This window comes from Paenarthrobacter sp. NPDC056912, from assembly GCF_042786555.1.
GTDB lineage: Bacteria > Actinomycetota > Actinomycetes > Actinomycetales > Micrococcaceae > Arthrobacter.
Window position 1 is genome coordinate 57672 of the sequence record NZ_JBHUCD010000010.1, and the last position, 115343, is coordinate 173014.

Below are 115343 nucleotides of genomic sequence, written 5' to 3' on the forward strand. Positions count from 1 at the left end.
GGTGGTAACGCCGAATCAGCGGAAGGGAGCAAAGAACCCGCTGTCGTTAAATGGGCGTTCAGCCTGCCGACGTCATGGGACCCGGTCACCAGCCGTACCGGCAACGACATCAACACCATCAGCCTCGCCTACGCGTCGCTGACCAAGCTCGACGCTGAAGGCAACGTCCAGCCTGCCCTCGCCGAAAGCTGGAAGTACAACGCCACCGGAACCGCGGTCACGTTCAAACTCCGCGACGGCCTCACGTTCACCGATGACACCAAACTCGACGCCGACGCCGTCAAGAAGTTCTACGACCGCGGCAAGACGCAGAAGGACTCCTTCCTCCGGGACCAGCTGGCCACCGTGAAGGACATCACCGTGGACAGCGCCCTCGAGGTCACCCTGCACCTGGCGGCACCGGACTACCAGATCCCTTACTTGGTGGCAGGACGCACGGGGGCCATCTCCAGTCCGACGGCAGCCGCGACGGACACGGCCAAGTTGAGCCTCTGGCCTGTAGGTGCGGGTCCGTTCGAGATAGTCGACTTCGTTCCTGAATCCCACGCCTACTTCAAGAAGAACGAAGACTACTGGGACGCGGCGAACATCCACATCGACCGGTTCGAACTTTCCCTCGCTCCGGACGCGGCAACCTTGGTGGCGGGCGTCCAGTCCGGATCCATCGACGTCGCCACCCTCCCGGCACGCAAGGTGGACGAGGCGAAAGCCGCTGGCCTGTCGGTCGACATCAAGCCCTCGCTGGCCGCCAGCGATGTCTCCATCAACCTGAACAAGGAACCCTTCAACAACCCCAAGGTGGTTGAGGCGTTCCGGTATGCGTTCGACCGGCAGGAATTCGTCAACGTCCTCACCGCCGGCCACGGCAGCGTCACCCACCAGCCGTTCCCTGACGGGTACGTCGCTTTTGCACCCGAGGCCGAAAAGCTGTGGGATTACGACGCCGACCGCGCGGCAAAGCTTCTCGACGAAGCCGGGTATGGCCCCGGAAAGCTTTCGCTGACCATCACAGCGGGCGCATTCAGCGAAGCAGCTGCCGAGGTTGTCCAGGCACAGTTGAAGAAGATCGGCGTGACCTCGGACATCAAACTGGTACCGGCAGGATCATCCACCTGGCAGAACGAGGTCTACATCGCCAAGAACCCGGTCCTTGCCGTGGATGGAACCATCGGCCGGGAATCCCCGGTGCAGAACCTGCTGGCCACCTACGGGCCGGAAGGAATCATGAACCTGAGTGGTCCGCATGCTGATTCGGCATTCCTCAAAGCCCTCGACGTCGTGCGGAACACACCCCTGGACTCAGCGGAGTACAAGGACGTCCTGCACGCAGCCGTCGTCGAAGGCGTGAAGCAGTCACCCACGAACTACCTGTACAGCAACCCGTGGGTAGTCGTTTCCAACCCGAACCTGGCCAACCTGCAGATCCTCCCATCACAGATCCGCTGGGAAGGCGTCACCGTCAAGTAACCCCTGGTGGTGCGGGAGCCGGTTCCTCCCGCACCACAACGGCCCTCCCGATCCCCGTCCCGGAAGTGAACGCATGAGCACCCTCACCACAACCCAACGCTGGTCCCCGGCGCCAAGACCGCAACCCCGGTCCGCGTCCGCGGTGCGTCGCGCCCATGCGGCCACGGCAGTTCGCTGGTTGCTGTCCACAGTGGCGATCGTTGTCCCGGTCTTCGTGTTCTCAACGCTCATCACGTTCCTGCTGGGCGCAGCCAGCGGGCTAAACCCCGCGGCAGGGATCGCCGGGGACGAAGCAAGCCCCGAAACCATCGCCCGCATCAACGCCGAATTCGGATTGGACCTTCCTGTCTGGCAGCAGTATGCGAACTGGATGGCAGGGATCTTCACCGGGGACCTCGGCATTTCCTGGTTCAACAAGGTCCCGGTCAGCGAACTCATCGGACAACGGCTCGCTGTCAGCGCATCCGTGGCCGGGCTCGCCCTGGTCATCGGAATCGTTCTCGGGGTCCTCCTGGGGTTGCTCGCGGCCCTGAAGCAAGGCACGTGGATTGACCGCACAGTCACGGCCTTCACCTCCATCGTCTCCACCCTGCCACCGTTCGTCCTGTCCATCGGACTCATCATCGTCTTCAGCCTCTGGCTGCGTATCCTTCCCTCCGCCGGTTACGTTCCGCCATCGGAAAACCTTGGGCGCTGGTTCTCGCTGATCATCATGCCGGCCCTCGCCCTCAGCGTGGACGTTGTGGCCGACATTGCCCGGCAACTGCGCACAGGCATGGTGGAGGCGCTGCAACAGAACTACATCACCGGAGCCGTGGTCCGCGGACTCAGCCGGCCCCGCATCCTCTTCGTCCATGCCCTGCGCAACGGAAGCTCACCCGCGCTGGCAATTCTCGGCATGAAAATTCCAGCCCTGATCGGCGGTGCAGTCGTCACCGAAACGATCTTCACCATGCCCGGCTTCGGCACACTGTCAGCAACGTCCGCCCTCCGCGGGGACGTCCCGATCGTGCAGGGCACACTGGTGGTCGCGATCATCTTCGTGCTGATCTCCAGCGTCCTCATCAACATCGTCCAAGGCGGGCTGCAACCAGCCTCCCGGAGGAGAAACCAGCCATGACCGCCACCTTCCTCCGCTACCGAAGCGCCCGCGTCGCCCTCATGGTGCTGGCCGCCGTCGCGATCCTTGCCATCTTCGGACCGCTGCTGGCCCCGCAGGACCCGTTGGCACAAAACTCTGCACAGATCCTCAAGGGAACCAGCGCCGAGCATTGGCTGGGGACGGACGCCCTGGGCCGGGACGTCTTCAGCCGCCTGCTCGCCGGATCCACCGTCTCGGTTCTTGCCGCTTTGGAGGCTGTCGCCGTCGGATTGGTCCTCGGCGTCGTACCGGGACTGTTCTCCGTCTACTTCGGACGGTCCTTTGAATGGTTGTCGCTGCGGTTCATGGATGCCCTGATCACGCTGCCGTTCCTCGTTTTCGCCATCGCGATGACCGCCCTGCTCGGCAACGGCCTCGTCCAGGCGATGTTCGCCGTCGGAATCCTCATAGCCCCCGGTTTCTACCGGGTGGCCAGGGCCTCCGCCCTGAACGTCGCCAACTCCCAATATGTTGAAGCTGCCCGGCTCTTCGGCGCCTCGACCCGGTGGGTCGTCGCCAGGCACGTCCTGCGCAAGGTCCTGCCGGCGGTCGCCGTGACCACTGCGTCCATGACAGGCGTGAGCCTGGTCATCGTTTCTTCCCTGACGTTTTTGGGCATCGGGATCGTTCCACCGGAACCAACGTGGGGCGGCCTGCTCGCAACAGACCTGCAAAACCTCTACCAGCGCCCCTACGGACCGCTTGCACCGGCCGCTGTCATCATCGCCACCGTCTGGGCACTGAACGCCCTCTCGGACGCACTCCGGGACGCCACCGGGCAACCAGCACGGCAAGCTCCCGCAGCTTCCCCCGCACCGCGACGAAAGGCAGTGACGCAACATGCCAACTGACCACACCACCAACGGTGGGCCCGTGCTGGAAGTTTCCGGCCTCCGCCTCAGCACCGAAGACGGAACTGAACTGGTCAAGGGTGTCTCCTTCACCGTCCACCACGGCCAGACCCTGGGCATCGTCGGTGAATCCGGCAGCGGAAAATCCCTGACGTGCCGCGCCATCCTCGGAATCCTGCCTGACGGGCTCGCTGTCACTTCCGGTTCCATCCGCTTCGGCAGGCACGAGCTCACCGCGTTCGAACCCAAGGACTGGAGGCCGCTCCGCGGATCCAGGATTTCAGCGGTCTTCCAGGACCCCGCCTCCTACCTCAACCCCTCGCTGACCGTCGGGAACCAACTGTCTGAAGCGCTCCGCGCAACCCTGGGGATGTCCCGAAAAGCCGCCAAAACACGGGGACTGGAGTTGCTCCGCCACCTCGGGCTGCACGACGCAGACGCCGTCTACCGGCAGTACCCCTTTGAACTCTCCGGCGGGATGCTTCAACGCGTTCTCATTGCGATCGCGGTCTCGGCCAGTCCCGAACTGCTGATCGCCGACGAAGCCACCACCGCACTGGATGTCACCGTGCAGGCCGAAGTGCTCGACCTCCTGGAAGACCTGCAGACCGAACTGGGCCTGGCCCTCGTCCTGGTGTCCCATGACCTCGCGGTGGTCGCCCAGGCCTGCGACCACATCATCGTCATGCGGGACGGTCACATCGTGGAGGCCGGTCCAACAGCGCAGGTCCTGACTCAACCATCCCACCCGTACACCCGGCTGCTCGTCGAGAACCACCACCGTTTCGGCATCGAGCGCTTCCTGACCAAGGAGGAGAGCCTTGCCTGAGACAAGTGTTCGCGAACCCCTGCCCATACGGCCGCTTCTTGAGGTGGCCGGCGTTGAGGTTGCGCTCGGCCACGGACACAAGCGCAAGCGCATCCTGCACGGCGTCGACCTGACCATCGACCCCGGGGAAGTGGTGGGCCTCGTCGGCGAGAGCGGCTCCGGCAAGACCACGCTTGCCCGGGCCATCCTGGGCCTGCTCCCCGTCACCGGGGGCACCATCCGCTTCCAAGGCACCGACATCAGCGCCCTCAAGGGTCGCCAACAGCGCGAATTCCGGCGCCGCCGATCCCTGCAGTACGTCTTTCAAGACCCCCTCCTCAGCCTGGACCCGGAAATCAGCATCGGTGAATCGATAGCCGAGGGACTCTTGGTCCGTGGCGGGCTGAGTCCGTTCGAGCTCAAGGCCAAGGTGGCCGAGAGCCTGCTGTCCGTGGCGTTGGACCCGGACCTGGCCGAACGCCGCCCGCATGAACTCTCCGGAGGTCAACGTCAACGGGTCACCATCGCCCGGGCACTGGTGCTGGAACCCGGCCTTCTGCTTCTGGACGAACCGGTCAGCGCCCTGGACTCGGCAAACCGCATCCAGGTCCTGGAACTGCTCCTGGGGCTCCGGGAATCCAAAGGTTTCGCCCAGCTCTTCATCTCGCACGACCTTGGCTCGGTCGCCGGGCTCGCTGACCGGGTGGTGGTCATGTACAGGGGAAACGTCGTCGAACACGGGCCCACCCACGAAATCCTGAACGACCCACAACACCCCTACACACAGCTCCTGGTCGGGTCCGCCCCGACGCTGACCACCGGCGCGGTCTCACGGCAACGCCGGCGCGAACTGCGTGAAGCCCTCACCCTGGAAGCAGCACGATGAGAATCAACAATGACCAGACTGCACCCCCGGCTGTGGACGGGCGGCGGGCACTCAAGCTCGGGGCCGTCCTGCACGGCGTCGGAGGCGCCGAAGACTCGGAGTTATGGCGCCACCCCGAGATCTCCACGACCGCCAGCGTCAGCATCGACTGGTACGTTCGGCAAGCCCGGCAGGCCGAGGATGCACACTTTGACTTTGTCTTCATCGTCGACAGCCAGTACATAGACCCCGGCTATCCCAACCATCACCTGAACCGGCTGGAACCGACAACCCTGCTTGCCGCCGTCGCGGTCAACACCGAGCGCATCGGCCTGGTGGCCACGGTCAGCACCACCTACTCCGAACCGTGGGACATCGCCCGACGTTTGGCGTCCCTGGACCTGATCAGCGATGGCAGGGCTGCCTGGAACATCGTGACCAGTTTCGACCCGGGTACCGCAGGCAACTTCAGCCGCGACAGCCATGGCGACTATGCCACCCGATACCGGCGGGCTACAGAAAGCATCGACGTCGTGACCGGGCTGTGGGACTCGTACGAAGACGACGCGTTCGCCACCGACAAGTCATCCCAGCGATTCCTTGACCCCTCGAAGCTCCACCGGCTGGAGCATGTTGGCGAATTCTTCTCCGTCACGGGGCCGCTGAATGTCAGCAGATCGCGGCAAGGACAGCCGGTCCTTGTCCAGGCAGGGACCTCCGAGCAAGGCCGCGAGCTGAGCGCCACCAAGGGTGAAGTCATCTTCAGTTTCGCCAAGACGAGCGACTGGGCGTTGGACTTTGCCGCCGATGTCCGGGAACGGGCCGCAGCGGCCGGCCGAAACCCGCAGGACCTGCTTTTCATTCCAGCCCTGGGCGTGACCATCCGCGACACCGACGACCAAGCCCGACGGGAAGCTGACCGACGCCGGGAGGACGTGCCCTTGGAGCGCCGCCTTGCAACACTCAGCCGATTCTTCGGCGGCCACGACTTCACCGTGTATGACCCTGATCAGCCGTTCCCGGACCTCGCCGCCGCCGTCGTCTCCTCCACCACAGCTGAAGTGATCACGCACGCCCGCGAAGCGGGCCTGACGCTACGCGAAACCATCCTGCTGCACCAAGATACCTACGCCCACTTCTCCGGCACGGCGGAGACTGTCGCCGCCGAGATCGAACGCTGGTACCGCCTCGGCGCGGCCGACGGGTTCAACCTCTTTGTCAGCGACCCCGAAGACTTCCGGCGCTTCCGGCAAGACGTTGTTCCGTCCCTGGTACGGCGGGGAATCTTCCGTGAAAACTACGAATCCGACACCTTGCGGGGCAACCTTGAACTCGCCGTGCCGTTGAACAGGCACGCCAAAGCCGTGCCTGCGGAGCCCGTCCGGGTTTGAGCCCAGGCTGCGGTACCGTTCACATAACATTTCGGAAGGACATTCACACGTGGTCGTGCAAACCCTGCAGAGCGGCGGAGCAACAGAACGGATCGCGCAACGGATCACCGGCCAAACGGCTGAAGCCATCGCGTCCTCGCTTGCCGGAATGATCCTTGATGGAGAGCTGAAACCGGGTAAGCAACTTCCGACGCTCCGGTCCTTGTCAAAGACCGCAAAGGTACCCCTGCACTTCCTCGCGGACGCTTGGTCAGTGCTCAGGGACCGCGGCCTCATCGTCACCCGCGGCCGGGGAGGCAGCTTTGTGGCGGACCCGCACCATCCGAAAACGCCCGACGGCGGCATCCTCACGGCAGCGGCTCCACGGTTCCCAGGTTGGCAGCAGACGGACTTGGTGAGCGGTCAGGCCGACCTCAGCCTGCAACTGGACCTGAGGGACGCCCTCCTGGCCGGACTTGATACCGATAACCTTCACGACATCCGCCGCGACCAGGTCACAGTGCCCTTGAGGGAAGCCCTGGAGCGCACGTGGCCGTTTCCCGCCCAGGAATTTTCTACCGCCGGGGGTGGAACCGAGGCCGTCCTGTTGTCCATCGAAGCGGCCGCCCCTCCGGGCTCCGTGGTGGCGATCGATGAACCTGTCATCCCCGGCATCGCGGACACGATGCGAGACCTTGGCATCACCCCGATCGGCGTCGCCTGCGATACGGAGGGCCCCATCCCGGCCAGCCTGCTTGCGGCACTTGAACAACACCCCACAGCCTTCGTTTACCAGCCCAGCGGACCGTTCGGACGAAACCACGCGGTCACCCAGCGACGCGCCAACGAGCTTGCAGCCCTCCTCGCGGAAACAGAAACGTGGATCATCGAGGACGACTCCCTTGGCCCCCTGGCGGAGGACGATTCTGTCAGCATGGGCGCGCTCCTGCCCGATCGGGTCTTGCGTGTCAGGTCCTACTGCAAGGCCTACGGCATCGACCTGCGCACCTCAGCGCTGGGTGGCAGTGCCGAACTCATCAAACGGGCCCGCGCCGCACGCAGCCACGGCATAGCGGTCAACAGCCGGATACTCCAGAACGCCCTCGCTTACCTGATCGACGGCGAAGCGACCACCCTCGCCATCCAAGCGGCCCGCCGGGCCTACTCGCGCCGCCGTCGAAATCTCTTGGAAGCCCTGGACGCTGAAGGACTGACGGCCGAGGCGTCGCCGGAGGGCCTCATGGTGTGGGTCGAAGTGGCCGATGAAACCCGTGCCCTGCTGGACCTGGCAGCCCACGGCATAGTGCTGGGGGAGGGCCGGCGTGCTTTCCTCGAAGGCACCACCCGCGGCTATCTGCGCATCGCCGTCACGCACCTGCCCGACGATTCCCGCCTTATTGCGGAGCTTGCCGGGACCATTCGGCAAGCTGCTGCCGGCGAGCTCCGCGCATATCTCAACTAGGTCTCCTGTCTGGACGGGACGCCTGCCTTGGATGACGTTTCTTGTCTCCACATGAAGCCGCACGTCGATGCGTTAATGCGCGCGTCCCCTCGTTACCGGTGATGTCACGTCCCGTTGTCACGATGCAGCGGCGTACGTAATCTCAATCCATGCATCGGCTCTGAAGAAGAGCAACAGTCCGCCGCAAGAGGATCCCGAAGAGGACGGTCAGGCTTACCCGCCGCCGTCCCTCCGGGTGTCGGCGGATCATCCCCTGCATCCTCATCACATCTCCGTTCCAAGGCCTGGAGCTTTTGCAGGCCTGCACTCTTCCCGAAGGAATACCTCCGTGTCATCACCCCAGGACAGCTCGTCCACTCGCATCGTCGCCGGTCAAACCCCGGCCAAGCCCAAAGGTCGTCGAAGCCTCCAGATCGGTTTGGCGGTGGGCATCGTCTTGCTGATCGGTGCCGGCGCTGCAGTGGCTTCGGCTGTGTCGCAGAACAATAACCAGGCCGCTCCGGTTCCGGCGACGACGCCGGCTGCTGAGTTGAAGCTTGGCTATTTCAGCAACGTCACCCACGGCCCGGCGTTGGTTGGCACCAGCAAGGGCTTCATCGCCAAGGAACTGGGCCAGACCAAGCTCAGCACGCAGATCTTCAATGCCGGTCCGGCCGCGATCGAGGCCCTGAATGCCGGCGCGATCGATGCCACGTACATCGGCCCGAACCCGGCCATCAACTCGTTCGTCAAGAGCAACGGCGAGTCCATCAGCATCATTGCCGGTGCGGCCTCGGGCGGGGCGCAGTTGGTGGTCAAGCCGGAGATCAACTCCGCGGCGGACCTCAAGGGCAAGGTGCTGGCCACGCCGCAGCTTGGCGGTACCCAGGACGTGGCCCTGCGCGCGTGGCTGGGGGATCAGGGGTTCAAGACCAACACCGATGGCAGTGGTGACGTCAACATCAACCCGACCGAGAACGCGCAGTCCTTGAAGTTGTTCCAGGACGGCAAGCTCGACGGCGCGTGGTTGCCGGAGCCGTGGGCCTCGCGTTTGGTCCTCGAGGCCGGGGCCAAGGTCCTGGTGGACGAGAAGGACCTCTGGGAGAAGGGTGAGTTCACCACCACCATCTTGATCGTGAACAAGAAGTTCGCTGCCGAACACCCCGAAACGGTGAAGGCGCTCCTGAAGGGCCACGTGGAATCGGTGAACTGGCTGAACACGGCCTCGGCCGAGGAGAAGGCGAGCACCATCAACGCTGTCTTGAAGGACACCGCGGGCAAGCCCCTCCCGGCGAACGTGATCGACCGGGCGTTGAAGAACATCACCTTCACCACGGATCCGCTCGCCGGAACGTACAAGAAGCTGCTGCAGGACGGTGTTGACGCCGGCACCACCAAAACCGCCGACATCAACGGCATCTTCGACCTCCGCGCCCTGAACGAGGTGGAAGGCAAAAAGACCTCCGCCGCAGGACTCGGACAAGAGTAGGCTCGGACGCCCAAGCTGCAGACCCGCCTAAGAGGTGCCCGGGAGAATTCTTCCCGGGCACCTCTTGGCTTAATGCTTGAATTCCCCGGATGCGACGTCGGCGACGTTCAACACCGCGGTGATGCCCCGGGCCGCGAGGTGATCGTGGTCCTGCGCCTTGCCAGCGAGCACAACGGCAGGTCGCTCGCCGGCCATCGCCAGTGACATCCAGGCCTCGAAGAACATTCCACCGGGGGCGCATTGGGCGCGGTCCGGAGCGGTGCTTTCATTCCCGACGTCGAGCACAAGCGCTGCGGATCGCGGCCTGGCGGTGACGGGCTGTTCCCTGTTCTGGCGGGCGAACTCGGAGACTGCTGTTCCCTGGGGCTTGACCTCCTGGTTGTTGGCCAGCAGGCCCAAGCTGTATTCGAGTTCCGGGAAGTCCAGCAAGGCGCGGTCTACATCGTGGGAACACCACCAAGTGACGCCCCAGAGGTTCTCGCAGTCCAGTGCGTACTCGAGCGTGCGGCGGGAGAATTCGGCGGCGTCGGAGGCTGCAACATGCGGGCTGGGCGCCCCGACTTCCTGCAGCCAAATCTGCCCGGCGGGGTCCGGAGCCCAGCTGCGGGCCAGCTCGATCAGGTACTCGGCCAAGCGGAGGCTCTGTTCGCTCATGCCGCCATAGGTCTGGGCGGTGTTGTTGAATACCCAGGAGTGCACGGTGGGCATGGAGCCGTATTGCAGGGCGGTGCCGGGGTTGAAGCCGTGCCGGCCGTCGAAGAAGGCGGCGTCGTACTCGGAATGGTGGTGCCGGGCGTTGGGGGCTCCGGCGGCGCAGGCTGCCAGCATGGTGGCCACCCAATGTTCGGCTTCCTCCGGCGTGGCTTTGCTCTGCTGTGGATGCACTGCAGAACTGAACTGGCTGAATTCATTGCCCAGGCTCATTCCCAGGAAGTTGGGGCGGTCCGCCACTGCACCGGCCAGCGCCGTCAGGTAGGCAGCCTGGCCGTCCAGGATTTTGGGGTCTGTGAACAGGTTCTTTGCGTGCCACGTCTGGGTCCAGGCCGGCAGGAAGTCAAAGCTCGACAGGTGCCCTTGGAGGCCGTCCACGGAAACGTCGAGGCCCCGTTCGGCGGCCGCGTCCACCATGGCGCGGAGGTCTTCCAGTGACTGGCCCCTGATCAGCGAGCGGTTCGGGTGGAAGTGCGGCCACAGGGCAAACACCCGCACATGGTCCAGCCCCAGCCCGGCGATGGAGTCGAGGTCGTACCTGATTTCGTCGATATTGAAGTCCAGCCAGTGGTGGAACCATCCCCGCGATGGCGTGTAGTTGGCCCCAAACCGCGTTTGCTTCTTATACATGCCTGCCTCGTTCGTTATTCCAATCCGCCCGCTGGGCGGAGGAAGGTGTGCTGGGCAACATCATTTCAGGTCTCTTCGCGTCCCTGCTGGAAGGCATCCGCACCGTGGTTTAAGCTGTGGTGTCAAAGGGGGAAGCAGTGCTGGATGCGGTCAGTCTGAAACTGGCTTTGGGCGTAGTGACGTTCACGCTGTGTTTGCTGTTTTTGGGGTCGTTCAGGCGGACCCGGTCTCCGTACACCGGTTGGTGGTGTCTGGCGCTCGGATTCTGGCTGGTGGGAAACGCATCGTTCCTCCTGACGGGAACCCCACATCAATGGTGGGCCAACCCGTTAGGCAATTCCCTGCTGGTTGGGGGTGCGTTCTGTGTGTGGGCCAGCACGCGTTCCCTGCGGTTGCTTGGCACGCCGTGGTGGCAGTTGGCCTCCGGCCCGACCGTCACCGCCATGGCATCCATGGTGGGCAACCCGGCAGAAAATGCGTGGTCGGGCGGCGTGGTCTATTTGGCCATGATGGGAACCGGCATGGCCTTGGCCGCCCGGGAACTGGCACTCCTTCGCGGGGAGAGGGCCACAGCCCGGCAACCGTTGATGGTGGCAGCGGTCGCGGTGGTGGCCTACTTCCTGGCCCGCAGCGTTGCCTACTTGGCCGACGGACCGCACGGACAGTTCTTCCAGAGCTATTTCAGCCCCGCCGTAACCTGCGTTGTCCTTATCACGCTGTTGATCATCGTGTCGTTCAGCATGAACGAGCTCAGCAACAAACAGTTGATCGGCCTGCTCACGGAGCGTGCCACCAAGGACGGACTTACCGGCATTCTGAACAGGGAGGGCTTCACTGAGCTCGCCGGGCGTGAGCTGGGTCGACTACGCGGTGACGGGTCAATCGTCACCATCATCGTGGCTGACCTGGACAACTTCAAGACCGTCAACGACACCTACGGCCACGCTGCCGGGGACGAGGTCATCGTTGCCTTCGCCCAAGCCAGCCTCGCGTCCGTCCGTAGCACTGACTTGGTCTGCCGGTACGGCGGCGAAGAATTCATCATCATGCTTCCCGGTGCCGACCAGGATCGGGCGCGCCGGGTTACCACCGAAATCAGCCGAAGGTTGGCTGCGTCAATCCCCGACTACGGACCCGGATTCCCCACGGCCAGCTATGGCATTGCTTCGAGTGCGGGCACGAATGCGGAGCTGGCGGGCATGATCGGCATTGCCGACGCTGCCCTCTATGAGGCGAAAGCCACGGGACGCAACAGGGCTGTCATTGCCGCCGGACAAGACCGGAGTGAAGAAGTATCCACAGGCGATCTCCGCATCGATGCAGGTCATCCATAACCGAGTGCTCTGTTAATGGTGTTCCACCCAGCAAGCCAGGATGGTGGTGGAGAGCTGGTATGCCAGGGCGTTCCTGGTGATGTTGTCTGGTCCGATCGTGGCGGGAAGATGCGATGCATCCACTTTCAGGACAAAACTGTCTTTTTGGAAGACCGATGACCCATCGGCGGTTTCGTAGGCGGGGAAGCCGAGATTGGCCAAGCCCTCGATTGCTTTGGCGTCTTTGGCCAGCGCCTGTTCGACGTCGAAGTAGGTCAGTGCCGATGCTTGGTCTGCTGCTTCCTTGACCGAGATTATTAGTGCGCCTTGCTCCAGATGGTAGGTGCAGGTGAAGGTGCTGTTCGCCCAGTCATTGACCGTGTGAGGGGCTGTTTCCAGGTCCAGGATGGCTTTAAGCCGGTCCTTGGGCTGGTCACCGCAAACCATCAAGGACGCCTCGCTGGGACCGGCTGAAGCTGTGGGTGTCGCTGTTAGGGAAGGCTGAGAATTGCCCACGCCAGGGTTGGCGGCAGCTGCGCAACCGGTGAGCAGAAGGGAAACAATGCCGAGGGTGACCAGTGTGTACTTTCGGTTTTTCATGTCGTGTCCATCCTTTTCCGTTCTGCCTTGGGCGACAGCCGGGCGGCCGGTCAGATGCTGAGTTTGGCGAAAATGACGTAGTTGTCGTCGAACAATCCGGTGGCGGGGTCGTAGCCGTCACAGGTGATCAGGCGCAGTTCGGATCCCTCGGTGTTCCCGTAGACCTCCACAGTGGGGAAGGACTCCTTGGAGTAAAGGGCTGAACGGTACACGGTGAAGGCAGCCGTGCTGCCGTCGGCCCGGGTCACGGTGATCTCGTCATCGGCCCTGAGTTTCTGCAGGTCCGCAAAGACTCCCGCGTGTCCGCCCAAAGCGTTCACATGGCCGAGCATCACGGACGGTCCGCGTTCGCCCGGGGTGGGGGAGCCCTTGTACCAGCCTGCGGGCGCTCCGTCGCCTGTGTCTTGGGGTACTTCCAGGGAACCGTTGTCCCGCAAGCCCAGTTCCAGCAACTCGGTGCGCACCCCGATTGCGGGGATTGCCAAGGTGGCTGGACGAGAGGTGGTCATTACTGCGGGAAGCGGTTCTCCCGGAACTGCCTGGACCGTGGGCGGCGAAAGCGATGCTGGCGGGGTCGCCGGAGCCGTGGATGGTGCGGGGGCGGACGTGGCTTCGGCACCAGGGGCGTTGGCAGATTCGGTTTGTGATGGTGCGCAGCCGGTGAGGAGTAGAAAACCGACCACCGCGGACACCAGCAGGCCTCTGCGGTAGTCGGTTTTCGTGGTTGTCACAGTAATGTTCCGGTCAGCCTGTGCTTAGGCAACCGATCCGGTGTTACGGCGCCGGACCACGTAGGCGCCGCCTGCGATTGCTGCCAGTACCAGGCCGCCACCCAGGGCGATTGCTCCGGCATCGTTACCTGCCTGTTGGGTGATGCCAGTGTCCGCGCCACCTGTGGGCATCTTCATTTGCCCGGCCTTCAAGGTCCCGCAGAGGGCAGGCGAAGTGGCCGCCAGTGGAAGGGTCGGCGCGAGGTCGGACTTCGCGGCCTGCCCTGCCGCGCTCAACGTGGCGGGGTCAAGACCATGGACGACCACGACGGCGGTGCCCGCTTCCAAGGCGGCCTTGGTATCGGCGTTCAGCTCGAATGTTCGGTCAACCGTGTACGCGGCGCCTTGGCCGCCGACCTTAAGGTCCAGCCCTGCGGCCGGGCTGGTATCACCGCTGGTGGAAAGCGTGGTGACGATTCCGCCGTAGGACGGGGCGCCCTCGGTAGTGGAGATGACGCCGTCGCCGTCCTTGTCGGCAGAAGGCGCCGGGCAGACGCCTTGGGCTCCTCCATGGATGTGCTGGACGTGTGGGTACGGGGCGTCCATGAAGGTGGCTGGCATGCCCGAGACGTTTAGTACGACATGTGCCTGGTTGCCTGTGACATCGACGGTGATGCTGCCGGCGCCGGTGCTGCCGTTGAGTTGGCCGAGGGTGGCCTGATAGGAAGAACTGTCTGCGGCCATCGCCGCGGTCCCGGAAAGGGCCAGTGCGCCCAAAGCCAGGGTCGGAACTGCCATGAGGCGAAGTGTCTTGTTCATTGGAAAATCTCCTCTAACGGGAGGGCGGTGTTCCATCCCAAGATTAGGGACACCAGTAATTCGACGCTGCCCATGAAAAGGATGGGTATGGATGTGGCTCGCGCCACAGATGTGGCTTGGGGAGGCGTGAGGGGCGAAGGAACAACCCGCGTGATCTGGGCTACCGCGGGTTCGGCGCGCGGCCGCCGTCGTCGTGCTTGTTGCCACCGGAAGCGGCATCCAGCCGCACCGCCGCGTCCTGCTGAATCCGCGCGGCTTTGGCCGAAAAGTCCGCAATGACACGCAATTCGTCGTCGCTGTACCCCTCCAGCAGGCCGGCCAAGCCGCCCATGAAGTCGACAAAGTAGGGCATTGCTGCGGCCACCTGGTCACCGACCAGCTCGATCAAGACCTTCCGTTTATCGCCGTCGTGCCGGACCCGGCGAGCCACGCCCTTGCTCTCGAGCCGTTGCATCAAGCCCGTGACCGAGGCTGGGGCCAGCCCGGAGTGTTCGCCGAATTCCCCCGCGGTCATTGGTCCGAAGCGCAGGAGGATGTCGATTGCCTTACCCTCGGTTGCGGACAGTCCGCGCAGCTCGGACAACTTTGCATGGAACATGACCGCCGCTGTCGACAGCTCCCGCCCCGAGGAATAGACGGCCTCGAGCAATTCTTGGCGCTTGGGGTTGTCGCCCGGTTTTTTCTCCACCCTTCGAGGCTAGCAAATTATTTCGTTTCGCCGAAAGGATTGACGACGCTTGGGCTCGGACATATATTTCTTTTAACCGAACGAAATAAATTGTGGAGCCCATCATGCTGAACTGCCTAGTCATCGGATCCGGAATAGCCGGGCTCGCAGCCGCCATCTCGTTGCAGAAGGCGGGCCACCACGCCACTGTCTTCGAGGCCTACAGCGAGCCGTCGGACGGCATTGGCGGATTCCTCACCGTGGCCGTCAACGGCTTCGATGCCCTGGAGACACTCGAACTCAAGGACGCCGCCGCCGCCCTGGGCTTCAGCACCCCGCAGATGTCCATGTATCTGGGCAGCACGGGAAAGCACCTCATCGACTTTGACTACGGCGGATCGCTCCCGGACGGCACCACCGCGCGCACCATGACTCGCTCCGAGCTGTACGGCATGTTCCGCGACGCTGCCAGCCGCCGCGGGATCCACATCGAGTACGGCAAGCGGCTCGCTGGGGTGAAGGAAGCGCCCGACGGCGTCACGGCCGTTTTCGCGGACGGCACCTCCGCGCGCGGAGACCTTGTTGTGGGCGCCGACGGCCTCCACTCGGCCGTGCGGCCGGTCATCGACCCCTCATCCCCGGCTCCACGGAACATCCCCCTGCTTAACACCGGAGGAATCGTTGAGTCCGGGGTGCTTCCGGCGGAGCTTGTGGACATCGAACCAGGCCGCATGAAGATGGTCTTCGGCAAGCGCTGCTTCTATTGCTATATGCAGGATCCGGAGGGCAGGATCTGGTGGTTTGCCAACCCGCTTCAGCGGTCTTCGGAGGATCCGGCCGCCTTGGACCACGGCGCCCGCAAGTCCTGGCTGACGCATCTCGTGGCCGGGGACCACACGCCAATGGCCAAGATCATCGCCGCCACTGACGGAATCATCCGGCCGTACACCACCTCCGACTTTCCCGGCATTCCCAGCTGGCACCGCGGCGCACTGGTGCTGGTGGGAGATGCCGCCCATGCGGCATCGCCATCGTCCGGGCAGGGTGCGTCCATGGCAATCGAGGACGCTGTGGTTCTCGGGCGATCGTTGCGCGGCGTCGAGGCCGGCGACATTCCCGGCGCTTTGTCACGCTATGAGGACGAACGCCGGAGCCGGGCGGAACTGGTGGTGGAATGGGGACGCCGGAACGCCGCCCCCAAGATCCGCGGCCAATTCAAGAGAGTGTTCGAAGACCTCGTGCTGAAGCTCGTTTTCCGCTCACTTGCCCGCAAAGCGGCCGACAACTTCGATTGGGTCTATCGCCACCACATCGACTGGGATGCGCCGATGGTCCGCAGCGAGTCCGCGGCTCCGTGAAATACCTCAGCGGCGTCTCGCAGTTCCGGCGCTCCCCCTGCCTTCGAGGAAACGGCGGATGGTGACCGCGCGAATTTCCCGCCGGAGCTCAAAACCACTGATCCGCGGCCAACGCCGAGGCTTTCATCCGTCTCATCCGTAAAGGATGAAATCCCGGTGATGGCAGTCCGGGGCGGTTCACCACGCCCACACGCGGCGCTACACTGACCGCATCGCGGCGAGCTGGCAACTATTTTTCCGTCCCGGGAGGGGCCGATTGTGCCCGTCGGCTATGGATCGCAAGGGGGTCACGTGGCCGTCGTGAGATGAGGGGGATGCGCCGGAGCCGCCGATCTGGAAGACCCTACTAGCCAAGGAGATGCCCGTGGAAGCCGTATTCGTCATCCTGCAGGCCTGCGTCGTGATTGGGGCGATCGTGCTCGGCGTGAGGACCGGCGGTGTCGGTCTGGGGCTCTGGGGTGTCGCCGGCACTCTGATGCTGGTTTTCGTGTTCCGTCTGGCTCCTGGTTCGCCTCCGGTCGATGCGTTCTTCATCATCATCGCCGTCATCACAGCCTCCGCGGCAATGCAGGCTGCAGGGGGCATTGACTACCTCGTTGCCATCGCCTCGAAGATCATCCAACGGAACCCGCGACGCCTCACCTACGTGGCCCCGCTCGTCTCGTTCCTCTTCACCGTTCTTGCAGGAACAGGCAACATCTACTTCGCCCTGATCCCCGTGATCTACGAGACCGCGTACCGCAATGGGCAGCGGCCCGAGCGGGCTCTGGCGGCCTCAACCGTGACCTCGGCGCTGGGAATCACGGCGAGTCCCGTGTCTGCGGCAATGGCGGCCTACCTGGTCTTGATGGAACCGAGCGGGTTCTCCCTTATCAAGATCCTCGCGATCACCATCCCGTCTGCGGTGGTTGCGTGCCTCGTCACATCATTGGTCCAACAGCGTGTGGGCAAGGAGCTCTTGGATGACCCCGTGTTCCTCAAGCGTGTTGAGGAGGGGAGGGTCGAGGTCCCGGCCGTGCTCGAAGCCAAGGGGGGCACGGGAACGGATCCGGCAACCGGCAGTGGTGAAGGCACCTTGGAGCAGCCCACCGTATCAGCCGCGAGGTCCGCCACGGCGACGGTCACGCACGTTGTCCCCAAGGGCGGAGCTACGGCGGCGTGGATCTTCCTGAGCGCAACCTTTCTTGTCGTCTTGCTCGGGCTCCTCCCGGCATTGCGCCCATCGTTCCCGACAGGAACCGACGGTGCTTTGGAGCCGATCGGCATGTCGCCTGTGATCGAGATGGTCATGTTCACGGCCGCACTGGTCATCATCCTGGTGCGCCGTGTGAAGCCCGCGGTCATCGTCGATCAGTCGCTCCTGAAATCCGGCTTCGTTGCAGCGATCGCGCTCTTCGGTATCGCCTGGATGGCTGACACCTTCATCAGCTCCAACCAAGAGACGATCATCAAGCCGCTGGGAGCCTTGATCGATGTGGCGCCACTGCTGCTTGCGGTGGTCCTTTTCCTGGTGGCCGGCCTGACCACGAGCCAATCGGCGACGACGAATACGATCATCCCGATCGCTCTCGCCGCCGGGCTCAGCCCGGGCGTCAGCACGGCTATGTGGCCGTCCTTGGTGGGCGTGTGGCTTTTCCCCGCCAACGGTTCCCAGATCGCTGTGGTCGAAACCGACCTCACAGGTTCCACCCGGCTATCCCAAGTTCCTGTGTGGCATTCATTCACCATCCCCATGGTGGTGGCCTGGGTGTCCACAGTCGTCGCAGGGCTCCTGATCCAGCTTTTCGTGCACTGATTGCCCCGAGAGGAAGTATCCGAATGAATGACACCGACCAGATCACCGCTGCGGCCGCGGCGATCATGCCCAAGGTACTGGAACGCCACGCCGAGCTGGTGCGCATTCCATCGGTCGCCTTCCCGGGCTTCGATCCTGTGCCCGTGCACCGGATGGGCCAGGCAGTGGTGGACCTGTTCAAGGAGGCAGGCGCCGAGGACGTCGAGCTGCTGGATGTCCCTGGCGGCTATCCGTGTGTCTACGCCGACCTGCCAGGCCCGGATGGCACTCCCACTGTCCTTCTCTACGCACACTACGATGTCCAACCGGCCCCGGCCGAACAAGGGTGGGACACAGATCCCTTCGAGCCCACCACAAAAGAGAACGGCCGCATTTATGGCCGCGGTTCCGCCGACGACAAGTCGGGCCTCGCGATCCATTTCGGTACGCTCCTGCTCCTGGCCGACCGGTTGCCGTGCCACCTGAAGCTCCTCATTGAGGGTGAAGAGGAAACCATCTCGCACCTTGAGGACTTCGTGGAGGCCAACCCGGAGCGCTTCGCCTGCGACGTCGCCGTGATTGCCGACATGGGTCCGCAGTCCGTGGGACGCCCCACCCTCACAACAGCCCTGCGCGGGGATGTCGCATGCACGGTCACGGTCCGCACACTCGGCAGCCCCGTCCACTCCGGACTGTTCGGCGGTGCTGCTCCCGATGCCATGACGGCGATGATCCGCATCCTTGACGGCTTGCACGACGAGAACGGCGATACCGTCATCAAAGGCGTCGACGCCGGCACATGGCCAGGTGCCGGGATGGACGCCGACGTCTACCACTCGGCGTCGACGATCCTCGAAGGAGTCGATTATCTCGGCACGGGGTCGCTATCAGACCGCATATGGGCCAAGCCGTCAGTCACCGTGCTCGGAATGGACCTGCCGAACACTGCCGAGGCATCAAACGTGCTCCTGCCTTCAGTGAAGGCGAAACTCTCCATGCGCGTCATTCCCGGCGCTGATGCCGAAGCCCAGCTTGATGCCCTCATGAGCCACCTGAGGGCGCAGCGGCCGTGGAACTGCGTCGTTGAAGTGGAGAAGGTCAAGACCGGTCATCCATTTGCGGTGGACATGTCCGCCCCATCCATAGCGGCGGCCGAACAGGCCCTTGAGGACGTGTACGGCGCCCCCGTCGAGTCGATCGGCTCGGGAGGGTCGATCCCGCTTATCGCTTCCCTGCAGAAGGCCGCTCCGGACGCGGCGATAGTTTTGTGGGGTGCTGAGGACACGGCAGAAGCGAACATTCATGCCTCGAACGAGTCCGTTGACCCCGGCGAGATTGAGAGGATGATCGCGGCCCAGACGCTCCTGCTCTTGCGGTTGGGGGCTGTATGAACTCCGGGCCGTCCGCGGGGAAGGTTGCCCTCGGCGTACTCATCGTCACGTGCGTCTCGGCCATCGTCGTCAACGCGAACACGTCCGCGGTCACGATCCTCCTCCCGGCGATCTCGGCTGACACCGGCACGCCCGTGGACACCCTCCAGTGGGCTGTTACGGGCTACTCGCTGGTGGGTGCGGCCACCATCGTCACATCGGGCGCGCTCGGCGATGTCTTCGGACGGCGTCTTGTCTTCGTCCTGGGGCTCGTGTTGTTCATCGCCTCGTGCGTCATGATTGCCCTCGCCCAGGATGGTGGCCTTGTCATCGCCGGGCGATGCATCCAGGGTGCCGCGGGAGCGACCATCCTCGCCTGCGGGATGAGCCTCATCGCAGCGAACAACACGGGCTCGCAGCAATTGCGGGCCGTCACGTTGTGGGGTGCGGCATCCGCTATCGGCGCTGCCGCAGGTCCTCTCATCGGCGGGCTCCTTGCTTCAACCACCGGGTGGCAGGGACTGTTCTGGATCGACGCCGCCATCGCCGCAGTCTGCATCCCCATTACCCTTCGTTCCGTGCAGGAATCACGTGATCCGAACCGTATCCGTTCGATCGACCTCGCCGGCACTATCCTGATCGCCGTCATCCTGGCGCCCATCATCTTCGCCCTGACCAATGGCTCTGCCTGGGGGTGGGCATCCTTGGCGACGATCGGATGCTTCGCACTGTCCGTCGCGGCCACTGTGGCCTTCGTATTCGTTGAGAAGCATGTGAAGGCGCCGCTTCTCGACCTTGCCCTGCTCCGCAACACCGCGCTTGTGGGAGCAACCATCGCCATCCTCCTGGGCTCGGGCACGATCAACGCCATCATGTACGTCGTCAGCCTCTATTTCCAGGACCCGGCGACCCTGGGCCTGCCTCCGCTGGAAGCAGGCCTCGCAACGCTTCCGGTGGCAGCCGTGGCCGTGGTTCTCGCACCGATGATCACACCAGTTGTGGCCCGGATCGGAGCGAGAATCACCATCGCGGTGGGCTTCATCATCATGACGGCATCGTTCGTGCTCCTCACAGCCGTGGATGCCTCCTGGGGCTACGCGCTCTTCGTGCTGCCGCTCTTGGGAGTCGCAGCGGGGATGAGCTTGCAGAACGGGCCGGCGTCGTCCATCTCCACATCGAGCGTTCCGCCGAACGAGGTAGGTGCTGCGTCCGGTATCTCGAACATGGCGCGGTACGTCGGTGCCGCAGTCATGACAGCGATCGTCGCGTCGATATATTCGTCGGTCAGCACCAACCGCGTTGCGGCCGGTAGTGATACGGCCGACGCCCTGGCCTCAGCCCTGTCCTTCTCGGCTCTCGCAATGGGCATCTGGTGTGCCCTGGGTATCGCGCTCGCGTTCCTCATGGGCCGGCACCGCATAGCGAAGCCCACTCTGATCGACTACGCGGCTGCGGCGGCGAGCACCGCCCACACCCTCACTCCGCCGGCGGTGAAGTCCGCCGCAGCTGGCTGAACTCCTCCCTAATGCTGATCTGCTCCGGCGACCAACTCCGGCCCCGATCTCGTAGGGGCGTCGTTGCTGGTTTCGCTGCCATGGGTATCTGACCGGCCGTTTCGGGGGAACAGGAAGGAGAGTGCGAAGAAGCCGAGGAGCAGCCCGGCCTGGATGAGCAAGGTGCTGCGGAAAGCATCGGCCGGCGAACCGGAGGCAATGGCGGAGAAGAAGGTCGAACCGAACACGGCCACTCCAATCGAGCTCGCGACCAGGCCCGATCCTATGCCAGCTACGGCAATACCCGGGACGATCTGCCAGATATCAAAGATGGAGCCATTGCCGAGTTCAACCCAGAGGATTGCAGCTCCGAGAAGCTGCACGGCAGCGCCGATCTGGAGCACTGCGCGTCCGAGTCGCTCGGCGAGGAACGCCCCGCTGAGCGCCCCGCCGATCGCGGTGCCGAGAGCGACGGGCAGGTTTCCCAATCCGGCCTCGCCAGCGGTGAAGCCCTGGCCGATCTGCAGGAACAGGGTCAAGACCAATTGCGTGCCAATGAGGGCGCTGAAGTACAGGGCGATGCCGGCCAGGCCCAGGGTATAGGCCCGGCGGGAGAAGATCCCGGGAACCACCAGCGGCGTGCGTCCGCGCCCGGACGCGGCTCGCTGCTGCCTCGCGAAGGCAACGAAACCAATGAGGCCCGCGACGATGCTCACCCATGTCCACAGCGGCCAATCCTGTTCTTGCCCGAAGTTCAGTGGCAGCACCAGCAGGGCAGAAGAAGCGACGATGAGGGTCGCGCCCATGGCGTCGACACCAACTGTCTTATCGCCGGCCCGGCGGGGGAGGATCCGCCAGGCCACCACAAGGGCAGCAAGCCCGATGGGCACGTTGACGAGGAACACCGTGCGCCAACCGAGCCCGAACAGGTTGGCCTCGATGAGGCCGCCACCGATGAGCGGACCCAAAATACCACCCAGGCCAAGTACAGGACCGAAGATACCGAACACTTTTGCCAGTTCCTTGCCGGCGAAGTTCTCCCGCAGGAGGCCTAGACCCTGCGGCAACAGCATGGCACCGGCGACGCCTTGCACCAGCCGGGCAGTGATGAGCCATTCGATGCCAGGCGCCAGGGCACAGAGCATTGAAACGATGGTGAAGGCCGCAAGGCTGGCCAGGAACATGGGGCGGCGACCAAACCGGTCCCCGAGTCGGCCGCCCAGGATCAGTCCGGCACCGAGCGTCAGGGCGTATCCGCCGATGACCCACTGAAGTCCGAGCGCCGACGCCCCGAGGGATCGTTCCAGGTCCGGTCCAGCGACGTTGACGATTGTCGAATCGAGGAGATCCATGACCTCGCGCGCGGGTGCAGCAACTGGCTGTAAGGCAGCAGCGATTCGAGCGGTATCTGGCCTCAGAGCTGGGTGTTGATGCTGCCGGACTTGAAGCTATGGACCACCTCATCGCCACCGGACCGGCCACCCCACCGAACTCGCCAGGCGTCTGAGGATTTCGACGGCGGCTACCACACTGGTGCTCAACCGGCTCGAAGACGCGGGCCACATCAGACGCGAACGGCACCCCTCTGACGGGCGGAAGCTGGTTGTCACGGCAGCCCAAAGCTCAGCGGACCAGGCCTTCGAACGCGTCCTCCCGATGATCGAAGGCGTCGAGGACCTGGTCTCTGGATTGTCAGCCCCGGAACGCGCCACAGTGCAGGCGTTCCTTGACCGGCTCGTGGCGATCTACGACGACGCCACCGGGTCCCCGCCGGACAGCTGAGGAGCACGTGGTGATCAGGTCAAATGATCGTAGTCCCCACGTGCCCAGGAAGCGTGTCTGTGGGCCGATTCTTGCAGCACGGCCTTCGCATCGGAGGCGATGACGTTGTTGAAGTTGCCGTAGATCCGGTCGAACGCCAGCTCGTCCAGTTTCGCGGCAATTCGTAATGCCACGGAGCCTGATAGCGGCAGGTGATTAGGGTAGCTGCGCATGAACGCGATGGAGCGGCGGTCCGGATTAGGAAAAACGCTGTCACCGCTCAACACAACACCCTTGCCGCCGGCTCCTGCGGGCCAGTGCACTACCGCGCTTCCCGGGAAATGCCCGCCGGTCTGGTAGAGGGTCAACGCACTTGCAATGGACTTGCTCTCGGACCAGTAGACGATGTTCGGATCAGCGCGCCCGAGCCATCGCCGGTCGGGTTCCGCGACGAGCACCGGAACGCCACCGAGCCGACGCGACCATTCAACCTGCACCCCAAACATGTGTGGATGGCTGGCCGCGATCGCCAGCACCGGGCCCAGCTCCAGGACTCTTTTCACAGCAGTGTCATCGACGAATCCCACCGGATCCCAAAGCAGCGATCCCTCGGGTGTCACCACAAGCTGGGCGATCTGGCCGATTCCGACTTTGGGCTCGGTCCTCATCCCGATGAGCCCCGGCTCATTGTCCGTGAACAAGATCTCCTGTCCAGCGTCCGTGAGTTTGTCCAGTGTGATCCACTGTTGACCCTCCTCGGGCACATACTGCCGCTCGTCGTCGCAAATCGGGCAGACCTCGGGGGCAGGTTCGTCGCGTTCCACTGCGCAGGTTGCGCAGATCAGCACGCCCGTCACGCTTCTGTTTCCGATTGCCCTGCGATGCGCATGACGTCGCTGAGCGCCCATTGCTTCGTCATGACCTCCTGGCCCACACCGTAGAAACGGAACATGAGCTCAAACCGCTCGGAGTCTCCGGTCTCGATGGTGTTTGCCTCCTGGCCGGGTTCGGCATGGCGGCCGAAGTAGATGTCCACGGTGCCGTCGTCGTTGGAGGTCAGGCCGGGAGTCTGCGAGGAGACGGAGTACTTGCTGTTGCCGCGGATGAAGGCGTGGGTGTCGGCGTCGTACATCGTTACTGACCAGAACTGTGACACCGGCACGTTGGCGGGCACGCGCATTCGATACTTTCGATCGGACAGAAAGGTTTCGCCATCGCCGTCACGGAGGTCGACGAGGTAGAACTGGCCGATGCCAAGGCGCCTGATACCGATGAAAGCCATGTGATAAACCACGCCGCGGTTGAGGTACGGGTAGGCCTCGGGATGGGCGTCGAAGCCGTCCCGTTGTCCGTCCGTGAAGTCCCGCCCTGCCGGGAAGAACCACTGGCTGCCCGGGAAGAACTGCTCGAACCCTTCCTCGTAGCTTGCTTTCAGCCAGGCATGGGCCTCAGTGATGGCTTCTTGAAGCAACACGGCATCTTCGGGAGAGGGATCGAAACTTTCCCCCTTGCGAATGCCGATGCTGTTGAGCATTTCGGCGAAAGGCCGGTCGCGGGCCAGCAGGGGTTCGTCCTGGATGACGCGATGCAGGAGTTCGTAGAAGCGCAGGTCGTAGGGGATGGTGGTATCTACGATGGTGCCCTGCAGGTCGCGGGCGTGGGTTTCAGGGGGATTATCGGCCTCACTGAGCTGGTAAACCCGTATCCGGCGACACAACTCAAGACCCTTGTCCAGCGCTTCTTGGGTGCCTTCGGCCAGGACTGAGCGCAGCAGGGCGTAGCTCCGGTACGTCTCGCAGGGCAGGACGGTGTAGCCCTCTGGCACGGCTTGGTCCCATTCCGGCGGGAGGATCAGATACTTCCCGCCGCGCCCTTGGTCGACACCGAAATGGCCAACATCCTCCAGCGGAACCTGCCACAGGCTGCAGATCGAACCATTCAGGGCCTGGCCCTCGCTCTCGGCCGGGATCTCGACCACAACCGGCCCTTCGTGGGTGTCGAAGAAGGCCAGATAGTAGATGAGGTCGGGGTTCGGGGTGAGGGTCTGGTTGCGCCAATCAAGCAGCTGCGACCAGAAGACGAACTCGTTGCTGGTTCCCGAGCCCATGACCTCACGCATCAGCTCGAAGTTGACTGCAGGTATTCCCCAAATGGCGGATTCGACTGCGTGGCGGTGCCTTGCTCGGGCCTGCACATCTCTCAGTGCGTGGGTGGCCATGATAATCCCCCTACCTCTCAGTTGCTTGGTGTTTCGGGTACGAAGTCGCCAGGTTTCCAGCTTCCATCGAAAGCCTGTTCGCCGGGGCCGTAGATGCGGAAGTAGACGAACCACCCCGCGTCTGGGACGGTTTGAACCCACCGATCCTCCGAACCCGGTGGTGCCGTCGGACCGAAGTGGAGGGTGACTTCGCCACCGTCCAAGTGATGCTTGAGCTCGAAGAGGGAACGCAAAGCGGCGTTTCCCTGCCTGGTCACGATCTGGCTGCGGGTGCGGGCGTCATAAACCGTGACGGACCAAAAGAGTTTCGCCGGGACCGGCAGAGGCACGCTAAGCGAGTAGCCGTGTCCGCCGTCGAGATAGGCTCCCGCGGCGTCACGGGCACCGAACCAATAGACCGAACCTCCACCGGCCTGCCGGCGGAACATCGCCGGAGACGTGGCGATTGCCTGATAGAACCAGGTCTCCCTCGCTGTCACGTCGAGGCGCCCGTCGAGGATGAACCCGGCGTTTTCGGGCCGCAGGCTCACCCACTCCCACTGCCGGTCGTTCCAGGCCACACGGTCCGTTCGGCGGTCGGCGAGTGACTGCACCCGCATTTGCGCGTCGGCCTCCACTGCCGCCCGCGTGAGGATCGCGACCGTCCTCGCATCCGTTGGCAGCGGTTCACCGGCGCGGATGCCTAGCACGGCGAGTTCGGCCAGATGGACGCCGTCCGCTTCGACCGTGCCCTCGTCCGTGATGTACCGAACAAGGGATTTCCAGAATTCCAGTGTGCCCTGCACGTGGTTTGGACTGGTGTCCTGGGGTCCGCTTGAGAGGTCGATCCACTCCGGTTCACGCCACGCGGCGTCGGGATCAAAAGGGGTGACGCGGGTCTGCTTTATCAGTGAGATCGCTTGCTTGACATCCCCGTCAACGGGCACGGCCCGTAGCCCGGCAATGACATGCCTGGTGGATGCCCGCACCGTGATGGCGTCGTCGGCGTCGAGATCTTCCGCCCCCGGTGGGAGGACGAGGTAACGGCCGCCGTCCCCGTGATCTGCTCCGGGAATACCCAAGTCCGCCACCCAGGACTGATCGGCATTGAGGATTGCGCCGAGCATGGGTCCAGCCGGGATATCGATCAGCAACGGCCCGGCGCCAAGGTCAAGGACGACCGAACCATACGGGGTATCCGAGTTCAAAGTCAGCCCGGTCTGGGCAGGACGGGTATCCATGGTCCCGAATACCTGATTGGGCACGATGCCCACCGCGGTATTTCCGTCGAGAATCGCGAGCCCTGAGACCGCGGGAAAAAAGTGCTTGTAGCAATTGATTGCTCGAATCATGTCCGAAGCCTCGTAGGCCTTCTCAATCGTCGCGGGCGTCGGAAAGCCGCCCGGAAACGCGTACTCCTGCTCGTTCATCCTGTTCTTCCTTCGCCTTCGTTAGAGGGGAAATACCCGTGCCCAGTCGCGGGCGATACTGACGTTCGTGATGCCGCGGTCGGCCGCTGCTGCCCGGACCGATTCGGCACCCGCTTCGTAGGGTTCGTCGTCGCGCCCCACGTCGTCGTGTTGCACCAGCAGCGCAAGTGCGCCCCGGCTGCCGCCGAGGGTGTAGTCGAGCATTTGAGCGTCGCCATCGGAGTTGCCGGCCGCGAACAGCGGGCGCCGCCCGATCCTTGACCAGATACGCACCGGTTTCTCAGGGCCGTCGTCCATGAAGGCGAACGTCGAGCCGTATCTCACCTCTGCCGTTCCGGCGTCGTAATTCAGTCCCAGCGCGGAGCCGATGACCCGTTCGGGTGGGATGCCATAGCAACTCTGAACAATGGGCCGCATGAAATCCCGGTCGCTGCCGGACACCACGAAACAGGTGAAGCCGCTGGCGCCCAGGTGTCGTAAAAGTTCAATCATTGGCTGGTAGACGGTCCGGGAATACGATCGGCCGAGCGTTGGATGCTTGGCCGTCTGCATGAACCTGCTGACGGATTCCGCATATTCGGTGACGCTCACCGACGATGTCTCCTTGGTGATTGCGGCAACGACTGTTCTTAGCTCACTGTCCTGGCCCTGCGCATGGAGCGCGAAGGCGTGCTGGAGCCAGCCGAAATCATTGCGGAGGATCGAGCGGTAAGGTTCGACGTCGGCGAGGCCCGGGTCCCGTCCGGCCGCCGCCTTCCACTGCTCTACGATGTAGTGCAGTTGGGCGGGCATCGGTTTTTCGGGCCACAGGGTGCCGTCGTTGTCGAACACGGCGATGCGTTCCGGGGCAGGAACTGCCTCCGGTCCAGTCGCCACCGCATCGACGAAGCGGGTGATTGCCGACTTCGGCGAGCCCTCCCGCCACGACGGTAACGGATCCTCCGGCATGCTGATTCCTCGCTCACTGGCGTCCCCGGTGGCGACGGCCGTTGCTGTCGAAGGACCTTGGGTGGTCGCCGGTCAGGTAGCTGCTACCCCTGTTGTGTTCCATTCTCAGCCTGGCAAACTTCGCGGCGCCTCATCCGGAGGGGATGAAAGGGCTTCCGTCCGACACCAAGGTTTCCTCTTATGGTGCTGCCCGAATGCCGGCCAGGACGACGTGTGGCCGCAGGGCGCATGCCGATCACCCCGGACGGGTGATGCGTAGCCCGGCAGCCTTCGGAAGAATGACCTTCATCAACAGCAGAGGCCGGCCCCGGCCGGCCAGGTCCACCATTGCCCAACCCTGGCAGGATCCATCATGGTACGTTCGCTTGCCGGGCTGACATGGCAGAATGCAACCCGAGAGGTGCTGGCCGGGGTGACCCTGCTCGCCATCGCGGTGCCGCTCAATATCGGCTACGCGCAAATCGCCGGGCTGCCCCCGACTGCCGGACTCTACGCGCTGGTGATTCCGGCCATCATCTACACCTTGGTGGTGTCCTCGCGGCAGGTGGTCGCATCCCCTGATGCCGCCGCTGCGGCCCTCGTGGCGTCGTCGGTCGGCGGGCTGGCAATGGCAGGCAGCGCCAACTACGCGGCCATGGCCACGGCACAGGCCATCATTTCCGGGTTGCTGTTTGTGGCTGCGGCGGTCTTCAAGCTCGGGTTCCTGGCGAATTTCCTTTCGAAGCCTATCCTGGTGGGCTTCGTCGGCGGCCTCGCGCTGGACATCATGGTCTCCCAGCTCGCCAAGATGCTGGGGGTGAAGATCGACTCCGGGGGTGAATTCGTCGAAAAGATCGCCGGTCTCGTAGGCGGAATTTCGGGGCTGAACCCTTGGTCGCTGCTCATTTCCAGCGCTGCGGTCGCCATTCTGCTGGTGGGACGCCGCCTTGCCCGGACCATTCCGTGGGCACTCGTCGTCCTGGTGGCCTCAACGGCCGTGGTGGTCTCAACCGGGCTGGAGGAAGCGGGAGTTTCGGTGCTCGGACCGGTTGATTCCGGGCCGCCGGTTCTGACCTGGCCAGTGCTCGACGGCGGAACCTGGATCGCGCTGGTTCCCTCGGCGATTGCGCTGACCTTGGTCACCATGGCAGAAGGGCTGTTGGTCGCCCGGAGCTACGCCGAGAAGAACGGTTACTCCACTGTTCCGGACAGGGATGTGTTGGCTTTCGGTGCGGCAAACATCGCCGCGGGCGCCGGCGGCAGCTTCGCGGTCGGTTCTTCGACGTCCCGTACCGCGGCCATGGACCAATCAGGCTCCCGCACCCAGCTGCCAACCCTTGTCGCGGCCACGGGCACCTTTCTGCTGTTGCTATTCGGTACGGCGCTGCTTGAGCACATTCCTTCGCCCGCGATCGGGGCAGTGGTGGGGGTGGCCATCCTGCCGCTACTGGGTGTCCGCGACTTCGGGATGCTGTGGAAACGCGACCACTTCGAGTTCGCCATCGGCGCCGCTTGCTTCATCGCTACGCTGTTCATCGGTGCGATCCCCGGCATCCTCATTTCGTTTGTTCTCGCACTCATCAACCTCGCCAAGCGGGCCGCGAATCCGCCCATCGATGTTCTCGCCTCCGATGGCAGCCCCCAGTCCTCGCTCGTTGACACGGCGCAGGTCGGAGCCACAACCGCTCCAGGGGTTCTTGTCCTCCGGATTGCCGCGCCCCTGTTCTTTGCCAACAGCGCCTTCTTTGCCGACACGGTCAAGCAAACGATCGCCGACGTGCGGGCGGATGAGGTGAAACACCTGATTCTCGACCTCGAAGCGGTCACTGACGTGGATGTCACGGCCGCTGAGACTTTTGAGTCCCTCAAGCTCTGGCTTGATGACCACCACATCACCTTGTCCTTCAGCCGTGCCAGGCCCGGCATAATTGACCGGATGCGCGGCCTCGGCATCCTTGCCAATGAGGCCGTCCATCCCACCAACCGGGCCGCTCTGGACGCCGTCGCAGACAACTAGGAGGCGGTATTGATCCAGTAGCGGCGCTTGCCGTTGCGGCTGTCGTCGTAGATGCCGCCGTTCTTTTCGATGGTCGCCCGGGAGCCGGCGTTGCTTTCGTGGCACGTGATGAGAACACGAGCAATGCCAAGGTCCCGGGCAATGTGCAGGGCATCGGCCAGTGCCTTCGCTGCATGACCACGTCGCCTGGCGGAGGGCCTCACGCTGTAGCCGATGTGGCCTCCCTCATTGAGGAGGTACTCATGGAGTTCGTGCCTGATGGCCAGCGAACCGATGAAGGTTTCACCATCGACGATCCACAGATAAGTGCGTGGGACGCGGCCAGCCTTGCGCGGGCTTTCGGGCCGGGCGTCGACGATGAGGCGAGGCATCACAAGATCCTACGTGAGGGGTCAGCGTTCTTCTTGCTTCCGCTGTGCGAGCCGTTGGAGTTGCCAGTTGTGCACATCGGGCAGCCATTCCAGCGTGGCCGCCGGGCCGACGCGGGGATCCTCTGTCACACCACGGTCCCGTACGTCGAGCACGTAGGCGAGATCCTGGGTGATCCGGGCTCGTAATTCCCCGGCTTCGCCCACGGAGCCGTGCCCCGGGATGACCACCTTGACGTCGTCGGCCACTGTCTCGAACAGCCGCAACGCGGCGAGGTAGTCTTCCAGCGGCTCTGCGGCGTCGAGGTCGAGGAACGGCATCAGGAGGTCAGAGAGCATGTCGCCGGCAACGAGGACACCTCGCTCCTTGATCAACAACGCCGCGTGGCCCGGGGCATGGGCGCGATGCTCAAGGATCCGTATTGCGGGTCCATCCCACGGAATCTCCGCCGTTTCGGCGGGCAGGCCGGTAATGTGGCCGAGCAGTTCCATCGGGATTTCTTCGGCGTATTCCGGCGGCAGCCCTTCTGCGACGCGGGCTTTCCAGTCCGCCAGCGACAATACCTCGTGAATCGAGGCCGCACACCGGGCGGTACCGAAGCGGGGCGGGTCTCCGAAGCTCGCGTGCCAGAGCACGTGGTCCCAGTCAGGGTGCGTAGAGAACCCTGCCACGACGCGCTGGCCCATCGCTCGAAGGTCATCTGCGAGGTCCGCCATTTCGGCAGACGTGATGCCTGGATCAATGAGCAACACGCCATCCGTGCCCTGTATAACAACGGAATTGCTCTGGATGAACTCGCTCTCGTGAACCAGGACGCCCTCAGCGACTTCCTTGAGCATGAGATACCTCCCGCTTGTGGTGTGGAACCGCTAGTCGAGACCGTATTAGCCGGCAGCAGGGGATGGCAAGACCCGCCGGGGAGGCCGGGTTAGGCCTCCGGTGTGAATTGTGCCGATGCTGCCGCAACGCCTCCGGCGATCTGACCGGACGTTGCCGTTCCGGAAAGTTCGACGGTCTGCGTCCACTGCTCGATTGAGCCGCGGTTGAATTCAACAACCTCGGGGGAGTTCGCCATCTTCAGTGGGTCTTCCACGACTTCTCCCCGCAAGTACAGTCCAAGCCCAAGCATGGCTCCATCCCATCCCGGGCCCACGAACAGTGCGCCGGCACCGCTTCCGGCCATTGCCAACGGGACTGTGTGCCTGAGCTCTACGGTGGTCTTTCCGTCGTTTTCGATAAGTGTCACATCAACGACACTTTCAGGACCGCCAAACGTGACCTGCAGTATGGCTGGTGGTTCGCAGCGCCGAATCTCACCACCGGCGTTGCCTTCGAGTTGATAGCTTCCGCCCTGCCGGAGGTCTCCGGTGATGGGATAAAACCAGCGCGGCAACCGCTCCGGATCGGTCAAGGCGGACCAGACATCCTCCGGGTCTGCGTCGTAAGCCCGGCTTACGGTGACCGACACTGTTTCCGCGTCCTGGTCCTTGGCTACGGTCCGGTGAATTTTTGCGAGTTCTTCAAGCATGTCGAACATGTGATCATTCCTCATCTGTTGAATCTTTTGCGCGGCGATCCCGCCGCCCTCTGGCCAGTTCGGTGCCGAGCGCGTCCAGGCGTTGGGTCCAGAAGTCGCGAAATGGCTGAAGCCATTGGTCAATGTCTTGGAGCGGCGCGGCTTCGACGGCGTACAGCCTGCGGGTTCCTATGGCGGTCACGCGGACGAAGCCGCTCTCCCGCAGTACCCGCAGATGCTGCGAAACACCCGGTTGGGAAATGCCGAACTCATCCCGGATGGCGGTGAACAGATCACCTGAGGATTGCTCCTGGTCAACCAGCAGTTCGAGGATCCGACGCCGGACGGGGTCGCCTAATACGTCAAAAGCGTGCACAATCCGCAAAGTATCAAAGACTGCTTATATAAGTCAATACTTAAATATAGAATCGCCCAATCGTCACTGGACGCGGATTGGCTCGCCGGGATACAACGGCTATTGCGCCAGGACGCGAATCGTCGGGCGCGAGGGCCATCCGCTGCGGCGAGCCCGGCGCTATTCTGAGTAAGGAGGAGGTGCGGCCATGTCCATTGAGGAAGTGGCTGAACTGGTGCGCGGGCACGGAACCTCATTGCTCAGCGCGTCAGGCGATACGGATGCTGTTGTAGAGGCGTGCGCGTCGGCCCTTCGGCCACATCTGTTGCGCGTCCGCGATCGCGACGATCACCTTTCTGCGCAGCTGGACCATATGCCGAACGGTGCCCTCGATCTGAGCCGTCTCTTCTACGGGGCTGATGTGACCATCTCGGAACTGACACCCGAGCAAGAGGACTTCATCGTCGCCCTGCCGTTGGCCGGGCAGGCACGATTCTCCTACGGTCAATCGGCAGCCGTACTCCAGCCCGGCACTATGGCCGTCGTCAGCCCCTACAGGGGGTTCACTCTTGAAATCGGCCGCGAGTTCGACCAGTTGCTCATCCGGCTGGACCGCAGGCGCGTGGAAGTCGCTGCTGCCGCCTTGGTTGGGGCAACGGAGGCCGCGCCCGTCCATTTCGGGCTTGCGGGTCGGATCAGTCCAGGAATCGTGGGCCTTATGCACGCAGCGATTCAGCTCTCGACCGACGCGAACGTGAGTCGAACTCCACGGCTGGCCTACCAGATTGAGGACCTGCTCACGGAGGCCCTTTTGCTGGGGTACCCGAGCAACCTCAGCAAACGCCTTGCCGTGTCCTATGAGCCGCCGTCCACGGACCGTGTTGCCATGGCCATGGAGTACATGATCGCGAACCTATCGGGACCCTTCCCCCTTTCGGCCGTCGCGTCGTACTGCGGCGTGACTCCTCGGAGCCTGCAGTCCGGTTTTCAGCGTGAAGTCGGAATGTCGCCAGGGGAGTGGCTCCGTGGTCAGCGACTCGATCGAGCCTTTGCGCAGCTGTCCGTCGCGGACCGGGCAGAGACCACCGTAGCGGCGATCGCTTTTGGCTGCGGGTTCCCGCATTTGGGAGATTTCGCCGCAAGGTTCAAGCGCAGGTTCGGTCAATCGCCCTCCGCCGTGCTGCGTTCGCCACACCGGTAGGGACACTCCTGCCGCTTGATGGGCAGTGACTTCGCAAACTCGCTATAGGTGTTTCGCATAGGCGGTAGAAGCCGCCGCCGTGGGTGAGCAGACTTGGAAACACGGGAATGGCCCGGTTCCGGCCCGGTCGAGCATAGGCGCTCGATCACGCGGCCTGGTTGCCTGCGCCAAGCCCCCACAACACCCACCAAGGAGAATCCCATGCCTTTTTCTGTTGAAGACAAGCTTGCAATCGTCGAGCTATCGAACGCGCAAATGCGCTCCCTCGACAACCACGATGTTGACGCCTGGGTGGAAGCCTGGGTTCCGGACGGAAAGTTCATTGCCACCTACGGCACCTTTGCCGGACACGCGGCAATTCGTGAATTCATTGAAGGGCACATCAAGGCAGGCAAGGAGGATGGCGCCCGCCACCTGATGACAAACTACGTCGTCGACGGCGACGGCGACACCGGCACCATCACGTGCGCTGTCACGAAACTGCAAGTGGACGAACCGCCATTCATCATCGCTTCAGGCATTTACCACGACGTCGTGGTCCGCACCGAGGGCGGCTGGCGCTTCGAGTCGCGTCGACTCGATATTGACCGTGGTGTCTTCGCCCGGGCTGAGCTGCAAATGGCGGCTGCGAATGCCGGGAACGGAGCCGTCAAGTGACTGGACTGGCAACGGAGCGCTGGGGAGCATCGGGACCGAGAGTAGTGATGGTCCACGGCAGCCTGAGTTCTGCCGCCACAGCCTTCGCTGAGCAAAAAGTACTGGCGGACAGGTTTCAGATCATTGCGCCGTACCGTCGGGGGTACAGCCCCAGTCCCCGGGTTGAACGGATAGACCCGGATCGGGACGCCCAGGAGATTGTCGAACTGCTCGGGGACGGCGCACACCTGCTCGGAACGTCGATGGGCGGGGTGGTGGCCATGCGGGCTGCGGCACTGGCCCCGGAGAAGATCCTCTCACTTACTGTGATCGAGCCGCCGGCAATGCCCAACGGAGCCGGTCGCCCAGCAGCCGACCAGCTCATCACAGCCCTGCGTGGATACTTTGGTGCCGCGGACACGAACGACCTTGAAACCTTTGCCGCAGGTTTTTTGGGCGTGCTCGGTGTCGATCTGCAGCTGCCCTCCCCGCTACCCCCGGCACTGGAGGAAGCCATCCGTAACCTGACCACCGAGCGTCCTTGGGAGACTGGTGCTCCGGCGGAGGTCCTGGCCCGGACTCCGTTCCCCAAGTTGGTTGTTACCGGCGGAGGAACTCCAGGCTTTGAGGACGTAGCAGACGCCCTGGCAGAGACGCTCCCCGCCAAACGTGTCCTCTTCGACGGCAGCCCCCACGCCGTGCAGCGGATTGGACAGCGCTTCAACGACGAGCTGATTGCACATTTCGAATCGGCCTCCTGAACAGCGCGAGGTGCTGGGGTGGAACTGCACCGCTCCAGCACCTCGCGCTGCCGCAAACACCGCGCCTGAACGCCGTGCCAGGGACCCGCCTCCTCCGTTGACTGAACAGGCAATCGATCAGTTGAGGTGGCGGCCGTCAGTTCCACGACCTATTGGAGTCAGTGCTCTGTTTCTGCCGCTGCCTTCTTCTTGGCGGTCTTCTCGGCGTCCTTTTCGGCGCGCAACGCCTCCGCTTCGTGCTGTTCCTCGGCTTTTTCCTGATGAATGACTGCCGCGAACAGTTTCTCCATTTCCTTGGCCACTCCGGCCGCTGAGGCCGGGTTCTGGCCGGTCACCAGCCGTTCGTCCACCACCACCATCTCTTCAAAGACGCCGGCCGAGACATGGGTGGCACCTTGTTCCTCCAGCCTGTCTGCCAGGAAGAACGGGATGACTTTGTCTTTCCCCGCAGCTACCTCCTCGTCATTGGTGAACGCGGCCACATCCCGGCCCTGGACCAAGCGGAACCCGTTCGCCAATTCCACGTTCAGCAGTCCCGCCGGTCCGTGGCAGACAGCGCCCACCAGCCCGCCGGCGTCGTAGACGCTGGCCACGAGTTTTTGCAGGCCTTCGCTGTCCGGGAAGTCCCACATGGTGCCATGGCCTCCCACGAGGTAGACGGCGTCATATTGTTCGGGGTCAACCACCTCCACGCGGGCAGTGTTGTAGAGCCCTGCCCGGGTGGCTTCATCCTGGGTGAAGGCAACCTGGATCGGGTCATGGGAGTCCACGTCGTCGCGCGGGGGTTGGCCGCCCCGGATGGACGCGAAGTCAACGAAATGCCCGGAATCCTTAAAGACCTTCCACGGATGTGCGGCCTCGGCCACGTTGTAGCCGGTCTTCTCTCCCGTATCGCCGATCTCGGAAACGCTGGTCAGTACCATGAGGATTTTCTTCATGAAGTGCTCCTATCGTCCAACTTCCACACTACGCCCAGCCCGTTTTGCCGGGCTCGTGGAGCTGGACGGCCCCACCCTGTCCGGTCGGCTGTCGGAAATCACGGAGGGAGGACCGTTAGAATTTGCACAGCATACGAACCAATTCAAACCACAGTGTTGCGTTTCTAACACAGTGGCACGGGGTGAAAATATGCAGAATCCGGGTTCACACCGGCATAGTTAAGCACTTGGGCTTGCACTGATGGGTACAGTCGCCACGTGAATGCAGGACAGAAACGAAGAGGGGCTTGACTTGGCAGGGAATGCGACCTTCCGGCACAGGAACACCGCGTTGCTCTCGGTGAGCAGTGTCGAGGCTCCGAGGATCGTGAGTTCCACGGATTTCGACCGTCGATTGGCGTCCACCCTTCAGCGCCTGAAGTTCCCGCCGCGGCTTCTTGAGCGCGTTGCGGGCATCACGCATCGCCGATGGTGGGCCGCCGGGACATCTTTTGATGATGCAGCCGTCGAGGCAGGTGCCAAAGCCCTGGCAGAGGCTGGCGTCGAAGCCTCCCAGGTAGGCCTCCTGATCAACACCTCGGTCACGAGGCGTAACCTGGAACCGTCCGTGGCGGTAAAGATCCACCATGAACTTGGCCTGCCGTCATCCGCCATGAACTTCGACCTCGCCAACGCCTGCCTCGGATTCGTGAACGGCCTCATCCTGGCCGCCAACATGATCGATTCCGGCCAGATCAAGTACGCGGTGATCGTCAACGGCGAGGACGCCCAAGCTACCCAGGAAGCCACGCTGGCACGGTTGCAACGGCCCGAGACTACACGTGAAGACTTCAACCGGGAGTTCGCCACCCTCACTCTTGGATCCGGGGCGGCCGCAGCCGTCCTGGGCCCTGCGGGAGAGCACCCTGGGGCGCACAGGCTTGTCGGCGGTGTAATGCGTGCCGGTACGGAACACCACGAGTTGTGCGTGGGAGGCGTCGATGGCATGACCACCGACACGAAGGGCCTGCTCGACGGCGGACTCCGCCTGGTCGTCGAGGCTTGGCACGAAGCCCAGCCGGAGTGGGACTGGGCCGCAATGGACCGCTATGTCACGCACCAGGTCAGCAATGCCTACACGCAGGCGATCATCGATGCCATTGACTTGGACCCCGAGAAAGTTCCGATCACTTTCCCGCACTGGGGCAACGTAGGTCCTGCGTCACTGCCTATGACACTTGCGGCCGAAGCGCAGTCCCTGACCTCCGGCGACCGGGTCTTGTGCATGGGGGTTGGTTCCGGGCTGAACGCAGGGATGGTGGAGATCGTTTGGTAGCCACCCAGTGGCCCGGGGTGGATCCGGAATGGTCCCGGACTGTTGACGTGACGTCGACGTCCGCGGTGGATCCGCCGGGCACAGTTCGCCAGTGGCACATTTTGGACAACGGCGCCCAACTTGCCAGCCGTGGCCTGGTTCCCGCGGGCACACTGCTGTGTGTTCATGGAAATCCCACGTGGTCATATTTGTGGCGGACTCTCTTGGCCGCTGGATCCAGCCCGGCCCACCCGTGGCGCGTTGTGGCCGTGGACCAACTGGACATGGGCTACTCGGAGCGCAGCGGAACATTCCGGCGCCTTGCGGACCGGATCAACGACTTAGCTGACCTGACGGATGAATTGGGCCTGGATGGTCCCGTGGTTACCGTGGGCCATGACTGGGGCGGCCTCATCAGCCTGGGCTGGGCGTTGGCGCATCCGCAGCTCGTTACCGGAGTTGTGCTGACGAACACAGCCGTCCACCAGCCCTCCGATGCGGCCATCCCATCGGCACTGCGGCTGGCGTTGCACCCCGCCGTGCGCCGGTGGGGAACCACGACGTCCGACGCCTTTCTGCGCGTGACGCATTCGCTGGCGCAGCCCCGGTTGTCCGCCGACGTCCGGGAGGCCTACATGGCCCCGTACCGCGGAGCCGGGCGCCGGACGGGCGTGGGAAACTTCGTCGCGGATATTCCGGCAGATGCTTCCCACCCCAGCTTCCTGGCACGCGAATCAGTCGCCGAAGGGCTGCGTGGGTTGAAGGTCCCCACTTTGATGCTGTGGGGTCCCAAGGATCCGATCTTTTCGGACAGGTACCTCAAAGACCTCATCAACAGGGTTCCGCACGCCGACGTGCATCGTTTCGAGGGCGCCGGACATCTTCTGGCTGAAGACTGCGACATTGCCACGGCCGTTTTCCAGTGGCTCGCCGAGCACGGCGGCGCCAGCGGAGGTGTTTCCACGGCACCTGAAGCGACAACCACTGGTGGAGATGGACAAACCTCCACGGCCGAGCCGGAGTCCGCGGGATTCCGGCCGATCTGGGATGCACTCGGCGAGCTGGCCACCGGCCCAAGCAAAGACGGCACCGCCGTGGTGGAAATGGCTGCCGATGGCAAAGCCGGCCGCTCGCTCAGCTGGCAGGAACTGAATCGGAACATTCTTGACCTCGCCGCGGGCCTGAAGGAGGCCGGCGTCGGGAGCGGCAGCCGGGTGAGCCTCATGGTTACACCAGGAGTGGACCTGACCGTAGCCCTCTACGCCTGTTTGCGGCTGGGCGCAGTAGTGGTCGTGGCGGACGCAGGGCTGGGAACCAAGGGCCTGAGCCGCGCCGTGAAGGGCGCAACCGCGGACTTCCTCATAGGAATCGACAAAGCGCTGATGGCTGCCTCGGTGTTCGGCTGGCCGGGACGACGCATCAGCGTACGGGACCTCGCTGCCGGTCGACGTCGAATGCTGGGAGTCGAAACGTCACTGACCACTTTGGCGAGACGAGGCGCCGGAAGCGATTCGGTGCGGCCAATGGAGGCCGTGGACCCTTCGGCTCCCGCCGCCGTCCTTTTTACCTCCGGTTCCACGGGTCCAGCCAAGGGTGTGCTCTACACGCACCGGCAGTTGGTCGGAATGCGGGATACCCTGGCCGAAACTTTCGGGATCCGGTCCGGTGCCAGGCTAGTGGCGGGCTTCGCCCCCTTCGCGCTGCTGGGGCCGGCGCTGGGAGCGGTGTCGGTGACGCCTGCCATGGACGTTACTGCGCCCCGCACGCTGACTGCCCGCGCACTGGCGGACGCCGTGGCGGCCATCGACGCCTCGGTGGTTTTCGCCTCGCCTGCGGCCTTGCGCAACGTCCTTGCCACCCACAATGAATTGCCTGCGGACGGTCACACAGCCCTGGCAGGTGTGCAGCTGCTCCTGTCTGCCGGCGCACCGATCCCGGAACCGCTGCTGGCCGACGTGCAGCGGTTACTGCCCCGTGCATCCCTGCGCACTCCCTACGGAATGACCGAGGCGCTGCCGGTTACAGACATCAGCCTCGAAGAAATCCAGGCCGCTGACGCCGAAGCGGCTGCCGGCACGGTCAACGGAGCAGGCAATGGCGTGTGCGTGGGCAAGCCCGTACACGGGGCCAGCGTGGCCGTGGCCGCGTTGGCTGCGGACGGCTCCGCACATGGGTCCCAAGCCGTAGTGGAACCTGGGGTAACCGGCGAGATTCTGGTCAGAGCTCCACACGTCAAGGAAGCCTACGACAGGCTGTGGCTGACGCAGCGCGAAAGCGTCAGTCTTCCCGGCTGGCACCGCACCGGGGACGTGGGGCACTTCGACGCCGCCGGTCGGCTCTGGGTGGAAGGACGACTCGCCCACGTCGTGACATCTCCCGGAGCTGTGGTGACACCTGTCGGAGCCGAGCAGGCCATCGAACGCTTGGACTGTATCCGGTTGGCCGCTGTCGCGGGCGTTGGACCGGCGGGCACTCAGGCCGTCGTCGCCGTCGTCGAGACCGTACCTCCGGCACGTAAAGCAGGTCCTGCCGGGCCGCAGGTGGCCGGGCGCGTCCGCCGCGCAGCCCTCGACGCCGGAGTAAAAGTCTCCGCGGTCCTCGCAGTCCCGGCACTGCCGACCGATATCCGGCACAATGCCAAGATCGACCGGACCCGACTGTCCAGCTGGGCTTCACGGGTGCTTGCCGGGGGTCGCGTGGGACAGCCGTGAGGGTGCTCGTCACCGGCGCAAGCGGGTTGCTCGGGCGCGAAGTTGCGCGGCTCTTGCTCAGCCAGGGCCATACCGTGGCGACTTTCCAGCGCCGCCCTTCAGGAGTCGACGGCGTCACGGACTTCTGCGGGTCAGTCACGGACGAGTCCGCACTCCGGAAAGCCGTAAAAGGCTCGGAGGGCATCATCCACCTGGCGGCGAAAGTTTCGTTTACGGGCCGTGCCGCGGAGTTCCACCAAGTGAACGTCGAAGGAACGCGCCGACTCCTCCATTCCGCCCATGCGGCCGGGGTGCGGGACGTGGTGTTCGTCTCGTCGCCGTCGGTGGCGAACTCAGGCAGCGCGATTGTCGGGTTGGGTGCCGGGCCTGCCGACCCGGCCCATGCGCACGGCAGCTACTCGCGAACCAAAGCCGAGGCTGAGCTGCTGGCGCTGGCGGCGGACGCTCCCGAATTCCGGGTCGCCGCGGTGCGCCCCCACATTGTCTGGGGGCCGGGCGACACGCAACTGGTGGAGCGGGTCCTGGAACGTGCCGGGCGCAAGCGCCTGCCGCTTCTCGACTCCGGCGCAGCCCTGATCGACACCACTTACGTCGACAACGCCGCGTCGGCTATCGTCGCAGCGTTGCACCGCATGGAATACGTCCACGGCAAGGCCTTGGTGGTGAGCAACGGCGAGCCACGCCCGATCGGCGAGCTGCTGGCGGGCATTTGCGCGGCGGGAGGCGTGCCGGCGCCGTCGTGGACGGTGCCTGGCGCAGTAGCTAGGGTGGCGGGTGCGGTGGTGGAAAAGGCATGGATCTTGGCCGGTCGGAAAGAGGAGCCGCCTATGACACAGTTCCTCGCCGAACAGCTCTCCACCGCGCATTGGTTCGATCAGCGCGAAACCCACAAGCTCCTCGACTGGGCGCCGGTCGTTTCACTAGACGACGGGCTGGCGAAGCTGGCTGAGCACTATGGCGGTTACGGACTATTGTCTGACCGCTGAGGGGTCAACCTCTTCGCTCCCCGGGAGCCCCTTCCTGCCACGGCGTGAGCCGCGGCCACCATCCCGGGACGTTGCGCCGGTAGTCGAGATACTGCTCACCGTAGGTACTGGTAAGGGTCGGCTCCTCGTACCCCTTGACGAAGGCCAGGACCGTCACGAAGGTGACCACGGCATAGAGCAGGAGCCCTTTGCTTCCGCACAGCAGCGCCTGGCCCAGGATGATCGTGAGCACGGCGAGGTACATCGGATTGCGGACGAATCGGTAGACCCCTGCCACGACCAGCGTCTCCGTCGGGGCGACGGGGGCCGGCGTTCCACGATGCAGGGCGAACAGGGCGAAGGCATACAGGAGGAACGCAGCGCCTACGCCGATTGCCAGTATGGCCATCGGCACCACGAACCACGCGGTGCCGCCCCAGTCGAACCACCGCCAGCCTGAGATCAGCCACGGAATGAGGCCCGCCACCACCCCGGGGGCGAGGAAGAGGAACACGACTGTTCCCGCCCACGCACGTGCGCGCGAACCAGGGCGCCCGGCTTCACCGGGCAGCGCATCGGAACCCAACGTGGCTCATCCCTGTGTCGATCATCTGTGGACGCCGGGCAGCGGGCCTGTACCGCAGGCAGTAGCTGTCGGCGCAAAGGAACGAGCCGCCTTTGACGACTTTCCGGGGGACTGGTGCCTGCCGCGGGTCCAGGCTCGCGTTGCGGTCACCGCCACGGGGATCCACGGGAGCACAGCATCCTGAAGCGGCTTCGTGTTGTTGATACCAGTCGCTGGTCCATTCCCACACATTGCCCGCCATGTCGTAGAGCCCGTACCCGTTTGGCGGGAAGGACCCCACCGCAGCGGTGGAACCGTAGCCACGGCTGGCCCGCCATGGGAATTCACCGTGCCAGTAGTTCGCAAGCGGCGCGCCGGGGGTCTCCGGCTCGTCGCCCCAAGTAAACCGTGCACGGTCAAGGCCGCCCCGGGCAGCGAACTCCCACTCAGCCTCGGTGGGAAGCCGGTGGCCAGCCCAATCGGCGTAGGCCTCCGCGTCCTCATACGCTACATGCACCACCGGGTGGTCTGCCCGGTCGGCGATGGACGTGCCGGGTCCGAAAGGACGCCTCCAGTTCGCACCCGGCGTCCATGCCCACCACTGGCTGAGGTGGGCAAGGTTCACAGGGCCGGATGTTCCAGTGAAAACCATCGATCCGGGGACGAGGTTCTCTGGCGGGGCGCCCGGAAACATCGCCGGATCGAGGGGCCGTTCCGCGATGGTTCGGTAGCCTGTCTCGCGAACGAATGCAGCGAACTCGCTGTTGGTGACTGCTGTTGTGCTGATCCGGAAGTCACCCACGCGTACCGGGTGCGCGGGTGCCTCCTCCGGATAGTGCTCATCCGAACCCATCGTGAACTGGCCGCCGCTGATGGCCACGAACCCCTCGGCGCCGGCGTCCTGCGGGAATGAAGCCAGGTTCAATCGCCTCCCGCCAAGAATGTCTGCAGCTTCTCCACGGCCTGGTCGATGCTGAAGCTCGCCGCACGCTGACGGGGCGGGAACTCTTTGAACGTGGCCAGGAACTGCGTCATCAGTGCCGTTGCGGCAAGGGCGAGGTAGTCGTTTTCGAAGAACCAGTCGAAGTAGGTGTTCGAGGTAACGTCGGCCCTTTCAAAGGGGTCCGTGCGCAGGTTGAACAGTTTGGGAACCCGTAGTTGCACGAAGGGTTCGAACCACACCTGAAGGGTGCCCTGGACCCGTTGCTCCATGAAGACGACTTTCCAGTTGTCGAAGCGCAACGCAAGGACATCGCCGTCGTCGGAGAAGTACACCAGGCCTTTGCGTGGGCTCTCGTCGACCTCTCCGGTCAGGTAGGGCAACAGGTTGTAGCCGTCAATGTGGACTTTGTAGGTACGGTCACCGAGTTCCTTGCCCTGTTTGAGCTCATCAACAGTAGTGGTGTCGCCGGCGACGGCCAGGAAGGTGGGCAGCCAGTCGTGGTGCTGGATGATCTCATTCGATACCACCCCCGCAGGAATGTGGCCGGGCCACCGGATCACCTCGGGGACACGGAATGCGCCCTCCCAGTTGGTGTTCTTCTCGCTCCGGAACGGCGTCATGCCGCCGTCGGGCCAAGTGTTCATGTGCGGGCCGTTGTCCGTGGAGTAAATCACGATGGTGTCCTCGGCAATGCCCAACTCATCGAGCTGGTCCAGCAGGTTACCCACAAGCTTGTCGTGATCGATCATGGTGTCGTGATACTCCGACTGCCAGCGGCCTGCCTGCCCAATGCTCTCAGGCTTCGCGTGCGTACGGAAATGCATGTGCGTGGTGTTCATCCAGACGAAGAAGGGCTCGCCGCTTTCATGTGATCGCCCGATGAAGTCCTTCGCTGCGGCGGCGAACTCATCGTCGACGGTCTCCATGCGTTTCTTGGTGAGGGGCCCTGTATCTTCAATGCGCTGCCGGCCCCGTCGGCCGAAACGACCGTCCTCTGTATCGTCCTCTGTGTCGCTTGCCCAGGAGTGAATGACTCCGCGGGGACGGGCCATTTCGTTGAATTCGGGGAAGTCTTCCGGGCTCGGCCAATTGGCGGACTCGGGTTCCTCCTCCGCATTCAGATGATAAAGATTGCCGTAGAACTCATCGAATCCGTGCACGGTGGGCAGGAACTCGTTCTTGTCACCCAGGTGGTTCTTCCCGAATTGTCCGGTGACATAACCGTGAGGCTTGAGGACCTCGGCGATGGTGGGGTCCTCGGCACGCAGCCCGAGGTCGGCCCCGGGCACTCCGACTTTGCTGAGGCCAGTACGGAACACGCTCTGGCCGGTGATGAATGACGATCGCCCGGCGGTGCAGCTTTGTTCGCCGTATGAGTCAGTGAACCGCATGCCTTCCTCGGCAATACGGTCGATATTTGGTGTGCGGTAACCCATGAGTCCGTCGCTGTAGCAACTCAGGTTGGTGATGCCAATGTCATCTCCCCAAATGACCAGAATGTTCGGCTTCCCCTTAGGCATTATTTTCCCTCCCAGGGCCGGCCTATTGCCCGGATGGCACCAACACAAAGCCATGCCCCTGTGCCGGTCATCCTAGTGAGGTTGCTTTGCGGTTGAAAGGCTTTCCCTTTTTCGACTGGAGACAGCCGGTTTCCTCAGTCTGACTCCACGGGGACGGCACACATACGTGCAACATTGAGCAGGCACAGCGTCCGCACAGCTGCGGTGGGAATCGTTGAAAGGACTATTCCCGAGCTTGAAAGCAGCACGCTCATGCGACGCTCCCACGTCACCTTCTTGTCTTCGTCCCTTGTCGTTTTCGCCCTCACCCTGACCGGATGCGGCGTTGGGGAGGCGACGAACTCCTCGGATGCCGGGGCTGCCACCAGCAGTAGTGCGGCCACAGCAGCGGAGGCGGCCAACGCCGGAAGCGACACCACGACGGCGGGGTCCGCACTTTTCGCCGATGGCGCCTCCCACGCAGTCAGCATCGAATGGGACAAAGCTGCCTATGCGTCGATGATCGCGGCCTATGAAGCAGACGGCTCCAAGGAATGGATCAAGGCAGACATCACGATCGATGGAACTCTCGTGTCAGGTATCGGCGTGCGGCTCAAGGGCAACTCGACGTTGCGAAGCTTGTCCGGTGACGGCGGGGGAGGGCCGGGCGGGGCTGCGGGAACTTTATCCGGCATTTCCTCGGATGTGCCCGAATCCCTGCCCCTGCTCATCGACTTCGACAAGTATGTTGACGGGCAGACGTACCAGGGATTGACACAGCTGTCGCTGCGTCCGGGTTCGCCGGTTCTGAACGAGGCTTTGGCATTGGCCCTCACGGAGGCAAGCGGACAGCCCACGCAGCGCTATGCCTACACCACGTATTCCGTGAACGGCAGCGCCACCCAGACTCGGCTGCTGGTTGAAAACCCGGACGAAAACTACGCGGATTCCCTCCTCGACCATGACGGTGTCCTTTACAAAGCCGACGCCGAGTCCAGCTTCACCTACCAGGGAGATGACCTGGCAACCTACGAGGAACAATTCAAGCAGCTCAATGCCAAGGACACCGAAGATCTTCAACCTATCGTCGATTTCCTCAAGTGGCTTTCCGAGGCCAGTGACGAGGAATTCGACGCCGGGTTGGGCGACCGTGTGGATGTGGATTCCTTCGCACGCTACGCGGCCACCATGAATTTGCTGGTCAACGGCGACGACATGGCCGGTCCCGGGCAGAACTACTACCTCTGGTACGACCTCGAAACGCAGAAGATCTCCATCGTTTCCTGGGATTTGAACCTCGCCATGACAGGAAACGCCACGGCTTCTCCTGATGATCAAGTCTCCATTGGCGGAGGCGGAGGGATGCAAGGACCTGCAGCGAACGACGGCGGAGCAGCACCCCGTGGGCTGGCCGGCCCGCCCACGACGGAAGCAGGCGGAGGCGGGCTGGCAGGCGGTGGGAAGGGTGGCAACGCACTCAAGGAGCGATTCCTGGCCTCGGCTGCGTTCCAACCGTTGTACGACAAAGCCTATGCGGCACTGTACGAGCAGTTGTATGCCAGTGGGGCCGCCATGGACCTTTTGGAAGAAATCGCGGCCACTGTGCCTGTCAGCGATGGATTGAGCCAGGAGGCTCTCTCGGAACAAACGGACAAGCTCCGCACTTTCGTGCAGGAACGTACCGAGGCACTCCAGGGGCAAGTCTAGGGAGCCTGCGCCTCGTCATGGATTCAGCGCCCTAAGCGCTGAGTTGCCCGCAAATGTGTTCTACCAGCTGGGTCGGGGCAATGGTGAAGTCGGCAAGGACATGCTTTTCGTCGGTGGCCAAGGGCTCAAGGGTGTTCAGTTGGGAGTCGAGAAGGCTGCTTGGCATGAATTCGTGGTCCCGGGCGTTCATGCGGGCCAGAAGCGTTTCGCGTTCACCGTTGAGATGGATGAAGACGACGGCAGGCGTGTGCCGCCTCAGTAGATCCCGGTAAGAGCGCTTCAGCGCTGAGCACGCGATGATCAACGGCCTGCCATTGTCCTGTGATCGGCGAAGGGCGCGGCCGATTTCTTCAAGCCAGGGCTTCCGGTCGTCGTCGTCAAGGGGAATTCCTGCACCCATCTTTTCTTTGTTGGCCGGGGGGTGGAGGTCGTCCCCGTCCTGGAAAGCCCGGCCCAGCCGTTCGCCCAGCAGGGAGCCCACAGTGGTTTTGCCGCAGCCGGACACTCCCATGACAACAAGGGGAGGGAGGACTTCATTGCCCATGACGGGTTCCTTTCAAAGGGCGGCTTGAGCCGGACATCTTGTGAGATGTAGTTCACAAGTGAGAATAGTTTCTCATTGGAACCAAGCAGGGTCAAGGTGGAGTCGGGAGTTCGAAAACCCTTGACGCGCTGAGTGATTTGAGAAAAGATTCTCATATCTTTTAGTTGTCGAAACCCCATCAATCCTCAAAAGGGAGCAAGTCGTGTCCACGGAACAAGGCATGGAAACCACCGCGCCCGAGCATTTCCTCGCTGACTACTACGCAGGGCTTTCATCGGAGGACAGGGAACCCTACGACCCCGGACTGCTTGAGTTCCGTGCCGCTACCCACCTTTCCGCAGCCCGAATCAAAGGAACGGCGGCATGGGTAGGCCTCCTCCCAGGGCAAGTGGGCGGCAGCAGTGAACGTTCCGGCGGTACCGTCCTCGGCATTGTGTGCGATGACTCGCCGTTCCTGGTGGACTCGGTGCTGGCTGAGCTGACCCGGCGCCAGCACGGGATCAAGCTGGTCGTACACCCGCAATTTGCAACGCAGCGGACCCCGGAAGGTGTTCTCACAGGCATTCAGCCGGCATCAGCGAGGCAGGGAACGCGGCCAGAATCGTGGATCGCCGTGGAACTCCGCGACGCCCTGGACCTGGAGGATGGCCGTGAGCTGGTGGAGTCGATTCGGCGTGTCCTTGCCGACGTGGAGGCGGCAACCTCGGACTGGGCGGGCATGCGGCAAAAGCTGGCGGACGTTGCTGGCGAGTTGTCCGGGAAACATCCAGCACGCAGCCTCCTGACGTGGCTCGGCAGCAATCACTTCGTCTTCGTCGGCTACCGCCACTACACACTGGAACGTGGCGAAACAGAGGATCGCCTCATTGCCACCCAGGGAACGGGCCTGGGCGTTCTCCGAAACGGCAACAATGTCCGCCTTGAACCACGCGTCCTCAGCGGCGCGGCGCGAGACTCGGCGCGGGAGCCGATTGCCGTCGTCGTGACCAAAGCCCGTTCGCGTTCAACGGTCCACCGCGACGCACACCTGGACTTCATCGGCATCAAGACCCTTGATGCCGATGGGGAAGTGAGCGGCGAGCACCGCTTCCTGGGCCTGTTCACTGCCAGCGTCTACAACAGTCCGGTAGACCAGATCCCTGTGATTGCCGAAACCGTCAGCGGGGTCATGGCTCGCAGCGGACTCGACCCGGCCAGCCACTCGGGCCGCCAATTCATGGCCATCCTTGGGAGCTATCCGCGCGATGAACTGTTCCAGATCGGCGTCGACGAACTCCTCCACACGGCGGGCAATATTCTGCGGATGCAGGAGCGTCGGCAATCGCGGGTGTTCTTGCGGCGCGACAGCTACGGCAGGTTCGTGACGGTCCTGGTCTACCTGCCACGGGACCGGTACAACACTGCGGTCCGGGTTCGGATCGAACGCGAACTGCGGAAGATGTTCGGTGCGGTCGATATCGAGCACGAGGCCCGTCTCAATTCCTCAGCACTCGCCCGCATCTTCTTCACCGTGTGGACGTCGCCTGACGGACAAGCCGATGTCCCTCATGGCACCGTGGAGCAGCACATCAACCAGGCAGTCAGGTCCTGGCCGGAAGGAATCCTGGAAGCCCTACGGGCCGGCCGTACCGCCGCTGAAGCCGATGTGCTCGCCAAACGCTGGGGCGAGGCCTTCCCTCCGGAGTACCGGCTCCGGAACAGCGTGGAAGAGGCAAGCGAGGACATCGAACGGTTCGAAGCGCCCGGCAGCGATGAAGGCCCGGCGCCGGCACGGTTGTTCGTCGATCCCGGTGCCGTTGCTTCTTCGGATGCGAAGGGACGGATCAAGCTCTATCTCCGGCAGCCTGAAAGCCTTAGCCGGATACTGCCGTACTTTGAGCACTTGGGCCTGGAGGTGCTGGAGGAGCGGCCCTACGAGATGGTTGACGCCTACGGCAACACCTTTTACCTCTATGACCTGCGGGTCAGTGGACCGGCGGAGGTCCGGTCTGCGAGTGCTTGGGCCTTGCTTCCGGAAACGTTCCGCGCTGTCATGGCGGGAGACGCCGAATCGGACCTTCTCAACGGCCTTGTCCTGCAGCAGGGGTTCGACTGGCGTGTCGTCGCCCTCCTCCGGAGCTACGCGAAGTACCTTCGCCAGCTCGGCACGCCCCACTCGTTCGAGTTCCTGGCCGCAACGCTGCAATCGCACTCGGAGGCCACCGCGGCCTTGGTGGAGCTGTTCGCGGCGAAGTTTCATCCGGAGCGGGTGGGCGAAGGGGTGGACGGTGCTGGAACTGCCGGGGCCGCGCTGGAAACTGCGCTGGAATCCGTGGCGACTTTGGACGCTGCATTTGTGCTGGAGACTCTCGCGGGGCTGATCAGGGCCACGGTCCGGACCAACTTCTACCAAGGCAAGCCGCACATCAGCCTCAAATTCGAACCCTCCGGCATCAACATCCTTCCAAGTCCCCGGCCCGCCCATGAGGTGTGGGTGTACTCGCCGCGGGTGGAAGGCGTGCATCTTCGCTTCGGCCCCACCGCCCGCGGTGGCCTCCGCTGGTCTGATCGGCAAGAGGATTTCCGGACCGAAGTCCTGGGCCTCGTTAAGGCCCAGTCTGTGAAGAACGCCGTGATCGTTCCGGACGGGGCCAAGGGAGGCTTCTACGCCAAGTGCGCTGCGGGGATCACGGATCGCTCCGAGCAGCTGGCCGAGGGGCAGGAGTGCTACCGCACTTTCATCCGTGGCCTGCTGGATGTCACGGACACCATCCGCTTCGTGGATGGTGAGCGTCAGGTTGTGGCCCCGCCCAACGTCGTCAGGTACGACGACGACGACTCCTACCTGGTGGTGGCCGCGGACAAGGGGACCGCCTCATTCTCAGACATTGCCAATGAAATAGCAGCTGAATACGGGTATTGGCTGGGGGATGCCTTCGCTTCGGGTGGATCCGTCGGCTATGACCACAAGCGCATGGGCATTACCGCACGGGGCGCGTGGGAGTCTGCAAAAATCCACTTCAGTGAGCTTGGCCTGGATCAGCGGACTACCGACTTCACAGTGGCCGGCATCGGTGACATGAGCGGGGACGTCTTTGGAAACGGCATGCTGCTGTCCCGTCACGTCCAGCTGGTGGCTGCCTTCGACCATCGGCACATCTTCCTGGACCCGCACCCGGACGCCGCTGCCTCATTCGGGGAGCGGCTGCGGCTCTTCGGCTTGCCACGGTCCAGCTGGGACGACTACGACCGTTCACTGATCAGTGAGGGCGGCGGAGTCTGGCCGCGGACGGCCCGCGCCATCCCGTTACACCCGGCCGTACGCGAAGCACTGGGCCTGGACGATGCTGCCCTGTCCATGAGTCCGCCGGCCCTCTTGCAGGCCATCCTCAAAGCTCCAGTGGACTTGCTCTATAACGGGGGCATCGGAACCTACGTCAAGTCCAGCGCAGAAACGCACGCCGACGCCGGTGATCGTGCCAACGACGCCATCCGGGTGGATGGCGTGCAAATCCGTGCGCGGGTGGTGGTGGAGGGCGGCAACCTTGGCCTCACCCAGGCCGGGAGGGTTGAGGCTGCCTTGGGTGGTGTGCTCATCAACACCGACGCCATTGACAATTCTGCGGGCGTGGATTGCTCGGACCATGAAGTCAACATCAAGATTCTGATGGATCAGGCGATCAGGGCAGGGCAGCTTCCTAAAGCTGAAAGAACCCGATTCCTGGAGGTACTCACGGACGAGATCTCCGGGTTGGTCCTTGCTGACAACGTCGCTCAAAACATCCTGCTCCTGACAGACCGACGGTTCCCGCCGGCGTCGTTTCCCAACTACGAGCGCTTCATGCAATCTCTTGAGGGGCGCGGAGAGCTGGACCGCCAGCTGGAGTTCCTCCCCGGCACACAAGCGCTGGAGGACCGCATTTCCCGCGGCAGAGGGCTCACATCGCCTGAGCTCTCCGTCCTGGCCGCCTACGCCAAGAACACCCTGGCTAAGAGCATCCGGGCCACGCCGTTGGTCCAGGACCCGTACCTGGCCAAAGTTCTTAGGGGCTACTTCCCGCTTCCCGTGGTTGAGCGTCTTGGCGCGGAGGTGGACCGGCATCCCCTGCGCGAGGACATCATCGCTACCGTGCTGGCCAACGATGCCATCAACATCGGCGGAGTGACCTCCGTTTTCAGGCTCATGGAGGAAACTTCGGCGGACGAAGCTGCGGCAGTCAAGGCGTTCGTCATTGCCAGCGAACTCTTTGGGCTCAGTGAACTCTCGCTCGGACTGGTGCATCGCTGCGCTGACTTGCCTGCTGAGAACTGGAGCCGGATCTACCTGGACATCCGGCGGGTCCTGGACAGGGCGATGCGTTGGTTCATCCAGTACGACCACCAGCTTCCCATCGAGGCTTGCCTGAACCTGTACCGTCCCGTGGTGGAGGCCCTTCGAGGACGCCTTCCGGAGCTCCTCGCTGGATCCGACAAGGATGACGTCCACGCCCTTCTCGCCTCGGCGCAGGAGTGGGGATTGCCCGATGATGTGGTGCGGACATGGGCAGAACTTCGCGAGGCATTCACGTTGCTGGACATTGCCCGCGTGCAACAGGTCACGGGTGACCGGGTGGAGACCATCGCTCCGATTTACTTTGCCGTGCGGGATCGCTTTCGGATTGAGTCGCTGCTGGACAGGGTGGACAACCTTCCGCGTTCTTCGAAGTGGCAGGCCATGGCCCGGGCGTCGCTCCGGGATGATGTGTCTGCCGTTGTGCCTGAACTGACGGTCGCCGTCCTTGGCGTTCATGGAGCGACGGCGGGCGGGGATCCGATTTCGGCCTGGGAACAGCTGCATCACGCACGCCTGCAGGAATCGGAACGGCTGGTTGAGTTGGCTCCGGAGAACAGCTTTGAGGCGTTGTCGGCGTATCTGGGGACTCTGAGGAAAGCGGCCAGGGCGTGAAGTGGGCCCTGAGCACCACGGACGGCCGTGACTGGCATGCTGCAGATTTCAGCCAGCGCGATCCTTCCTGGCGCCGCACCAGCCAGCGTGGCCTGGTGTGTCTGGGGTGTGGTTCCCCGGCGTTCTTCCGCGCCCCGTCCCGCAAGAAGACGCCGGCTTTCGGTGCTCGGCACAAGGAAGGCTGCGCGCTGCTCGCAGGGACCTGGGGGGTCTTCAAGTACCTCCAGTAATTGCGCTGGAATTTATGAGAACTGGAAGTCAAATGAGAAACTTTTCTTGCTTTTCAGTGAGCTGCGCCATAGGGTTGATTCAAGAGACAAACAACGCCGGAGGCACATCATGTTGCGCATCGTTGGACAACCCACAGTAAGCCGTTCGCAGGGGAGCCGGTACGTGACCGGCACGGGCAGTCATTGTCCGGTCAGCGGCATCTGGGCCCCTGCGGGGGAAGCCGATCAGGGCACGCAGGTGCTTGAGGGGAGCATCATGCCGGCGCATCGCAGCGTGGCCGTTGACTGGCAGTTGATCCAAGGGTTCACCGGCCGTGACCTACGTAGCTGAAGCCCGGCCGCACCGTCGCGCGGCGCCTCCACAGCGGCGCCTCAGCCAACTCGAACTGCGGCTTGCTGAATCCAGGGTCTCCCGGGCACGCATTGACAGCCACGTGCGCAGCCTCCTGGGCAGGCGGAATGAGGCAATAGCCGCCGCCCTGGCGGACAAGGTTTCCTTGGCTGCGGTTGCCGCGGTGGTGGGGATCCGCGCCGCCAACGTCAAAAGGCTCGGCGGTGCCTACCAGGATCTCCACTACTCAGGCGCTCACCAGGAATGGCATTTGGCTGGGCTGGTGGCACTCGTCCGGCAGTTGGAAGCGGCCATGGGTGACAAGGAACAGTGCGTGGAGAGGCTTCGCTCCGACGTGCTGAAGGGGCTCGAGTCCGGCCGCATGGACGTCTTCCGCGTAGCGGCCCTGACAGCCCTGCCCGCTGAGCGGATCCGCGAACTCATGCGGCCCGCGGCGGCACACTAGCCCAAGTGGGCGGCTCAGGCCTCTTCGCGGTCCTTGCTCCACCCTGCGAGGGCTCCCTTGAGGGCGGAAATGAGCCGGCTTGTGGCCTGGTCCTTGGTGAGCCCCACCGTGTTAATCAGATCCAGGATTTCGCGTGGATCGAACAGGATGTTCCACAGGAACATCGCTTCGTCGCCAATCGGCGGCAGGCCCAGTTCCTCGCAGGCTTCGCGCAGCGGACGTTCAAGCGCGTCCGCTTGGACGGTCAGGTAAAAGGCGCCGGTCCGCAGGCGGGCAAGGTAGCCCTCGCCCGAACGTGTGTAGAGCATCGCGCCACCGTGCCGGGTGACCAGGTCAACCCATTTGCGGCTCACTGCCGTCAAGAGCTCGACGCCGGAGGTCTCCTGCTGCTTCAGGCTGTAGTCACGCAGTTTCTCGCCAACACCGAACCGATACTCCGCCAGGATGTCTTCCACTGAAGCGAAGTGCCGATAGGCGGTGGCGGTGGAGATTTCCGCATGCTTTGCGACGTCCGTCATGCTGATGGTTCCGCGCCGGGACGCGAAAAGCTGTCCCGCTGCCTTGACCAGTTGTCTGCGGTTGCGCTGTGTGTCACTACGCATTGATGAGCACCCTTTCGTCACCTCATAGCTTAGGACCTGGAAGCCGACCAGCCCGCCAGGGCGGCCGTGAATGTTCTGACCAGCCGGGCAGATACTTGCTCGGCTGTCAGGTCCAGGCTCCTGATGAGGTCGTAAATTTCGCGCGGGTCGAAGAAGCCGTTCCAGAGAAAGAGTGCTTCGTCTCCCGGATGCGGAATGCCCAGGGCTTTGGACGCTTCGGCCAAGGGCCTCTGGAGCGCCTCCGCTTGGACGGTCAGATAGTAGGCGCCGGCACGTACTCGCGCGAGGTAGCCTTCGGCCGATCGGGTGTGGACCATCGACTCGCCGTGCTGGACCACCAGGTGTACCCACTTGGTGCAGACGGCATTCAACAAGTCGGTGCCCTCTGTTTCCTGGCTCCGGCTGAACTCCAGCAATTCCCGGCCCACTTCGAACCTGTACGCCGCCAGGACATCGTCAACCGAGGTGAAATGACGGTACGCGGTGGCGCTCGAAATGCCGGCCTCGAGGGCGATTTCCGACATGGTAGCCGAACGGCCGGCTCCGAAGAGCCGGCCGGCCGCGTCCACGAGAAGCATCCGGTTTCTCTGCATGTCAACACGCAGCCCGGCGGGTGGATCGAGAAGGGTCACCGGTGCCTACTTGAGGGCCGCGAGGCCGGCGGCAATTCGCTCGACGCCCAGCGAAATGGCCTCTGCGCTTGCCGCGTAGGAAAGCCGAAGGTGGTTCTCGCCGTTGCGTCCAAATTCGCTGCCCGGCCGGACGGCCACGCCAAACTCACGCAGGTGCGCCACCATTCGGTCCGCAGGCAAATCGACGTCGTACTTGGGGAACAGGTAGAACGCGCCCTCGGGGGAGCTGACGGTGAGGCCGGGGATCCGGCTGAGGCCCTCCACCATGAGTTCACGGCGCAATGCGTAGGAGGCATGCATCCGTTCGATGTCCGGACCGCAGGTCTTCAGGGCGGTCAAGGCGGCCAGCTGTACGGCGGTGTTCATGGAACCGTTGAACGTGTTGTGGACGCGCGCGGCGGAGGCGATGATGTCCGAGGGGCCCCAAAGGTAGCCCACACGCCAACCGGTCATGGCGTAGCTCTTGGAGAACGTCTGGCAGTAGATGGTCCTGCCGGCGAGGCCTGCGATCTCCAGTGCTGAAACGAACGGCTCGGGGGTGTACACCAGGTCACTGTAGGCCTCGTCCGACAACACCAAGGTGTCCGTCCCTGCCACCATGTCGGCGAGCGCTTCCAGTTCCTGGCGGGAATGCACGATTCCGGTGGGGTTGGAAGGGTTGCAGAACACGAACATCTTTGCCCCTTCAAGGGCAGTGGCAAGCGCTTCGAGATCCCAGTGGAGGTCCTCGGCCAGCGGCACGGGCACGAGGGTGCCGCCGGCCATGCTGACGAGGTCCGCGTACAGGGAGTAAGTGGGGTCGGGGATGACAACTTTGTCTCCCGGGTTGACGATACCCAGGATCGCAGCGGAGAGGCCTGCCGTTCCGCCTTGGGTGATCAGCACGTCGCCCGGGCTGGCCACTTCGCCGAGGAGCTGGCCGATACGGGCAGCCAGCTCCTCGCGAAGCACCAGCTCGCCGAGCAACGGCGAGTAGTGGGTGTGTCCCTCTTCCAGGGCCCGGGCTGCTGCAGCGCGGACCTGTTCCGGGGTGTCGAAGTCCGGTTCGCCCATGGCCAGGGAGACCAAATCGCCCTTGGATTGGGGCTGCTGGACGCGCAAGGACGTGCGCTGGACCCGCAGCACGGCCTCGGATGGCTGGAAAGCGGCGACGGCGGTAGTTGGTTCAAGGGTCATGACAGTCCTGCTTCGTGTCGTAGGAAGTTTGGCGGCTTTGCCAGGTGCGTAGAGGTGCCGTGGCTTCACGGGCGGGGCAGATCATCTGCCGGCGCGCCGGTCCAGCGGCTGATTTCGATGTCTCCGGAAGTGTCGCGCTGCACCGTGGGTGCAATGACCAGCTCCTGGACAACGGTGCGCTGCGGCAGCGTTGCCACCAGGTGGATTGCGCGGGCGACGTCCTCCGGCTGGACCATGGCGTCGCGTTCCTCTGCCCGGGGCGGGCGGGCGCGGTTGTCGAGGATGGGTGTTGCGGTCTCGCCCGGGAGGATGGTGACGGCACGGAGGCCTTCGTTGCGGAAAGTGTTATGCAGGTACGTCATGAAGTTCCGGACCGCGGCTTTGGCGGCCCCGTAGGCCGCCCCGCCGAGCAGGTTCGGGTTGACCGCGGCCAGCGAAGACACCGTAATGATAGTGCCGGTGTTGCGGGCGAGCATTCCAGGCAGGACAGCCTGCGTCAGGAGATAGACCGCGTTGAGGTTGACGTCCAGGACTTCGTTCCACTCCTCCTGGCCGATCCAGCGGACGTTGAGGACCTTGCTGGCGCTCCCGGCATTGTTGACGAGGATGTCGACAGCTCCGAGGTTGCCGGCTACCCATGCCACCAGGGCGTCGACGTCCTCTTTTGACGTGATGTCCGCTGCGTGCGGGTGGACGCTGCCGCCGTCGGCCTTGATGCCGGTGGCGACTTCTTCCAAGACGGCGAGTCGGCGACCCACCAGCACGACGTGTGCTCCTTCGGCGGCCAGCAGTTCAGCGGTAGAGCGGCCCATACCTGTGCCTGCGCCGGTTATAACGGCGACTTTGCCTTCAAGAAGTCCCATGGTTCCGTTCCTGGAGTTGATTGCTTGGTTGAGAGTGGAATCACATATGCGAAAAGTTTCTCATTTAATTCGGGTGAGGGTCAAGTGCTGTGTCGCGGAGAATCCTTCAGGCTGCTTCCCGCGATGGTGCGGGCCTCGAGTGGTGAGGCAGGTTAATGGCCCCGAACAGGCTTTGCACGCGCGTTTCCAAGGCGTTGAGCAGCCGCTGGGCCTCGCGGTGGCTTTCCACGGCTTCGGCCTGGCTCACCCAGCGGAACGTCATACGCTGGCCGGGGCGCGCCTGGCCCAACATAGGGAGGGCTGCCTTGGTGGCGAACGCGACAATCGGATATCCGGCCGTGAGCGTACGGTAGCGGCCAAGAATGATGAGCTCATCACCGTGCGGTATTTCGAAGGCGCCGATGGGAACGCCGTGGGAGACTATTTCGCCAAGCCCTTCCGGATGCACTACGGGGCCGTCCAGGCGCAGGCCAACGTGATTGGATTTGGCCGTCACGGTGTACTCGCGTGAGGCCAGCAACTCCCTGATTCCCCGGGCTGCGTCCGTCTCCGGGCCTTCAACAATGTCAATGGTCCAGACGGGGTGCTCGAAAGAAGGAACAGGAACAGGAAGCCGGAAAAGCGGCTGCGTGAGGTAGGGATGCTCGAAACCGGCATAGGCCGTCCGGAGTCCCAGGTGCTGTCCGGCAGCTATTTGCTGCGGGAAGCCCATCCTCGCCTCCGGAGCGGCGCTGCCCATGAAGAGCTCCGTGACCAAAGTCCCGCTGAAAGCGAGGTAGTTGCGCATCCCGCCCTGGGCGTTGGCAATGACCACGCGGCCCTTGGCCGGAACACAGACAGGCTCCCACATCTGAACTTTGCTGCCGTTGACGGTGACATCGGCCGGGGCGCCGGTGACGGCGACCAGGACAGGTTTGGAGGTGGTGAAGGAAAACCTGCCGCCCATGATCTCGATGCCGGCGGCAGTCCGCGGATTGCCCACAAGGATGTTGGCCACAGCTGCCGAATGCTGGTCCGCGGCACCGCCACAGGGCACCCCCAAGGCTTCGGACTGCTCGCGCCCCAAGTCCTGGAAGGTGGCCAACCAGGCCGATTCCCGGACCTTGATGGTGACGCTGCGCTCAGTTGCGGGCATCAGTGTTCCTCCTCGATCATGTACGAGTCGGTCCGCAGGAATCGCCCCTGAAGCCGTTCCCATTCGCTGCCAGGGACCACCTTGAACCTGACCGTATCTCCGGACTTGAACGAGGTTGGCGGATCTTCCCGGATATCGCAGACGACCAGGGGAGTGCGGCCGATGACCTTCCAGCCGGTGGGACCGGGGAAAGGTTGAATGATGGCGTTGGTACCTGCAACCATCACAGAACCCGGGGCCACGTTGGTCCGCGGTTCCTTGCAGCGGCTGACCTGCCCCGGGAACTCGACACGACCCATCATGGGGGCCATGGCCGAGGCCAGGAGGTTGATGTTCAGCACGGAAGCCTCTAGGTGTCCCAACACCGCCTCCTGGCTGATGCCCAGTTCCAACGCAACGTCCGGAAGGTCCGGGGCGAAGGCCTCATTGACCACCAACGGGATTACGAAGTGCTTGCCACCGGGGTTGGCGCCTTCATCGTGGAAGCCTGTGCCCGACGCGGCCAACCGGATGGTCTGTGCCAGTTGACCATGGCTGACGGCGAGGCAATCGAACTCGACCAACACTGAATCTACGCCGGCCACCACGTCCAAGAGTCCGTGAGGACGTACCTCCAGCAGGATTTCGCGCAGCCTCCGGCTTCCCCGCTGACGTTCGTCAACGGTCCCTGAAGCCAGGCTGACCATCAATGCCGAATCGCCAAAAGGTACTGCCGTGATATCCGGAGGAAGGCTCAGCCGCTGTGCGGGCGCTGGGTGCGTGCTCATGTGTCCTTGGCTTGTAGTGGTGGGTGGTGACTGGCAGGCGGGCCGGCTAGACCGTGGCGAGCCTGGCCTTCTCGGCCAGGACTTCCTGCAGCCCGGTTGCTTTGATGCCCGCCTTGTCCAGGGCCGCCCGGAGGGCGGTTCCGTTTTCCAGGACCTGGGGGTGGTCGCCGTGGAGGAGCACGACGTCGGCATCGTGGCCGAGCGGGACCACCTTGCCGGTGACGGCACGAACCGTGCCTTCGGTAACAACCTGGACCACACGGCGTCCGATTTCCTCGGGGTCGTGAAGCAGCGCTCCTTCGGTGTTCCGGGAAACGGGCATGCCGTCTTCGCCGTAGCCGCGGTCGGCCAGGAATACATAGCCCACTTCAAGACCGCGCTTGCGGGATTCATCGGCTAACAGGCCGTTCTGGCAGATCACGATGTACGACGGATCGTAGGCCTTGATGGCGTCGGTGATGGCGCGGGCATGCTTGGCGTCGGTCTGGGCGATGCTGCCCATGCGGCCATGCGGAGCCACATGGCTGATCTTGCCGCCGTGGATGCGGGCGAAGGCGTCCAGTGCGCCGATTTGGTAGAGGACGTCCGTGCGGATTTCCTCCTCACTGGCTTCGATGAGGCGGCGGCCAAAGCCCACCAGGTCCGGGTAGCCGGGGTGGGCGCCCAGTTCGATGCCGCGCTCTACGCAGGCCTTGACGGTGGCATCCATGACGCGGGGGTCTCCGGCATGGAAGCCGCAAGCGATGTTGGAGGCGGTGACCAGGCCCAGCAGGGCGTCGTCGTCGCCGATGGTGTAGTTTCCGTAGCTTTCGCCGAGGTCTGCGACGACGGCGACTGAGTTGATGCCCAAAGTGACTCCCAATGGTTCTTGTTGCGGTGCTTTATGGTCCAACGACGGCGGCCGGCCGGCAATGGCGGCAGGCCGCCGTCGTACTTGTCTTGTTAGTGGGTGGCCAGCGGCTGGCCCTTGGTTTCCTTCAGGAAGAAGATCGAGACCAGCGTGATGAGGGCCGTGCCGATCGCAGCATAGGCCGGGACCATGCTGTTGCCGGTGCTCTTGATGAGCTCGGTCATCACCAGTGGTGCGCTGCCGCCGAAGATGATGGTGCTGATGCTGAAGCCGATGCTGTAAGCGCTGTAGCGGACCGTGGTGGGGAACATTTCCGTCAGGACCGTGTGGACCACGGCGGCGTGACCAGAGAACGCGATGGCCATCACCACGGTGGCTACGCAGGCCAGGGCCATGTTGCCCGTGGTGATCATGGCGAACATGGGGTAGGAAACCACAGCCATGAGCACGGCCGAGAGTGTGAGTACCGGCTTACGGCCGATGCGGTCGGACAGACGTGCCATGAGCGGGATGGATACGATGATCGCCACCAGGCTTACTGCCGTGACCATCAGGGCCTGGAGCATCGAGAAGTTGTTGCCGCTGCCGAGCTGGGTCTTCAGGTACGTGGGCATGTAGGCGAAGAGCAGGTAGTAACCGGGACCGTTGACAGCCGGCAGGAAGATGGTCAAGGCGATGGCCTTCAGGTGCCTCTTGGACGTGAAGACTGCGCGCAGCGGGTTGTGTTCCACGACGTTTCGTTCACGAAGTGCCGCGAAGTGCGGGGTGTCTTCCATCTTGGAACGGATGTAGAAACCGACGTAGCCCAACGGAAGTGCGAAAAGGAACGGGATGCGCCAGGCCCAGGCTTCCATGGTGGCGTCGCCGAGGGTGGTGATCAGCATGGCGGAGAAGCCGCTGCCAAAGAGGAGGGCACAGAAGGAGCCCACCGCGATGAAGCTCATGGAGAAGTTGCGGTGCTTGTCGTGGGCATACTCGCCAACGAAGGCCATGGCGCCCGCTACTTCACCGCCTGCGGAGAAGCCCTGCAGGATGCGGAAGAGGATCAGCAACGCCGGGGCGGCCCAGCCGATCACGGAGGACGAAGGGATGAGGCCAATACATGCGGTGGCTCCGGAGATCAGGAGAAGGAGTACAGCTAGCAGGTTCTTGCGTCCCAGCTTGTCCCCGAGGTAACCGGCGATGACGCTGCCAAAGGGGCGGGCGAGGAAGCTCACCAGGAAGCCCACGTTGGTCAGGAGCAGCGAACCGAGGTCCTTGGATCCCATGATGTTGATGGCAAGGTACGTGGTGAGCAGGCCGTAAATACCGTAGTCGTACCATTCCACGAAGGAGCCCATGGTGCCGGCCAGGGTTGCCTTGCGCACCACCTTGCCGTCAGCGGTGACGACCTTGATTTGAGCGGTGTTCAGTGTCACTGATTCCGTCGATGTGTTAGTCATTGCGGGTTCTCTCAGTCTAAGCGGGGTCCCGTTGGGGAAGTAGGGGAGGACTAGCTGTATTCGCGGGTGATTTCGGCGGTCATTTCGGCTTCGTGGATGGCTACGGCCTTGACCAGCTCAAGGATCTCGGCGGCGCGGGCCTGGGGGATGACAACCACGCCGTCGTCGTCTGCGGCGACGATGTCACCGGCGGAGCAAACAATGCCGCCGATTGCCACCGGTTCGCCGATCACGCCGGGACCGTTCTTGAACGGTCCCGCCGGGGTGGTGCCCCGGGCGAACACGGGGAACTTGATCTCGGTGATGGTGGCGCGATCACGGATGTAGCCGTCGATGACCGCTCCGGTTGCTCCGGCGGCTTCGAAGCGCTGGGACAGTTGCTCGCCCACCAGGGCGCGGTGCTCGTGGCCGAAACCGTTGATCACCATGATGTCTCCGGGCTCGATGTAGTTGAGGGACTCGATGACGGCGGCGTTGTCGCCTGCGGCGCCCAGGACGGTCAGGGCCGAGCCGACGCAGTGGGCGCCTGCCCAAACCGGGTTGATGTTGCCGTCCACCAGGCCCAGGCGTTCCATGGCATCACCGATGTTGGCTACCGGGAATGCCTCGAAAGCGCGGACCAATTCCCGGGGCGGGCGGGTCCACTCAGCTTTGCGGACTGTGAGCTCGAGGGTCGTTGCCATTTGTTTCACCTTTGGTTGATCCGGGTTCCGGATGAGTCGGACGCCTTGAGACGTCAATCACATATGAGAAAAGTTTCGCGTTTTATTTTCCATCCGTCAAGGCCCGGATGTTTCCGTCGTGTAAAACATCGGCGTGGGGCGGGTCACTTGTGGGGGAACTCACAAAAAACCGTTGACTTCCACCATCCAATTAGAGAAACTCTTCTCATTCGCGAAAGTCATCGCAGATCACTCCTTTGGGTTCCGCCAGCCGGATGCGTCCGCATCCGCACCGGCCGGGCCGCCCAAAGCGACCAGGAGGTTCACCCCTTATGCAAGGACGATCCACTTTCATGGCCGCGGCGGCAGCCGCCACAGCTGCCGCCTTCCTCTTGACCGGTTGCACCACAGGCGGGCAGGCTTCCGCCGCTGACAGCTCAGGCGGGGCAATGTCCACGGACACCATCCGGACAGCACTTAATGCCGACCCCACGACGTTCAATGCGGCCAAGGCCAATGCCAAGGACGACTACGAGGTAGCGCGCTTCCTGTTCGACACCGTTGTCCGCAGGGACGCTGACGGAAAGTTCATTGGAGGCCTGGCCACTGAGTGGAAGTCAACGGCCACCAACGCAACGTTGACCATCCGCAAGGACGCAACGTGTGCCGACGGTACAGCGATCACGCCCACCATCGTGGCCAAGTCGCTGAGCTACTTCGCTGATCCCGCCACCAAGAACAACTTCGGCAAGCTCGTCTTTGGCCCCGGCCAGCCCACTATTACCGGGGACGATGCCGCAGGAACCGTGGACATCAAGCTAGCCCAGCCCTGGTCCGAACTCATTGGCGGCCTGACGCTGGCGCAGACCGGGATCATTTGCCCCGCGGGCCTGGCCAATCTGGATGGTTTGGCCAAAGGCACTGTGCAAGGCGCTTTCTCCGGACCGTACACCTTGACCAAGACCAGCCACGGTGTCAGCTATGACATGACGCTGCGGGAGGACTACAAGGCCTGGCCCCAATGGTCCAAGCCCTTGGAGGGAACCCCCGCCAAGACGGTGAGGTTCTTCCCCGGAGTCAACAAAACCACAGTGGCCAACCAGTTGCTCACCGGCGAGATGGACGTCTCCGACATCGCTCCGGCAGATGTCCAGCGCTTTGAAGGCAACAAGGACTACGCAGTAACCACTGTTCCGTTCGCCGGCATCTTCCTTCTCTTCAACCAGCGCGAAGGCAGCCCGTTCACCGATCCGGCACTGCGTAAGGCCGTAGCCCAGCTGATGAACCAGCAGGCCTTCAACTCCGCCGCCTACGCGGGCAAGGGCATCACCTACAACTCGATCGTTGCCCCTACTGTCCCGTGCGCCCTCCCGGACAACTCCAGCCTCACTCCTGAGGACGCTGCTGCGGCCAAGGCCGTGCTCGCAGGGAAGACCTTCAAAATGGTGGGAACCACCAGCATCGGTCCGAACGGCGCGGGCAGCACTTATGTCCAGGAAGCACTCCGTGCAGCGGGCGCGACAGTAGATCTCCAGCTCGTGGACAACGGAACCTGGGCCACCATGACCCAGACCAAGCCGGAAACGTGGGACCTGACGGTACAGGGTGACGCCAACTTTGTTGGGACCGTGGCGGCATCGCTGACCCGAATCGCTGGAGTTCCCACCGAAAAGGGTGGCCGCAACATCGGTGGCGGCGAGAACGCAGACATCCTGGCGGACATTGCCACAGCCCAGGCTGCCACTGATGAATCGGCCCGTTGCGACGCCTACACCAAGGCGCAGAAGAGCATCCTGAGCGACAACGACATCGTTCCGTTCGTGGGCGAACCGCAGATCGTTGCGCAGCGCGCCGGATTCTCCATCCAGGCGCCGTCCGGAATCGTCGACTACGCCACCATGCGGATCACCAAGTAGCAGAGGCTTCCCACGATGACTGAACCAACCATGCTCTCCAAGGAAGTTCAGATCCTTGAGAGCACAACCCCGGGGGCCGTCAAAGGCCCCCGGGGCGGTGCCTTGAGCCTTTCTCCTTGGGCTGACTACGCCCTTCGTCGCGCCGGAGGCGTCCTTCTCTCGGTCGCCTTGCTCGTCGTCGTGACCTTCTTCATGGTTCCGCTGATCCCGGGTGACCCCGCAGTGGCGGTTGCGGGCGCGGACGCCACCACCGAACAGATCGAAGCGATCCGAAACAGCCTCGGCCTCAACGAACCCCTTTTCGTGCAATTCATCAACTACGTTGGCGGACTCTTTACCGGGGACTTGGGGCAGTCCTTCGCCTACAGCACCTCGGTGTCGCAGATTATTGCCACGAAACTTCCCTTCACTGCCGAGCTGGCTCTGCTGGGCATCGTCCTGGTGCTCCTCGTCTCGGTTCCTGCCGGCATGCTGGTGGGAATCATGACCCGCGGAGGCCGCAAGAAGTGGCTTGACGTGTCCTTCGGCATGCTGACCGGCTTCTTCCAGGCAGTGCCGCAGTACGTGGTCTCCACCATGTTGGTGGTGGTTTTTGCCATCATCCTCAAGGTCCTGCCGGCAGCCGGTGCGGCATCGTTGAACGCCCTCATCCTGCCCGTGATCGGCTTGTCGATTGCCCCCATCTGCTCCATCGCCCGAGTGGTGCGGCGCGAAACTTCCACGGTTCTGGAGCAGGACTATCTGCGCACCGCCCGCGGATGGCGATTGCCCTCGCTGCGCCTCTACGCCCGCCATGCCTTGCCGAACCTGCTGACCACGGCGCTCACCCTGGCCGGACTCATCCTCGCCGGCATGCTCGGTGGTGCCATCATCGTGGAAAACGTCTTCAACTGGCCGGGGCTGGGACGCGAAATCGTCACTGCAATCGTCAACAAGGACTACCCCGTCATCCAAGGCATCATTCTGGTCCTGGGCTTCCTGGCCATCGTCCTGAACCTTCTGGTCGACGTCATTCTCGGCCTCATCGATCCCCGCACGCTCGGAGGAAAGTCCAATGGCTGAAACAGCCCGTCCACGACGCCGGTTCCGCTGGACCAGCGGCCTGGTGGTTGGCATGGTGATGATGTCCATCATGGTGCTCACCGCCGTCATCGCACCGATATTCCTTACCGAGGCCGCCGAAAAGCTGACACCGCAGGCATCGCAGGGACCCAGCGCCCAACACTGGCTTGGGACAGATGACTTCGGTCGGGATGTCCTGGCGAGGTCCTTGGTTGCCACCCGGCTGACATTGCTGATGACGGCAGCAACTACCGCGATTGCCGTCGTCGCAGGTATTGCCATCGGCACTGCCGTGTGGCTTGCGCCCCGACGCATCCGTGCCGCGGTGCTGAGGGTCATTGAGGCCGCTGTTGCCTACCCGAGCCTGATCTTTTCGCTCCTGATCGCCGCCATCCTTGGGCAAGGAACGTGGTCCGCGGTGTTGGCCATCTCCATCGCCAGCATTCCGGCGTTCGCCCGCCTCACAGCAAACATGGCTGCTTCGATCTCCCAACGCAACTACGTGTCCACGGCGCGACTGCTGGGCGTCTCGGGCCCGCATATCATCACCCGGCACCTGCTGCCCAACATGGCAGAACCCCTCTTGGTGCTGACTGCCACCGTTTTCGCCACAACTTTGATAGATCTCTCCAGCCTGTCCTTCATAGGACTCGGCGTCCAAAACCCCGAATACGACTTCGGTCGCCTCCTGAACGAGGGACTCGTCAACATCTACTCGCAGCCGCTGCAGGCAGTGATGCCTTCCATCATGATTACCATCACTGGCCTGAGCGCGATGCTGATCGGCGATGGCCTCGCGGCCGCTACCGACCCCCGCGGCGGCCGGAAGTTCGGCAGCCTCCGCAAGGCCTCCGAAGTGCCCGCCTCAATGCGCGCCGATACCCAAGCGCTGGTGGAGGTGGACAACCTGACCGTCACCACGCCGACGGGCGTTCCTTTGGTCAAGGGCGTCTCCCTGAGTATCCACGCCGGAGAAGTCGTTGGCCTGGTGGGGGAGTCCGGTTCCGGCAAGTCCCTGACCGCCATGTCCATAGCCGGGCTGCTCCCCGAGGAACTCGGGGTCACCGCCAAAACCATGCGCCTGGGCGAGCTGAACCTGCTGAAGAAGAACAACGCCCGCTCACTGGCCACCTCCATCGGCCTTGTGTATCAGGACCCTGGAACCAGCTTCAACCCGGCGCTGCGCATCGGTTCCCAACTAACGGAAGTCAGCCGCGTGCACCTCGGACAGTCCAGGAAGACGGCTTTTGGCCGGATGGTCAAGGCGCTGGCCGACATTCGCATTACGCAACCGGAAAGACGCATGAAGCAACACCCGCACGAACTGTCCGGGGGCATGCTGCAACGCGCCATGATCGCTTCCACGTTGGTGACCGATCCGCGGCTCATTATTGCGGACGAACCCACCACGGCTTTGGACGTGACCGTCCAGGCCGACGTGCTCCGGCAGTTCCGCACCATCAACCGTGAAATGGGCACGGCCATGCTGTTCATATCGCACGACATCGGCGTGGTGCAGGCGCTCTGTGACAAGGTCATTGTCATGAACGGCGGAAAGATCCTGGAGCGGCTCACGGGAGAGGAACTAGCGGCAGGCCAAGTGAAGCACCCGTACACCAAGGCCCTCCTTGCGGCCACGCCGTCCATCTCGGAGCGAAAGGCTGAGCTGGTCACTGTTTCAGCCAACGACTTCGCTTTGGAGGAAATTTACGACGACGACATCGCCCCCGGCGCTCACGTCACCACCAGCCAGAACACCCAGGAGGCCGCACAATGAGCGTTGTCGTACCCGCCGCGCGGCCGGTCCTTGAACTGACTGACGTCAGGGTCACGTTCGGATCCGGACGTTCAGCAACACCCGTGCTCAGGGGCGTTGACGCCAGCATCCATGCTGGCAAAACCTTGGGGATCGTCGGCGAATCGGGTTCCGGAAAATCCACCATGGCCAAGGCAATCGTCGGGCTGGTCAAGCCCAATGCCGGCACCATCGCGTTCCAGGGCCGCGACGTCACGGCAATGTCGGGCGCCGAGCGGCGTCGGATGCGGCGGGACGTGCAAATGGTTCCCCAGGATCCGTATTCCTCGCTGAACCCCAGGCGCACTATCGGCCAGACATTGGCTGAAGCCATCGACCCCCTGCGCGCCAACCCCAAGGAACATGCTCAGAAGATCTCCTACTGGCTCTCCACCATTCGCCTCGACCCGGACGTTGCCGAGCGATACCCGCATGAGTTCTCCGGAGGACAGCGGCAACGCATTGCCATTGCCCGTGCGCTGGCCGTCCAGCCGAAACTCATTATTGCCGACGAGATCACCTCGGCCTTGGACCTGTCCGTTCAAGCCGAGATCCTGAACCTCATTGGCCGGCTCCGCAAGGAACTGGACCTGACCATGGCGTTCATCTCGCATGACCTGGACGTGGTCCATCACGTTAGCGACGAAATTCTGGTCCTTTTCCACGGCGAAGTCGTTGAGCGGGGGGACGTGGATGCCGTCTATGGCAATCCACGCCATCCCTACACCCGGCGCCTTATTGATTCTGTCCCGGGTGGTCCCGGTTTCGATATCGGCGAGCGTCGGCTGGCGGAGGTCTGATGCGGTGAAGCCGGCCAAGGTGTGCGGCAACTACTCCGAGGCGTTCTCCTCAAGGGGTGGTGGAGCCTTACGCGGCGGTGGCGCCGGACGCGGCGCTGGCACGCTATCCGGCGCTGCCGCCGCCGGCGTGCGTTGATGCTGCCGAAGTGCCAGCAGCGGGAAAAGGAGCACTGAGAGCATCCCGGCGCCAACAAGCGCTGCTGAAATTCCGCTGGTGATCAGGCCTTGGTCCTGGCCAATGGCTGTCACGGCAACGATGATCGGTAGTCCGGTTGCCCCGAACAGGACCACTGCCCGCTTGTCGCCGGGCGTGGAGTTGGGCGGAGCGGCGAGCAGGGACGGCAAGCCGCGGATGATCAGCAGGAGCAGAAGGAACAAGGGCACCATCGCGAGGGCTATGGGACTGGAGGTCAGTGCGCCGAGTTCGAAGTCTATGCCCGTGTCGATGAAGAAGACCGGCACCAGGAACCCGAAAGCGATGGCGTCGATCTTGGTCTCGATGACGTTCCTGTCCTGTGCGGGCGCGCGGGCGATGGCAACTTTCCAGAGAACCCCGGCTGCGAAGGCTCCCAAGAGCATGTCGAGCCCCAGCACCATGCTCAGGACAACGAGCACGCTGAGGATGAACATGATGGCCCGCATGGCGAATTGGCCGCTGGTGTGGAGGGACCTGGTGACCTGGGAATGGAGTAGCGTGTGCTTCGCCCGCGACGCCAGATAGATGGCGAGGCCCGTGAGAAGAACGAACCCGAGAAGGACAGCTGTTGCCGGTCCCAACTGCCGGCCGCTGAAGAAGAGCGAAATCGCAACGAGAGGCCCGAACTCACCGGCCGCACCAAGGGCTGTGACAGCGATGCCGAGCGGGGATTTCGTTTCGCCGGCGTCGCGAAGGATGGGAAGCAGCGTCCCCAGGGCAGTGGAACAAAGGGCGACGCCGATGATCACGGCGGCCTCCGGCGCAGGGACCAGCAGGAACCCTGCGCCAATGCCTGCCGCTAAAGAGATGATCCAACCTGCGGAGGCGCGGTTGGCGGGCCGGCCCCGGATGAGGGCGAAATCAATCTCGTTGCCGGCAACGAAGAAGAGCATGGCCAGCCCGAAGTCGGCCAGGGTATCGGTGAATCCCGTGGATTGGATCCATCCCAACAGGCTGGGGCCGAGCAGGATTCCGAGGACAATTTCGAACACCACAATCGGAACTTTGACCACGCGATCAAGAAAGCGGGCCGCGAGGGGGGCGGCGACGGCCAGCAAGGCGATCAGGAGAAGTGACGTGGACAGGCCCTGCATCAGCGGTACCTCCGGCACCTCGGCTGCTTGGAAGGAAAAGTAATCCAAAAATACCGCCACCGTCAGTGATGACGCTATACTGCCTGCCCGCTATCCATGCAGCGGCAGGCAGTATGGCTCTTGGCTACGACTCCCTGCGGAAGGACCCGTCATCGCGGGGGCCCTGCTCCGGTGGCCAAGGCATGGGTGGCCCTGCGGGCAGGTTGGCACCGGTGGCCGGTGTGGGCTGCTTCCTCATGACCCGCACCAAAAGAACGGCCATGGCGAGAAGGGCAAGGACCAAGACCGCCAGGGTGGCTATCATCCAGACGGGGATCTCCGAGGTATTCTGCGATGCCACGGCCGGGACATTGGCAGCCGCGGCGGGGGTCGCCGTATTCGAAGCAACCTCCGGCAGCTTGACTCCATTGGAGGTCAGGAAGTCCCGGAGTGTCTGCGTGTCCGTTATGTAGTTCGCCTGGCCGGACCCCTGATGGACATACGCCGAATTGATGCCAATGACCTCACCGGCCTCATTGATCGAAGGGCCCCCGGACATGCCTGGAGTAATGTCCGTATCTATTTCCGTCCGTGGAACTCCCTGCGTCGAATAACTCCTGGAACTGACCGCGCCTGAACGGTAGGACGGCTTTTGGCGTTCCACATCTGAGGTTGAACCAACTAGATCCGGAAAACCGATGGACGTGACTTTCGCGCGGACTTTTGGTGCCTCTGAACCGAGCTGCAACGCTGGGGTGTCCTTCATGTCAGCGATGCGCAGGAGCGCGTTGTCACCCTTCTCAAAACCCTGCTTGGCGATCAATTGCGCGGTGATGGCCGTCTTTCCGCTCAGGAGTCCTCCATCAATCCCCGATGGTTGATCGATCTTGATCAGCGGATCTGCCAGTGTCATGGGCCAATCAACGTCCTCGGCCCGGACGCCGGTGAACTTCTGTTCCGCAATCAAGTTCTCGTAGACGTTTGTTCGAAGGGCATCATCGGCGTCGACGCAGTGACCGGCCGTTGCTATATGCCCGGTATCGCTGACAAACCAGCCGGTGCAGTAGGCGTACACCGTTGTCCTGTACGTCTCTGTGGTTCCGTCCTTGAATGGCACCTGGACTGTTGCGGTCCACGCTGTGTCAACCCAAACGATCGACTTGTCGATGGCGTCAGAGTCCACGTCGGCTGCTGCCGGGGAAGCGGCAAGGAGTGGTGCGGAAAGAATGGCCGCAATTACGAACGGTGCAGAATGCCTTTTCCCCGATTCCTTAATCGTCATTGACTTTGTCATGATCATTCCCTCATGCTTGCTCAGACGTGGGGCGGATCCCCGGCTGTATGTGGAGTGTAGGGGACGGAATGAGTGTTAAACACGAGTAGGACGTACTCGAATTATTTGGCACCGGTACTTGCCGGACGCTGAATGTACTCGACGCAGGCATCCCCCTTTTCCTCGAATACCTACCATCACCGAGTCGAGGGGCCACCATGGTTCACAGGCGCAGGCGGACTCCGGAAAGCCCCGCGGATCAGAAATCCACTGCGGGCACGGACACGGTGAACCGCACAAGCCTAAAGGTCACCATCCGCAGGGTGATCGTCACCGGGCTGATCGTCGCCGGCATCGCGATAGCGCCGGGAGCGGCCCGCCTGATCGATTTCGGGGTCCGTGTGGGCGAGGGGGCCGTTGTGGAACCCGCCGTCGCCCCGTTTTACCTGGCCCCCACCCCGGCACCGGGCCCGGCTGCACCGGGAACGGTCGTGAGGACGGAGACCGTGGTGGGCGCACCGGAGGGTGCCACCGCCTGGCGCGTGCTCTATCACTCCACCGACGTCCGAGGAACGGACACTCTGGTGTCGGGCCTGGTTATCGCCCCCACCGCGCCCGCCCCCAACGGCAGCCGCACTGTGGTCTCATGGGCGCACCCCACCACCGGAACCGCACCGCGATGCGCCCCTTCCAGCGGAATCGCGCCATTTGTGTTCATCGAAGGGCTCTCCGACTTCCTGGCCGCCGGCCATGTTGTGGTGGCGACCGACTATGCAGGGATGGGCATCGCCGGACCGCCGTCGTTCCTGATCGGGGCCACCGAGGCAGCCAACGTGCTGGACATTGCCCGTGCCGCGAGATCGGTTGCCGGAATCGGTGCCGGCGACCGCGTGGTGCTCTGGGGCCACTCCCAAGGTGGGCACGCGGCAATCTTCGCCGCCCAACGGGCCGCCAGCTACGCGCCTGAGTTGACCATCGCCGGCGTCGCAGTGGCTGCCCCTGCCACCAATCTCGGAGCCCTGCTCAGCGCAGACGTCGGTGATGTCTCAGGCGTCACCATCGGCGCGTATGCGTTCACGTCTTATGCCCAGGCCTACTCATCGCAATTGCCCAGCGATCCTCTGGGTACCATCCTGACTCCGGCGGCTGCGGCGGCCGCACCTGGAATGGCCGAACTATGCTTGCTGGGCCAGAACAGCGAGCTGCATTCCATTGCGGATCCGTTGATCGGCTCGTTCGTCACGGGGGACCCGGCGAAGGTGCCCCCTTGGGACGGGATCCTCGCTGAAAATACGCCGGATCAGGCGCCGCTGCCCGTGCCCGTGTTCGTAGCCCAAGGTGCCAAGGACACTCTGGTCCGGCCAGACATCACCGCCGCCTACGTGGCCGCCCAAGTGAAGGCTGGAACCGTCGTTGAGTCGCATGTGTTGCCGGATGCAAGCCACGCGACCGTCGCGCTGGATGCACTGCCTGACCTGATGAAATGGATGAACGCCCTGCGTTGACGGGCGTGGGCTGATGCCCGTGGTCGAGGTCAGGATCCCGGATGTCCGGGCCACTCCTTACCGGCCCAGGGGTCGTAGTCGGCGATCAGCTGCTCCTGCGGAGGCCGGTCCGTTTCGGGGACGTGCTGCAAGTTCACCCGTACGCGGTACCAGAGCGAGCTCGATCCCCGCATTCCGTCCACCAGCACGTCGGCCGGGTGCAGGACCGGGACAACATCCGCGTGGCGGTTCTTCCACTCTTCGAGGGCAGCGAGTGCCTCTGGCTTGGTCTTGGTTCGGGCCACTTCGACCAGCGGCATCATGGACAGGCGGCGTCCGGATCCATCGCCGGCCCGCGGCGCCTTTTCCGCTGGACCAAGCTCCGCTGCCAGGGCGAGCAGCCCGTCCAGCGAACCCACCGCATCATCGATGCCGGCATGGGGGTCGCCCAGGTCCGCGAAGCGCCCGGGTACGGTGTGGACGGTGAACTGCTCCGGACGGGCTGAGCGTACTTCGTCCCAGGTAAGCGGGGTTGAGACCCGGGCATCGGGCAGGGACCGGATTGAATATGCCGAGGCCACGGTGCGGTCCTTGGCGTTTTGGTTGAAGTCGACAAAAACGCTCTCACCGCGTTCCTCTTTCCACCACCTAGCGGTGGCCAGCCCGGGTGCGCGGTTCTCTACCTCGCGGGCAAGGGTCTCGGCGGCCAGCCGCAGCTCGCGGAAAGACCATCGGGGCGCGATGCGCACCAGGATGTGGAGGCCACGGGACCCGCTGGTCTTCGGCCACCCGACCAGGCCGACGTCGTCAAGCACCTCGCGCGCCACGTAGGCGACGTCGACGATTTGGGACCAGTCCACTCCAGGCATGGGATCGAGGTCGACCCGCAGTTCGTCGGGGTGGTCGAGGTCTTCAGCTCGTACGGGGTGCGGGTTGAGGTCCAGGCAGCCCAGGTTGACTACCCATGCCAGTCCCGCAGTGTCCCGTAGTACTGTCTCTTCGGCGGACGTTCCGGATGCGTAATGCAGCGTTGCGGTGTGGATGAAGTCCGGGTGGTTCTCAGGCACGCGCTTTTGGAAGAACGGCTCAGCGTCGATGCCCTTCGGGAAGCGTTTGAGCACCATGGGCCGGCCGCCGGCTCCTCGCAGTGCGCCGTCCGCCACAGCGAGATAGTAGCGAACCAGATCGAGCTTGGTCAGGCCTGGCTCAGGGAAGACTACTTTGTCCGGATTCGAGATCCGGACTTCCGAGCCGGCAATGTCCAGGATTTCCGCCGGGGTCTTCGAGGGGCTCATTCGGCCACGCTAGCAACGAACGGCTCTCCCAACCAGAGCAAAGGCGGGCCGACTATATTGGGCCATGTCAGCCCAACACCACAACTGCGGGAGTCTGCACATCATGGCCAAGGAACTTGCCACCCAACTCATCGAACAACTCCAGGCTGCCGGCGTGCAGCGGATCTACGGGATCGTGGGGGACAGCCTCAACCCGATAGTGGACGCTGTCCGTCAAACGGGAGGCTCCAAGAACGGCGGCATCGACTGGATCCACGTCCGCCATGAGGAGGCTGCCGCGTTTGCCGCTGCCGCCGAGGCGCAACTGACCGGCAAGCTCGCCGTCTGTGCAGGCTCCTGCGGCCCCGGAAACCTGCATTTGATCAATGGACTCTACGACGCCAACCGGACAGGTGCCCCGGTCCTTGCGATCGCATCGCATATCCCCAGCAAGCAGATCGGCAGCGGCTTCTTCCAGGAAACCCACCCCGACCGGCTCTTCAATGAGTGCTCCGTCTACTCGGAATTGGTCAGCACTGCCGAGCAGGCGCCACGGGTGATGCACAGTGCCATCCAGAACGCCTTGGGCCTTGGCGGAGTCGCCGTGGTCACGCTCCCCGGCGACATTGCCGGTCTGGAGGCAACCGCGCCAACGCCGCTGCCGGCCACGTTCCGGCCGGCCAGTTTGGTCCCCGATCCCGCCAGCGTCCAGGAACTGGCAGACGCCATCAACGACGCCGCCAAGGTCGCCATATTCGCGGGCGCCGGCGTCGAAGGCGCGCATGACCAACTCATCGCCCTGGCTGAACTGGTGAAGGCACCCATCGGCCACTCGCTGCGGGGCAAGGATTTCGTCCAGTACGACAACCCGTTCGACATCGGAATGACCGGCCTTCTTGGTTACGGAGCAGCGGCGGAAGGCATCGAGGACGCGGACCTGCTGATTCTCCTGGGCACGGACTTTCCCTATGACCAGTTCCTGCCCGACACGCGGACCGCCCAGGTTGACCGGGCAGCACAGCGGCTGGGGCGGCGCACCGACGTCGATATTGCCGTCCACGGCGACGTGCTGCCGACGCTGGCCGCGCTGCTGCCGTTGGTGGCCCCGAAGAAGAACCGTCGCTTCCTGGACCAGATGCTGAAAAAGCACGACCGCCTGATGAACAAAGCCGTGGGTGCCTACACCCGAAAGGTGGAACACAAGCAGCCCATCCACCCGGAGTACGCCGCCTCGCTGCTGGACCAAGTCGCGGCCGAGGACGCCATCTTCACGGCCGATACCGGCATGTGCAACGTCTGGACCGCGCGCTACATCAACCCGCTGGGCACCCGCAGGCTGATCGGCTCCTTCCTGCACGGTTCCATGGCCAACGCCCTTCCGCATGCCATCGGCGCGCAAGTGGCGTATCCGGGCCGCCAGGTGGTTTCCGTTTCGGGGGATGGCGGCCTGTCCATGCTGCTCGGCGAACTGATCACTGTGGCAGCACATCAGTTGCCGGTCAACGTAGTGGTGTTCAACAACTCCACCCTGGGAATGGTCAAGCTGGAGATGCTGGTGGACGGCCTGCCCGATTTCGGTGTGGACGTACCGGATGCCAACTACGCTGCCGTGGCCAAAGCCCTGGGCTTCCACTCAGTGAGGGTCACCGATCCGGCCAGGATCGAAGCCGCGTATCGTGAGGCGTTCGCGCACCCGGGCCCGTCACTGGTGGAGCTCATCACGGATCCCAACGCCCTGTCCATCCCGCCGAAGATCTCGGGATCACAAGTCCTCGGTTTCGCCACCGCCATGTCCAAGGTGGTCCTGAACCGTGGAGCGGGTGAAGCTGTCAGCATGGCGCGCAGCAACCTGCGCAACATTCCCCGGCGCTAGCTCACTGCCCCAACGCGACTGCAAGGTACGGTGCCGTCCGGCTTGCTTGTGAACGCATGACGACGGCCGGCGGACCTGCAACCATGATCTCGCCTCCGGCGTCGCCACCGCCGGGGCCAAGGTCGATGACCCAGTCGGCGCCGGCGACGACGTCCATGTCGTGTTCCACCACGATAACGGTGTTGCCGGCGTCGACGAGCCGGTGCAGTTGGTCCATCAGCAGTTGGACGTCGGCAGGGTGCAGCCCTGTGGTGGGTTCATCCAGCAAGTAAAGGGTATGGCCACGCTGGATGCGCTGCAGTTCAGTGGCAAGCTTGATCCGCTGGGCTTCGCCGCCGGACAGTTCGGTGGCGGGCTGGCCGAGCCGGAGGTAGCCCAAGCCGACTTCGCGCAGGGTCTGGAGGCTGCGGGAAACCTGGGGTAGGTCTGACAGGAACTCGGAGGCCGCGTTTACGGTCATGCCCAGTACGTCGGCGATGGTCCTGCCGCGGTACGTGACCTCCAGTGTTTCGGGATTAAAGCGCGAGCCGTGGCATTCCGGGCAGGGACCATAGCTTCCGGGAAGGAACAAGAGCTCTACCGCCACGAACCCTTCCCCCTGGCATGTTTCGCATCGGCCGCCGGCTACGTTGAAGGAGAACCGGCCGGCTCCGTAGCCGCGGGAGCGCGCGCCGTCAGTTGCGGCGAATTCCTTCCGGACCCCGTCGAATAGCCCCGTGTAGGTGGCAAGGTTGGATCGTGGCGTGCGGCCGATGGGCTTTTGGTCGACTTTCACCAGCCGGTCCAGCTGATGCAGTCCTGACACCAATCCCACATCCTGCGGCACGCTTGAGTCGTCCTTTCCGGTGGATTCCGGATGCAGCTCTGCGCCGACCACATCCCCCAGGACGTGGCTGACCAAGGTGGACTTCCCCGAGCCGGAGACACCGGTGACGGCAGTCAACACGCCCAGCGGGAACTCGGCCTCAAGATCGCGGAGGTTGTGCCTGTTGATCTTCTGAACCTTCAGCCACTGGTGCGCCACCCGTGGAGCGCTATGGCTGCGGCTGTTCCCTGTGGTGACGGGGCCGCCGTCGAGCGGTGCGTGGTTGCCGTTGTCCCGGCCTGAAGGGAAGAGGAACGGCCGCGTCACGGAGGCCTGAACCTTCTCGAGGCCCGCCACGGGTCCGCTGTAGAGGACCTTGCCGCCCCCTTCGCCGGCGTGGGGACCCACATCCACCAGCCAGTCGGCGGCGCGGACGAAGTCCATGTTGTGCTCCACCACGAATACCGAGTTGCCGGAGGCTTTGAGCTGGTTCAGTACATCGAGGAGCGGCTCGGCATCGGCAGGGTGGAGCCCGGCGGACGGCTCGTCGAGCACGTAGATGACGCCAAATAACCCGGAACGCAGTTGAGTGGCGATCCGGAGCCTTTGCATCTCGCCGGGGGAAAGGGTGGGGGTCGGGCGGCCCAGGGCCAGATACCCAAGTCCCAGGTCCAGAAGTACGGTGACCCGGTTGAGCAGGTCGCGGGTGATGGCCACGGCTACCTCGTTGTCTTCGCCCGAGGTTTGGGTCCGTGAGGCAGTCCCCGCAGCTTTCAGCTCCGCTGTGGGGCGGATGGCGTCGGCAAGTTCGGTCATCGGCAGAGCGTTGAGCTGGGCAATTGTCCTTCCGGCGAAGGTCACGGCAAGGGCATCCGGCCTGAGCCCGCTGCCCTCGCAGCGCGGGCACTGTCCTGTCTCCATGAAGCGCAGCACACGATCACGCATTGTGGTGCTTTTTGAGTCCGCAAGTGTGTGCATGACATAGCTTCTGGCACTCCAGAACCTGCCTTTGTATGGCTTGGCGACCCTGTCTCTTTGCGGCGTCACCTCCACTACTGGCTGCTCTTCGGTGAAAAGGATCCAGTCCCGGTCCTTCTTGGGCAGCTTCCGCCACGGAATATCGACGTCGTAGCCCAGGTGCGTGAGGATGTCGCGGAGGTTCTTGCCTTGCCACGCCCCGGGCCAGGCCGCAATGGCACCATCCCGGATGCTGAGCGAGGGATCGGGGACCAAGGACGATTCGCTGACGGTGTGGGCCGTACCCAAGCCATGGCATTCCGGACAGGCACCGGCGGCTGTATTGGGGGAGAACGCGTCAGAGTCCAGCTGGCCGGCGCCGCTCGGATAGCTGCCGGCACGCGAGTAGAGCATGCGCAGCGAGTTGGAAAGTGTGGTCACCGTGCCCACGCTTGAACGGGCGGTAGCGGTGCCGCGGCGCTGTTGAAGTGCGACGGCGGGAGGCAGTCCCGTGATCAGCTCCACTTTGGGGTTGTGGCCTTGTTGGATCAGCCGGCGGGCATAGGGGGCCACGGATTCGAAGTAGCGGCGCTGGGCTTCGGCAAAGATGGTGCCGAAAGCCAAGGACGACTTTCCCGAACCGGAGACGCCGGTGAACGCCACTATGGCATCCCGGGGCACATCAACATCCACGTTGCGCAGGTTGTTCTCGCGGGCTCCACGGACTCTGACAAAGCCGTCCTGGTGCTCGCCACGCTGCGTCGTAGATATGGGCCCTTCGGAAATTGTTGGGTTGCTGTCCATTGAAACGACTCTATAGGCGTCCAATCACGAAATCATGCGTTCCGGCCGGCGCCGGGCGTAATGAACCGTCCGGAAGTTCCACCGTGGCAGTGACTCCCAGGGGAATCTCGACGTGCAGGGCGAACTTGCCGCGTTCGGCGGTCCAGGCTGCGCTGAGGCGGCCCTGTGGCGTCTCGACGGCGGCACTGACCGAGGTGATGCCACCTCCGGGCTGCGGGGCAATGGTCACGGTGCGGTAGGCCGACTCGGACTCGCGCGGGTTCGCGGGCAGGCGGATGCCCGCCAGATGTGTGTAGAGGAATGAACCCACGGCCCCTTTGCTGTAGTGGTTAAGCGAACCCCTCGCTCCGCTGCCGGTCACTCCGTCCCACCACTCCCACATGGTTGTGGCTCCGGCATCGAGCATTCCGAGCCAGGACGGAGTTCCTGTGGAGAGCAGCAGTTCATACGCGACATCGAGGTGCCCATGCTCGGCAAGCGTGGGCAGCAGGAGGCCGGTGGCCAGGAATCCGGTACCGAGCCGCGTGCCGTTGAGGCGGATGAGTTCCACCAACCGGGACGCAGTCCGGGGCGCGAGTTCGTCCGGAACAAACCCGAATGCCAAGGCACGGACGTAGTGGCCCTGGGACTCTTCATTCAACCTTCCAGCTCCGTCAAGGTACTCAGCGCGCCAGGCATCCCGGGCTTTGCCGGCCAGTGCGTCGTACCTTGCCGCGGTGTCGTGTTCCCCGAGCACGGCGGCTGCCTGGGCTAAGAGCCGGGCTGAACGGTGCAGATAGGCAGTGGCCACGATTCCGTGGTCCCGCGCGGGATCGGGGTTCGGAGGGGTGTCCGGTTCCAGCCATTCACCAAAGTGGAAGCCGGTGTCCCACAGGTATTGCTCGTGGGGCAAGGGATCGGGCCTGAAGCTTGCCCGGTCAGGGTGGCGGTTGGCCGATGCGGCGCCGGCAGCATAATCAACCCACGCCCGCATGGACGGAAAGGACCTGGAGAGTGCTTCTTTGTCCCCGTAGGCCCGCCACAAGGACCATGGCACGAACACCGCAGCATCACCCCAGCCGGCCGAACCGGTGGCCAGGTCCTCGAAAACGTTGCCGGAGGGGCGGTCTCCGGCCGGGTTGGGAACAACTGTGGGTACCCGGCCGTCCGCCCATTGATCTGCGGCCAGATCCTGGAGCCATTTGGCACTGAACCCGGAGACGTCATACATCAGGGCTGCCGTGTCTGCGAAGACCTGCCAGTCGCCGGCGAACCCTGACCTTTCCCGTTGGGGGCAATCTGTGGGGACGTCGCAGGCGTTGCCGCGGAAGCTCCACACAATGGCATCGTGGAGTGCATTCAGCCGGGGATCGCTGCATTCGAATGTGCCGGTTCTTCTCAGGGCGGTGTGGACCACGACGGCCGTAATGTCAGTCGGCGAGAGAGGACCGGCTGCGCCTTCAACCTGAACGTACCGGAAGCCATGGGTGGTGTGCCTCGGTTCGAAAACGTCACCGGGGCGCCCGGCCGAGATCACTGTGTCGATCTGCCCGGCGGCCAGGGGGGTCTTGGTGGCGAAATCGAAGGCCCGGATGTTCTCCGTGGACACCAGGCCGGAGCTGTCCAGGACCTCTCCATGCCGGAGGGTAGTGAGATGTCCCTCCGGGCCGAGTTTGACCAATCGGACCCAGCCATTGATGTTCTGCCCGAAGTCCACCACGGTGACGCCCGGGGACGGAACCGTGACGCTGACCGGCGGGAGTTCCTCGATGCGTCGCACAGGGGGTGCGAGCGGCCGGACCAACCGGTCGCGGTTCTCGTAAAGGCCGCCGAGGCAGGGGACAACCGGAAGCCAGCCATCCGGCGTCGTGTGTTCCTCCAAGGACAGCGGCCAGCGCCGGAAGTCCACCGCCTGTCCGTCCATCAAGTCGGCGCGGGTAATGTGGCTTTCGCGCGATTGCCAGTCGCCGTTGGTGGCGATCAGTACCCCGGCGGGCGTTGTGACGGAGGCGAGGAAGGCAGTCTCGGTGCCGAAACCATCAGCACGCCGTTCAAATCCGTGCCGGCCCCGGAACCAGCCGTCTGAAAGCAACGCAGTCACCTCATTGAGGCCGCTGACCAGAAACCCGGTGATCTCCCATTCCTGGAACTGCAGCCGCTTGCGGTACGAGGTGAATCCAGGCGTCAGTTCTTCGTCGCCTACGCGGCTGCCGTTGATGAACAGTTCATAGATGCCGTGGGCCGTAGCGTGAACCGTCGCCTTGCCATTGTCCGGTGTCCAGGTGAAGGAGCTGCGGAGCCAGTACGCGGGGCGGTTGCCTGGCCCGGCGGGATGCGGTTCATGGGGCGAGATCCAGGAAGCATCATGTAATGCTTCGTGAATTGCGGGGTGGAAATCAAGGTCAGCCAAGGGGACTCCTCCGGGGAAGGCCGGCATCTTCGCGGCCATCCGCCAATGCTAATCCATAAAAACAAAGTAAGCACTGTTTTTATGATGGCAAGGCGAAGCTACCCTGAGAACGTGCGAACGCGGCGAAAGACTGGAAGCTATGAGGTGGGGCGCGCCAAGCGTGCCGAGATTCTGGACGCGGCCACCCGGCTCTTTGCCGCGTCCGCCTATCATCGGGTGCCCCTTTCTGAGATCGCCGCTGACGTTGGCCTCAGCGAAAGCGGCCTGATGCACCACTTCCGTTCCAAGAAGCATCTTCTGCTGGGCGTGGCGGAGCGTCGACTCGAGCAAACGGCGACGTGGTGGACGTCCCAGTCGCAGGAAGCCGACCACCCTCTTGCGCTCTTCAGGAGCATGGTGGAGTCCACGCGTGAGCTGGTCAGGGAGCCTGGACTCATTGAACTGTTCGTGCAGGTCTGCGCAGAAGCCGCAGACTCTTCGACGCCGGCCCACCAGCTGTACGCCGGCTGGTATGAGCGCGCCGTGGGCGAGACTGCGCAGCGACTGGCCGCCGGGGTGGAGCGCGGTTACCTCCGCGACGACATCAACGTAGGCGCGTGCGCCCGCGAGATCATTGCCGTCAGTGATGGGCTGCAGCTTCAGTGGGCACTGGCTGGCGGACGGTTGGATTTGGTGGAGGGCATCCGGGATTACGCCCGCCGTTTGGCCCGCTCGCTCCTGGCGCCCGACTACGCCGGAATGGCGGACACCCTCTAGCGCATCCGCACGCTTTCCGTCGGGCCGGCGTTGTAGCCCAGGTTTCGAGAGACCGCCCTGGCAGTTGCTTGCACGGCGGGGGCTAGGACGTTCGGCGGCGTGGCGCCGTCGGGAACCACTATGGACAACGCGGCCACCACCGATCCTTCCGCACCGTAAATGGGGGACGCGACAGACACCGTGCGGGACGGAGCCGAGCGCCGGATCATTGCCACTCCGGTTCGCCGCACGTCGGACAAGGTACGCCTCAACTGCCCCTCCGGCATGGTGTCCACGCCGGCTTCGACATCGGGTGGTTGGCTGATGACGGCTTCCTGGAACGCGGCATCGGCGCCGGAGAGCAGCACCAAACCCACCGCCGTCGACCTCAAAGGCGCCCGGCCGCCCACGCGATAGGCGACTTCCGTAGCTTCCTTGGACGAGAGGCGCTCGATCAGGACCGCCTCGTTCTTGTCGCGGACGGCCAGGAGCACGTGGTGGCGCGTCACGGCATAGAGGTCCTCCAAGAACGGCAAGGCGATCTCGCGGACGCCGTGGCCGCGGGGCGATAATGACGCCACCTCCCAGAGCCTGACGCCCACCACGTATCGGCCGTCTTCGAGCCGCTCCAGGGCGCCCCACGCTACCAGGCGGGCGATCAGTCGCAGCGCGGTGGGCGCCGGCATGTCAGCCAACCGGGCCATTTCGGACAACGTCAGGGCACGACGCCGGTCGGTGAAGACGGCGAGCAGGCTCAGTGCGCGATCAATGACCGGTTCGCCCTGCTTGGGACGCTTGCCGCGTTGCGGCGTGCCGCTGGCGCTGGCGCTTCCATCCTCGACAGACATGAACCTGAATCCTTTCAATCTAAGGAGTGATCTCCACCACAATACTGTTTCAACCAATGAAATTCACGTGGGGCGAAGTGCTGCCCGCCAACCACTCTTGAAGAAGCCGGTCACCGGAAGCCATCTGACGAGAGGGCGCCCACGGATCGGCCCGGACATGTCACAGCCGATCTTGTCCAGGCCGCCGGTGCCACATCCCGACTTAGATTCCCTCACGAATGCGAAGGCGCAGCACATGAAACTCCTGACCTCCCCTGCACGTCGGAGCGCGGCCGTCCTGGCCGGGGCGCTCCTCCTGGGATCCCTGACAGCCTGCGGCGGCAGTACAGCGGCCACGTCCACCGCGGACAAGAGCACGCTGACCATCGCCACGGACAGCGACAGTGCCTCGTTCGGCTATGACCCGTTGCGTGTATCGGACGCCCAGCGACAGTTCTTCGAAGGCCTGTATGAAAACCTGATGACCATGCAGCCCGACGGCAGCGTAGGACCAGGCCTGGCCAAGGAGTTTAGCTACAACGCCGACAACACCGTCCTGACGCTGACGCTCAAGGAGGGCGTGACCTTCACGGACGGTTCAACCTTGGACGCGGCCTTGGTGAAAGCGAACCTTGACCGCCGCAGCGACGCCGCGCTGAGCGCCTACTCGGCCATAGCCAAGGGTGGCGCCCAGGAAATCACCACTGTGGACGTGGTCAGTCCAACGCAAGTGGCCATCACGTTCGCCAAGGCGCAACCGGGCTTCGAAAAGAACCTCACCTCCACCTTGGGCATGATCGTGGGCAAGAGCGCCGTGACGGACAGTGCCAGCCTTGCCACCACCCCTGACGGTTCCGGACCCTACACCTTGGACAGTGGCGCGACGGTCAAGGGCAACAAGTACGTCTTCATCAAGAATGACAAGAACGCCGACGCCTCCAAATACGCCTACAAGAAGATCACCTTTAGCGTCATCATGGACCCCCAGGCCCGCGCGAACGCACTGGTTTCCGGCCAGGCGGACGTTGCCTCCCTGACATCGTCCACAGTTGACTTCGCCAAGTCCAAGGGAGTGGGGGTCTCGCAAATCGGCGGCACCGTCCAAACCATGATTTCCTTCGACAAGACCGGCAAGACCGCTCCCGCCTTTGCCAGCGAAAAGGTACGACAGGCGTTCCAATACGCCATCAACCGGCAGGCGCTGGTGGACGCGCTCCACAAGGGCGACATTCCGGCATGGAATGCCCTGCCCAAGGATTCGGCCGGCTTCACCGAGGAATTGAACACACGGTTCGCCTACGATCCCGCCAAGGCAAAGAGTCTCCTGGCTGAGGCAGGCTACGCCGATGGCTTCGACTTCACGATCATCGCCAGCACACAGACGCAGACCGACCTCCAAGCAGTCCAGAAGGACCTGGCTGCTGTGGGGATCACCATGAACGTCAAGCTGGCAGCCTCCACGGATGAAGCATTCGCCGCTGTGGCAACCACCCCGCTGGGCTACGCCCCACTGGGCTGGGACAACCCCGTGGGACTGATGTACGGGGCCATCCTCAATGGATTCACCAACGTGCAGAAGGCCACCGACTCGCAGCTCGACGCCGCCACCGGCGAAGCCGCCGCAGCCAAGGACGAGGCCTCCACGAAGGCCGCGCTGACCAAGCTCAATACCCGCCTGGTGGAATCCGGCTGGATGATCCCGCTGTACGAGTCGCTGACCAACCAGGGCTACAACACCAAGAAGGTCCAGCAGGTGAAGTTCGCCGGAACCAACGTGTACCCGCTGCTCTCCTCCTACGCACCCGCCAACTGATCCACCCACCTAGGCCGGGCGCCCGTCCCTTACGGGGCGGCGTCCGGCCCGACCACTGGAGGTCACCATGGCAATGTTCGTCACCAAGCGCCTGATGATGGCGCTGGCCACCGTGCTGGTGGTGGCGGTGCTGGCATTCCTGCTGGTCCACGCCATGCCCGGCAGCCCGGGCGCTGTTTCCCTCGGGGCGGGTGCCTCTCAGGATGCCATCGACAACCTTAACCAGAGCCTCGGCTGGAACGATCCCTTGGTGGTCCAGTTCTTCCGCTGGCTCGGCGGCGCAGTCCAAGGCAACTTGGGCAGTTCCCTGATCGACGGACGATCCATCAGCGCGGACCTTTCCAACAGGCTCCCGGTCACCGCATCCCTGGCAGCCGGCGCCACGGTACTCAGCGCCGCGATCGGCATTGCCCTGGGTGTGACAGCGGCAGTCCGTGGCGGGTTCCTGGATCAGTTGATCGGCGGATTCGTCGGACTGCTCGTGGCACTGCCCGCCTTCTGGATCGGCGTCATCTTTGTCTATCTCTTTGCCGTCCAGTCATCCATCTTCCCCGCTACCGGTTACGTGCCGTTTGAGGTCTCACCCCAGGACTGGGCGTTGTCCCTGGCGCTGCCGGTCATCACTTTGGCGGTGGGCGGTGCGGCCTTCATCGCCCGCCAAACCAGGGCTTCCATGCTCGAGGCCCTGCAACAGGAACACATCCGCACCCTCCGGGCCACAGCCACGCCGACGTGGAAGATTCTGTACGTGCACGCCCTGCGGTACGCCAGCCTGCCAATCGTGGCCGGTATTGCCTTGCAGTTCATCGGACTCTTCGGTGGATCCGTGATTGCAGAGCAACTGTTCGCCATGCCGGGCCTCGGCCAGGCAGTCCAATCCTCAGTCAGCACCCACGACGCCCCGGCAGTCCAAGGCGTGGTGGTCATCGCCACGGTGGTCGTTGTCGCCGTGAACCTGGTGCTCGAACTTGCCACCAAATTCCTTGACCCGAAGTTGCGTGCCTCATGATTCCCACACTCCCAGCATCTCCGCGCAAGACAGCACTGAACAAGCTCTCCGGGCACCGGCTCATCGCTTCACCGGCTGGCCTCTCCGGCGCTTTGTGGTTGTCCGCGATCATCGTTGCTTCCCTCACGGCTCAATGGTGGCTGCCCTACAAGACCGAAGACCAGGACTTCACTGCAGTCCTGTCCGGTCCCACGGCTGCCCACTGGCTAGGCACCGACGAGCTTGGCCGTGACATCCTCAGCCGCATCTTTGCCTCGGCAGCCGAAACCCTGGGGACGTCGTTCATCACGGTGATTGTCGGCGTCGGGCTTGGAACGCTGCTTGCCCTGGCAGCGGCGAACAGCCAGCGCGGCGAAGGTGTCATCAGCCGCGTCACCGAGATCATGATGTCCCTTCCGGGAACGGTGATCATCCTGGCCGTCATAGGTGCCGTGGGAACGAACATACCGCTGATCATGGCCATCCTGGGCGTGTTGATCTCCGCAGGCATCTACCGGGTGGTGCTTGGCCAAGCGAAGGCGCTGCAGTCCCAGCTCTATGTCGACGCGGCCACGGTGGACGGACTCGGTCCACTGGCAATCAGTGTCCGGCACGTCTTGCCGGGCCTGGCCACCACTATCGTGGTGCAGTCCGCGCTCATCTTCGCGGTGGGCTTGCTGATCCAGGCCGGCTTGGCGTTCATTGGCTTCGGTCCGCCGCTGCCGCAGCCCAGTTGGGGCGGCATGATCCAGAGTGCCTCACAGCACGTCTACGACGCCCCGTGGCTCATGGTTCCCACCGGCGTGGTGCTTGCCCTGACAGTCCTTTCTGCCAACGCGATCGGCAATGCGCTGGGAAAGGCTCCCAACGCCACGGCCCCGCACCTGCCCTCGGCAGCGGTCCGACGGAAGCGGGCAGCCCAGGCCGCTGCCGCTGCAGCGGCCGCCCCTGCCGTACAAGAGGCGCAGGAACCCGGCAGGCTCAGCGTTCGCGGCCTCTCTGTAGGGGTCGACGGCGGTACTCCTCTGGTCACGGACGTCGCCTTCGACGTCGAACCCGGCACCGTTCTTGGCCTGGTAGGCGAGTCCGGCTGCGGAAAGACGATGACCGCGCTGTCCCTGATGGGGCTGCTGCCCTCCGGCGTCGCTGTCACCGGCGGCGGGATCCTGTGGAACGGGAAGAATCTGGGGGCCGCAACGGACAAGGAGCTGGAAGCCATCCGTGGCCGGGACATCGCCCTCATTTCGCAGGAACCCATGCGGGCCCTGGATCCTATGTTTACCGTGGGCTATCAGCTGACCTCCGCCATCCGACGCCTCCGTTCTGCGGGAAAAGCCGCAGCCAACGCCGAGGCATTCAGCCTGTTGGAAAAGGTGGGCATCGTTGATGCCAAACGCATCCTGAAGAGCTATCCCCACCAGATTTCCGGCGGCATGGCCCAGCGCGTGGCCATCGCACTGGCACTATCCGGAAACCCGCGGCTTCTGGTTGCCGATGAGCCCACAACCGCCTTGGACGTCACAGTCCAAGCCGAAATCCTTTCCCTCCTGCGAACACTGGTGAAGGACACCGGCATGTCCGTGGTGATGGTCACCCACGACCTCGGCGTCGTCGCCGATATTTGCGATCACGTGGCAGTCATGTACGCGGGCCAAGTGGTGGAGAACGGCCCAACGGTCAGCATCCTCGACAACCCCCGGCATCCCTACACGCTGGCGCTCCTGGCCGCGGATCCGCACGCCAACTCGGCCCGCGACATGCCCGAGCGCCTCGCCACCATCAAGGGCCAGGTCCCTCAGCCGAAGGATTGGCCCACTGGGTGCCGGTTCGCTGCGCGCTGCCAGTTCGCCGGCTCTGCGTGTACGGTGCCTGTTCCGCTGCTTTCTTCGGGAGCCGGCACTGGCCTGGTGCGGTGCGTCAAGGCAGACGAATTGGCTATGGAAGGGCTCGCGTGGGTACCTACCGACGTTCCCTCGCAAGCGGTTCCCATTGAAGTACCTGCTGACGTCCCTGCCAAGTACCGCTTGGACCTCATTGAAAAGGACATGGCATGAGCATCGAAACACCGCTTCGACAGGACACGGACACCACTGTGCGCCAAGGACCCATTCTTGACGTCAAGGACCTCGTGGTCCGCTACGGCCGCGGAAGGAAGGCAGCCGCGGCACCGGCCGCCGTCGATCACGTCAGCTTTGCCATCCAGCCTGGCGAAACCGTTGGGCTCGTAGGCGAGTCGGGGTCCGGAAAGTCCACCATCGGCAAGGCGATTCTTGGGCTGCAGAAAGTGACCGGCGGGTCGGTAGAGTTCCAAGGTGATGACATCACGCACGCCAATTCCGGCAAGCGCAGGGCCATTGGCAGCGAGCTGCGGGCCGTCTTCCAAGACCCCAATTCATCCCTGAACCCCCGCAAGACCATCGGATCCTCCTTGGCCGAACCCCTGCGCGTCCGGGGCGTCCCTGCCGCAGAAGCCCGATCAAGAGCCGAAGACATGCTGGAGCGTGTCGGCCTCCCACGAGAGGCCGTGGACCGATACCCCAGCCAGTTCTCGGGCGGCCAACGGCAGCGCATCTCCGTGGCCCGCGCCCTCATCTGCGAACCGAAGCTTGTGGTGTGTGACGAAGCCGTCAGCGCGTTGGACCTGTCCACGCAGGCGCAGGTCTTGAACCTGCTGGCTGATCTGCGGGACGAGCACGGCCTCAGCTACTTGTTCATCGCCCACGACATCTCCGTGGTCCAGTTCCTGGCCCAAAGGGTCGTGGTGCTGTATCGCGGCCAGGTCATGGAATCCGGCCCGGCGGCAGAGGTCACCGAGAACCCCAAACACCCCTTCACGCAGGCCCTTGTTGCCGCGTCTCCGGTTCCGCGGCCAGCCGAGCAGGCCGAGCGCCGGGCAGTCCGGGAATCCCTCGGCGTCCGCACTGCCGCAGCGGTAGCGGCAACGCCCGGAGGTTGCCCGTTCCGGCAGCGCTGCCCGCTTGCCACCGAACTCTGCGCCACCGAACGCCCTGCCCTTCGTCGCGTGGGTTCCTCCGACGTCGCCTGCCATTTCGCCTGAACCCCTTCCAGACTTCCAGGAGCAACTGTTGAAACTTGACACATCAGACAATGCCGGACTCGTCGAGCTGGACCGGCATGGCGAGCCGCACCGCGTTCCTACGCCTCCACCGTTCCCGGCCTACCAGGCTCCTGCTTCCCCGGAGGCGGTGTCCGAACATACCCTGCTCCACCGCGAGCTGAGCTACGCGATTGCCCTCGGCTTCCGCCGCCTGTCCATGGATGTGTGGTTGCCGCGGAGAAACGCCGGAACCGCAGTCCCTGTGGTGGTGTGGATCCACGGCGGAGCCTTCCAGCTGGGGGATCGGCGGGAGCTGCCACCCACCTTTGCGCCGGACTCAGTGTTCCGCTTGCTGAACGAAGCGGGAATCGCCTGCGCCACCGTGGACTACCGCCATTCCCTGGAGGCACCATTCCCGGCCCAGTTGCATGACATCAAAGCGGCTGTCCGGTACCTGCGGCATCACGCGGACCTGTTGGGCATCGATGCGAACAGGATTGGTGCCTGGGGCGAATCCGCAGGTGGCCACCTTGCGGCTCTCCTTGGACTGACAGGAGCGCGTGAAGACCTCGAGGGTGGCCTCGGCGTGCAGGGACAACCCAGCTCGGTCAGCGCCGTGGTGGACTTCTACGGCGTGTCCTCCTTGGAGGATATGCCGCCGATGACTGCGGCCAACGACTTCATGGGAGCAGCTCTTCTTGCCGCGGTGCCTGAAGGAACATCGTTACGTCCGGAAACCATGCTGGTGGGTGGCTCCGATGATCCCGCTCTCCTGGCCGCCGCGAGCCCCATAAGCTACGTCACCTCGGATGCTGCGGCGTTTCTGCTGATCCACGGAGACAGCGACGGCTTGGTGCCGCATGCACAAAGCGAGCTGCTTGCCAACGCGTTGGCACGTGCCGGAGTCCAGCAGGAACTCGTCACCATCAACGGCGCGGACCACTGTTTCTTCTTCGCCGAAGACCAGCTGGAGCGCATCCTCGAATCCTCGGTGGACTTCTTCCAGCGTGAATTCCGGCAGCCATGAGCCTCGATCCTGAGCTGGCCGCGCTCATGGAGCACGTGACCGGCGCGGAATCCTTTGAGGAACTGCTGGCCGACCCCGCCGGCCGGCAAAGGCTCGAAGCATTCAGCGGGACTTCCCTTGCATACACACAACCCGATGTCCCGGTTCTGGACACACACATACCCGCGCCTGCGGGTCCGGTGCCGTTGCGCGTCTACGGTCCTGTCACGGGCAGCACGCGGGGGAGGAACGACGCCGGTGTCCCCGGCGTGGTTTGGCTGCATGGCGGCGGATTCGCGGGCGGGGACCTGGACATGCGGGAGGCGGACCAGACGGCCCGCGAGGTGGCCGACAAGACCGGTGGGGTGGTGTTCTCCGTGGACTACCGGCTGGCGAGGGACGGCGTGCATTTCCCGGCGCCTCACGAGGACGTTCTGGGTGCCTGGTTTTGGGCCGTTGAACACGCCGGAGAATTCGGTGTAGCGCCGGGCCGGTTGTGCCTTGGTGGAGCCAGTGCCGGTGCGAACCTGGCGGTGGGAGCAGCAATGTATTTGAAGGACATAGGCGAAAAGCTGCCAGCCAAGCTGCTCCTGGCCTATCCCTTCCTGCATGGGAAGCTGACGCCCCTGGGGGACGAGTCCGGTGTGATGTCGTCCTTGCCCCACATTCTGCGGTTTACCGAAGATGACTGCCGGGCCATGCTGGAGAACTACATCGGGGGTCCAATCAGCATGGCGTCATCGTATGCTGTGCCCGGCCATGCAGACCCCTCAGGGCTTCCGCCGGCCGCAATCGTGGCTTGCGAATTCGACGACTTGCGGCCTTCGGCGGAACTGTATGCGGCCAGCCTCCGCAGTGCCGGGATCGATGTCGAGTTCAGGATGGAGCACGGGGCAACCCACGGGTACCTCAACCATTCCGCGGCTCTTGGTATCGTCCAGCGTGGGCTGGTGTTCCTGGCCAACGAACTAGCCACTGCAGGCAGTTCCAATGATTGAAATCGGCTGTTCAGGTTCGGACACAGGTTCGACATCCTTGGAGGGAAGGCCCGGACCATCGAGGATCCGGCAGCAAAAGAGGAGTCAACGATGACGTACGGTCGCGCAATGAAAGGCGTTGAATTTGCCCGCGTCGGCGACCACCACTCTCGCCCGCTGCTGCTGGACCTTTACCTGCCGAAGTCTGCGCCCGAGGGCGGCGGCAAAGAAAACCAGCGTCCCGCCGTCGTGCATTTCCACGGAGGCGGCTGGCGCGTCGGCGAGCGCTCCTCCCTGGGCCCGGTGTGCGACAGCTTCGGGCTGGCACCGTTCGATGTTCTTACCGAAGCCGGGTTCGTGGTTGTTTCCGCCGACTACCGGTTGAGTGGCGAAGCGCAGTTCCCCGCCCAACTCCATGACGCCCGTGCCGCTGTGCAATGGCTGCGGAACCACGCCGTCGAGTACGGCGTGGACCCGGAACGCATTTACGCGTGGGGCGACTCCGCGGGAGGGCATTTGGCCAGCCTGGTCGGTCTCACAGGCACGGACAGCAGCAGGGTGGCGGCTGTAGCCGCATGGTATCCGCCCACCGACCTGATCCACATGGGGGACCAAGCGCTGCCCGATGCCGTGGCCCGTGCCAGCGACCCCGGCTCCCGGGAGGAGCTGCTGGTCGGTGGGGTCCTCGCGGAAAATCCCGAGAGGGCGGCCGCTGCGAGCCCCATCAGCTATGTCCGCCCCGGGTCTCCTCCGTTCCTTCTGGTCCACGGCAGCGCGGATCGTTTCGTCCCAGCGGCCCAATCACAATCCTTGGCGGCCGCACTGGAAAAGTCCGGCGCCGAGGTCGAACTTCTCCTCATTGACCACGCCGATCACATGTGGTCCCTTCCGGAGGGAAGTCCGGCGGCTGCTGAGAAGGCACTGGCGGCCACTGTCTCGTTCTTCCGCCGGCAATCCGGCCTCCCGTAAGTTCTTCCCGCACCGGCACCACCTTTGGGGTTTCCTTGCCGTGCCCTCCCACCGACAACCGCCTCAGGGCGAAGCTGAAAGGCCCACCATGCAGTACATAGGCATCAACCACGACGGCGGCACCTGGGTAGCAGCGCTCAGCGGCAGCAAAGTCTTTCCGCTGGCATCCGTGACGGACTTCTGGGCCGATGCGGCCAGATGGCAGGAGAAAGCCCCTGCGATCATCGCCGACACCGCAGCAGGGACGGACCGGATCGACGTCACGGAGGTTCCGCTGGTTCCGGGCTCCGCGCGGGTCATCTGCGTCGGACTCAATTACAAGGCCCACGCAGCCGAAGGCAGCTACAAGGACCAGGACCTTCCGCCGTACCCCACGCTCTTTGGACGGTGGACGGCATCGCTGTCCGTCGGCAACGTCCCTGTACCCGTTCCCGGCGGCGAGGCCGGACTGGACTGGGAAGGGGAGGTTGCCGCCTACATCGGCAAGCGCGTCGAGTCCGTGGACGAGGCAACAGCCGAGGATGCAGTGTTCGGCTACTCCACTTTCAACGACATCACGGCCCGCCGCGCCCAGAAGCTCACCAGCCAGTGGACCCTTGGCAAGAACGGCGACTTCACTGGACCATTGGGACCACTGGTCAGTCGCGACGAGGTTGGCGATCTCCGCGATGGCCTCCAGGTGCGCACCTTGGTGAACGGTACCGAGGTCCAGAACGGCAACACACGGGACATGATCTTCTCAGTTCCGGCAATCATCGCGTTGATCAGTGAAACGCTCACGCTCCACCCGGGCGACGTCATTGCCTCGGGCACTCCCGAGGGCGTTGGCTATGCCCGCAGTCCTCAGTGGCTGTTGCACCCCGGTGACATCGTGGAGGTCGAAATCGAGAAACTTGGCACTCTGCTGACTCCCATCGGCGCGCCGACACTCCGGGCGAGGGCCTGATGGGTGCCATCAACAACGCCGGCCTCGTAGAGGTGCCGGACCAGATCCCGGTCCTGATTTCCGGCGGCGGTCCCAGCGGATTGTTCCTGGCCCTGGACTTGGCGCAACGGGGAATTCGAAGCCTGGTCATAGAGCCGCGCCTGGCGATCGACCTGGACCGGCCGCGTGCCAAGACCACCAATTCGCGGACCATGACGCACCTGCGCCGGCTAGGACTGGCGGACAGGCTGCGGGCGGCGGCGCCTTTGCCCGTGGCCTTCGCCCAGGACGTCATCTTCTGCTCGTCCCTGACCGGCAGGGAAATCCGCAGGTTTTCCAACGCATTCCAGCTGGAAACGGGCCGCTATGAACCGCAACCGGAATGCGGTCAACAAATACCGCAACCGCTGCTGGAATCGGTACTCCGTGATGCGGTGGCAGCGTCCACCCATGCCACGCTCCTGACGGGATTGCGCGTGGATGCCTTCTCACGGGAGGGTGCCGGCCAGCAAGTAACCGTAGTCGACGCCGCAGGTAACAGCAGCAGCGTTGAGTGCGGTTTCCTGGCAGGAGCCGACGGCGGTTCGTCCACGGTCCGTCGTGGCTTGGGCCTACGGCTCGAAGGCGGATCCGCAACCCTGTCCAATATCAGCATCCTGTTCCGTTCCAGCGATCTGGCCACCACCATCAGCCTCGATCCGGCAGTGCAGTACTGGGTTCTCGGGCCCGGTACTTCCGGCATGGTGGGCCGAATGGACCTGGGCCGGACCTGGTGGGCCATCATCCAAGGCGTGGACGCGGAGCAGGACGTGGATCCCGTGGCACTCGTCCGCTCGTTGGTGGGAGCCGACGTCGAGGTTGACGTAGTTGCTACGGACCCGTGGACGGCGCGCATGCTCCTTGCTCCTTCCTACGGGCACGACGGCGTGTACCTGGTGGGCGACGCCGCCCACCAGAACCCGCCGTGGGGCGGACACGGCTTCAATACGTGCATCGGTGACGCCGCCAATCTCGCCTGGAAGATCTCCGCCGTCCTGGAGGGCTGGGCCGGTCCAGCCCTTTTGGCCAGCTACGAACATGAACGTAGACCCATCGCTGAGCGAACCATCAACGACGCCGCAGCCAATGGCAAGGCCCTTGCCTACCATTTTGCCAATCCAGCGCTGGCTTCCGCAGGCCCGGTGGGCGACGCTGCCCGGTTGTCGGCTCGCGAAGCACTGGGTGTCAAGCGCAGTGAATTCGATTCCTTGGGGCTTGTCCTCGGCTACAGCTACGCCGCGTCTCCGATCGTGGTGCCGGACGGAAGCCCTGTTCCGGTCGAAGATCCCATCCGCTACCTTCCGTCGGCATGTCCGGGCGCGCTGCTTCCGCATGCCTGGTTGAAAGATTCGACGTCGGTTTATGACCTTTTGGGGACCGGGTTTACCTTGCTCGTGGACGCTGAAGCCTTGGAGGATGCCGGCGTCGAAAGTGCCTATGATCCGGTACTTGCCGCCGCTGCTGCCCAAGGTGTTCCGCTGACCGTGAGGGAGGTTGGGCCGGACGCCACGGGGGTCTTCATGAGGGATCTCTGGGCTGCCGACGCAGTGCTCGTCCGGCCTGATCAACACGTTGCCTGGCGGGGGTCCTCCGCTGAGGCTGTCGCCGACGCCCTCCGAGTCGCCACAGGATGGGCCCGCTCTGATTCCCAGGAAACCAAGGAGGCTGCTCGTGCCGACGCCGTCATTTCGTGACTACCTGTACCAGCCGGACCATCCCCGCGTAGCGAAGCTCCGTGGACTGGATGCAAGGTCCTATGCTGAGGCAGCCAAGCACGACTCCTTTGCCGGGCCCATGATCGAGGGCTGGAACAGGTTGTACCCGCAGCCTTTTGTCGGCGTCACCAACGACGGCCTCCTTCGCGAGGGCCTGTTTACGCTGACGGAAGCCCAACCGGGCGACGAAGCCCCGACGTCGGACATGGTGGCAGCGGCCGACAAGTTGCTCGCACTGGCATCGCCCGCCCAGCGGGACCGCTTGAGCTACGCCGTGGACGCCCCTGAGTGGCAGAGCTGGGCCAACCCGGAATTCATGCAGCACGATACCGGGCTGCGCCTTGACGAGCTGGAGCCTTGGATTCGCGATGCCGCCCTGGCCCTGGTCGAGGCGAGCCTCAGTCCCGAGGGCTATTCGCTGGTTCGAAACCTGATGCGCATCAACGGATTTCTGGGGCAGTTGGTGGACTTGCCGCTCCTCATGAACGAGCACAGCTACAACTTTGCCTTGTACGGGGTCCCTTCGGAGACGGAGCCCTGGGGCTGGCAGCTGTTCGGCCATCATGTTGCGCTTAATTGCCTGCTGATTGGCAGCCGGATGGTGGTCTCGCCGGTGTTCCTGGGCGCCGAACCGGATGTCATCGACGACGGCCCCCACCAGGGCGTGAAGGTCTTCAAAGAACGGATCCAGTGGGCCCGGGAGCTCATGGCGGCGCTACCGGACTCCCTCCGGGCAGACGCCGTGGTGTTCCACCACCTGCAGGATGCGTCCATGCCCGAAGGCCGGCTGCACCCGGGGGACGAACGCCACCTTGCGGGCTGTTTCCAGGACAACCGCGTCATCCCTTATGAAGGGATTCGTGTGTCCTCGATGCCCGCCATCGCGGTGGAGCTGTTGGACAGAGTGGTTGATGATTCCATCGCCTGCCTTCCAGCGGGACCTCGGGCTGTCCGGCTGCGGGAAATCCAGGAGCACTACGGTGAAACCTGGTTCTCGTGGATCGGCGGATGGCAGGGCGATGACGCCTTCTACTTCCGTCTCCAGAGCCCCGTGGTGATACTGGAGCTCGACCACCACACCGGAGTCTTCCTCAACAACCAGCACCCTGCACCGTTCCACATGCACACCGTGCTTCGAACGCCCAATGGCAACGACTACGGCCGGGCGCTAGTCCAGCAAGCCGTGTCCCGCCCGGAGTGACGTCCCGCCCGGAGTGATCCGCCAGCGGGGTGTGCCCCAAAAAGCGAAGGCCCGGACCTCTGGAGAGATCCGGGCCTTCGCTTTGTGTGGCTTAGATGTCCAACGCGGAGCGTCGCTGCGGGGGAGGCCCAACCACCGTGAGGTCCATTTCCGCCTGGGCCCGGCCGAAGCCTTCCATGTCCATGTACGGCTCCCCGCCCTCGGTGTAGATGTAGTCGTCCGTGGGCTTGTTGAAGTATTCAAAGAAGCCGTTGAAGACCGAGGGCGTCAGGAATCCGACCATCTGCGTGTTGTGGGAATCGAACGCGAAGGAATGGATGGTACCGGCCGGGGCGTGGACGAAGTCGCCCTTGGTCAGCAGCATCTCCCGGCCGTTGGCATACAGCCACATGCGCCCTTCCGTGCACAGGAAATTCTCCGTGTGTTCGGAGTGGAAGTGCAGTGGAATATAGGGGGACTTGGCACCCTTGGTGTGCACTGCGAAATAGTTCGAACCGGTGTTCTCCGGCCGGGACAGGTAGGTAAACATCGTCTGGTAACTCACCAGGCGCTCACCTTCGCCGGCACTGAGGAAGTAGGGGCTGAGCGATGATGGCAGCCCGGCGTTCTGCTGCAGGCTCGGCTGCATGCGTTCGATATCCGGGAAGGTGATGCCGAATTCGGCACCCACTTCTGCCTGTTCCTTGGCTGTCAGCAGGTGGCCGGCGCGTACCGGGGGAACGTGCGAGTCGATAGGGGTGCCGATCCGCTCGTAGTAGGCCTCCGCTCCGCCGGGCGTCATCCAGTTGAGGAAGCGGGTGTAGTGGCTCGCCATCCGGTAGGCATGGGGCGTTCCGGGCGGGATGACCACGGAATCGCCCGGGGTGAGGACCCTGCTTTCACCGGGGAGCCAGACGTGCAGGATTCCGTCGAAGACGTAGAGCGTCTTGTGTTCGATCGCGTGGCTGACGAATGGCGATTCCGCCCCCATGCCGCCGGAAATGTAGGCAGCACTGAAGATCCCGCCGGTGTCCGCAGCACGGGCGATCACTGTCACCAGCTGCCCGTTGATCTCGTACCGGGCGCCTTCGCCGGAGGCCATGTAGTAGGGGACGGCTTCGCCCGGCAGAATGTTGGCCAGGGGTTGGGCTTTGTTGATTTCCTCGACGCTGAGGGACATGTGGTTCCTTCTTTCCTTCGTCGGCATAAGTACCTGGTTCAAGCTTTGCTCATCAGAGGTGATCCCGCGGGGGTTGATTTCAATCATTGAAAGCTGAGCTTCGCGATCAGCGCGCTCCTGCTGTGGTGCCCCGGACCGAGGATTTCGTCGTCAGTGCCTGGTAGCCGCAGGACAGCCTCGCTGCCATCCGGCACCACCGCAGAAATTTCGAGGAGACCTTCCCTGAGTTCCCAGCGAACGGACGTCAGACCGAGTGGAGTTTCCAGGCTGGTTTCGGCCCATTCGAGCCCGCCTCCGGGCTGCGGGGCAAAAAGGATGCGGCTGTAGCCAGGCTCCAAGGGTGACAACCCGCCGATAGTGCGGTGCATCCAGTCCACCACTGCACCGAGAGCGTAGTGGTTGAAGCTGATCATCTCGCCGGGGTTGATGGTGCCGTCCGGCAGCATGGAATCCCAGCGCTCCCAAATAGTGGTGGCGCCCATGGTGACGGAGTAGAGCCAGGACGGATTCTCCGTTTGCAGCAGCAAACGGTATGCCTCGTCCAAGTGGCCTGTGTCGGTCAGTGCGTCTGTGACGAACGGAGTGCCCGCGAAGCCAGTGGAGATGCGGAATCCCGACTGTTCCACCAGTTCGGCCAGCCGGTGACCAGCGAATGTCCGGTCTGGCTCGGCAAGGATTCCGAAGACGATTGCCAGCGCGTAGACGGTGGTGCAATCGCTGGTGATGACGCCGTCGCCGGAAACGTAGTGTTCCGTGAAGGCTGCCTGCAGCTCGTGGGCCATCGCGCCGAACTCGGCAGACGCATCGTCGTCCCCAAGGACGTCGGCGGCCGCTGCCACGAGCGAAGCGGAGCGGAACGCGCACAGAGTCGCCACCACGTGCTTGTCGGCCTTCGCCGCCCAAGGCTGGTCCGGGGAAGCATCGGGATCCAGCCAGTCGCCAAATTGGAAGCCGGTGTCCCACAAGCCGTTCGGTGACAGTTTGCTGCGGAGCCGCCGGGCGTGCCCGGTCATGGAGACGAATTGCTCCTCGAGTACCCGTCGATCACCGTAGGCATTCCACAGAGCCCACGGTACCCACACAGCAGCGTCGCTCCACACAGCAGCGGTGTCCGGGGCACCGAACTCAGCCGGCTGTTCAATGTACTTCAGGACATTGGGCACCACGAAGGGGACCAGGTCCTCGTCGTGGCTCTGCTCCAGGGCAAGGTCCCGAAGCCAGTCCCTCAGGAAGTCGCGGCTGTCAAAAAGGAACGCCGCACTCGGCGCGAAGGCCGAAAGGTCACCTGTCCAGCCAAGGCGCTCGTCGCGCTGCGGGCAGTCGGTGGGAACATCCACGAAGTTCCCTCTCATACCCCACACTGCGTTTTCGTGAAGCCGGTTGAGGAGGGGATTAGACGTCCGGAACGTGCCGATTCGCCTCATGTCCGAACAAATCACGACGGCGGTCAGCCCGCCGCTGCGCAATGCTTCGGCGCCTCCGGGCCAGCCGTCAACTTCCGCGTAACGGAAACCGTGGAACGTCAGGGTCGGCTCGAAGACATCCGCTCCGCCAGAGAGCGTGAAGCGGTCGGTGGCTTCCGCCGAGCGCAGGGGACGGGTACCCAGTTCGTCGTTTTCCAGCACTTCTGCGTGGCGGATGGTCACCACATCTCCGGAAGCGCCAGTCACCGAGGCCCTGACCCAGCCCACGAGATTCTGGCCGAAATCCACCAACACCTTGCCGGTGGGCGATGTCCAGACCTTCACTGGCTGCAGTTCCAGCTGGCGCCGAACGGGAGGTCCGATGTAGGGCTCGAGGCGGCTGAGGTCGTCGTCGAGGACGCGCACCCCGGACCAGTGGTCTGCGGCGAAGCCGGGGGCGTGCCACGCGTCGTCGACACGTCGGGCATCGATGGATTGCCCGTCGTAGAGGTCATTGGCCGTGGTGGCCGATGGCCCGGCGGTCCACGACTCATCGGTGCCGATGACCTGTTCGTGGCCGTCGGCGAACCGGACCCGTAACTCGGCGAACCCACCAAGCTCCTCACCGTAGTACTTCGAACCACCCGACCACGCCAGCCGTCCCCGGTACCAGCCGTTTCCGAGCGCAAGTCCAATGACCGTCGTCGGGCCTATCAAGTCCGTGACGTCGAGTTCGCTGGACCGGACGCGCCATTCGTAGCTGGACCAACCCGGCGTGAGCAGGTCTTCGGAGGCGCGCCGGCCGTTGACCCATGCCTCCACCACGCCGAGTGCGGACAGGAACAACGTGGCGGACACAGCATCGCCATGCCCTTGTTCCAGCCGGAATTCGCCACGCAGCAGTGGTGCGCCGTCATAGTCTTTGTCCGCGGTGATCATGCGGGCGTGCCAGGTAGTCATCAGGGAGGTCTCCAGGGTTGTTAAGGATTCGGTTGCAGTACGGACAGGATCAGTCCGGCCGGATTATGCCGGCTGGATTGCGAGGTCCAGCGAGGCACCGTTGCTTTGTGCCACGCCACCGAGCCAATGGGCGCTCTGCTTGGGAGTGCGCTCCTGCGTTGTCCGGTCCACGGCGATCAGGCCGAACTTGGGAACGTAGCCAAACACCCATTCGAAGTTGTCGAACGCGGTCCAGGCGATGTAACCGCGAACATCGATGCCGTCCGCCAAGCAGGACGCGACACCCGCAACAGCCGTGCGAAGGTACTCGAGCCGTTGGTTGTCGTCTTCGGTGGCCAAGCCGTTCTCGGTGACGATGACCGGGATCTGCGCAATACGCGCAGCCTCGCGGATGGTCGCTTCCAGGCCTTCGGGGTAGATTTCCTCACCCATCTGGTTGGTGGGGACACCGTCTTCGGCGTGTACGAGGCCGTCAGACCCAAACACCGTGCGTCCGTACGTTTGTATGCCCACAAAGTCGTCTCCCCGGGAGGCTTCCAGGAAACGCTCGTTGACCTCTCGGCGGATACGGTCCGCATTGGCTTCTCCGCCCGGCGCGGCGTGAATGTCCGTGTTGGCCAGGGTCCAACCAACCATCAGCTCGGGGTAGCGGGCCTTGATCGCATCGCGTCCGGCCTGGTGCGCCGCGAGCTTCACGTCGAAGCCGGCGGTGGAGACCGTGAATTGGAAGGGAGCAACCCGGGCTGCTTCGATGTTGAGGCGCTCCGCGGCGGCCGCCCAGATGGGCACCTCACCACGGCTTTCCGCAGGACCGCCGCCGATGCCGATTTCCTTCAGCAGCCAGGGAAGGTTGGGTTCGTTCAGCGTGCAGGCGACGCCGATCAGGTCACCAAGGTGCTCCGTGACGTGGTCGCAGTAGCGGGCGAAACGCTCCGGCGTCGCTTCATCTTCCCAGCCACCGGCTGCAAGCAGCCACAGCGGTGACGTGAAGTGGTGGTAAGTGACTACCGGCGTCAGGCCCCGCTCGTGGCATGCCTCCAGGACGCGTCGGTAGTGGTTGAGTGCCGCCGTCGAGAACTGTCCTTCCTCAGGTTCGATCCGCGCCCATTCCAAGGAGAAGCGGTAGGTGCTGAAGCCGAGGCTCGCGATGAGTGCGATGTCCTCGCGGTAGCGGTGGTAGTGGTCGATCGCGTCGCCGGAGGGCTCAGCGAAGATCGTGCCGGGCAGTTGCTCCAGGAACCAGGTGTCGCTGTTGACGTTGTTCCCTTCAACCTGGTGGGCGGCGGTGGCTACTCCCCAGAGGAAATCATGGGGGAAGGACTGTGAGGTGGTCATGTGTTTCCTTTTTTCGAGGCTTGTGATGGGTTTCCCGCTGGTCAGCGGACGCCCTTGATGAAGGTGACAGTGAGGCTGCCTAGGGCACACAGCGCGGCGGCCGCGAACCAGAGGAAGCCATAGTTGTCTCCGGTGCCGATGGCCAGGATCGCCGGGGCAGCAGCGGGAACAATGATGTTGGGGATGCTGAGGGCCAGGCTGAACACCGCCATGTCCTTGCCGGTGTCCCGGGCATCGGGGAGAACCGCTGCGCACAGGGCGAGGTCTACGGTGAGGTACATCGCCTGACCCATGGCGAACACGATCCAGGCCACCATGAACTGTGCGAAGGATGACGCCGTGGCGCCGATGACCAGGGCTGTCGCCATGAGGAGCGCGGCGGCGATGACGAACGGCTTGCGGCGGCCGATCTTGTCCGAGAGCCAACCGGAGGCCGTGAAGAAGAGGATGCTGACCGGAGCCGAGATCAGGGTCAACGTTCCCGCGCTCTTTCCGGCCTCGGCGATCGGCATGTGCAGTCCGTCCATGAGGAAGAAGATGAAGTAGGCGAACAAAGCAGTCATGGCAATGCCGGCGAGGAATCGTGAGACCCAGGCCCAGGCGAAGTTGGGATGTTTGCGCGGATTCAACAGGAACGACTTCGCGAGCCCCTTGAGGTCCAACGGCGGTAGTTCGGCGCGGGTCTTGGCGGGATCCTTGTAGAGCACCAGAAGCGGGATGGTGCAAACAATCGCCAGCAGGACGGGGACGCACATCATGAACAGGGGAGCGTCGACCAGCCAGGCAGCAAGGTAGGAACCTGCCGACATCGCCAAGGCCCCGAACATGCCCATGGCTCCCATGACCCTGCCACGCCTGTTGTCCGGGAGAGCTTCGATGGGAATGACGCTATAGGTGTTGAAAGCCGCTTGGGCGCAGACCAAAGCCACAATGTAGGCCGCAATGATCACAGGCGTGGAGGGTACGGTGCCAATCACGGCAGCTGCCAGCAGCGCCGGAACCAACCCGCCGATGATCCAGGGCCGCCGCCGGCCAAAACGGCTTGCCGTGCGATCGGACAGTGCGCCCGTGAGCGGGATGGTGACTATCAACAACAGTGCGCTGATGGAGACCGCCATCCCGTAGCTGGTCTCCTTGCCCGTTGGATCAACCACGGCCAGCCGAAGCGAGAGTGCCGTGCCCAGCGTCAGGCTCATGATGTACATGCCCAGGGCGGCGATGAGAACCAGTGCCATGGTCTTTTTCGGGGACGGCTGTGCGTTCGGCAGGACGCCCGACGGCGTTGGAACGGCTTGTGTGCCGGACGCGCCGCCGAGTGATGCGGCTCGTGCAGGGTCAATGACCTGGGTAGTGGCGTTGGGGTCACCCATGAAAATCCTCCTTTGGATTAGAGCCGACGTTGGCTCTCTGTGACCGGTGCTGAAGGCACTCACGGGACGTTCCGCAATGCCTTTCATGCAAAGGTAGCCAAACTTTGACCACATTGGAATACTTTCGGACTGATTTCTTTACCAAAGTGGAAAAGAAACTTGGTAGCCTCATGTCAAAGGAGGTCTTCACATGGATCAGGAAACCCGCGGGCCAGGCAGGACAGGGAAGCGCGCGCCCTACGCGAACGGGGCCAGGAAGCGTGCCGAGCTCGTGGAGGCCGCCTTTCAGGTGTTTGCGGAAAAGGGGTACCTTGGCTTGTCGATTCGCCAGATCGCCGAACACGTAGGCACCAGCCACACGGCGCTCCTGCACCACTTCGGGAGCAAGGAGGCCTTGCTTGAAGCAGTGCTCGTCCTGCGCGAGGAGCGGGAAGGGCCGTGGCGGCAGGAGCTCATCAGCGAACGAGGTTTACTCGAAACCGTGCCTGCAGTCATGCGCCACAACGCCGGGATCCGCGGCGTGATCCACCTCGACGCGACGCTACGGGCGGAGGCTATCAGCCCCGATCACCCGGCCCACGAATTCCTGCTGCGGCGCAACCAGGATTTTGTTGACTCGGTGCGATCCGAATTGGACCGTGAACTCGCTGCCGGACGCCTGCGGGAAGGCGTTTCGCCGCACGTCGTGGCCCGCCAGATCACCGCGCTGGTTGATGGCATCCAACTGAGCTGGCTCTACGACGAGTCGGTGGACATGGCCGAGCATCTCCAGGGATTCATGGACCTGATCAAGAAGGGCTGATTTCGCCCCTGGAATCCGTGGTGCGCTCCGGCCCCCAGGAGGACAATGCGGGTTATGGGAGAACAATCCGTCAATGAAAACGTGGTCAAGCGTCTGATCGAGTGCATCAACGCCCGGCAGATCGAAGTCATGGACGAGCTTTTCCATGACGATGCGGTCATGCATTGGCCCCAATCCGGGGAAATCGTGCGCGGCGCCGAGAACCGTAGGGGCATCTACAACGCCTTTCCACAATTGCCCACCATCACGCCCCGCAGGCTGCTGAGCGGCGGAAACCTGGTGGTGGCCGAGGCGTCGTTGGACTACGGCGGGCCAACGTACGAGACGGTGTTCATTTTCGAGTTCCGTGACGGCAGGATCGCAAGGGAAACGGCCTACTGGAGTGACGCCTTCGAGGCGCCGGAGTGGCGTTCGGAATGGGTTGAGATCAGCGGCGCTTAGCCCCGTTCCACGGCGGCTATCGCACTGATCTCGACCAGCGCACCTGGCACTCCCAGCCGGGCAACGAAGGCGGCAGTCACCAGTGGCGGCTCATCCGAGGCGAGCTCGGACGCGATCGCCCCGTATCCCGCCGCGAGATCCGCGCCCTCAACGAAGAGCACAGTCCATTGCACTACGTCGCTGATGGTCGCTCCGGCCGCCGCCAGCGCAGTTTTTGCGTTCTCGAGGGCCCGTGCGGACTGAACCGCGGCGTCGTCCACCCCGATCAGGGAGCCGTTGGCGTCCACGGAGTTTTGGCCACCGACGTAGATCGTCGTGGCGCCGGGCGGGACAACGGCGACGTGGCTGAAGGCCGGGCTGGAGACGAGGCCGGGCGGGCGGATTCGTTGTATGGGTGCCATGACTGTATGGTCCCACCGACGGCCGCCGGTCAACAGGGGAGCACGGCTACTCGGCGGCAGGGCGTCGTCGTTGTTGTTTGGTTGCCGACCGCTGTTCCTTCGCCACGCGGTGACGGCGGGCGGACCCGCGAGTCGGCTTGGAAGCGCGGCGGACGGATTCAGGGACAAGTCCTGCCGTGATGAGGCGGCCGAGCTTGGCCAGGGCGATCTCCCGATTGCGCAGTTGCGAGCGCTCCTCGGAAGCTGTCACCGTGATGACTCCTGCGATCAGCCGGGGTCCCAGGCGCTTGAGCAGCAACTGCCGTTGTTCGTCCTCCAGGGCAGTGGACTCGGCGACGTTCCACAGGAGTTCCACCCGGCTGTCGGTGGTGTTGACGTGCTGGCCGCCCGGGCCCGATGAACGGGAAAACCGCCAGGCGAACTCCGAGGCGGGAATCGTCAGCGAGGGCGAGATTTCCAGGTCCATGAAACAAGCCTCGCACGTCGCGGACAACCATGTGCGGACGCTGTCGGTGACATCCACAGACACGTTTTTAGAAATTAGGTAAGCCTAAGCTAATCTTTCATTTTGTGATTGAACTGAGTGAACTTTCCGGGCTTGAGGCCACTGACCTGGTACTCCGTTACGGGGACAGGGATGTGGTGCATGGGGCAGGCTTGCGGCTGGAACCGGGCCGCATTGTTGCCCTCGTAGGCCCGAACGGCAGTGGCAAGTCCACGCTGCTGCGTGCGCTGGCCCGGTTGCATGAGGCAAAGTCCGGTACCGTAACCGTCAGCCCGGCGGAAGGGGAAGCTGCCGACGCCCTCCTAATGAAGCGCAGTGACTTCGCCCGTCATGTGACGTTGCTCTCGCAGAGCCGCCCGGTGCCACACGGTTTGAGCGTCCGAAACGTCGTCGAGTTTGGCCGCCATCCGTACCGCGGACGGTGGCGGGCGGCCGATCCCGAGGGACCGGCCGCCGTCGAGCGTGCCATGGACCTGACTGGCGTGGGTGACCTCGCCCAGCGCGGCGTCCATGAACTCTCAGGTGGCCAGCTGCAGCGTGTTTGGCTGGCCAGCTGTTTGGCGCAGGACACGTCAGTGCTGCTGCTCGATGAACCCACCAACCATTTGGACCTCCGCTACAAGGTGGAAATCTTCGATCTGGTGTACGACCTCGCCCGCATCCACGGTGTGGCAATCGGCGTGGTGCTGCACGACCTCGACGAAGCAGCCGCACTGGCCGACCATGTGGTGGTGCTCTCCGAAGGCCGTATTGCCGCTGCGGGGCCAGCCCACGAGGCACTCGATGCCGCGCTTCTCAGCGAGGTCTACTCAATCCCCATCGTTACCCACACCGATCCGCTGACCGGCCGCCTGCGCACCCGCGCCGTCGGACGGCACAGCGACAACTAACCCACCCCCCCAACGAAAGGGACCCCGTGTCCATGAAGATCCACAAGGCCCTCGCCGCAACCGCCGCCTTGGCAGTCCTCCTCACCGGTTGCGGCACAACCGAAGGCCCCGCAAGCTCCGCGTCAAACACGGCCGGCAGCGGAGAAGCAGTGACCTTGACTGACGCCCGCGGCATCGAGGTCAAGCTCGATAGCCCGGCCAAGCGTGTCATCGGCACGGAGTGGAACGTGGTGGAGAACCTCACCACCCTCGGCGTCATGCCCGTCGGCGTGGCTGACGTCAAGGGCTACACCGCCTGGGTCACGGCAGGCAAGCTGAACAGCACCCCCACTGACATCGGAACCCGCAACGAGCCCAGCTTCGACACCATTGCTTCCCTCGATCCTGACCTGATCGTCGCCACCACTGACTTGGCCGAGCCCGTGATCAAGCAGCTCGAAGAGCTGGCCCCCGTGGTGGTGGTCAAGTCCGCCGACGGCAGCCGCCAGATTGCCCAGGCCGAGGACAACCTGAAGCTCGTAGCCAAGGCAACAGGCACGGAGAAGAAGGCCGAAGAAGCCATCGCCGCCTTCGATACCGCTGTTGCCGAAGGCAAGGCCGACCTCGAAAAGGCCGGCCTCGCAGGCTCCCGCGTGGCGTTTGCTGACGGCTGGGTTGCTGACGGCAAGGTCTCCATCCGACCCTTCACCAAGGGATCCCTGCTCGCTGACATCAACACCGAACTCGGACTCGTCAACCCCTGGACTGTTGAAGGCGATCCCGCTTACGGCCTGGGTTCCACCGACGTCGAAGGCCTGACCGCCGTCAACGCCGACCACTTCGTGTACATCACCAACAGCGCCGATGGCGATTTCACCGAACAGCTGACGGATAACGCAGTGTGGAAGTCGCTTCCGTTCGTGGCAGCCGGCAAGGTGCACCGCCTCTCCGACGGCATCTGGATGTTCGGCGGCCCTGCCTCGATGACGCAGTACGTCGACGCAATCGTCGCGTCCCTGACCAAGTAGGTCCCACGGCATGACCGACACTGTGAAGAGGCCCGCCATGACCGTACCCACGGCCGTGGCGGGTGCTCCCGTACCCGCATCGGCGATTGGACAAGAGTCCCCCCGTCGTCCCGGACCGCTCCTGGTGGCTGGCTCCGGCGTGGTCCTCCTGGCACTGTTTTCGTTGATCCACCTCACGCAGGGAACGGCCGACGTCGGCCCTCTCGAGTTGCTCGGGCTGCTCACCGGAAGCGGTTCCGACCAGGAAACCGCAGTGTTGGTCGCCTCGCGCATCCCGCGACTTTTCGCCGGCCTGCTGGTCGGCGTCGCCTTGGGGGTGGCCGGCGCAGCATTGCAGTCGGCCACCCGCAATGTCCTCGCTTCTCCCGACACCCTGGCGGTCAACGCCGGAGCACACTTTGCCATCGTGGCCATCGCTGCGTTCGGGCTGACCCTTCCATCACTTCTTTCGGGAGGCGTCGCCTTCATCGGCGGCCTCGCCGCAGCCGTGCTCGTGCTGGCGTTGTCCGGCGGAGGCGCCAACGGCAATGGCGGCCCGATCCGCCTGGTCCTGGCCGGTACCGCATTGGCATTGGGCCTGCATTCGGCCACCAGCGCGCTCCTCCTTTTGTTCAGCCAGGAGACTACTGGCCTCTATGCCTGGGGCCAAGGAAGCCTGGCCCAGTCACGCACCGATGAGCTGGTTCAGTTCACGCCCGTAGTTCTCTTGGCCATCGCCGGGCTGTTCCTCCTGGCCCGCAGGCTGGACCTGCTGGGATTGGGCGACGACGCGTCCCGGCTGGCAGGCGCGGATCCGCGCCTTGCCCGGGTTGGCGCCGTCGTACTTGCCGTTGTCCTATCCGCAGCAGCGGTGACGATCGCCGGTCCGATCGGATTTGTGGGCCTTTGCGCCCCCGCGATCGTGCGGCTCCTGGCGTCGCGACTTCGTGGCCTGGGCCGGCACCGGGCGCTGCTGCCCATTTCCGGCCTGGCCGGTGCTGTGGTTGTCATCGGCGCTGATGTCCTGGTCCGTGGACTTTTCGGTGCGCAGGCGGGCGTGGAAGTTCCCACCGGTGCCGTCACTACGGTCTTCGGTGCCGTCTTCCTGGTGATTCTGGCCATGCGGATGTCCGACGCCGGGCTCAGCGTGGCAGGCGATGCGCTGGCACGGTTGCGTTCCCGCAGGTTCTTCCTCACTGTTTTGATCGGGCTCCTGGTCCTGCTCACGGGCTTACTGGTGGCAGGAGCCCTGCTTGGCGACGCGAAACTGCTGCTCGGGGACCTGCTCAATTGGCTCACGGGCCAGTCAGGAAACCGTGTCAGCGCTGTCATGGGCACCCGCATGCCCCGCGTCCTGGCGGCAGTCCTTGCCGGTGCCGCGCTTGCCTTGGCCGGCGCCCTCATCCAGGCGGTGTCCCGGAACTCGCTGGCTGAACCCGGCATTCTTGGGGTGTCCGGCGGTGGCGGGCTCGCGGCAATCATTGTGATCACTACCGTCCCGACTGCAAGTTCCTGGGTTGTCACCGGCTCCGCACTGGGGGGAGCAGCTCTTTCGGCATTGCTTGTCTTCGGTTTGGCGTTCCGTGGCGGGCTCCAGCAGAACCGGCTGGTGCTGATTGGCATCGGTGTCTCTGCGGGATTGGCTGCGATGATCACCGTTCTCCTGGTGAGCACGGACCCCTTCAACCAGACGAAGGCCCTGACCTGGCTGTCCGGGTCCACCTATGGCCGGAATTTTGCCTCCGTCCTGCCCACGTTGCTGGCCCTTGTGCTGGCGTTACCGGTGCTGGCGGGAATGCGCCGGGATCTGGACTTGATTGCAGTAGATGATGACTCGCCACGGGTGCTTGGCATTGGACTCTCCGGCTCCCGGCTGCTCCTGCTTACGGTGGCTGTGCTGCTCACGGCGGGTGCTGTTTCCTCCGTGGGCGTGATCGCCTTCGTGGGCCTGGTATCACCACATGCAGCCCGGACCCTGGTGGGAGCACGGCACTCGCGGGTCCTCCCGGTGGCAGCACTTATTGGCGCCTGCACTGTGGTTTTCGCGGACGTGATCGGCAGGACCGTCATCGCCCCGGCGCAGATCCCTGCGGGCATCATGACGGCACTGGTGGGAGCACCGTACTTCGTCTACCTGCTTTGGCGTTCCAGGGTGGACCGGGCGGGCTGAACCGCTGGACTGCCAAGGGCATCGTGTTCATCTCTGCGCCGTGTTCATCCCCTGCGCTTAGGATCAACTTATGGCCGGTTCCGTGGATGTCCTCGGCCCCATTCTGGAAATGATGACCTGGGTGGGGTTCGTCCCGGGTGTGCCCCTCCTGATCAGTGCCTGGATCATTGCCAGGCGCCGGTGCCGGTGGGCCACCGCGGATGCAGAGCAATTCGCCGCCGGAGGATTCCTTGGACTGCAATGGGTGGATCAGGCGAACGAAGAACAAAAAGTACTGCTGGATGTCGCCGCCAGGGACGGGAGCGTCGATTCGCGCTCCGTAGTGGTCCATTACGATGTCTGCCACCCCTCCCGATGCTCGCTCCAGCCACCGCGCCACGACAATACCGTGTTGATTCTGGGCTGGATCCTCACCGGTGTCGGGATAGTGAGCACCCTCGGGGGATTCGTCCTTCTCCTCCTCTAACCTGGACCCCTTGAACGCCCGATCGGTCCGGGGCTAGCATTTCGGCGCACGGTCAAAGCGCACGGCTAAACCGAGGAGACAGCAATGAGTGAGACGACCGCAACCTTGATGGTGGACCTGATCATTTCCCTGGACGGCTACGCGTCGGCCGAAGGGTGGCCGGGATGGTGGGGGCTGGAGGGGCCGGAATACCTGGCGTGGCTCGAGGAAGAGGGGAAGAAGGATCTCACCACCCTCATGGGTGCGAATACGTATCGGGTGATGGCCGGCCTGTCGGAGCAGGCTTCCGGCGACGACTCGGGATTCTCCGAGGAAGAAGGCGCCAGTTTGACCGGCCTTGCCGCCATGCCCAAAGTCATCTTTTCATCCACGCTGAAGGAACCTCTCGCATGGCCCAACTCGGAGTTGATCGCCGGGGACGCGGTTGAAGCCGTGAGGGAAATGAAACAGGCACGCACCGGTACGCTCAGCACGTTGGGCAGTTTGAGCCTCTGCCGGTCGCTGCTGGCCGCGGGACTGGTAGACAGATACCGGCTGGTTGTCTTTCCCGTGATCACCGGAAAGACCGGGCGCGAGCGCATCTATGACGGGTACCCGGATGTTGCCCTGGACATGGTGGAGAGCCGGACGTTCGACGGCCGGCTCCAGTTGCTTGAGTATGTTCCCCGCGTCATCGACGCTCCGCTGAAGAGGGATTGATGCGGCGGTTCGGCTAGGCCACTTGCTTGGCGAAGAGGGGCGTCAGGCAGTCGGCATAGTGCGCCATTGTTTCTTCGAAGGTGAACAGCTGGCGGCCAAGGACGTCGGTGGCATCAATGGCGTCTTCGTCTGACGGTCCCGCCAGGCAAAGAAGAGGTTCCAAGCTGGTTCCGTTCCCCGTCAGCGTTGCGATGCCCCACCGGTGACCGGGTTCGGTGACCTCGATGTCTGCGGCGTCAAACATGTCGCGGAGGACGTACCTGGTGACCGTCCTCCATGACTGGACGAACGGTGGCCGCAACTGTTCAACGAGTTCGTCATCATTGTTTTCGTAGGCGGTACGGAGTTCGGCGGCGAGCGCGTCCCACTCCCTGGCGTCGCGAACCATCAGGTGCCCCGCCCGGAGCCGGGCAATTGTTTCGTTCAACGTCATGGTCAGTCCCCAAACTTCCTGTCGTTCCGGTGTCCGCCGGAGGCGGGTCATCACTAGGAAGAACGGGCGGAGCGACTACAAGATTCCCGTCCGACGACGGATTTTCTCGAGCACCCCTGGCACTTCAGAGCAGCAGGAACACGCCCAACACCACCAGCCACAATGACCACACAATGTAGGTCACAGGCGTCAGGGCCGCGGCCAGTTTCCAGCCCTTCGGCTCGAATGTCCCCACGAATTCAAGGGAGCACAGTGCCAGCACAGTGCCAACTGCGACGCCCGCAATGCCGAGCCACCCGGGAACAGTGCTGCTTTGCATGACGGCAACGCCTGCCAGGATGCTCCATGCGCCGCTGAGCAGGTACCCGAGGTGTTCGCCGACAGCTACTCCCAGGTAGCGGTTGAAGGACTGGAAGACCACGTCGGCCGCTTCCTTTCGGGCTTCGGAGGCGTTGGGGTCGGTGGCCGTGCGGGCGAGGTAGGGCACCAGGAACGGCCAACGGATAAGTCCAAGGAACTGCACGACGGCGGCCAGTACGCCTGCCGTCGAGCCCAACGCAAGCAGCGTGGGATCAGCTCCGGGCAGCGCACCGGACAGCAGGACTGCCGCTGGAGCCAAGAGCACCGCTGTCATCGCGAAAGACCACCACAGCAGCACCAGGCCGGACCCGCCGTCGCGGAAGCGCTGCAGGATTTCCTGCGTTGGCCTGCGGAGGATGTCCGGGTAGTCGAACCGGGACGCCAGAGCGGCGAAGGCAGCGTTGAACGCCAGCGGCAGGACGATCAGCAGTACACCCGCCGCCACCCCGGCACTCACAGCTGGTTCCCGGCGGCATGTCCGATGCCGGCAGTCGCCGCCGGGGAAGCGGCGGGGTGGTTGCGCTTCCCCAGAATGCGGCGAAGGACCAGGGCTGTGATGACCGTGACCACCACTGCGCCGCTGGATCCAAACGCGATGTAGCCGTGGTCGGCGTCAACGATGACATTGGCGGTGATCGCCCAACCGAGCGCCCAGGCGGGGCTTACCGTTGCGGTCCACAGTGCGGCAACCCGCCAGCCTCGCATGAAGGCAAGTCCCTGAGCCAGCCCTACGCAGGCCCCGGCGATCAGTCCGGTCGTAGCCAGGGCCGCTACCGAGGTCGACGATCCTGTAGCGACGGCGGCCAGGGCGCTGCCGGCTGACATGCCGATGGTGCTGCCCAAAATCCATCTCCAACTGACTGCGGGGCGCAAAGCGAGCCATTGGGCGGCGCCGATGACAGCGCCGGCAAGGACCCCCGCGATGGCCGCGCTCAGCGGATTCCTGACCGGACCGAGGAGCTGGAAAGCAAGCCAGCCGCCCAAGGGGAACCCGAGCAGTGAGGGTGTCCAACGTAGGAATGACATGAGATCTCCTGGGGGAAAGAGTGATTGTGTACGTTGTACGTTACGCTTAGTGTACGCTGTAAACAATAGGTTCCTGAGGGAAAGTTGAGAGCATGCCAAAAGCAGTTTCCGCAGCCCGCGCCCGGCGCCCCCGCAACTCGCTGACTGTCGAGGAGATCCTGGATGTGGCTGAAGCTGTTGCCGCCGGCGGGATCGAGGCGCTGACTATCCGCGCGGTGGCCAATGAGTTGGAATCCTCGCCGATGGCCCTCTATCGCTACTTCGGCACCAAGGATGAGCTGGTGGATGCGCTGCTGAACCGCGTACTGGGGCGCATGGAGCCGCCGCTGGAAAGTGCCAGTTGGATCGATGACCTGGGGGCGTTCGCCCGGAATCACCGGGAAATGCTGAGCCTCCACCAGTGGGCCGTCACGGCCTTGTTTGCCCGTCCTGCACCGGGCCCCAATGCCCTGCCGATCGGCGAGTGGGCGTTGCGGATCCTGGAGCGCGGCGGAATTGAAGGCGACGAGGCGGTGGCGATCTTCAGTGGCATCATTGGCCTGAACTACGGCTGGGCGTCCTTTGTGGTGGCCCGTGCCGGGGGCGCGGGGGATTCCTTGGCCGAGGACTTGGTGTCCCCAGGTGTCGCGGAGGCTTTCCCGCTCACAGCTTCGGTGGCCGTGCCGATGAGTCGCTACGGCAGTGTAGAGCACTATGACCTGGTGCTTGGCTATCTGCTGGCAGGGGTGCTGTCCACCTCGGCCCCGCCTGAACCTGGCAAATAGAACCTAGTAAATAAGGTGGCTTACTAATAGGCTGGCGAGCGGGGATCCACCCCCCTCGAGGACGGACGGAGCCGGGAATGGCCGAAGAGCAGGCAATCAACAAGGTCGTGGACATCATCAACGACGCCAAGATCGGCATGCTGACCACCATCAACGAGGCCGGCGCCCTCGTCAGCAGGCCGTTGGCCGTTCAGGAGGTCAGGGACGACGGCGACATGTGGTTCTTTACGGGGCTGGGGACTTCGCAGGTCTCCCACGTGCGCCAGGACCCTCGCGTCAATGTTTCCTTTGGCAAGAACACAGAGTGGGTATCCGTCGCGGGCACCGCCGAGGTTGTCACGGACCGGCAGAAGATCCACGAGATGTGGAATCAGGTGGTGGAGGCGTGGTTCCCTGACGGCCCGGACACTCCTGAGGTCTGCCTGCTGCGCGTTGATTCGGAATCGGCGGAGTACTGGACGAGTCCGGGTGGAACGGCTGCAACAGTCCTTCAATGGGTCAAGTCCAAGGTCACGCACTCCCGGTTCAGCGTGGGGGAGAGCGGCACAGTGGAGCTGTGACCGCGATGGTTGACGTGGGACGGTTTCGCGGCCTCCTGGAGGAGGAGCGTGATCGCAAACTCGAACTTGTGGAGTCACTGCAAAGCGATATTCGTTCGGTCAACCTCGCCCGACAGGACTCCAATGTGGATGATGAGCATGATCCCGAGGGCAGCACCATAGCTTTCGAGCTTTCCCAGGCATCCGCCCTCCTCGATCAAAGCCGGGCGGGATTGGAGCAGATCAATGCGGCCTTGGAGCGGATTGCGGCCGGCGGTTATGGCCGGTGTGAAATCTGCGCAGCAGCCATTCCGGAGGGGCGGCTGGAGGCCCGCCCGTGGACACCGTTCTGCGTGGAGCACGCCTCCGGAAGAAGTTAGCCCGCTGCCATTCCGGGCGAGACGGGGACAAACTCTATGCCTTGTTGCATCTTCTTTTGCGGTCCCCGGGAGAATCCCTTCGCGTCCAGGTTGTTACCCGCCCGATAAGCAGCCAGGGCTTGGTCGTAGATCTCGTTGAGCCGGCGCCCGGTGAAGGTTTCCTGGGATCCGTCGTCAAAGATTACGGCGATGGACGCACTCGCCGGGAAGTGCCTTTTCATGCGGATGAATCCTTGCGAATCCTGCTGTACGGAGATCATTGCTGCCACGCTTTCGAAAGAGGGTGCCTCAAGTCTGGCCCATCCGGCGTCGTTCCTGGTCATTTAGTTGCAGAGTCAAGTGATGGCCTGTACCGTAACTTGAAGCTTCAACTAATAAAGTCCATGCCGAATATCGAGGACGTTTCATGACCGCATGCCTGGAGATCGCACCGCACTCCGATTCCGTGCCCACAGCCTCCGTCCGGAGCCAGGTCAGCGTCCCGCTCCGCTTTGCGGACGGATTCTCCGCCACCGTAGAAGTGCTGACCTTCCACGGCCTTGCCGACGGCAAGGAACACTTGCTCCTGGCCCTGGGGCCGTGGGAGCAGGCGCTGCTTGGCGGAGCTTCAGCAAGTAACAGCAACGGGCCGCTGGTTCGCCTCCACAGCGAGTGCATGACCGGAGACGTGTTTGGCAGCGAGCGTTGCGACTGCGGCCCACAGCTCCGCGAAGCCGTGGAGAAGATCGCCGGGGCCGGAGGGTTCCTGCTGTACCTCCGCCAGGAGGGCCGCGGGATCGGCCTCTATTCCAAGCTCGATGCCTACGCACTGCAGGACACGGGACTCGATACTTACGATGCCAACATTGCCCTGGGTCATGGCGGGGACGAGCGCGACTACACCGCGGCAGCACAAATGCTGGAAGCACTGGGCGCGGCACGGATCCGGTTGCTCAGCAACAACCCGGACAAGGCTTCCCAGCTTACGGAGCTGGGCATCGAGGTAAGCGAGCAGGTTCCCACCGGAGTGCATCTCTCCCGGGCCAATGAGCGCTACCTTATGGCCAAACGCGACCGCACCGGACACACGCTGGAACTTCCCGAAGCAACCGGTGCCGCCGTGCCGGGCCATGAGGAAATGATCGCCCGTGTTGAGGCTTTGCTCCCGCGCCTGCGAGGGCGCGCCGAGGAGGCAGAGCAGTTACGGCGACTGCCGGACTCCACGGTGGAGGACCTGAAAGGGGCGGGGGTCTTCCAGCTGCTGGCGCCCAAGGGCCTTGGCGGCCACAGCATGGGCGTGGAGACCTATGTTGAGGTGATAAGGCGGCTGGCACGCGGGTGCGCATCGACTGCTTGGACTGCCGGACACCTGATAGAGCACGTCTGGATGCTGGCGCGCTGGCCCCGGCGCGTCCAGGACGAAGTCTTCGCCAACGGTGCCGCCCCCTTGGCGGCCGCCACCGGCGCCCCGGTCGGAGAGGCTGTCAAAGTACCGGGCGGGTTCTCCGTTTCGGGCCATTGGAGCTTCGCTTCCGGTGTCATGCACTCTGAGTGGGCGCTGCTGGCTGTCCAGTGTGAGGGCAAACGCCTGCAAGCAATCGTACCCGTCGCAGGACTTGAACTGCTGGACGCGTGGCATACTGCCGGATTGCGTGGCACGGGCAGCAACGACCTCCGGGCCTCGGCCCTTTTCGTCCCGGAACACCGTGTGATGGACTGGCAACTCCTGAGCGCAGCAAACAACCCTGGCAGCCGGATCCACCAGGACCCCATGCTGCACACGCCCATGGCCACGTTGCTGAACCTCGTTGCACCCTCCACGGCCCTGGGCAGCGCGGAGTATGCGATCGACCTTTTCCGGGAACAGTTGTTGGTCCGAAAGGTCAAGAACACCACCGAGTTCCGCCAGGCAGATTCCGCACTTGCCCAAGCACGCTTTTCCCAAGCGTTTGGCCACGTGGCCACCGCACGCCTGCACTGGAAGGAAGCCGTACAGGCCGTGGCTGCATCGCAACAACGATCCGACGCACAAATGACGGAAGAGGAAAGGGCCACATACCGCTTGTCGCTGGCCCTGAGTGGTCAGGCGTCGGAAGAGGCTGTTCGGATGATCGCCTCCGCCTCAGGCGGCAGCGCGCACCGGTTGTCGCATCCGCTGCAGCGCATTCAGCGGGACGTCAACGTTCTTCTGAACCACCCGACGCTAAGCTTCGATCCGATCGTGGAGCAGTCCGGCAGGGGGTTGCTGGGCCTCGGATTCACGGCCCCGTCGTTCTAGCTGACCATCATTTACAAACCGGGGAGGCAGGGCCACAATAGCCGGCATGTCCATCCTCAACGTGCCGTCCGAAGCCGAAGCAACCGGCCTGACCGCTGAAATTTACCGTGCCGATATCACTTCAATGGGCTACGTTCCAAGCCACACCAAAGCCATGAGCTTGAACCCTGAGGCGCACCTGCTCTGGGAATCCCTCACGCAGGCCATCAGTTCCTCGCTGGGACTGCGGCGCTACGAGCTGGTGACCCTTGCGGCCGCCCAAGCCATCGGTTCGTCCCACTGCAGGCTGGCTCACGGGAAGAAGACGCTCACTATCATTGATGAAGATCAGCTCATCGCCATTGCCCGGGTCTACCACCACGCCGGCCTGCCGCCTGAAGAGGTCGCCATGATGGACTACGCCGTGAAACTCAGCACGGATGCGGCAGCAATGAACGACGACGACGCGCAGCAACTTCGCGATAGCGGCTTCAGCGACCGCGAAATTGCGGACATCACACTCGCTGCCGCGGCGAGGAACTACTTCAGCCGCGCCCTCCTTGCGTTGGCAGTGGACCTCGACGTTCCTACGGGAGTCAGCACCGAACTTCAGTCGGCGCTGCTGACGCCGCTGCCGGGCGACGGCGGGCAGTCCGCCGTCGAGCCCTCTGCCGGCTAGTACAAGTAGTCCGTCGACCCGCTACGCCGGAGACGGCGACGTGCTGGAACGGTCCGCCGTCGCGTGCTGTTTTCGGCTCGCCAGCAGGAACGGGACCGCAATGAGCTCGATGACTCCGGCCAGGGCCAAACTGGTGGGGTAACCGTAAAGATCGGCACTGCGGCCCAGGAGCGGCTGAACCACCACACCGCCGCTGGATCCCATGAGGGAATCGAAGCTCAGCACCGTAGCGCGCTGTTTGGACGGGATCATGTCGTTGACATACGCCTGCCGGACGGGAGTCGCTGCCGATCCCACTACGGCCCACAGGGCCAGCAGCACCAAGGCAAGCCAGAACACCCGGGTGAAGCCAAGCACCAGCAGGATCACGGCGCCCACCAAGCCGCCAAGAATCAGTACCGACGTGCGTTTATGGAAGAGATCGCGCGCATGCGGTGCCAGCCAACCGCCCAGGATCTGCGAACCGGCCACGATGGCGGCAGCCAGGCCGGCAACGGAATAGGCTTTGGGGTCGCCGAACAGGTCCAACAGGAAAGGTTGGAGGGCGTAGAAGACATAGATCCCGACGCCGGCACTAAAGGGGGCGGCGAGCATCATGTATCTGACGGGCGGATTCTTCAAACCGTTGTCGATCGAAGCGGTGAGTACAGCGCGGGTTGCCTGGAGCGGGTGGGTTGAACGCTCAGGCGAGAACCCGACGTCGTGCATCAACCCGAACGCGACAGCAAACATGGCCACCAGCACTGCCACGCGCAACAGGAATGGCACACCAAGGTTGGTGGCCTGGGCAATCACACCGCCTGCCACGGATCCCACCAGCATCGCCACGCCCTGCACCATTTGTCCGCGCCCGAGCACCGTCTCGAGTCCGCCTTCATAGCCGGAGAAGCGCAACGCGTCCACGAGCCAGGCCTCCACGGCGCCGGAGAAGAACGTAAATCCGAGGCCCAGGAGAACCGACACTACAGCCCACATCCAGAATGGAGCCGTGATCTGCCAGAGCAGGTAGTACAGGTAGGTGGATGCTGCCAGGGTCACTGTACCCAGCAGGAATGAGACCCGGCGGCCCCAACCATCGGCGATCACCCCCGTGGGCACCTCGAACAGGACCATCCCGGCCGTGAAGAAGGCATTGGCAGCAAAGGCCTCGAGGTTGCTGAGCCCGGCATCCAACAGGAACAAGGTGTTGATGCCCCAGATGAAGGAAGCCGCAACGGTATTGCCGAGCGTCAGCGTGAGGTAAACGCGTTGGATCTTGCGGGCGGCTTCATTCATGGTTTCGCCGCCCCCGGCCGTGCGAGGAGGGACCACCAGCCCATTCTCGTCCCGTTTGCCGTCCGCCGCCAGAGGAACCGGGGCCTGGGACGCCCTGCTACGCAACCCACCGGAGGCACTGATGCTCCAATGTTCCGTGACTCCTTGCCGCGGACACCCGCTGGGTCCATAATTCCCTTGATTCAGGTAGCAATCCGCTGCGGTGTGCTCATGGGCGAGAGGAGCACAAGATGACGTTCTCGGGTGCCGGTCCCGGGCTGGAGGACCAACGTGACCTGAGCACGGTACTTGCTCGGCGTGCCCTTGAACGGGCGGCCCCGGATGAACTGATGTTCTTTGACGAATCCGCTGCTGAGTACTTCGCGGACCGCGGCAAAGCACTCAGCGGGGACAATCGTGATGAAACCCTCGGTTTTGGCATCGAGCTGGCTCTCTTGGCACCCTTCGCCCTGGCCGTGGCGGAATACCTGGTGGGGCTTGTGGGCGATCTCTTCGCCGACGCAGTCAAGGACGTCGCCAACCCAAGGATCGCTGCGGTATTTCGACGACTGGTGCCCTCGGGCTCGTCCCGGGACGGTAGCAAGACAGAGGACTTCACGCGTGAACAGCGGCAGCAGGTGTACCAGGCTGCACTAGCTGAAGGCGAACGGCTCGGACTCGAGGCGTCCACAGCCACGTTGCTGGCGCATGCCATGGTCGGAGCCCTCGATGTCCACAACAGCTAACACCCTGTTTTCCCGCGGATGAGCGTGAATCGTGGAACCCCCGGCAGTGTGGCACGGCACGGGCGTTACGCGGGTGCGCGTCCTTTCCTTCCCGGCGCCGTCAACGGGCCACTACCTCGCCTTTATCCTTGCGCTCTTGACCGCCGGCTCCTTCGTAGGGAACTGGCTGCACAACGAGGTTGTCGGCGAGGCCTGGACACAGGCCGTACTGGCCTGCGAAGTGAATGTTCCGGCGGCGGAGGCAGCCGGCGGAGACATCGCGATCTTCACCCGCGTGGACGCAGTACAACGCTGCCAGTATCCGGCGGAACTGGTGAGGGTCATGTGGTCCTTGGCCGGAGCGGCTGCCGTTGGTATCGCCGCATTGGCACTCGTGTTCGTGCGACCGGTGTTCGTTCGCAGGCGGCGGCACCTGACTGAACCGACGCCGGCCATGGCAGCTTCGCTGCAGCGGGTTGCCCTTCTTTCCCGCGAAGCAGGATTGGGTCAGCCGCCGAGGGTGCTGGTAGGTCCAAGCGGCATGCGGGATCCGTTCTGCTTCGGAGCACCGGGACGGTACACCGTGGCCATGCCGCGCAAGCTCATCGCCCTGCTGCAGCGCCCGGGTGTTCACGATGCACTGCTCCGGCACGAACTGGCCCACATCAGGCACCACGATGTGGCGCTGGCCTGGCTCGCCAGAAGCGTCTGGTACGTTGCGGGCCCGCTTCTGCTGCTTCCCGTTGCCTGGGCCCTTGTCAGCGGCGACGGATCGCTGCTGCCGACCTATCTTTGGCGTGCGGTGTTGCTGGGCCTGGTTATTGAACTCACCACGGCGGCCCTGTTGCGATCGCGGGAGCTGGACGCCGATCTCGCCGCAGCCCAACGGCCCTCGGACCTGGCAGACCTCCAAAGCTGCTTGACCGGGATCCGGCCGTCCGTTCCTTTGCCTGCATGGCGCGCGTGGATTGCCAGGCACCCAAAGCCGACCGAGCGGCTCAACGTCCTTCGGGCGCCCGAGATCGCCGCTGCCTTGCGTTGGACCGACGCCGCAGCGCCGGCCTTCCTGGTTGCCATGGCAGTTCCCCTGGCAGTCACCATCGTCACCACGTTCACCGCCGGACTCGGCCAAGGACTGTTCTCCTTCGTTGTGGGCGCATTACTCCTGGGACCTGTACTGGCATTCACCGTGGGCTTCGCGATCTGGCGGGCGGAACTCATGCGCAATGCCTCTGCACCACCCCGAAAAGCCAAGGACATGCGGTGGGTTGCGGTTGCGGGTGTCGGATTGGGCCTGACGGCGGGACAGTTGGCGTCCCTGGCCCAAACAGGCATTGACGTGACGGGCCTGGAGGCAGGTCCTTCGATTTTCATCCCGGCGTTGCTGGGCATGGGTGCAACCGGCCTGGTTGCGGGCCTTTCAGAGATCTACGGGCTGGTGGCCCGGCTGGCGCGAACCGCGGCGGTGGCCTGGGTGACGGGACTTGTGGCCACCACCGTGCTCTTCACGGTATCTGCGTGGGTGTGGGTTTCCCTCCAGTTCGGGCTGGAAAAAGTGGGGTGGGAAGGGACGCGGCTCTGGTTGGTGACTGCGCTCGCCTGGCCACCCTTGCTGTGGAGCGTCGCGCTCCTGGTGCTGGCCGCCGTCGTAAGTCTCTTCCTTGCCCCGACAGCGGGGTGGCGGGCGCTGCCGGGATGGCTCGGCGGGGCGCACGACTGGCCCGCGGCTCAACGGGTGGACACTCCCGCCCCGTTCACGCCCGGCCTGATCCAGACACTCGTGGTGGGGACGCTGGTGGGCTGCCTGACAACCGCGGCTATTGTGGTGTGGCGCGTTACGAGCGGACCTGCCAATACCGACGCCGAGAAGGAAGTGCTGTTCTACAGCATCCTCTGGATCACCGCTGGATCGTGGGCGGCAGTGAACGTCGCTGCGGCCTTGGTGCAACCGGCACGAGGCGGTGCTTTGTCCTTGGTGGCCGGACCGTTGGCTGTCTTGGTGAGCGTCCTGGGATTCGCGGTCCTGAACACTGTCAGGGGCGGTGACTTCTCCCTTTCCTTCATTGCCCTCATGTTGTGGCCCGCGCTAGGGCTTGGCTTTGTGCTGACTCTG

The 115343-nt window shown here is 63.7% G+C and carries 101 protein-coding genes (2 of these 101 cut by a window edge); 56 read left to right on the plus strand and 45 right to left on the minus strand.

The features are described 5' to 3' along the window. The 8 genes from ACFRJ9_RS12485 to ACFRJ9_RS12520 all read left to right on the plus strand — a co-directional run. Positions 1-1467, plus strand: the 3' portion of a protein-coding gene (locus tag ACFRJ9_RS12485) for an ABC transporter substrate-binding protein (RefSeq protein ID WP_377668210.1). It extends 75 nt beyond the left edge of the window; the window shows 1467 of its 1542 coding nt (coding positions 76-1542); its start codon lies off the left edge, out of view; the stop codon is at positions 1465-1467. A 73-nt stretch (positions 1468-1540) separates the two neighbouring features. Then, the gene (locus ACFRJ9_RS12490) at positions 1541-2587 is read left to right on the plus strand and encodes an ABC transporter permease (protein WP_377668213.1); all 1047 of its coding nucleotides are present in this window, start codon (positions 1541-1543) and stop codon (positions 2585-2587) included. Next, on the plus strand, positions 2584-3459 hold the full coding sequence (locus tag ACFRJ9_RS12495) for an ABC transporter permease (RefSeq protein ID WP_377668216.1): 876 nt from the start codon (positions 2584-2586) through the stop codon (positions 3457-3459). The genes ACFRJ9_RS12490 and ACFRJ9_RS12495 overlap by 4 nt, the downstream gene beginning before the upstream one ends. Continuing rightward, a complete protein-coding gene (locus ACFRJ9_RS12500; protein WP_377668219.1) occupies positions 3449-4288 on the plus strand; it encodes an ABC transporter ATP-binding protein in 840 nt (279 codons plus the stop codon). The genes ACFRJ9_RS12495 and ACFRJ9_RS12500 overlap by 11 nt, the downstream gene beginning before the upstream one ends. Further along, complete coding sequence (locus ACFRJ9_RS12505) at positions 4281-5153, plus strand: ABC transporter ATP-binding protein (RefSeq protein ID WP_377668222.1); 873 nt, start codon at positions 4281-4283, stop codon at positions 5151-5153. Before ACFRJ9_RS12500 ends, ACFRJ9_RS12505 begins: the two co-directional genes overlap by 8 nt. Next, positions 5150-6523 (plus strand): NtaA/DmoA family FMN-dependent monooxygenase, encoded by a 1374-nt coding sequence (locus ACFRJ9_RS12510; protein WP_377668224.1) that lies wholly within the window; start codon positions 5150-5152, stop codon positions 6521-6523. The genes ACFRJ9_RS12505 and ACFRJ9_RS12510 overlap by 4 nt, the downstream gene beginning before the upstream one ends. Before the next feature lie 49 nt (positions 6524-6572). Next, positions 6573-7964, plus strand: a complete 1392-nt coding sequence (locus tag ACFRJ9_RS12515; RefSeq protein WP_377668226.1) for an aminotransferase class I/II-fold pyridoxal phosphate-dependent enzyme — start codon at positions 6573-6575, stop codon at positions 7962-7964. Between the two features lie 328 nt (positions 7965-8292). After that, positions 8293-9432, plus strand: coding sequence for an ABC transporter substrate-binding protein (locus tag ACFRJ9_RS12520; RefSeq protein WP_377668228.1), 1140 nt, complete (start codon positions 8293-8295; stop codon positions 9430-9432). Positions 9433-9501: 69 nt separating this feature from the next. Here ACFRJ9_RS12520 and ACFRJ9_RS12525 read toward each other — a convergent pair whose 3' ends face one another. Then, complete coding sequence (locus ACFRJ9_RS12525) at positions 9502-10773, minus strand: glycosyl hydrolase (RefSeq protein ID WP_377668231.1); 1272 nt, start codon at positions 10771-10773, stop codon at positions 9502-9504. A gap of 272 nt (positions 10774-11045) precedes the next feature. On the opposite strand from ACFRJ9_RS12525, the gene ACFRJ9_RS12530 reads away from it, so the two are divergent. Beyond that, positions 11046-12107 carry a GGDEF domain-containing protein gene (locus ACFRJ9_RS12530; RefSeq protein WP_377668233.1) on the plus strand — a complete coding sequence of 354 codons (1062 nt, stop codon included), beginning with the start codon at positions 11046-11048 and terminating at the stop codon, positions 12105-12107. A 12-nt stretch (positions 12108-12119) separates the two neighbouring features. Here the strand turns inward: ACFRJ9_RS12530 and ACFRJ9_RS12535 are convergent, their stop codons facing one another. The 4 genes from ACFRJ9_RS12535 to ACFRJ9_RS12550 all read right to left on the minus strand — a co-directional run bounded on the left by ACFRJ9_RS12535 (position 12120) and on the right by ACFRJ9_RS12550 (position 14903). Beyond that, positions 12120-12686 (minus strand): hypothetical protein, encoded by a 567-nt coding sequence (locus tag ACFRJ9_RS12535; protein WP_377668235.1) that lies wholly within the window; start codon positions 12684-12686, stop codon positions 12120-12122. Positions 12687-12736: 50 nt separating this feature from the next. After that, a complete protein-coding gene (locus ACFRJ9_RS12540; RefSeq protein WP_377668238.1) occupies positions 12737-13417 on the minus strand; it encodes a sortase domain-bontaining protein in 681 nt (226 codons plus the stop codon). A 24-nt stretch (positions 13418-13441) separates the two neighbouring features. Continuing rightward, positions 13442-14215, minus strand: a complete 774-nt coding sequence (locus tag ACFRJ9_RS12545) for a hypothetical protein (protein WP_377668240.1) — start codon at positions 14213-14215, stop codon at positions 13442-13444. Between the two features lie 160 nt (positions 14216-14375). Continuing rightward, entirely contained in the window at positions 14376-14903 is a 528-nt protein-coding gene (locus ACFRJ9_RS12550; RefSeq protein ID WP_377668242.1) for a MarR family winged helix-turn-helix transcriptional regulator, read from the minus strand. A gap of 104 nt (positions 14904-15007) precedes the next feature. Here ACFRJ9_RS12550 and ACFRJ9_RS12555 point away from each other — a divergent pair, with 104 nt between their 5' ends. The 4 genes from ACFRJ9_RS12555 to ACFRJ9_RS12570 all read left to right on the plus strand — a co-directional run bounded on the left by ACFRJ9_RS12555 (position 15008) and on the right by ACFRJ9_RS12570 (position 20898). After that, positions 15008-16240, plus strand: a complete 1233-nt coding sequence (locus tag ACFRJ9_RS12555; protein ID WP_377668244.1) for an FAD-dependent oxidoreductase — start codon at positions 15008-15010, stop codon at positions 16238-16240. 364 nt (positions 16241-16604) lie between these two features. Next, positions 16605-18035: an anaerobic C4-dicarboxylate transporter gene (locus ACFRJ9_RS12560; RefSeq protein WP_377668246.1), complete on the plus strand. Its 1431-nt coding sequence runs from the start codon at positions 16605-16607 to the stop codon at positions 18033-18035. 23 nt (positions 18036-18058) lie between these two features. After that, positions 18059-19405 carry a M20/M25/M40 family metallo-hydrolase gene (locus ACFRJ9_RS12565; protein ID WP_377668248.1) on the plus strand — a complete coding sequence of 449 codons (1347 nt, stop codon included), beginning with the start codon at positions 18059-18061 and terminating at the stop codon, positions 19403-19405. Beyond that, on the plus strand, positions 19402-20898 hold the full coding sequence (locus ACFRJ9_RS12570) for an MFS transporter (RefSeq protein ID WP_377668250.1): 1497 nt from the start codon (positions 19402-19404) through the stop codon (positions 20896-20898). Before ACFRJ9_RS12565 ends, ACFRJ9_RS12570 begins: the two co-directional genes overlap by 4 nt. 8 nt (positions 20899-20906) lie before the next feature. On the opposite strand, the gene ACFRJ9_RS12575 is transcribed toward ACFRJ9_RS12570, so the two are convergent. After that, a complete protein-coding gene (locus ACFRJ9_RS12575; protein ID WP_377668252.1) occupies positions 20907-22229 on the minus strand; it encodes an MFS transporter in 1323 nt (440 codons plus the stop codon). 181 nt (positions 22230-22410) lie between these two features. Between ACFRJ9_RS12575 and ACFRJ9_RS12580 the strand changes: the two genes are divergently transcribed. Continuing rightward, a complete protein-coding gene (locus ACFRJ9_RS12580; protein WP_377668255.1) occupies positions 22411-22659 on the plus strand; it encodes a MarR family winged helix-turn-helix transcriptional regulator in 249 nt (82 codons plus the stop codon). Between the two features lie 14 nt (positions 22660-22673). On the opposite strand, the gene ACFRJ9_RS12585 is transcribed toward ACFRJ9_RS12580, so the two are convergent. From ACFRJ9_RS12585 to ACFRJ9_RS12600, 4 genes are read right to left on the minus strand one after another with little or no spacing between them, the layout of a single operon-like run. Continuing rightward, positions 22674-23486 carry a hydrolase gene (locus ACFRJ9_RS12585; RefSeq protein ID WP_377668257.1) on the minus strand — a complete coding sequence of 271 codons (813 nt, stop codon included), beginning with the start codon at positions 23484-23486 and terminating at the stop codon, positions 22674-22676. 5 nt (positions 23487-23491) lie between these two features. Then, on the minus strand, positions 23492-24856 hold the full coding sequence (locus ACFRJ9_RS12590; RefSeq protein ID WP_377668259.1) for a DUF1214 domain-containing protein: 1365 nt from the start codon (positions 24854-24856) through the stop codon (positions 23492-23494). A 17-nt stretch (positions 24857-24873) separates the two neighbouring features. Further along, positions 24874-26265, minus strand: a complete 1392-nt coding sequence (locus tag ACFRJ9_RS12595; protein WP_377668261.1) for a DUF1214 domain-containing protein — start codon at positions 26263-26265, stop codon at positions 24874-24876. A 21-nt stretch (positions 26266-26286) separates the two neighbouring features. Beyond that, a complete protein-coding gene (locus ACFRJ9_RS12600) occupies positions 26287-27213 on the minus strand; it encodes an HAD family hydrolase (protein WP_377668264.1) in 927 nt (308 codons plus the stop codon). 352 nt (positions 27214-27565) lie between these two features. On the opposite strand from ACFRJ9_RS12600, the gene ACFRJ9_RS12605 reads away from it, so the two are divergent. After that, positions 27566-29209 (plus strand): SulP family inorganic anion transporter, encoded by a 1644-nt coding sequence (locus ACFRJ9_RS12605; protein ID WP_377668266.1) that lies wholly within the window; start codon positions 27566-27568, stop codon positions 29207-29209. On the opposite strand, the gene ACFRJ9_RS12610 is transcribed toward ACFRJ9_RS12605, so the two are convergent. The 4 genes from ACFRJ9_RS12610 to ACFRJ9_RS12625 all read right to left on the minus strand — a co-directional run bounded on the left by ACFRJ9_RS12610 (position 29206) and on the right by ACFRJ9_RS12625 (position 31470). Beyond that, entirely contained in the window at positions 29206-29580 is a 375-nt protein-coding gene (locus ACFRJ9_RS12610) for a GNAT family N-acetyltransferase (protein WP_377668269.1), read from the minus strand. The genes ACFRJ9_RS12605 and ACFRJ9_RS12610 overlap by 4 nt on opposite strands. Before the next feature lie 21 nt (positions 29581-29601). Continuing rightward, positions 29602-30417 (minus strand): MBL fold metallo-hydrolase, encoded by an 816-nt coding sequence (locus ACFRJ9_RS12615; RefSeq protein ID WP_377668271.1) that lies wholly within the window; start codon positions 30415-30417, stop codon positions 29602-29604. Positions 30418-30506: 89 nt separating this feature from the next. Continuing rightward, entirely contained in the window at positions 30507-31130 is a 624-nt protein-coding gene (locus tag ACFRJ9_RS12620; protein ID WP_377668273.1) for an SRPBCC family protein, read from the minus strand. Then, on the minus strand, positions 31120-31470 hold the full coding sequence (locus ACFRJ9_RS12625) for an ArsR/SmtB family transcription factor (protein ID WP_377668275.1): 351 nt from the start codon (positions 31468-31470) through the stop codon (positions 31120-31122). Before ACFRJ9_RS12625 ends, ACFRJ9_RS12620 begins: the two co-directional genes overlap by 11 nt. A gap of 187 nt (positions 31471-31657) precedes the next feature. Here ACFRJ9_RS12625 and ACFRJ9_RS12630 point away from each other — a divergent pair, with 187 nt between their 5' ends. The 3 genes from ACFRJ9_RS12630 (at position 31658) to ACFRJ9_RS12640 (ending at position 34047) form a co-directional block, all read left to right on the plus strand. Then, positions 31658-32650: an AraC family transcriptional regulator gene (locus ACFRJ9_RS12630; protein ID WP_377668277.1), complete on the plus strand. Its 993-nt coding sequence runs from the start codon at positions 31658-31660 to the stop codon at positions 32648-32650. Between the two features lie 201 nt (positions 32651-32851). Then, positions 32852-33307, plus strand: a complete 456-nt coding sequence (locus ACFRJ9_RS12635) for a nuclear transport factor 2 family protein (protein ID WP_377668280.1) — start codon at positions 32852-32854, stop codon at positions 33305-33307. Further along, positions 33304-34047 (plus strand): alpha/beta fold hydrolase, encoded by a 744-nt coding sequence (locus ACFRJ9_RS12640; RefSeq protein ID WP_377668283.1) that lies wholly within the window; start codon positions 33304-33306, stop codon positions 34045-34047. Before ACFRJ9_RS12635 ends, ACFRJ9_RS12640 begins: the two co-directional genes overlap by 4 nt. 158 nt (positions 34048-34205) lie before the next feature. On the opposite strand, the gene ACFRJ9_RS12645 is transcribed toward ACFRJ9_RS12640, so the two are convergent. Beyond that, positions 34206-34985 (minus strand): type 1 glutamine amidotransferase domain-containing protein, encoded by a 780-nt coding sequence (locus ACFRJ9_RS12645; protein WP_377668286.1) that lies wholly within the window; start codon positions 34983-34985, stop codon positions 34206-34208. Between the two features lie 262 nt (positions 34986-35247). On the opposite strand from ACFRJ9_RS12645, the gene ACFRJ9_RS12650 reads away from it, so the two are divergent. Genes ACFRJ9_RS12650 through ACFRJ9_RS12660 form a run of 3 tightly spaced genes read left to right on the plus strand, consistent with a single transcriptional unit; the run spans position 35248 to position 39976 of the window. Continuing rightward, positions 35248-36300, plus strand: coding sequence for a 3-oxoacyl-ACP synthase III (locus ACFRJ9_RS12650; RefSeq protein ID WP_377668288.1), 1053 nt, complete (start codon positions 35248-35250; stop codon positions 36298-36300). Then, positions 36294-38990 (plus strand): alpha/beta fold hydrolase, encoded by a 2697-nt coding sequence (locus ACFRJ9_RS12655; RefSeq protein ID WP_377668291.1) that lies wholly within the window; start codon positions 36294-36296, stop codon positions 38988-38990. The genes ACFRJ9_RS12650 and ACFRJ9_RS12655 overlap by 7 nt, the downstream gene beginning before the upstream one ends. Beyond that, positions 38987-39976 carry an NAD-dependent epimerase/dehydratase family protein gene (locus ACFRJ9_RS12660; protein ID WP_377668293.1) on the plus strand — a complete coding sequence of 330 codons (990 nt, stop codon included), beginning with the start codon at positions 38987-38989 and terminating at the stop codon, positions 39974-39976. The genes ACFRJ9_RS12655 and ACFRJ9_RS12660 overlap by 4 nt, the downstream gene beginning before the upstream one ends. 4 nt (positions 39977-39980) lie before the next feature. Here the strand turns inward: ACFRJ9_RS12660 and ACFRJ9_RS12665 are convergent, their stop codons facing one another. From ACFRJ9_RS12665 to ACFRJ9_RS12675, 3 genes are read right to left on the minus strand one after another with little or no spacing between them, the layout of a single operon-like run. Next, positions 39981-40469, minus strand: coding sequence for a methyltransferase family protein (locus ACFRJ9_RS12665; RefSeq protein ID WP_377668295.1), 489 nt, complete (start codon positions 40467-40469; stop codon positions 39981-39983). A 46-nt stretch (positions 40470-40515) separates the two neighbouring features. Beyond that, positions 40516-41445, minus strand: a complete 930-nt coding sequence (locus ACFRJ9_RS12670; RefSeq protein ID WP_377668297.1) for a formylglycine-generating enzyme family protein — start codon at positions 41443-41445, stop codon at positions 40516-40518. Then, on the minus strand, positions 41442-42983 hold the full coding sequence (locus ACFRJ9_RS12675) for an arylsulfatase (protein WP_377668300.1): 1542 nt from the start codon (positions 42981-42983) through the stop codon (positions 41442-41444). Before ACFRJ9_RS12675 ends, ACFRJ9_RS12670 begins: the two co-directional genes overlap by 4 nt. A gap of 174 nt (positions 42984-43157) precedes the next feature. On the opposite strand from ACFRJ9_RS12675, the gene ACFRJ9_RS12680 reads away from it, so the two are divergent. After that, a complete protein-coding gene (locus ACFRJ9_RS12680; protein ID WP_377668302.1) occupies positions 43158-44669 on the plus strand; it encodes a CotH kinase family protein in 1512 nt (503 codons plus the stop codon). A 31-nt stretch (positions 44670-44700) separates the two neighbouring features. Here ACFRJ9_RS12680 and ACFRJ9_RS12685 read toward each other — a convergent pair whose 3' ends face one another. Next, positions 44701-45213, minus strand: a complete 513-nt coding sequence (locus ACFRJ9_RS12685) for a gluconokinase (RefSeq protein ID WP_377668305.1) — start codon at positions 45211-45213, stop codon at positions 44701-44703. A 202-nt stretch (positions 45214-45415) separates the two neighbouring features. Between ACFRJ9_RS12685 and ACFRJ9_RS12690 the strand changes: the two genes are divergently transcribed. The 3 genes from ACFRJ9_RS12690 to ACFRJ9_RS12700 all read left to right on the plus strand — a co-directional run bounded on the left by ACFRJ9_RS12690 (position 45416) and on the right by ACFRJ9_RS12700 (position 51164). Next, positions 45416-50137 (plus strand): NAD-glutamate dehydrogenase, encoded by a 4722-nt coding sequence (locus ACFRJ9_RS12690; protein ID WP_377668307.1) that lies wholly within the window; start codon positions 45416-45418, stop codon positions 50135-50137. Continuing rightward, positions 50134-50367, plus strand: coding sequence for a hypothetical protein (locus tag ACFRJ9_RS12695; RefSeq protein WP_377668309.1), 234 nt, complete (start codon positions 50134-50136; stop codon positions 50365-50367). The genes ACFRJ9_RS12690 and ACFRJ9_RS12695 overlap by 4 nt, the downstream gene beginning before the upstream one ends. A 314-nt stretch (positions 50368-50681) precedes the next feature. Beyond that, positions 50682-51164: a hypothetical protein gene (locus ACFRJ9_RS12700; RefSeq protein ID WP_377668311.1), complete on the plus strand. Its 483-nt coding sequence runs from the start codon at positions 50682-50684 to the stop codon at positions 51162-51164. Between the two features lie 14 nt (positions 51165-51178). Here ACFRJ9_RS12700 and ACFRJ9_RS12705 read toward each other — a convergent pair whose 3' ends face one another. From ACFRJ9_RS12705 to ACFRJ9_RS12745, 9 genes are all read right to left on the minus strand, one after another. Further along, complete coding sequence (locus tag ACFRJ9_RS12705; protein ID WP_377668314.1) at positions 51179-51766, minus strand: TetR/AcrR family transcriptional regulator; 588 nt, start codon at positions 51764-51766, stop codon at positions 51179-51181. Between the two features lie 29 nt (positions 51767-51795). Further along, entirely contained in the window at positions 51796-52344 is a 549-nt protein-coding gene (locus tag ACFRJ9_RS12710) for a TetR/AcrR family transcriptional regulator (RefSeq protein WP_377668317.1), read from the minus strand. A 60-nt stretch (positions 52345-52404) separates the two neighbouring features. After that, positions 52405-53574, minus strand: coding sequence for a pyridoxal phosphate-dependent aminotransferase (locus tag ACFRJ9_RS12715; RefSeq protein ID WP_377668320.1), 1170 nt, complete (start codon positions 53572-53574; stop codon positions 52405-52407). A 65-nt stretch (positions 53575-53639) separates the two neighbouring features. Then, positions 53640-54437: an SDR family oxidoreductase gene (locus ACFRJ9_RS12720; RefSeq protein WP_377668322.1), complete on the minus strand. Its 798-nt coding sequence runs from the start codon at positions 54435-54437 to the stop codon at positions 53640-53642. A gap of 106 nt (positions 54438-54543) precedes the next feature. Next, positions 54544-55572 carry a biotin-dependent carboxyltransferase family protein gene (locus ACFRJ9_RS12725; protein WP_377668324.1) on the minus strand — a complete coding sequence of 343 codons (1029 nt, stop codon included), beginning with the start codon at positions 55570-55572 and terminating at the stop codon, positions 54544-54546. Continuing rightward, the gene (locus ACFRJ9_RS12730; RefSeq protein WP_377668327.1) at positions 55572-56339 is read right to left on the minus strand and encodes an allophanate hydrolase subunit 1; all 768 of its coding nucleotides are present in this window, start codon (positions 56337-56339) and stop codon (positions 55572-55574) included. The genes ACFRJ9_RS12725 and ACFRJ9_RS12730 overlap by 1 nt, the downstream gene beginning before the upstream one ends. A gap of 46 nt (positions 56340-56385) precedes the next feature. Next, positions 56386-57189: a LamB/YcsF family protein gene (locus ACFRJ9_RS12735; protein WP_377668329.1), complete on the minus strand. Its 804-nt coding sequence runs from the start codon at positions 57187-57189 to the stop codon at positions 56386-56388. A 92-nt stretch (positions 57190-57281) separates the two neighbouring features. Next, a complete protein-coding gene (locus tag ACFRJ9_RS12740; protein WP_377668331.1) occupies positions 57282-58631 on the minus strand; it encodes an MFS transporter in 1350 nt (449 codons plus the stop codon). Between the two features lie 50 nt (positions 58632-58681). Next, positions 58682-59314 carry an RraA family protein gene (locus ACFRJ9_RS12745; RefSeq protein ID WP_377668333.1) on the minus strand — a complete coding sequence of 211 codons (633 nt, stop codon included), beginning with the start codon at positions 59312-59314 and terminating at the stop codon, positions 58682-58684. A 311-nt stretch (positions 59315-59625) separates the two neighbouring features. Here ACFRJ9_RS12745 and ACFRJ9_RS12750 point away from each other — a divergent pair, with 311 nt between their 5' ends. The 4 genes from ACFRJ9_RS12750 to ACFRJ9_RS12765 are packed head-to-tail and all read left to right on the plus strand — an operon-like array spanning position 59626 to position 64866. Beyond that, positions 59626-61209 carry an ABC transporter substrate-binding protein gene (locus ACFRJ9_RS12750; RefSeq protein WP_377668335.1) on the plus strand — a complete coding sequence of 528 codons (1584 nt, stop codon included), beginning with the start codon at positions 59626-59628 and terminating at the stop codon, positions 61207-61209. Positions 61210-61224: 15 nt separating this feature from the next. Beyond that, positions 61225-62271 carry an ABC transporter permease gene (locus ACFRJ9_RS12755; protein WP_377668338.1) on the plus strand — a complete coding sequence of 349 codons (1047 nt, stop codon included), beginning with the start codon at positions 61225-61227 and terminating at the stop codon, positions 62269-62271. After that, a complete protein-coding gene (locus ACFRJ9_RS12760; RefSeq protein WP_377668340.1) occupies positions 62264-64048 on the plus strand; it encodes a dipeptide/oligopeptide/nickel ABC transporter permease/ATP-binding protein in 1785 nt (594 codons plus the stop codon). The genes ACFRJ9_RS12755 and ACFRJ9_RS12760 overlap by 8 nt, the downstream gene beginning before the upstream one ends. Continuing rightward, positions 64045-64866: an ABC transporter ATP-binding protein gene (locus ACFRJ9_RS12765; RefSeq protein ID WP_377668343.1), complete on the plus strand. Its 822-nt coding sequence runs from the start codon at positions 64045-64047 to the stop codon at positions 64864-64866. Before ACFRJ9_RS12760 ends, ACFRJ9_RS12765 begins: the two co-directional genes overlap by 4 nt. Before the next feature lie 30 nt (positions 64867-64896). Here the strand turns inward: ACFRJ9_RS12765 and ACFRJ9_RS12770 are convergent, their stop codons facing one another. Next, on the minus strand, positions 64897-66204 hold the full coding sequence (locus ACFRJ9_RS12770; protein WP_377668345.1) for a cation:proton antiporter: 1308 nt from the start codon (positions 66202-66204) through the stop codon (positions 64897-64899). A 76-nt stretch (positions 66205-66280) separates the two neighbouring features. Beyond that, the gene (locus ACFRJ9_RS12775) at positions 66281-67429 is read right to left on the minus strand and encodes a serine protease (protein WP_377668348.1); all 1149 of its coding nucleotides are present in this window, start codon (positions 67427-67429) and stop codon (positions 66281-66283) included. A 197-nt stretch (positions 67430-67626) separates the two neighbouring features. Between ACFRJ9_RS12775 and ACFRJ9_RS12780 the strand changes: the two genes are divergently transcribed. Next, positions 67627-68913 carry an alpha/beta fold hydrolase gene (locus tag ACFRJ9_RS12780; protein WP_377668350.1) on the plus strand — a complete coding sequence of 429 codons (1287 nt, stop codon included), beginning with the start codon at positions 67627-67629 and terminating at the stop codon, positions 68911-68913. Positions 68914-68942: 29 nt separating this feature from the next. Here ACFRJ9_RS12780 and ligD read toward each other — a convergent pair whose 3' ends face one another. After that, the gene (ligD, locus tag ACFRJ9_RS12785; RefSeq protein WP_377668353.1) at positions 68943-70187 is read right to left on the minus strand and encodes a non-homologous end-joining DNA ligase; all 1245 of its coding nucleotides are present in this window, start codon (positions 70185-70187) and stop codon (positions 68943-68945) included. 103 nt (positions 70188-70290) lie between these two features. On the opposite strand from ligD, the gene ACFRJ9_RS12790 reads away from it, so the two are divergent. Continuing rightward, the gene (locus ACFRJ9_RS12790) at positions 70291-72039 is read left to right on the plus strand and encodes a pyruvate dehydrogenase (protein WP_377668471.1); all 1749 of its coding nucleotides are present in this window, start codon (positions 70291-70293) and stop codon (positions 72037-72039) included. 1 nt (position 72040) lies between these two features. Here ACFRJ9_RS12790 and uvrA read toward each other — a convergent pair whose 3' ends face one another. Continuing rightward, a complete protein-coding gene (gene uvrA, locus ACFRJ9_RS12795) occupies positions 72041-74605 on the minus strand; it encodes an excinuclease ABC subunit UvrA (RefSeq protein WP_377668355.1) in 2565 nt (854 codons plus the stop codon). Positions 74606-74615: 10 nt separating this feature from the next. Then, a complete protein-coding gene (locus ACFRJ9_RS12800) occupies positions 74616-77033 on the minus strand; it encodes a family 78 glycoside hydrolase catalytic domain (RefSeq protein WP_377668359.1) in 2418 nt (805 codons plus the stop codon). Between the two features lie 72 nt (positions 77034-77105). On the opposite strand from ACFRJ9_RS12800, the gene ACFRJ9_RS12805 reads away from it, so the two are divergent. Further along, positions 77106-77750, plus strand: coding sequence for a TetR/AcrR family transcriptional regulator (locus ACFRJ9_RS12805; RefSeq protein WP_377668362.1), 645 nt, complete (start codon positions 77106-77108; stop codon positions 77748-77750). On the opposite strand, the gene ACFRJ9_RS12810 is transcribed toward ACFRJ9_RS12805, so the two are convergent. Then, on the minus strand, positions 77747-78577 hold the full coding sequence (locus tag ACFRJ9_RS12810; protein WP_377668365.1) for an IclR family transcriptional regulator: 831 nt from the start codon (positions 78575-78577) through the stop codon (positions 77747-77749). The two genes, ACFRJ9_RS12805 and ACFRJ9_RS12810, sit on opposite strands and share 4 nt — an antisense overlap. Before the next feature lie 235 nt (positions 78578-78812). Between ACFRJ9_RS12810 and ACFRJ9_RS12815 the strand changes: the two genes are divergently transcribed. The 10 genes from ACFRJ9_RS12815 to ACFRJ9_RS12860 all read left to right on the plus strand — a co-directional run bounded on the left by ACFRJ9_RS12815 (position 78813) and on the right by ACFRJ9_RS12860 (position 91247). Further along, entirely contained in the window at positions 78813-80369 is a 1557-nt protein-coding gene (locus tag ACFRJ9_RS12815) for an ABC transporter substrate-binding protein (RefSeq protein WP_377668368.1), read from the plus strand. 55 nt (positions 80370-80424) lie between these two features. After that, a complete protein-coding gene (locus ACFRJ9_RS12820) occupies positions 80425-81378 on the plus strand; it encodes an ABC transporter permease (RefSeq protein ID WP_377668474.1) in 954 nt (317 codons plus the stop codon). Further along, entirely contained in the window at positions 81375-83411 is a 2037-nt protein-coding gene (locus ACFRJ9_RS12825) for a dipeptide/oligopeptide/nickel ABC transporter permease/ATP-binding protein (protein ID WP_377668370.1), read from the plus strand. The genes ACFRJ9_RS12820 and ACFRJ9_RS12825 overlap by 4 nt, the downstream gene beginning before the upstream one ends. Then, a complete protein-coding gene (locus ACFRJ9_RS12830; RefSeq protein WP_377668371.1) occupies positions 83408-84415 on the plus strand; it encodes an oligopeptide/dipeptide ABC transporter ATP-binding protein in 1008 nt (335 codons plus the stop codon). Before ACFRJ9_RS12825 ends, ACFRJ9_RS12830 begins: the two co-directional genes overlap by 4 nt. Before the next feature lie 28 nt (positions 84416-84443). Continuing rightward, a complete protein-coding gene (locus tag ACFRJ9_RS12835) occupies positions 84444-85442 on the plus strand; it encodes an alpha/beta hydrolase fold domain-containing protein (protein WP_377668373.1) in 999 nt (332 codons plus the stop codon). After that, positions 85439-86419 (plus strand): alpha/beta hydrolase, encoded by a 981-nt coding sequence (locus ACFRJ9_RS12840; RefSeq protein ID WP_377668376.1) that lies wholly within the window; start codon positions 85439-85441, stop codon positions 86417-86419. Before ACFRJ9_RS12835 ends, ACFRJ9_RS12840 begins: the two co-directional genes overlap by 4 nt. A gap of 108 nt (positions 86420-86527) precedes the next feature. Next, entirely contained in the window at positions 86528-87367 is an 840-nt protein-coding gene (locus ACFRJ9_RS12845; protein WP_377668379.1) for an alpha/beta hydrolase fold domain-containing protein, read from the plus strand. Positions 87368-87455: 88 nt separating this feature from the next. Next, a complete protein-coding gene (locus ACFRJ9_RS12850; protein WP_377668381.1) occupies positions 87456-88313 on the plus strand; it encodes a fumarylacetoacetate hydrolase family protein in 858 nt (285 codons plus the stop codon). Beyond that, positions 88313-90025: an FAD-dependent monooxygenase gene (locus tag ACFRJ9_RS12855; RefSeq protein ID WP_377668384.1), complete on the plus strand. Its 1713-nt coding sequence runs from the start codon at positions 88313-88315 to the stop codon at positions 90023-90025. Before ACFRJ9_RS12850 ends, ACFRJ9_RS12855 begins: the two co-directional genes overlap by 1 nt. Next, complete coding sequence (locus ACFRJ9_RS12860) at positions 90003-91247, plus strand: DUF3500 domain-containing protein (RefSeq protein WP_377668386.1); 1245 nt, start codon at positions 90003-90005, stop codon at positions 91245-91247. The genes ACFRJ9_RS12855 and ACFRJ9_RS12860 overlap by 23 nt, the downstream gene beginning before the upstream one ends. Positions 91248-91338: 91 nt before the next feature. Here the strand turns inward: ACFRJ9_RS12860 and ACFRJ9_RS12865 are convergent, their stop codons facing one another. The 4 genes from ACFRJ9_RS12865 to ACFRJ9_RS12880 all read right to left on the minus strand — a co-directional run bounded on the left by ACFRJ9_RS12865 (position 91339) and on the right by ACFRJ9_RS12880 (position 97474). Next, positions 91339-92406 carry a quercetin 2,3-dioxygenase gene (locus ACFRJ9_RS12865; protein ID WP_377668388.1) on the minus strand — a complete coding sequence of 356 codons (1068 nt, stop codon included), beginning with the start codon at positions 92404-92406 and terminating at the stop codon, positions 91339-91341. 83 nt (positions 92407-92489) lie between these two features. Continuing rightward, entirely contained in the window at positions 92490-94769 is a 2280-nt protein-coding gene (locus tag ACFRJ9_RS12870; RefSeq protein WP_377668390.1) for a family 78 glycoside hydrolase catalytic domain, read from the minus strand. Positions 94770-94832: 63 nt separating this feature from the next. After that, positions 94833-96104: a glycoside hydrolase family 1 protein gene (locus ACFRJ9_RS12875; RefSeq protein WP_377668393.1), complete on the minus strand. Its 1272-nt coding sequence runs from the start codon at positions 96102-96104 to the stop codon at positions 94833-94835. Between the two features lie 41 nt (positions 96105-96145). Further along, entirely contained in the window at positions 96146-97474 is a 1329-nt protein-coding gene (locus ACFRJ9_RS12880; protein WP_377668396.1) for an MFS transporter, read from the minus strand. A 190-nt stretch (positions 97475-97664) separates the two neighbouring features. Between ACFRJ9_RS12880 and ACFRJ9_RS12885 the strand changes: the two genes are divergently transcribed. Both ACFRJ9_RS12885 and ACFRJ9_RS12890 read left to right on the plus strand, forming a co-directional pair. Next, positions 97665-98276 (plus strand): TetR/AcrR family transcriptional regulator, encoded by a 612-nt coding sequence (locus ACFRJ9_RS12885; protein WP_377668398.1) that lies wholly within the window; start codon positions 97665-97667, stop codon positions 98274-98276. Positions 98277-98330: 54 nt separating this feature from the next. Next, on the plus strand, positions 98331-98717 hold the full coding sequence (locus ACFRJ9_RS12890) for a nuclear transport factor 2 family protein (RefSeq protein ID WP_377668400.1): 387 nt from the start codon (positions 98331-98333) through the stop codon (positions 98715-98717). Here the strand turns inward: ACFRJ9_RS12890 and ACFRJ9_RS12895 are convergent. Both ACFRJ9_RS12895 and arfB read right to left on the minus strand, forming a co-directional pair. Then, entirely contained in the window at positions 98714-99118 is a 405-nt protein-coding gene (locus tag ACFRJ9_RS12895; protein WP_377668402.1) for a RidA family protein, read from the minus strand. The genes ACFRJ9_RS12890 and ACFRJ9_RS12895 overlap by 4 nt on opposite strands. Positions 99119-99164: 46 nt before the next feature. Continuing rightward, entirely contained in the window at positions 99165-99584 is a 420-nt protein-coding gene (gene arfB, locus ACFRJ9_RS12900) for an alternative ribosome rescue aminoacyl-tRNA hydrolase ArfB (RefSeq protein ID WP_377668404.1), read from the minus strand. Positions 99585-99688: 104 nt separating this feature from the next. Here arfB and ACFRJ9_RS12905 point away from each other — a divergent pair, with 104 nt between their 5' ends. The 5 genes from ACFRJ9_RS12905 (at position 99689) to ACFRJ9_RS12925 (ending at position 104834) form a co-directional block, all read left to right on the plus strand. Continuing rightward, entirely contained in the window at positions 99689-100513 is an 825-nt protein-coding gene (locus ACFRJ9_RS12905) for an ABC transporter ATP-binding protein (RefSeq protein WP_377668407.1), read from the plus strand. Between the two features lie 26 nt (positions 100514-100539). Further along, a complete protein-coding gene (locus tag ACFRJ9_RS12910; protein WP_377668409.1) occupies positions 100540-101520 on the plus strand; it encodes an ABC transporter substrate-binding protein in 981 nt (326 codons plus the stop codon). Between the two features lie 10 nt (positions 101521-101530). Next, positions 101531-103669, plus strand: a complete 2139-nt coding sequence (locus ACFRJ9_RS12915) for an iron ABC transporter permease (protein ID WP_377668412.1) — start codon at positions 101531-101533, stop codon at positions 103667-103669. A gap of 70 nt (positions 103670-103739) precedes the next feature. Then, positions 103740-104135, plus strand: a complete 396-nt coding sequence (locus tag ACFRJ9_RS12920) for a hypothetical protein (protein WP_377668414.1) — start codon at positions 103740-103742, stop codon at positions 104133-104135. 84 nt (positions 104136-104219) lie between these two features. Beyond that, a complete protein-coding gene (locus ACFRJ9_RS12925; protein WP_377668417.1) occupies positions 104220-104834 on the plus strand; it encodes a dihydrofolate reductase family protein in 615 nt (204 codons plus the stop codon). Between the two features lie 13 nt (positions 104835-104847). On the opposite strand, the gene ACFRJ9_RS12930 is transcribed toward ACFRJ9_RS12925, so the two are convergent. The 3 genes from ACFRJ9_RS12930 to ACFRJ9_RS12940 all read right to left on the minus strand — a co-directional run bounded on the left by ACFRJ9_RS12930 (position 104848) and on the right by ACFRJ9_RS12940 (position 106653). Continuing rightward, positions 104848-105267 (minus strand): hypothetical protein, encoded by a 420-nt coding sequence (locus ACFRJ9_RS12930; RefSeq protein WP_377668420.1) that lies wholly within the window; start codon positions 105265-105267, stop codon positions 104848-104850. 124 nt (positions 105268-105391) lie between these two features. Continuing rightward, positions 105392-106084, minus strand: a complete 693-nt coding sequence (locus tag ACFRJ9_RS12935; RefSeq protein WP_377668422.1) for a DUF4386 domain-containing protein — start codon at positions 106082-106084, stop codon at positions 105392-105394. Beyond that, positions 106081-106653 (minus strand): hypothetical protein, encoded by a 573-nt coding sequence (locus ACFRJ9_RS12940; protein WP_377668424.1) that lies wholly within the window; start codon positions 106651-106653, stop codon positions 106081-106083. The genes ACFRJ9_RS12935 and ACFRJ9_RS12940 overlap by 4 nt, the downstream gene beginning before the upstream one ends. Before the next feature lie 92 nt (positions 106654-106745). Between ACFRJ9_RS12940 and ACFRJ9_RS12945 the strand changes: the two genes are divergently transcribed. From ACFRJ9_RS12945 to ACFRJ9_RS12955, 3 genes are all read left to right on the plus strand, one after another. Beyond that, entirely contained in the window at positions 106746-107417 is a 672-nt protein-coding gene (locus ACFRJ9_RS12945) for a TetR/AcrR family transcriptional regulator (protein WP_377668427.1), read from the plus strand. 77 nt (positions 107418-107494) lie between these two features. Further along, positions 107495-107977, plus strand: a complete 483-nt coding sequence (locus tag ACFRJ9_RS12950) for a pyridoxamine 5'-phosphate oxidase family protein (RefSeq protein ID WP_377668430.1) — start codon at positions 107495-107497, stop codon at positions 107975-107977. 5 nt (positions 107978-107982) lie between these two features. Next, positions 107983-108336: a TraR/DksA family transcriptional regulator gene (locus ACFRJ9_RS12955; protein ID WP_377668477.1), complete on the plus strand. Its 354-nt coding sequence runs from the start codon at positions 107983-107985 to the stop codon at positions 108334-108336. Here ACFRJ9_RS12955 and ACFRJ9_RS12960 read toward each other — a convergent pair. Next, the gene (locus ACFRJ9_RS12960; protein ID WP_377668479.1) at positions 108333-108596 is read right to left on the minus strand and encodes a hypothetical protein; all 264 of its coding nucleotides are present in this window, start codon (positions 108594-108596) and stop codon (positions 108333-108335) included. The genes ACFRJ9_RS12955 and ACFRJ9_RS12960 overlap by 4 nt on opposite strands. A 146-nt stretch (positions 108597-108742) precedes the next feature. Here ACFRJ9_RS12960 and ribA point away from each other — a divergent pair, with 146 nt between their 5' ends. Both ribA and ACFRJ9_RS12970 read left to right on the plus strand, forming a co-directional pair. After that, complete coding sequence (gene ribA / locus ACFRJ9_RS12965) at positions 108743-110593, plus strand: GTP cyclohydrolase II RibA (protein WP_377668433.1); 1851 nt, start codon at positions 108743-108745, stop codon at positions 110591-110593. Positions 110594-110639: 46 nt separating this feature from the next. Further along, positions 110640-111251 carry a carboxymuconolactone decarboxylase family protein gene (locus ACFRJ9_RS12970; RefSeq protein ID WP_377668435.1) on the plus strand — a complete coding sequence of 204 codons (612 nt, stop codon included), beginning with the start codon at positions 110640-110642 and terminating at the stop codon, positions 111249-111251. Between the two features lie 21 nt (positions 111252-111272). On the opposite strand, the gene ACFRJ9_RS12975 is transcribed toward ACFRJ9_RS12970, so the two are convergent. Beyond that, positions 111273-112526, minus strand: a complete 1254-nt coding sequence (locus tag ACFRJ9_RS12975; RefSeq protein WP_377668481.1) for an MFS transporter — start codon at positions 112524-112526, stop codon at positions 111273-111275. Between the two features lie 230 nt (positions 112527-112756). On the opposite strand from ACFRJ9_RS12975, the gene ACFRJ9_RS12980 reads away from it, so the two are divergent. Beyond that, positions 112757-113251 (plus strand): hypothetical protein, encoded by a 495-nt coding sequence (locus tag ACFRJ9_RS12980; RefSeq protein WP_377668437.1) that lies wholly within the window; start codon positions 112757-112759, stop codon positions 113249-113251. Positions 113252-113282: 31 nt separating this feature from the next. Next, positions 113283-115343 carry the 5' portion of a M48 family metalloprotease gene (locus tag ACFRJ9_RS12985; protein ID WP_377668439.1) on the plus strand. Its footprint extends 609 nt past the window's final position, so 2061 of the gene's 2670 nt are visible here — the first part of the coding sequence; it begins with the start codon at positions 113283-113285; the stop codon falls past the right edge of the window.

Excerpts from the sequence above, each read along its gene's own strand:
- ACFRJ9_RS12970 (WP_377668435.1), top strand. The coding sequence starts at position 110,640 with ATGTCCATCCTCAACGTGCCGTCCGAAGCCGAAGCAACCGGCCTGACC.
- ligD (WP_377668353.1), bottom strand. The coding sequence starts at position 70,187 with ATGAGCCCCTCGAAGACCCCGGCGGAAATCCTGGACATTGCCGGCTCG.
- ACFRJ9_RS12880 (WP_377668396.1), bottom strand. The coding sequence starts at position 97,474 with ATGGGTGACCCCAACGCCACTACCCAGGTCATTGACCCTGCACGAGCC.
- ACFRJ9_RS12650 (WP_377668288.1), top strand. The coding sequence starts at position 35,248 with ATGCAGGACAGAAACGAAGAGGGGCTTGACTTGGCAGGGAATGCGACC.
- ACFRJ9_RS12920 (WP_377668414.1), top strand. The coding sequence starts at position 103,740 with ATGGCCGGTTCCGTGGATGTCCTCGGCCCCATTCTGGAAATGATGACC.
- ACFRJ9_RS12845 (WP_377668379.1), top strand. The coding sequence starts at position 86,528 with ATGAAAGGCGTTGAATTTGCCCGCGTCGGCGACCACCACTCTCGCCCG.
- ACFRJ9_RS12925 (WP_377668417.1), top strand. The coding sequence starts at position 104,220 with ATGAGTGAGACGACCGCAACCTTGATGGTGGACCTGATCATTTCCCTG.
- ACFRJ9_RS12930 (WP_377668420.1), bottom strand. The coding sequence starts at position 105,267 with ATGACGTTGAACGAAACAATTGCCCGGCTCCGGGCGGGGCACCTGATG.
- ACFRJ9_RS12715 (WP_377668320.1), bottom strand. The coding sequence starts at position 53,574 with ATGACCCTTGAACCAACTACCGCCGTCGCCGCTTTCCAGCCATCCGAG.
- ACFRJ9_RS12800 (WP_377668359.1), bottom strand. The coding sequence starts at position 77,033 with ATGGCCGCGAAGATGCCGGCCTTCCCCGGAGGAGTCCCCTTGGCTGAC.
- ACFRJ9_RS12775 (WP_377668348.1), bottom strand. The coding sequence starts at position 67,429 with ATGACAAAGTCAATGACGATTAAGGAATCGGGGAAAAGGCATTCTGCA.
- ACFRJ9_RS12810 (WP_377668365.1), bottom strand. The coding sequence starts at position 78,577 with ATGTCTGTCGAGGATGGAAGCGCCAGCGCCAGCGGCACGCCGCAACGC.
- ACFRJ9_RS12840 (WP_377668376.1), top strand. The coding sequence starts at position 85,439 with ATGAGCCTCGATCCTGAGCTGGCCGCGCTCATGGAGCACGTGACCGGC.
- ACFRJ9_RS12885 (WP_377668398.1), top strand. The coding sequence starts at position 97,665 with ATGGATCAGGAAACCCGCGGGCCAGGCAGGACAGGGAAGCGCGCGCCC.
- ACFRJ9_RS12630 (WP_377668277.1), top strand. The coding sequence starts at position 31,658 with ATGTCCATTGAGGAAGTGGCTGAACTGGTGCGCGGGCACGGAACCTCA.
- uvrA (WP_377668355.1), bottom strand. The coding sequence starts at position 74,605 with ATGGACAGCAACCCAACAATTTCCGAAGGGCCCATATCTACGACGCAG.
- ACFRJ9_RS12565 (WP_377668248.1), top strand. The coding sequence starts at position 18,059 with ATGAATGACACCGACCAGATCACCGCTGCGGCCGCGGCGATCATGCCC.
- ACFRJ9_RS12825 (WP_377668370.1), top strand. The coding sequence starts at position 81,375 with ATGATTCCCACACTCCCAGCATCTCCGCGCAAGACAGCACTGAACAAG.
- ACFRJ9_RS12600 (WP_377668264.1), bottom strand. The coding sequence starts at position 27,213 with ATGCCGGAGGATCCGTTACCGTCGTGGCGGGAGGGCTCGCCGAAGTCG.
- ACFRJ9_RS12635 (WP_377668280.1), top strand. The coding sequence starts at position 32,852 with ATGCCTTTTTCTGTTGAAGACAAGCTTGCAATCGTCGAGCTATCGAAC.
- ACFRJ9_RS12975 (WP_377668481.1), bottom strand. The coding sequence starts at position 112,526 with ATGAATGAAGCCGCCCGCAAGATCCAACGCGTTTACCTCACGCTGACG.
- ACFRJ9_RS12495 (WP_377668216.1), top strand. The coding sequence starts at position 2,584 with ATGACCGCCACCTTCCTCCGCTACCGAAGCGCCCGCGTCGCCCTCATG.
- ACFRJ9_RS12760 (WP_377668340.1), top strand. The coding sequence starts at position 62,264 with ATGGCTGAAACAGCCCGTCCACGACGCCGGTTCCGCTGGACCAGCGGC.
- ACFRJ9_RS12555 (WP_377668244.1), top strand. The coding sequence starts at position 15,008 with ATGCTGAACTGCCTAGTCATCGGATCCGGAATAGCCGGGCTCGCAGCC.
- ACFRJ9_RS12895 (WP_377668402.1), bottom strand. The coding sequence starts at position 99,118 with ATGGCACCCATACAACGAATCCGCCCGCCCGGCCTCGTCTCCAGCCCG.
- ACFRJ9_RS12525 (WP_377668231.1), bottom strand. The coding sequence starts at position 10,773 with ATGTATAAGAAGCAAACGCGGTTTGGGGCCAACTACACGCCATCGCGG.
- ACFRJ9_RS12575 (WP_377668252.1), bottom strand. The coding sequence starts at position 22,229 with ATGGATCTCCTCGATTCGACAATCGTCAACGTCGCTGGACCGGACCTG.
- ACFRJ9_RS12945 (WP_377668427.1), top strand. The coding sequence starts at position 106,746 with ATGCCAAAAGCAGTTTCCGCAGCCCGCGCCCGGCGCCCCCGCAACTCG.
- ACFRJ9_RS12790 (WP_377668471.1), top strand. The coding sequence starts at position 70,291 with ATGGCCAAGGAACTTGCCACCCAACTCATCGAACAACTCCAGGCTGCC.
- ACFRJ9_RS12490 (WP_377668213.1), top strand. The coding sequence starts at position 1,541 with ATGAGCACCCTCACCACAACCCAACGCTGGTCCCCGGCGCCAAGACCG.
- ACFRJ9_RS12570 (WP_377668250.1), top strand. The coding sequence starts at position 19,402 with ATGAACTCCGGGCCGTCCGCGGGGAAGGTTGCCCTCGGCGTACTCATC.
- ACFRJ9_RS12740 (WP_377668331.1), bottom strand. The coding sequence starts at position 58,631 with ATGACTAACACATCGACGGAATCAGTGACACTGAACACCGCTCAAATC.
- ACFRJ9_RS12870 (WP_377668390.1), bottom strand. The coding sequence starts at position 94,769 with ATGACTACCTGGCACGCCCGCATGATCACCGCGGACAAAGACTATGAC.
- ACFRJ9_RS12765 (WP_377668343.1), top strand. The coding sequence starts at position 64,045 with ATGAGCGTTGTCGTACCCGCCGCGCGGCCGGTCCTTGAACTGACTGAC.
- ACFRJ9_RS12915 (WP_377668412.1), top strand. The coding sequence starts at position 101,531 with ATGACCGACACTGTGAAGAGGCCCGCCATGACCGTACCCACGGCCGTG.
- ACFRJ9_RS12755 (WP_377668338.1), top strand. The coding sequence starts at position 61,225 with ATGACTGAACCAACCATGCTCTCCAAGGAAGTTCAGATCCTTGAGAGC.
- ACFRJ9_RS12605 (WP_377668266.1), top strand. The coding sequence starts at position 27,566 with ATGGTACGTTCGCTTGCCGGGCTGACATGGCAGAATGCAACCCGAGAG.
- ACFRJ9_RS12730 (WP_377668327.1), bottom strand. The coding sequence starts at position 56,339 with ATGAGCACGCACCCAGCGCCCGCACAGCGGCTGAGCCTTCCTCCGGAT.
- ACFRJ9_RS12830 (WP_377668371.1), top strand. The coding sequence starts at position 83,408 with ATGAGCATCGAAACACCGCTTCGACAGGACACGGACACCACTGTGCGC.
- ribA (WP_377668433.1), top strand. The coding sequence starts at position 108,743 with ATGACCGCATGCCTGGAGATCGCACCGCACTCCGATTCCGTGCCCACA.
- ACFRJ9_RS12675 (WP_377668300.1), bottom strand. The coding sequence starts at position 42,983 with ATGCCTAAGGGGAAGCCGAACATTCTGGTCATTTGGGGAGATGACATT.
- ACFRJ9_RS12510 (WP_377668224.1), top strand. The coding sequence starts at position 5,150 with ATGAGAATCAACAATGACCAGACTGCACCCCCGGCTGTGGACGGGCGG.
- ACFRJ9_RS12685 (WP_377668305.1), bottom strand. The coding sequence starts at position 45,213 with ATGGGCAATGAAGTCCTCCCTCCCCTTGTTGTCATGGGAGTGTCCGGC.
- ACFRJ9_RS12890 (WP_377668400.1), top strand. The coding sequence starts at position 98,331 with ATGGGAGAACAATCCGTCAATGAAAACGTGGTCAAGCGTCTGATCGAG.
- ACFRJ9_RS12980 (WP_377668437.1), top strand. The coding sequence starts at position 112,757 with ATGACGTTCTCGGGTGCCGGTCCCGGGCTGGAGGACCAACGTGACCTG.
- ACFRJ9_RS12705 (WP_377668314.1), bottom strand. The coding sequence starts at position 51,766 with ATGCGTAGTGACACACAGCGCAACCGCAGACAACTGGTCAAGGCAGCG.
- ACFRJ9_RS12960 (WP_377668479.1), bottom strand. The coding sequence starts at position 108,596 with ATGATCTCCGTACAGCAGGATTCGCAAGGATTCATCCGCATGAAAAGG.
- ACFRJ9_RS12855 (WP_377668384.1), top strand. The coding sequence starts at position 88,313 with ATGGGTGCCATCAACAACGCCGGCCTCGTAGAGGTGCCGGACCAGATC.
- ACFRJ9_RS12710 (WP_377668317.1), bottom strand. The coding sequence starts at position 52,344 with ATGCTTCTCGTGGACGCGGCCGGCCGGCTCTTCGGAGCCGGCCGTTCG.
- arfB (WP_377668404.1), bottom strand. The coding sequence starts at position 99,584 with ATGGACCTGGAAATCTCGCCCTCGCTGACGATTCCCGCCTCGGAGTTC.
- ACFRJ9_RS12745 (WP_377668333.1), bottom strand. The coding sequence starts at position 59,314 with ATGGCAACGACCCTCGAGCTCACAGTCCGCAAAGCTGAGTGGACCCGC.
- ACFRJ9_RS12500 (WP_377668219.1), top strand. The coding sequence starts at position 3,449 with ATGCCAACTGACCACACCACCAACGGTGGGCCCGTGCTGGAAGTTTCC.
- ACFRJ9_RS12815 (WP_377668368.1), top strand. The coding sequence starts at position 78,813 with ATGAAACTCCTGACCTCCCCTGCACGTCGGAGCGCGGCCGTCCTGGCC.
- ACFRJ9_RS12620 (WP_377668273.1), bottom strand. The coding sequence starts at position 31,130 with ATGAGGAATGATCACATGTTCGACATGCTTGAAGAACTCGCAAAAATT.
- ACFRJ9_RS12615 (WP_377668271.1), bottom strand. The coding sequence starts at position 30,417 with ATGCTCAAGGAAGTCGCTGAGGGCGTCCTGGTTCACGAGAGCGAGTTC.
- ACFRJ9_RS12750 (WP_377668335.1), top strand. The coding sequence starts at position 59,626 with ATGCAAGGACGATCCACTTTCATGGCCGCGGCGGCAGCCGCCACAGCT.
- ACFRJ9_RS12940 (WP_377668424.1), bottom strand. The coding sequence starts at position 106,653 with ATGTCATTCCTACGTTGGACACCCTCACTGCTCGGGTTCCCCTTGGGC.
- ACFRJ9_RS12545 (WP_377668240.1), bottom strand. The coding sequence starts at position 14,215 with ATGAACAAGACACTTCGCCTCATGGCAGTTCCGACCCTGGCTTTGGGC.
- ACFRJ9_RS12725 (WP_377668324.1), bottom strand. The coding sequence starts at position 55,572 with ATGCCCGCAACTGAGCGCAGCGTCACCATCAAGGTCCGGGAATCGGCC.
- ACFRJ9_RS12720 (WP_377668322.1), bottom strand. The coding sequence starts at position 54,437 with ATGGGACTTCTTGAAGGCAAAGTCGCCGTTATAACCGGCGCAGGCACA.
- ACFRJ9_RS12850 (WP_377668381.1), top strand. The coding sequence starts at position 87,456 with ATGCAGTACATAGGCATCAACCACGACGGCGGCACCTGGGTAGCAGCG.
- ACFRJ9_RS12955 (WP_377668477.1), top strand. The coding sequence starts at position 107,983 with ATGGTTGACGTGGGACGGTTTCGCGGCCTCCTGGAGGAGGAGCGTGAT.
- ACFRJ9_RS12590 (WP_377668259.1), bottom strand. The coding sequence starts at position 24,856 with ATGGCCACCCACGCACTGAGAGATGTGCAGGCCCGAGCAAGGCACCGC.
- ACFRJ9_RS12595 (WP_377668261.1), bottom strand. The coding sequence starts at position 26,265 with ATGAACGAGCAGGAGTACGCGTTTCCGGGCGGCTTTCCGACGCCCGCG.
- ACFRJ9_RS12875 (WP_377668393.1), bottom strand. The coding sequence starts at position 96,104 with ATGACCACCTCACAGTCCTTCCCCCATGATTTCCTCTGGGGAGTAGCC.
- ACFRJ9_RS12610 (WP_377668269.1), bottom strand. The coding sequence starts at position 29,580 with ATGCCTCGCCTCATCGTCGACGCCCGGCCCGAAAGCCCGCGCAAGGCT.
- ACFRJ9_RS12950 (WP_377668430.1), top strand. The coding sequence starts at position 107,495 with ATGGCCGAAGAGCAGGCAATCAACAAGGTCGTGGACATCATCAACGAC.
- ACFRJ9_RS12780 (WP_377668350.1), top strand. The coding sequence starts at position 67,627 with ATGGTTCACAGGCGCAGGCGGACTCCGGAAAGCCCCGCGGATCAGAAA.
- ACFRJ9_RS12535 (WP_377668235.1), bottom strand. The coding sequence starts at position 12,686 with ATGAAAAACCGAAAGTACACACTGGTCACCCTCGGCATTGTTTCCCTT.
- ACFRJ9_RS12865 (WP_377668388.1), bottom strand. The coding sequence starts at position 92,406 with ATGTCCCTCAGCGTCGAGGAAATCAACAAAGCCCAACCCCTGGCCAAC.
- ACFRJ9_RS12645 (WP_377668286.1), bottom strand. The coding sequence starts at position 34,985 with ATGAAGAAAATCCTCATGGTACTGACCAGCGTTTCCGAGATCGGCGAT.